Genomic DNA, 115343 nt, shown 5'->3' with positions numbered 1-115343 from the left:
AAAAATGTTATCGTCTTTTGTTAAAAAAAATTCAATTCCTAACGTTCCAACTAATTGCAAAGCATCCGCAATCTGTTGAGCCGCCTCCAAGGCTTTTTCGCTCACTATTGGAGAGATCCTTGCGGGTACAATGCTCTCATGTAAAATATTATTTACGTGGATATTTTCAGAAACTGGAAAAATGGTCGCTTCTCCTCTTTGATTGCGAACGATCATGACCGAAAGTTCTTTCGAAAAAGGTACCCAAGCTTCCAGAATACAACTATTCTCAGCAATCAAAGCGGCTGCCCATTCTTTGTCTGCCTCAGATTTCAAGACAACTTGCCCTTTACCATCATATCCAAACCGCGTTGTTTTCAAGACGCAGGGATAGCCAATTTTTTCCAGTGCAGCAGTCAGTTGATCCGTTGTTTCCACGAGCTCAAAAGCTGCAACAGAAACTCCAATAGACTCTAAAAATCGTTTTTCTTTGATCCGGTCTTGCGTAATGCTGATGACTTCACTCCCTTGTGGGATAGCTGACAAATCTTCCATCTCTCGCAATGCTGCTGCATCAATATTTTCAAATTCAAATGTTAAAACCGTTACTTTTCTCGCGAATTCACGTAAAGCTTCTTTATCTGCGTATTCAGCACAAATAATCCAATCAGACACTTGAGCTGCTGGACAATTTTGATTAGGATCCAAAATACCCACAATAAATCCCATCTTTTTTGCTGATTGAGCCATCATTTTTCCTAATTGTCCGCCACCAATGATTCCAATAGTATCTCCTGGTTTGAGCGCTTTATACAAGTCCTTCACTACTTTCTATTACATTTTTTTTAAGTCTATCGCGTCTGTCTTCCAATTTTTTTGCTAATTTTTCATCTTCAATAGCCAGAATTTGAACAGCAAGCAGCCCCGCATTCGTAGCTCCTGCTTTCCCGATTGCCACAGTAGCAACAGGTATACCCGCCGGCATTTGTACAATGGACAATAATGAATCCATCCCATTAAGAGCGCGAGATTGTATCGGCACGCCTATGACTGGCAACGTTGTTTTCGCTGCAATCATCCCTGGTAAATGAGCGGCACCGCCAGCTCCTGCAATGATTATTTTTGTTCCGGATCCTCTGGCTTGTTCAGCAAAGCTAAACATCAAATCTGGCGTCCGATGAGCTGACACCACTTTTTTTTCATACGCTATTTCAAATTCATCTAAAATCATACAACAGTCTTTCATCGTTTCCCAATCAGAAGTGCTCCCCATAACAACAGAGATAATGGTATTCATGCAGTTTCCTCCGCTCTATTTTCTCACGTTCAATATAGCACAACACGCCAAACTTTTACAAACGTTTTATCATATTTTATTGTTTTCATTCGTTATTAAACCTGATTTGAGTTTTTAAATTAATTTTATTGTGCGATTTCGATTGATAATCCGCAAAAAGACAACCCATTTGATTCTTTGATGTTGAAAAACAAACAACAGTTTTTTTGTAAAAAAAACAAGATGAATATCTTTGACTTTTATATTACACTCTTCTTTTATCCCTCCAATTAGAGTATCATCTATATTAGCAGGAAGTTCATCTATTCACGTTAAAAATGGACGGTATCATCAAGACCTCAAAAGAAATTGTCGTATAGGAAAAAACAATTATTGTAGCCATTGATTAGTCCAATAAGATGGTTAAGATAGTAACGTTTCCTTATACAAATCTAGTCCACACTCTAGGTCTGAATTAAGCCAATAAGTGTGACTATGATAGACAGTTAAAGCGATGAATGATCCCCTGTTTTGGACTTTTCTTCGATAGGTGTCACAAGATAATTCATCAGTGAAAGGAGGTGAAAACAACGTGTTAAACACTATCTTACAAGACCCACTGTACTTACAATTTGCTTTTGCAGGCTGTATAGCTCTGGCCATTTTGACATTACCGCTAAAAGATATTATCAGTGTCGGTTTTTATGATATCAGCGATTTTTTTGTCACGGGTATGATTGCTTTTTTCATTACATACGGCATTCTCGTGACCGATCGCTTAACCGTATCTATCTGGTTGTTTGTAGGTATCTTTTTTGTCATTATGATTTTCATTATGCTTATGAATATTCTTGTTATCCTACCTTTTAAGAATCGTGCAGAAAATTCCAACATTACTTCAATCTATGAATTAGAAGGCAAAGAAGCGAAAGTTTCCATTCCGATCACACTTAACGGAACAGGCGAAGTTGTCGTCTCTACTGGTTTTACCAGAGTTAATAAGATGGCTAGAATCTATGACAATACCGATGACATTACTGATATTCCAAAAAATGAAAACGTATTGATCATGGATGTAAGAGACAATATCCTTTATGTACTTCCCTATACAAACAGCATTAAAACAATCGGCAAACCAACGCCGACATGGAATAAGAAGCAAAAAAACTAACCGCACCATCAAAAATAGATACCAGAAAGTAGGAATTTACATATGAATCCAACATTATTTGCAACCGCTGGCGCCGTCGTCATCGCAATTGTTTTGCTAGTCGCATTGGTCAGTCGTTACCGTACAGCTTCTCCAGCGGAAGCCTTAATTATCAGTGGTACAGCTTTAGGTGATAAAAATGTGTATATCGATCCCAATACAGGCAATAAAATGAAAATTGTTAGCGGAGGCGGTACATTCGTTTGGCCAATTATTCAATCCGTTCATAAGTTGTCATTGTTGTCATCTAAATTAGACGTTCGTACACCCGAAGTGTATACCGAAGAAGGTGTTCCGGTCGCAGTTGACGGAACCGTTATTATTAAAATCGGATCCACATCAGAAGATATCGCAACAGCTGCTGAACAATACCTTGGTAAATCAACCGAACAATTAGAAAGTGAAGCAAAAGAAGTCTTAGAAGGACATTTACGCTCGATTTTAGGCCGCATGACTGTTGAAGATATTTATCAAAACCGTGACAAATTCAACCAAAATGTTCAAGATGAAGCATCTGGCGATTTAGCTAAAATGGGATTGGTTATTTTATCTTTTACAGTAAAAGAAGTAACGGACAAAAACGGTTACCTAGATTCATTAGGTCAAGGCCGTATTGCCGAAGTTAAACGAGATGCAGATATCAAAACAGCAAATGCGGATAAAGAAACACGTATTCAACGTGCGTTAGCTGAACAATTATCTCAAGAAGCTGAATTGCAACGACAAACACAGATTGCCGAAGCTGAAAAAGTAAAAAGTCTTCGCATATCTGAATACGGTAGAGAACAAAATATTGCAAAAGCTGAAGCTGAGAGTGCATATGACTTAAAGAAAGCTGAGTTAAAGAAAAAAGTTATCATCGAAGAAGGTAACGCTCAAATTATTGAACGTGAAAAACAAATCGAATTGCAAGAAAAAGAAACCATTAAACAAGAACGCGAATACGACGCAACTGTCCGTAAAAAAGCTGATGCTGAACGTTACTCTGTTGAGCAACGTGCCGAAGCTGATAAAAACAAAGCCATTGCTGAATCTGAAGCGAGAGCTAAAGAAATCGAATTAAACGGTATGGCTCAAGCCGAAAGTATTCGTTTAATCGGTCAAGCTGAAGCAGATAGCAAGACAGCCTGGGCGGAAGCATTGAAACAATACGGTGATGAAGCCATTGCAACCTTACTAATTGAAGCTTATCCTGCAATTGTTCGTGCTGCCGCTGAACCATTGAGCAACATTGATAAAATCACAGTTGTCGATAGCGGAAACGGAAATGGCGCGTCAGCTATTACCAAAACAGCCTTAAACACATTGGCTGCTTCTCAAGAAGCCTTTAAAGATGCAACGGGCTTAGACATCAACAATTTAATTAGTTCATTTGCTGGCACAAAGAATGTGGGTCGTCAAATCAGTAATTTAAACGAAACGTTCGCTAAAACAACCCTCGTGGCTGAAGAACCAATCGTCACAGATGATTCAAAATAATCATTGAAATACCTATTAGTGCACGGCTAAGGGCCTTGTGGTGGTTCGATTCCACCTCGTGTATTTTAATTAAATCAAAAAAAGTTCCAAAAATACGCGATGAAATACCTTTCGTTGAAAGATTGATTTATAATCAAGAGAGTATGGAAATAGTTGTCATTCGCTAAGGTACTCGCTTCCAACAAATCGTAATCGCCCTAAAGCACCAACGTTTTGTCATTCTCATTGAGTTCAATGCATGCCTACAAGCAACCCTAGACCACCAGAAATTTTGGATAAGTAATCAGATTGAATCTGTCATCACTAAAAATTATAGACCCCTTTTTTAACTTTCCTAAACCTTTTTATCTCATCTGATTTGTCAAATTAAGTTAGACAAAATAAATAGTGACATCGTGCTGGTTGCCTAATGATTTCCAGTTCGAAAATTATTTTCTACAATTAAACGTGATGGAGTGGAATAATTTTCTAAGAAAAACGTGAAACCAGTTATTCATAGCTGGTTCGTTGTCGCTGGCCTAACGTCCACTGGGTTTTCTTTTCACTTCCATCGAAAGTGTGGGTTCATCAAAGATTTTTTCTTTGGATTGGCGTTAAATCATACAAACAGAGCATTGAAAAGACTCTTCTGCCCGACCAATAATAACGTCAGGTTACAAGCTTGAACGACTTTCTCTTTGATGTAGTACTGTTGTTTCTTTAAGAGAACGATTCTGTGACACCCACAATGTCTTTTATTTTTCTTATATTGTTGGTAATACTTAATGTCCGTATAGCCTTCTTTCAAGAAGTTAATGCCAGTGTAAATAGGCGTTCGCGTTCGGTTTAAAAATTTGATTATTTGGGTAACTGAGATATTTCGGTGGGAATAAGATTCTATCATCACTAGCTTATCAGTGGTAAGATGCGTGTAGGTCATTCGTGATAACTCTCCTGTTTTCTTTAGTCGGAAATATAGGGAGTGTATCATGAATGGCTTCTTTATTTGTTTAGCTTAATTTTACAATCGGCGATTAATGTAAAACCCAACATATATATATTCCCACTATTTTGTTTTTAAAGGAGTTGTGATAAATGAACATAAGAGATTTAGAATATTTTTATTATTTATGCCAAAATAAAAGTTTTACAAAAACTGCAGAAATGCTGTTTGTTTCTCAGCCTTCAATAACAATGTCATTAAATAAGATTGAAAAGGAGTTAGGAGAAAAGCTTGTAATTAGAGATCATTCTAAAACACAACTCTCATTAACTGAAGCTGGAAAAATCTTTGAGAAACGAGCACACAACGCACTTCATGAAATAAAAGAAGCAAAACTTGAAATATCAAAAATAAGTGGAGCAAAAATAAAATTAGGGGTTCCTCCAATTTTGGGTGCTTATTTTTTGCCGTCATTTATGAAGAAATTAGATGAAAATGGTCTTGTTGAATATATAGAACTGGTTGAGACGGGTTCCTCAGTAATGAAAGATTTATTAATCTCTGGAGAAGTTGATATTGCATTAATCGGTTCGCTTACACCTATTAATGATGATGTTCTCAATTCTACTATTTTAAAAACAGATCAATTTATGGTTTGTACAAGTAATAATCATCTACTTTCAAATAAGCATAGAGTTAAATTTAAGGAGCTTAAAGATGAACGTTTTATAGTCTTAGGTGATTCATATGTTCACAATAAAATACTAAAAGATCTTTGTTTAAAGAATGAAATTTCCACGAAAAATTTCTATTATACAGATGAAATACAAACTGCAAAATCTCTAATATCTTCTGGAATTGGTATAGGAATAATGGTTAATATGGCAGTAAAAAATATGCTATCAATAAAAGCAATATCTCTAGTTCCTGCTATAAATTTTTATATATCTATTGCTGTAAGAAAAGAACAATATATGACTTCAAGGGAAAAAAAAATAATGGAAATAATGCTTACTCATTAAACAATACTACTACCGTATTTAAGTCGATTAGGGTTGTCTGTGTAGAATAGACACATGATAGGTATAACTAACTTTTATTGATTTTCTTAATATTTTAATTAGATAGCAGTAACCCTTAGATTTCATGCTTTGAACGAATCCATTGATCAAACCAACACTTTATATTTTAAATTAAATAAATTCATGACAGTGGCTACTATTTAAAGCCTCTGTCATGGATTTATTTATCTGTACAGTAATACCGTCTAAACAAAATTTATTAAGTACTTCAACATTAAAGTTCTGTTTAATAGCTTGGGAGCTATTTAGGTTTTATTTGAATATGTAGCTGCCTTATATTTTCTCATAAGTCTGCTAAAAATATTGTTTTCATTAATTCTGAATTTTTATTTATTAGGTTATAATTTTTTCTTATAACCTAATAAATAATCTATATTTGTTATTAAAAAATATGAACATATACTAATGATAAAGATAAAAAAAGTTTAATTATGAATAATGATTTGTTTTCCGTGTATATCTATAAACATACTAGATAAGTCTATTATTATGCTTACTGATTTATATAATCTTTATTTATCAATTATTCTTAAGTAAAACACACAAAATAAAGATATCACAGGAGGAATAATTTATGTTAGCTGCAGAAATTTTAAACAATCCATTCCTTAACAAAGGAACAGCATTTACTAAAGAAGAAAGAAAACAATTCTGTTTGACTGGAACATTACCAACACAGGTACAAACATTAGAACAACAAGAGGCACAAACCTATGGACAATATTTAAGTAAAACAACTGATTTAGAAAAAAGAATTTTCTTAATGAATATTTTTAATACAAATCGTACGCTATTTTATAAATTAATGTGTGACCATGTTGCTGAATTTATGCCAATCGTTTATGATCCAACTGTTGCAGAGTCCATTGAACAATACAATGAACTATTTGTAAAACCACAAGAGGCAGCTTTCTTATCCATTAATGAACCAGAAAATATTAAAGAAAGTATAAAAAATGCTGCAAGTGGTCGTGATATTCGTTTAATCGTAGTGACAGATTCTGAGGGAATATTAGGTATGGGCGATTGTGGAGTTAATGGTGTTGATATAGCTATTGGTAAATTGATGGTGTATACTGCCGCTGCTGGTATAGATCCTAGCCAGGTGTTGCCTGTTTCTATTGATAACGGAACAAATAATAAAAAATTACTCAATAATCCACTTTATTTAGGAAACCGTCATGAAAGAATTTATGGTGAAAAATATTATGATTTTATTGACCAGTTTGTTAACGTTTCTACAGAACTATTCCCTGAATTACTAATTCATTGGGAAGATTTTGGCCGTTCAAATGCTGCTACTATCTTAGAAAAATATCAAGATAAGATTACAACATTCAATGATGATATCCAAGGAACAGGTATTGTTGTTTTAGCAGGTGTATTGGGTGCATTGAATATTTCTAAAGAAAAATTTACTGACCAAGTTGTAATGACCTATGGTGCAGGTACTGCAGGAGTTGGAATTGCAACTCAATTACTAGATGAAATGATTCGTCAAGGTATACCAGAAGAAAAGGCTCGCAAGCATTTCTATATGGTAGACAAACAAGGTGTGTTATTTGATGATACAGAAGATTTAACTCCTGGTCAGAAATTATTTGTTAGAAGTCGTTCAGAATTTGAAAATGCTGATGAATTAACTAACTTGGAAGCAGCAGTTAAAGCAATTCATCCTACAATTCTTGTTGGTACTTCTACTCAACCAGGTACATTTACTGAAACAATTATTAAAGAGATGGCAGTTCATACAGCTCGCCCAATTATTTTTCCATTATCAAATCCTACAAACCTTGCTGAAGCAACAGCAGAAAATTTGATTAAATGGACAGATGGTAAGGCTTTAATTGGAACAGGAATTCCTTCTGCAGATGTTGAATATAAAGGAGTTACGTATAACATTGGTCAAGGAAACAATGCGTTAATGTATCCGGGTCTAGGTCTTGGAATTATTGCTTCAACTACTAGGCGCGTGAATAGTGAGATATTATCACAAGCAAGCCATGCTTTAGGAGGAATTGTTGATTCTAATAAACCAGGTGCAGCAATATTACCACCAGTAGCTAAATTAGCTGAATTTTCACAAATAATAGCTGAAGTTGTTGGTCAAAGTGTATTAGATCAAAAGTTAAATCGCGAACCAATTTCAGATATAAAAAAGGCAGTTTCAGATGCTAAATGGATTCCTAAATATGTTCCATTAAATATTAAATAGAAGTAAAAAAAATATAACAATATTTCATTTTAAGTAAATATGATTGCATGTAATCGAGGTCTCGTTCAATAAAGATCTCGATTATATAATTATCACAAGACTAGAAAATTAAATCAGAAAAATTCTTAGTTGTTTTGTGATGGAATGTAAAAAAAGAAAGGAGCAGCATTTATGATTCAGAAATTAGACAATTCAAAAGTGATTCAAGCTAATAAAGAAAAAAATGGCTTTTGGTCAACAGAGATTAGTGGGGTGAGTCTTCCATTTTACTTAATTATGATTGCTATTTTAATTATCGCAATTAAATTAGATAGACTACCAGGTGGCATTTTGGGAGCTCTTGCTGTATTAGTGTTGTTGGGAAATTTATTCTACTACATTGGAAATCATCTACCTATATTTAAATCTTACTTAGGAGGGGGAGCAGTATTCTGTATTTTTGCCTCTGCAATTATTTCAACGTTTGGTATTTTACCTAGTGGACCAGTTGAAACAGTTGTAACTTTCGTAAATGATATGGGCTTTCTTGATTTCTACATTGCAGCGCTAATTACGGGAAGCATTTTAGGAATGAAACGTGATTTACTAATGAAAGCATCTATCCGTTTCATACCTGTAGCATTCATTTCAATGGCCGCATCACTATTAATGGTGGGACTTGTCGGCATATTAATTGGTCATGGCTTTGGAAAATCTGTATTATATGTTTCACTACCTATGATGGCAGGTGGCATAGGCGCTGGTAGTGTCCCTTTATCTGAAATTTATGCTTCTGCGTTAGGAGAGCCTTCATCAGAAATTATATCACAATTAATCCCAGCATCTGCTTTTGGAAATATACTTGCAATTATTGCTGCTGCTTTAATTGCTAAAATAGGAGTATCTTTCCCAAAATATAATGGGCATGGAGCAATTATGAAAGAAAATACAGAAGAAATAAAAGAGGATGAGAGAGAGCTCAAATTAGATGTTGTTAAGCTTGGTGTTGGTTTGCTTGTTTCAATTTCCTTTTTTATTTTAGGAAGTATTTTTAATTATTTTGTCCCACAAGTTGCCGCATATGCATTTATGGTTATTATTGTACTAATTTGTAAAATCACCAAGGTTGTTCCTCAATATTATGAGGATTGTGCAGTTATGTTTAATAAATTAATTATGAAAAATCTGACTCCTGCTGTATTATGTGCGATCGGAATTGCTTTACTTAATTTAAATGTGTTAGCTCAATCATTTACTTGGCAATTTGTTGTTCTCTGCTTGACAAGTATTATAACAATATCCATTGTTTCAGGATTTGTAGGAAAACTATTCGGACTATATCCTGTTGAATCTATGATTACTGCAGGATTGTGCAATAATAGCATGGGTGGTACTGGAAATGTAGCCGTGCTTTCAGCTGCCGATCGTATGGAATTAATTGCATTTGCTCAAATGGGAAATAGATTAGGTGGTGCCGTTGTATTAATTTTAGGAAGTATTTTAATACGTGTACTAGCTTAACTGTACTTGTACGAGTTTCTAAAGATTCACTTGTTATTATAAATATATAGTAGTAATTAACAAATAATTTTTTAAATTATTACAATAACCTATAATGCAGACACTTTAAATCGTCTACCTTATAGGCTATATTACTTTACAAACTACTATTTACTCTTTTAAATTGATAACAATCATTTGTTTTTCCAATAGGTTATTACATTACTATAGTGACTTTAAAAATTAAATTTTTCGGAGTAATTTAGTTTACTCCGTTTTTTTACGTTTCAGACCTCTAGCTATCTGCTATTACGAAATAAAAGCCTGTAATTGGTTGGTTCTTATGCGTATTGAATTAAGCTTGTTTATCTTCTTTTACCAAATTTTTGTTATATTTATCCATTAAAAAAGGAAAAACGCTATTTTTTGGCAAAATAGCGTTTTTCCTTACCTTCTAACTAGTTAATGATTTAAAGACTATCCGATTTTTGCTGTGTACTTACTATCTACCAGACATCTATACTTTTTCGTTCACCTTTGAAATTGTTATTCTTTTGATGACGTTCAGCCAACACTGCAGCAACATCATCAACGGCAACGCCTTGATCATGCAGCAATACTCCAAGGTGGTAGAGCAAGTCAGCTGTTTCATTGGCAGTCTCTTTTTTGTCTGCATTTTTTGCGGCAATGATGACTTCAACTGCTTCTTCACCAAATTTTTTGGCTATTTTATCGGTTCCTTCTGTTAACAGGTAATTTGTATAGGAATCCCCTACTTTTTCCTTTACCCGATCTTGAATCGTTTGCTCGATATCTTTCAGCGTAAATGCTGGAGCGACATCAAAACAGCTTTCCGTATTTCGGTGACACGTTGGGCCTGCTGGGTTTACCAATATGAGCAACGCATCTTGATCGCAGTCCAAATACATTTCTTTTACATATTGGACATTCTGACTGCTTTCGCCTTTTTTCCATAACCTTTCTTTGCTTCTGGAATAAAACCAAACCACTTCTTCTTTTTTTGTACTTTCAAAAGCCTCTTCATTCATGTACCCAACCATTAGTACGTTTTTATTCGTGAAGTGTTGCAAAATAACCGTCAACAACCCTTTGGAAAAATCAGGCTTCAAATCATCATAATTAGACATAACGCATCGGTACTCCTTTCGTAGAACAGCTATCTTTTACTTCAGCAATCAAGATTTCTTCATCATGGAAAATAGAAGCGGCCAATCCGGCAGATACATTGGTCTCCTTAAATAAGTCTGCAAAGTGTCGGGCGTTCCCGCCACCTCCAGAAGCAATGACCGGAATATGAACCGCTTGTTCAATTAGCTTTAATAACCGATGATCAAACCCTTGTTTCATTCCATCATAATCCATACTGGTGACCAATAATTCTCCAGCACCTAATGCCTCAACTTCTTTTACCCACTCGAGCGTTCGCTTAGCTGTTCGCTTTTTCCCACCATGAGTATAGCAGAACCAGTCCTCTTCTTCGGGTTCCCATTGTGCATCAATCGCGATACAGATGCATTGCGAGCCAAACTTCTCACTAGCCTCTTTAATGAACGCAGGATTTGCCAGTGCAGCAGAATTCAAGCTGACTTTATCCGCTCCTGCATTGAGTAGTTGGGAGATGTCTGCCAGATTTTTAATGCCCCCTCCGATAGTTAAAGGAATAAACAATTCCTTAGCTGTCTTGCGGATGACATCAAGCATGAGTGCATGTCCGGTTTCTGTTGCAGAAATATCTAAAAAAACCAGTTCATCCGCTCCGAGAGCATTGTATTGTTTCGCCATCTTAACCGGATCGCCAATTATTCTTAATTGTTTAAATTGAATGCCCTTGACCACTTGGCCGTCTTTAACATCCAAGCAGGGAATGATCCGTTTTTTAATCATTGTCTAGTCCCTCCCAGAAAGCATGTGTGTTGGCTGCTTTCCCAACAATCGCTGCAGTAACGCCAGCTTTCTCTAATTTTTGAATGTCTTCGAAACTGCGTATGCCGCCTGAAGCCGTGATAGGGTGTTTGGATAACCTGGCTAATGCACCGGTCACTTCCACATTTGGACCCCCCATTTTTCCATCTTTTGTAATATCTGTGTAAATGATCCCGCCTAAAGGCAACTCGTTTACCGCTTCGGCTACCTCGTAAATGGTCTGTTCACTGACTTCTGTCCAGCCATTCAATGCGACTTTCTCGTCTTTCGCATCAAGTCCCAAGTAAATCTTTCCAGGATAGCGTGTGGTCATTTCAGCGAGCCATTCTCGATCCTGAAGACCCTTGGTTCCAACAATGACATAAGAAGCTCCTGCTTCAAGGTAATGCTGGATCGTCTTTTCAGAACGGATTCCCCCACCGATTTCAATCGGAACGGTACTTTTTTTCAAGAGTGTTTCGATATAAGCGCTAGAAGTTGGCTTTTTCTCGATTGCTCCCATCAAATCAACAATATGAATACGTGTGACTTGCGGGTAGCGAGTATAAAAAGCAATCGCTTCTTCAGGTGTGCGCTTCATTTCTTCTTTGGTTGCGTAATCCCCTTCTGTCAGGCGGACACTTTTATTGTCGATCAAATCGATTGCTGGCCATATCTCAATCATTTAAATCCTCCTTGGAGTGCTTGATTTAAAATTGCCAATCCTATTTCTCCGCTTTTTTCAGGATGGAATTGAATACCTAAAATGTTCTTTTTTTGCACAATTGCTACCACATCTTGCCCATAATCAGCTGTAGCGACAATGTTTTCGTTGGTGACTGCTTTATAAGAATGAATGAAATACACATCTCCATTCAAACTTGGAAGAGTTGAGTGCAACGCATTCCATCCTAGATGCGGTACAGGGTGCGAGCTAATGATTTTTTCAACTGTACCAGGCAAATAGCCAAGACCGTCGACATCCCCTTCTTCACTGTGCTCAAACAATAACTGCATGCCCAGGCAAATCCCCACCACTAGTTTGGTTTCTTTCAACTCATTCAATAAAGGAACCAGGTCTTGTGCCTGAATTCGTTCCATGGCATCTTTGAAATGTCCGACACCTGGCAGGATAATAGTATCTGCTTGTCGAAGGGCCTCTTCGTCTTTGGTTACTTCTACCTCATAGCCCAGAAACCGGATGGCATTAGTCAAATTGGCAATGTTTCCCAAACCATAATCCATAATCGCGATCATTCAATCACTCCTTTGGAAGAAGGCAGACGGTTGACACCTGAATCACTCAGCGCTATTCGAACACTTTGAGCAAATGCTTTGAATAAAGCCTCAATCTCATGGTGCGTATTTCCTCCCCTGATTAAATCTAGATGGGTCGTGTAACGGGCATGAATGACGACCGCATAGAAAAACTCTCTAACCAGTTCCACATCAAACGTTCCAACAGTCGCTTTTGAGAACGTTGCATCCAAGTGCAAATAAGGGCGTCCGCTAATATCCGTTACTGAGCGAGCCAATGTTTCGTCCATCGGTACATAGGCTGTACCGTAGCGGGTTATGCTTCCTTTTTCTTTACTTAATTCAGCCAACAATTGGCCCAATACGATGCCAACATCTTCAGTCGTATGATGAGCATCCACATCTGTATCACCCTCAACTATCAGATCTAGGACAAAATGGCCATGAAAAGCAAATAGATTGAGCATATGGTTCAAAAAACCAACCCCTGTTTCAATGCTAGACGGTTCAAAACCTTGTTTCAAGGACATGCGAATTTTCGTTTCTTTGGTAATGCGTTCGATCGATACGGTCATTGTCTTCCTCTCCATTCTTTTACAATTGATTCTAGTTGCGTTAATTGTTCATCTGTCGCTATTGAATAACGGACCGCTTTTTGCAGTAAGGGATGGGACGAATCAGGGTACGTTCTTGGCTGAAAGCCCCTTTGTTGGATGTACTTCCCTAATGCCAAAGCACCTTCACCGTAAGTAAAAACGAAGTTCGCTTGACTTGGCAAGACAGTCATCACATCACTGACTTCTTTCTTAAAAATGTCTTTTAATTTCTCAGCTAACTTTCTTTGCTGATGCATAAAGGTTGCCAGCTTCGTTGGATTTCCGAATAAAGATGCAGCTATATTAATCGATAACGTATTTATTGGATAAGGATGAGCGATTGAATTCAACAAAGCCATCGTTGCTGCACTACTGGTCACTATTCCGATACGTAAGCCTGCCAAACCATATATTTTAGAAAGTGTCTGCAGAATAATAACGTGTTCCCCTGCTGGACGAATAGCTTTTTGCTCCGCGAAGTCCATATACGCTTCATCGATGATCAAATACCCATTCAGTTCTTGCATCAAATCGGCCGCAGCTTGGACAAATCCTTCTGGATGAAGCATCCCAAGCGGATTGTTCGGCTGAGAAAAGATGAAGAATGAGGGTTTAATGGTTTCTATCTGGACAAGTGTACTGGCATAATCAAAGGCTCCATCCTCGTTACACTTCACTTTAAATATAGGACGCTTCAATTGATTGGCGTATTCTTCATACATTGAAAAATCTGGCTCAAAAGTCATTACCGGACCCGTTCCTAAAACCATCATGCATTTTTGGATCCATTCATCTGAACCGTTGGCAAAACTGACCAATTCAGGGTCCAGTCCATTGAATGCTCCGTACACTTTCGCCAGCTGTTTGTACTCATCATCTCCATATTGATTGAAAGGCGTTTTTAATACAATTTCTTGCAATTCTTCATCGGTCAATGAACGATACGGGCTTTCATTTTTGTGGATACGAATCATTTTTCTTCCTCCTTCAACCTAACAGCAAGAGAATCATGGTGTGCTTGTAATGCTTCTTCTTTTGCAATGCGCATGCCGAAAGGGGCCATTTGTTGGAACGTTTCTTTTTTCAACTGGATCACAGAATTGGTTCGCAGAAAGTCGTTTACCGTCAATCCATTGGCAAATCGCGCATTCCCATTGGTTGGCAGAACATGACTTGGACCTGCCACGTAGTCCCCGATTGCTTCTGGAGAATAGGGGCCAATGAAAAGAGCTCCTGCTGTTTTTATTTCAGGAATGTACTCTTCAGCATTCTCTGTCTGGATGGATACATGCTCTCCAGCAATCAAATTCACGATTTCAATGGTTTCTCCTTGGCTACTAGTCAAAATTGGATAATGATGGTCTTTCAAGCTTCCGTTGATCACACTTAACCGGCTTTGCTTCATTTTTTGCTTGTCGATTTCTGCTTCAACAGCAGCCAACATTTCTTTATTGGAGCTGATTAAAAAGGTACGAGCCATCTCATCGTGTTCAGCTTGAGCCAACACATCTAAGGCTACCCATTCTGCGTTGGCCGTCTCATCCACCACCAAAACTATTTCGGAAGGTCCGGCAATAGAATCAATTCCAACATCCCCATAGACCAGTTTCTTTGCCAATGCCACGTACTGGTTTCCAGGTCCTACTATCTTATCAACCTTTGGAATCGTTTCTGTTCCATAAGCCATTGCGGCTATGCCTTGTGCTCCGCCTGATTGATAGACGTGATCGACTTGAGCAATAAAGCAGGCGGCTAATGTGGTCTGATTGATTCCGCCCGGTTGAGGAGGAGTGACAATGATGGTTTCTTTTACTCCAGCTACATTGGCTAAAGTGGCTGTCATCAAGACCGTTGACGGATAACTTGCTTTTCCACCAGGCACATAAATCCCTATTCGATTTAAAGGCTGAATATTTTGATAAAGTTCTGACTTCGGCATGGTGGACCATTTAATGGACGTTTGATACTTATAAATGTTTTTATACGCTTCTTCCAATGCATCGCGCAGTTCGCTGTCCAATTCATCGTAGGCTTTCTTCATTTCCGCTATTGGAACTTCCAACTGATCCGCATCCAATTCCACTCCATCAAATTGTCTCGCATAATTAATCAGGGCATCATCTCCTCTTTCTTGAACTGTTTGGATGATATCCATTACTGATTTGGCCTTGGAAAGATCGGTCTGATTTGCAGACTTATACTGTTTTTTAAATTCTTCTGCTGTATACATCAATTCACCTTCAATACATTGATAATTTTTTGAATTTCTTCATACTTTGAAAAATAAGCATGTTTATTGGAAATGAGGCGCGCGTTGATCTCGTCTAGTCTTACTTGTTCGCTCAACCCGTTTTCACGTAAAGTGGTCCCGGATTGAACAATATCCATGATGGCATCCGCCATGTCGATTGTTGCAGCCAATTCAACCGAACCTTTCAAGGCAATAATTTTGACCGGTTGCATGATGGTATTAAAATAACGCTGGGTGTAGTGTACATATTTAGTTGCCACAATTGGGTACTCTTTTTGAGGTTGCTTACTGGCCAAAGCAAAATGACAATAACCAAAGGGTAAGTTCATTAGGTTATTCAGCGTTCGATTTTGTTCAAACAAGACATCGCTCCCAGTTATTCCTAAATCGGCTATCCCCTCTTCCACATAGACCGGAACGTCTTCTCCTTTAACAAGTAAAAATCGAATATCTTCTATAAGGACGACTAGCTCCCTTGATACTGATTTCAATGCCGTTGACCATTCAGTCAATTGAATGGAATCAAGGTAATCGATGAAATCTTTCAGTTGTCTTCCTTTTGATAAAGCAATTGTTATCATACTGACACTCCCTTATATTGTTATTGCCATTCCGAAAGCTTTTGAAGAACTTGTATATTGTCCGCCAGATACAATGGGATTCACTGTATTTTTTTCATAAACGTGAATGAAAATTCCTTTGTAATACGATTGCATAGGGACGGCTAATAAATCAGCATAAACATACTCAACTCCCAATGCATCTAGTCGATCTTGCCACTGCTCAATTTCCTTTAATTGATCTGCTAATTCAGGAAAGTGTTTTTTCAAATAGTCCGCTTGATCAGCAGGGGCTTCTTTCATCACTCTAACTAACAGATGCTCTTTTCCTAAACGGGAACCCAATGCATCATAGTTTCTGTCCTTAATGTATTGCTGAACCAAGTCATCCTCCTGTTCCTCTTTGGTTAACAGTTTCTTTAACAACATATTATGACTGATGACGCCTACTGAAAGTGTCGTATGCAGCTCCTGTTGTAAGAAAGAAATCATATCTTCCAAGACCTTAAACTGCTGCTTCACATCCGCTGAGAAAATTTCGACTCCCATTTGCTTGCTTTCACTATCAACGGTATAAACCGATCCAACATAAGCAATTTTATCAGCATGCAGCTGGTACTTCTTACGGTAGCGCACAATGGCATTCGTCCAATCGCTACGTAAAGCAAACAAGGTCCCGTTTCTTTCCCATTTATGCCGACGTTCCATCAAATGTAAATCGTCCTGAGACAAGTCTTTCCATTGAAAAGATTCTACCATTCCTAAATCAATCAACTCATAGCTACGTTGCTGAAAATGATTCAGAAATTCCATCTCTTTCTGCTTTATTTTCATTAAATCTTGGTTCATTCGAATTTGATTCATTGTTGTCTCACTCCTAGTTTGTTTAATTGGTTTTACCTATTCTCTTCTCTAAATAAGAAACTATTTCATCCAATTTTAAAGGCATGTTACTATAAAGATAGGAATAGCCTAAATTTTTTAATTTACTTTTTAAAAAAGGAGAAAAAAATGAAAAGAGACACTCATATCCATACAAATTATTGTCCACATGCTTCGTCTGATTCGATAGAAATGTATATCGAAGAAGCGCTAGTAAAAGGATTAAAAGAATTGACCTTTACCGAACACGCTCCTTTGCCAATCAAAGACCCTGTTCCTAAAAAGGACAGCGCTATGAGAATGGAAGATGTGGAACGCTATATCAGTACTTTGAAAGACTTGCAACACAAGTATGCGGAAAGGATCCGTATCCATATTGGATTCGAAGTAGACTATATTGAAGGTCATGAAAAAGAGACAATCGAGTTTTTGAAGAAGTATCCAGAATGCATTGACCATTCCATACTGAGTGTTCACTTTCTTCAATTGAGACCCAATGACTATTTCTGCATCGACTATGACAGTGATTCTTTTGTCCAAATGGGAACATCTATCGATTTTGAAACAATGTACCGTCGTTATGAAGAAACGCTCACCAAGGCACTGTCTCTTCCTTTTGGCGAATGGACACCTAAAAAGATTGGCCATCTAAACTTGATTCATAAATTCCAGAAAGCGTATAGCGTTGAAGATCCTATCCAATGGGAAGCCTTAATGGATTTAGCTAACATGAACCATTACCGATTAGACTATAACTTTGCCGGGATGGACAAGCCCCTTTATCAGAAGACTTATCCAGACGCCGACATGATGACATATGCCAAAAAAATTGGACTGCATTATGAAACAGGTTCTGATGCTCATCAAGCAAAAGACATCGGACGTTACTTTTCATCCCTTGAAGAATTTTAAAGGTTCGAGAGAAGTGAGTTTCTGTTGCAACTATCCAGAAACTCATTGATTTTTTCTTCATTTTGTATGCCTCCTTTATTTTTCAAAATTCCAAATCCACAATTTATTGGCTCTAGGTCAAAAGATTTGGATGCTTCAAAATAAAATCTATCAACGCTAAAGATCATAGCCTCATATCGATTGCTTAAAAATGGTAGTGGTGTTTTAAAAGAAATTTCTTCTGGAATGGACGGGTTTGCTCGTGAAGCCATGGGAACACTTGAAGCCTAAAAAGAAGTCTTCAAGCTTTCAAGCTTCAAACAAATCGTAATCGCTGAAGCGTTAACGTTTTATAATTCTCATTGAATCCAATACACGGCTACAAGCAACCCTATTCCTCCAGTAATTTCAGGTAAGTGATCCAACTGATTTATCAATATTAAAAAGTAATAGAACTAATTTATCTTACAAAACTTCAATAGAAAACAAAAAAACTCCCGTCCTCTAGCAATAATGCTAGAGGACGGGAGTTTTCTCACGTGGTTCCACCTCAATTTATTGATACTTCACAGCATCAATCTCAGAAAGTACTATCATACTTTTGCACTGTAACGGGTGCGATTCCCGAATCCAGCTATTCCCAAGAATGGTTTCACCGATTAGCTCAAAGATGTGTTCAATACATTTTGTTTATGTGCTCTCACCAACCGCACACTCTCTAATAACATCCTGTACTTACTCTTTCTTTTCAAAGCTTATGTATTTCTATTCATTTTCTAATTGTTATTTAATTTATCATATAAAAAATGATTTGTAAACAAAAAGGAATTAATTTTTTATAAAAATACAATTTCATTCAATCAAATTGCTTTTTTTGTGTTTATACTTCTATTTTTAGAAAGACTATTTTTAATAATCCAACTAGAGGTAGTTTAAAAAACATTTCCTTAAAGTAAAAATAGCTATTATATAAACAAAAGCTAAGTGCGACGTTGCAAGTTTATCTTAACGAGTGGCAAATATGACGAAAGATTTTTTATTTATTGAAAAACACTCCACCAAATGTTGTTCCTTGTACAATCTCCAGTCGATATTCCAAGGTTCTTTCATATTCTTATTTGGTGAAATGGTGTAGGTCGCATCGTATTCCCTCACATTTGTACGAATAGCCAAAGAACCGTAAGTACGGTCTTCAATGATATTTCCGTACTATATGCGAAAGAGGTATTTTTCAATTAGAAGACGGTGTAAAACAAATATAATGCCCTATAATCAATAGAAAATATCTTGTGATATAAGCTTTTCTCAGTGCTTTAAAGACTGCTTGTCTTGTTCGTTCATTAATGGTCAAAGTTACAACAATCGAACGCTCTGACTCATCACAGCCTTCAATAGCAATGCTGAGTGCTTACGATTAAAAAATAACGAAAATACATTACCTTTAAATATATTGGTACTTTTATTAACTTTCACTTAGCGCCTAGGAATAAATCCGAAATAATGCGATTTTTATTGATTCCTTTTTTACTGTATTGTTTTTTTACTGACCTCATTACAGCAGTGGCCCCTGAATTATAGTAATAAGCTGCATTACCATAATGATCAGCTAGTTCATCCAATTTTGCAGCTGTTTCTTTTCGTGAAGTCATTTTATATAACTGGATCACTGGATTTTTACTGGCTATATTCTCGATTTCAACTCCAAATAAATAGTATCCTGATGATGAGTAAACAACTTCTATTGGTCGATTAGTAGTGAACTCTACTTGCTTTAACAATGCTCGGATTGGTGTTATACCGACGCCACTTGCGAACATGACGATTGGAGAGGTTTCGTCTTGAATCTTAAGCCAGCCGAATGGACCACGTAATGCCACTTTTTCATTAGGTTTCATCGTCAACCAGGCTTTTTTAAAACTACTACTTTCTTTTCCAGTCCGTGTACCAACTAATATAAAGCCTTCTTCTGGCACAGACGCTACTGAAAACAACCGGTACTTTCTTCCTTCAATCTTTTTACCTGGCAAAGTAAAAACACCGTGCTCTCCTGGTATCCAGGTTATGCCAGCATCATTTTTGAGTTTGACCGTATAATAATCCCCATATAAATTTTCAATACTCTCAACTGAAAATTCTCCTTTTTTAATCACACCTTTAACATCCTTAAATTTCATTTTCTCCCTCCGTTCAGCTCATATTGTCTTATAAGTAACACTTCAGTGAGTTAACCTGCTTTTTGAAATTTACTAAGTTGATTTCTTTACGTGTCTTCCTTTTTAACGTATCATTTTTACTGTGATCACTCTTACCCAAATTTTAATAGCTACTTATTTAGGTGTCAATTTATAAACCTAGTTAATATCGTGAATTATTAGCAAGAATCAACTAAATACGATGTGATTGAAAAATAAAATAGAATTCTGTGAACAAACTAACCACAAAAATATAATAAAAGTACTGAAATTTGGTGGATTTAATATCTGATCTGTTAATTGATTTTTCAGTTGTCTAGTTTAAATTTGACCAATCAAAAACTCGATGTTATAACATAGCTATGAACCTGAAAGATTCATACTATTGTTTGAATCTTGTAAAAATTGCTTCACGGCAGGATTTATAAATTACGCCGTTTTCACATCTATTACGTGATAAAAAAGAGCCCCTTTCTGCTATGGTTAAGGTGTCTAAACCAACCAAAAGAAAGGAGTTCTCTTAATAATTAGCTTGCACAAAACCCAAATTAATATCAATTTACCCATCACTATTTCTCACACCGGGGTCAAATATCGAGTGACTCAGGTCTCGTTTTAGTCAAAGAACTGATGAATACCTTCGGTTTTTCTGATACAGCGGATCGACTGCTCCATATCAAGGATAATCAAACCTATCATACGCCTGATAATAGAATTTTTTTGAATAAGCCGATTTTGGATCAAATTTGATAGGTAAGGTGAAAAATAAAAAGGAGAAAAAATCATGAAACCAATTATTGAAGTGAAGAATTACACTAAAAAATATGGGGATTTTACAGCAGTAGATGATGTCTCGTTTGAAGTAGAAGAAGGCAGTATATTTGCCTTTCTGGGACCAAATGGAGCGGGGAAAAGTACAACGATCAATACATTATGTACGATGATGGAAAAAACAGCGGGAACATTGTTGATTGACGGAAAAGATGTCTCAACCGAAAAAGATGCCGTACGTGAAGCAATCGGAGTAGTGTTCCAATCGCAAACATTAGACGAAAAAATGACGGTGAATGAGAACTTGAAAATGCACTGTGCTTTTTACGGGGTACCTAAACAGGAGGTAAAGGATCGAATCAATTTTGTATTAACCCTTATTGATCTACTCGATTGGCAGAATAAAAGTGTGTCTAGTCTTTCAGGCGGAATGAAACGACGAGTAGAAATAGCTCGCGCGTTGTTGCATTATCCAAAAGTTTTATTTTTAGATGAACCAACAAGCGGCCTGGATCCGCAAACGCGAAATAGGATGTGGGAATACATTACCAGGCTACAAAAGGAAAAAAATATCACTATTTTTCTGACTACACATTATATGGATGAAGCAGAAATTTGTGATCATGTAGCCATTATGGATAATGGAAAAATAATGGTAAACGATACACCTGAAAACTTGAAACGGCTTTACACGAAAGATAAAGCCATCGTAAAAGTGAGTAATCTGGATGTTTTTGAAGCAGCGTTGAAAAGGGATGGCTACACGTATAAAAAAGAAAAAGAAACTTTTTATATCGATATAGATGTAGATACAGTTCAACATTTTCTGCAGTTTGTCGGACAGTTCAAAAATGAATTAAAAGATCTGGAAATCAAAAAAGGGACACTGAATGACGTCTTCTTAGAAATCACAGGTAAAGAAATTAGAGAGGAGGCCACAGAATGAGAACAATCACTGCACTATGGCTCAGAAACATCAGAGGATTCGTTCGTGATCGAGTCAAACTCATCACATCATTAGTCATTCCCTTTTTTTTCCTTTATGTTTTCAAGTCTATTTTTCAAACAGATCAAGTAGAAGATCCAACCGCTTTCTTACTTGCAGGGATTATTGTAGCAACGGTATTCCAAACCTCTTTGAATATTGCGACTTCGACAATCGATGATACTGTTTCAGGTTATATGAAAGAAATCTTAGTGAGTCCGACCAGTCGTTTTCAAGTAGCCCTGGGACAAATTTTATCAGCGGCTACAATAGCGACCACACAAGGGATTTTGATACTGATACTCGGTTTCTTTACTGGCTTGAGCTTTGACTATTGGTATACCATCATTTATGTCTTATTGTCCTTGATGCTAGTCGGATTAGTTTTTTCAGGATTAGGCTTATTCTTAGCTTCAATGGTCAAAAGCTCTTCCACTTTTCAAGTCGTACAACAAGCTGTCGTCCTTCCATTTACTTTCTTATCCGGAGCATATATCCCACTTGCCTTTTTACCTGACGTTCTTCGATTTATTGCGTATTTCAATCCCATGACCTATACGACAGCTTTCTTTAGAACCATCATGCTAGAAAAAGGCGGATTGACACAAACAGAATGGGTGGAACTGGGTTTGGCCTTTGATTTCAATGGCTTCATAGTAACACCTTGGATGAGTGGAATCATCATTACAGCTTTTGGCACGTTATTCTTATTTTTGGCGACGAACTCCTTTGTTCGAGCAGACTTCAATAAGATATCGCGTAGTCCATTAGGTGGAAGATAAAGAGAAATTTTTTCTCTTACCGTGAGCGGGCTTCTTCAGGAATTCAGTGGTTTATAAAGAAAAGAACAGATAAGAAAAAGACTAGTCAGGGATGCAGGTTAAAACTTGGATTCGATAGAAAGTTAGCATCCGTTAGTACCAGCAAACAATTTTTATCTAGCTTAATTTGACAAATCAGACCTTTTTTCAATTATAAAATTAAATCAAGCCACCGAAAACGCAGTTTGTATTCTGTATTTTCGGTGGCCATATTTGACATGCTCTATTAGTTATTTGAATTGCTAACCGAACTTTTTACGTTTGAGAAAAAATCGATGTTTTTCAACTGACATCTTCTAGGCAACGAATGTATTAATTGTTAACAAGATTATCTGCAGGCAATTTCCAGTTGGTTTTATCACCAAGCTCACTTTCGTCGATACTATTGAAATATCTGGTTAAGAACTCATTTGGAAGATGTTTCTCCCATGATGCTATAATCTGCTCATCGTATACTTCTTCAGTAAGTGTCCCATTAAAGTAATGTGTATTGAAATCAATGGCGAATGCAATCATCCGTTTCTTTTCTGTGGTGTCTATATCAAGAGATTCTATGCTTTCAAGAAATTTCAACTCAGTTGTCTCTTCAAAAAATGTTTTGGAGTAGGATGAGAAATTCAATAAATTCTCATCTGTACTGCCTTTATTTTCTGCCCATAACGAGACATCGACCGGTTGTGTCGAATAGGCCATTGATAAATCTTTATTAATTTGAAGCGTGGCAAATCGATTGGGTGTGATCGCCATACTGGACGTAGCTATTTCAGTTACGCCTTCATTTTCAATAATATTTTGCAAGTGCAAGTGACCGCTTAGATGCAGCTGAACATTATATTTCTGATATAATGCAGCTAGTTCATCTGCTCTTCCCATTTTATAACCAGACTGAAAAAGACGATTATGAATGTTTAAGTTCTGGTGACTAACACCCAAAACGGTAGCAGAAGATTCCTCCGCGAGAACTAATTGTTCCTCAACCCACTCGAGCGTCTTTTCGGGAATTTCTCCGTTTAAATTATATCCATTCACGTCAAGCATCAGCACCCATACTTTATCAGTCATTTGCGCAACATAACTCAAAGAAGATGTGTCTTTCGATAACGCCTGCTTATAGCCAAATTCGTCATACAGTTCTAAAAATTCTTCACTGTCTACTGCTGCAGACTCGTAAATACCTTCATTATCGAAGCTATAAGCCTTTCCACCGATATCATGATTACCAGGGATAACGAATACTGGGATATTAGCCTCAACGATAGGTTCAAGTAATTCAATCAACCCTTCATGACTCTTTTTATGTCCATTCAATGTCAGATCTCCACTCAATATCACGGAATTCGGGTTCATTGCCACTACATCCGCAACAAAAGCTTCTGTGATTGCTGGAGTATAATGGGTCAGCTTCCCGTCAGAATTCTGGATTAGATTCATAAAGTAGTCGCCATAGTCTGTCAGTTCCGGTGATAAATAGTGTAAATCACTGGTAATCACTATAGAAATATCATCATGAGGGACGACCTGCTCGTTCATTTCAGTTTCAATATCAGATTGACAGGCTGTCAAAAAGAAGGATAATCCTAAAGCCAATACAATTAACCGTCTTTTCATTTCGTCTATTCTCCATTCATTACAACAACTTTTCCTAAACTATTGTTACTTTCTAAATAACGATATGCTTTTGAATTATACGTTTGTTCTTTATTAATATACAGTTGATACTTTTTAACTAAATTTGTAATCTCTTCTCCATCGATAACGACTATTTCATATTAAAAAAATATGCGTTGTTTATTCTGATATTTACTAACCATCCTATGCTAGTTTTTCCTATAATATTAGTGTGCTAATAGCTAACTTTATACTTTTGTTCTTTTTTGACAATTATTGCTTTATATGCAAAAAGCACACTTATCATATGGAGCACCTTGTTTTGTTATACCATGTTGTGCCTTCAATGATCATTAACAGTATTCTTAGATATAAATTAAATTCAGTAAATTCTCTTAAACATTCTACAGTTTTAATCAGTAACTGCATTATTTTATTATAAAAACTGTTATTGTCGAACGAACCGCTGTAAGAATATCTACTAAGTATTTTTATTTTAGATTTTTTTCCATACCAATACTATTTTAATGAATCTCTATTTCTTTCAGTATCTAAAATGAGTTTTATAAAAAGTTCATATGCTTTTTCTTCCGTGTCTAATATATAAATAATTTCAGTACGCGCTGTAACTAATTTAATTTCAAAAAAATTTTTTTCTATAATGACTTGTCCATTTGTATACATTTCTCGACCCCTTCCTTGTCTATTATTAATATAGATGAAAAAAGAGTAAACTCGTTTATTTAATTACAATATTTTGTCATAATTATTATTACTAAAAACAAGTGTTTTTGGGAACTGAGTTTATACAAAAACAAAAACAATAAAAACTCTTTTAAAATCAGCTTTTTTAACATTACCAAAATACGTTCCCATAATGATTACCAAATACCATTACAAATAAGACGTTTAATGATATACTTAAAAGGATACAGTGTTATCTTTTTTTGTTAAATATATTTACATATATTAATAGAAGAAACTTTTTAAAGAGGTGGAATTATGCGGATTGCTTATGCTCGAGTATCAACAGATAAACAAGAACTCTACCGTCAATTAGACGCATTAGAAAGAGTTGGATATGATAAACTCATTCAAGAGAAATTTACAGGTACACAAAAAAAACGCGCAGGTTTAGATAGCTTATTTAATACAGTTCGATTAGGGGATATCGTTATTATTGAATCGATTAGTCGTTTAGGTAGAAAAACGCTAGATATTCTGTCTACGGTTGAAGAACTTAAAGAACAAGGAGTAGAAGTTATTTCGTTAAAAGAGAATTTAGATACCTCTACTCCAACAGGTCAAGCTATGTTTCAGATGATGGCCGTAATTGCTCAATTGGAACGTGATTTGACGGTACAGCGAGTGAATGAAGGCTTAGCATCCGCTAAAGCACGTGGAGTGAAGCTTGGTAGACCACTAATGGACAAACAAAAGGTAAAAGATGCTTTACGCTTATATGATTCGGGACATTATTCGGTTAAAGACATTATACGGATCACTGGTATCTCTCAAGGATCATTATATAGAAAGATAAAAGAGAGAGAATTGAAAAATTTCAATTAAACTAATTAAATTAACTGAATAAAAAAATTTTAATACCAACAAAACTGCAGTTAGAATATTTCCATTTATTTAAAATAAATTATTTTTTAAGGCACACATTAAAAATGTTATACTATGCTTATAGAGATAAAAGAGAGTAGAGAAAAATAAATATGAATAGAGAAGTTATAAACCCTAGGTACAGATCAAACGATGTTTCATTATTATATAAATATTATGCTGGTTTTTCTACAGAATTTGTAACAAATATTTTATTAAATTACCCTGTTAAGAATATGAACATACTTGATCCATGGAATGGTAGTGGAACAACTTCCAGAGTTGCAGCATCTTTGGGAGAGAATTATATTTATGGGTTTGATATTAATCCTGCTATGGCAGTTATCTCTGCTGCTGAAATGTTGGAGTTCAATGAATACAAAGAAATTAGTTTCAATGCTACCCGTCATTTTAGCAATAAAGATATTATAGGAGACCCATTAGAAAGTTGGTTTACTAGAACTTCTGTTAGAAATATTCGAAATCTTGAAATGGAGTTTCGTAATAGCTTATCCCATAAAAATAAATCCTCATCAAATTATTTTATTTTAAAAAAAAATTTTTGTTTTGATAATTCAGTAAATAATAGATTGCTAGCATTCTATTATCTTATTCTTTTTGAGACAGTAAAAAAAATCTCTGGAAAATTTAGGTCTTCAAATCCTACATGGATTAAAGTTGCAAAAAAACAAGACGAGAAAATAAAAATATCCCAAAAAGAATTTGAAAATTATTTTGTAAAAGAACTCAGAGAAAAAACAAAAATTTTAAAGAATAGACCAAAAATTATATCAAAAAATATTAATCTAAAAGTTGCAGATTCAAGAAACATACCTCTAGAGGATAGCAGTATTGATTTGATAATCACTTCTCCTCCATATTGTACAAGAATTGATTATACGATTAGCACAAGACTAGAATTAGCTATTTTAGGTATTAGTAACGATAGCCAGTTTGAAGAACTAAGAAAAAAAATGATTGGTACAACAAAAATATTAAGTGAATCTAATCAAGATATGTTAAATTTTAGTATAACAGCACAAAAATTTATTTATTCTGTTAATCTTCATCAATCTAAAGCTTCTAAAACGTATTACAGGCGTCAATACATGCAGTATTTTGAAGGCATCAATCATTCTATTTCTGAAATTAATAGAGTGAGCAAAACTAATGCAAAAGTTTACATTGTCGTACAAGACTCTTTCTATAAAGATATTTATTTAGATTTAGCTTTAGTTTTCAAAGAAATTTTTGAAAACTACAACTGGAGTCTTTTGTTAAAGAAAGACTTTGAAAAGAAAAATACCATGGTTAGCATAAATAAAAATACTAAAAATTATAGGAATATTACTAAACCAAAAGAAACTGTGCTTGTTTTTGAGAGGAGTATATAATGACAATTGAAGGAATAGATTTAATTAAGAAGGTTGAGGAAAATATTAATTCTATACGAACAAGATCTCTAGATCTTTCTTTTAACGAATTACTAGATATGCATTCTAATGGAGAATTAATTATTCAACCAGAATTTCAAAGACTTTTTAGATGGTCAGTGGGGAAACAATCTCGCTTTATTGAGTCTCTTTTGTTAGAGCTACCTATCCCACCAATATTTGTTATTGAATTGGAGGAAGGAATCTATGAGTTAATAGACGGATTACAGCGTATATCATCATACCTTAACTTTCGTGGTAAATTAGAAGAGGGTACACAGTTAACTTTGGTTGATTGTGATATTGTTGAAGACTTAAATGGATTAACATATGATACACTGCCTAAGCCTTTAGAAATAAAATTAAAAAGAAATTTTATTCGGGTAGAAATTTTGAGAAAAGAAAGTGATTCTCGTTTAAGATATTATATGTTTAAAAGACTCAATACTGGTGGAGAAGTTTTAAGTGATCAAGAGTTAAGAAATAGTACAATTAGATTATTAGATTCTGAATTTAATGAATTTTTAATTACCTTAAGTAATAACGAATCTTTTAAAGAGACCATCAAAAATATAAGCCTTACAAAATTAAACAGTAAATACAATGAGGAATTAGCTTTAAGATTTTTATCATTAAAAAATAACATTGGTAACTATCTTCATGACGTAAGTGATTTTTTAACTGAATACATGGAATACGCAACTACAGAATTACTAGAAAAGAATTACGATATCAGTAAAGAAAGAGAAATATTCAATAAAACATTTAGAATTCTTAATAAAACTATGGGTAATCAAGTTTTTGGAAGACTCTCTGCAAATGGTAATGCTACTAGTGGATTTTCAGTGTATAATTTTGAGTCATTCTCACTTGGAATACAATCGTCACTTGACTTAATTAATGATGAAAATGACGATGAAATAAATAATCTAAAAATACTATTTATGGAAATTAAAGCTGACGAAGAGTTTCGACGATTAACAACAGGTGGAGGTAAAAATGCTATTAATCCTTTAAATGATAGGATTGGTTTCGTAGAATCAAAGGTAAAAAAATTATATGGACAAAATTGATATTATTAGTCAAATAGAGGAGGAACTCACCTGGAGATTTGAGGAGCTAGTTTTTTTCAAAAATCAGCTTTCACTAATAGAAAAAGAAGAAGAACAAAATAGATATAGAAAATCATTAGTAGTAATGCTCTACTCTTATTATGAAGGATTCTGTAAATCTGCTTTCCAGATATATATCCAGACTATTAATTTAGAACAAGTAACTAGAGCTGATGTCAATTTATCTATTAGAACATCTTCACTTCATGAAGTTTTTTTAGCTGTTGGAAATGATTCAAAAAGAGACTCTAGATTCAAAAAGGAATTACCTGAAGACAGTAAATTACACAAATATTCACGTCAAGCAACTTTTGTTAATGAGTTTACTAATTTTTTAACTGAAACTGTAAATATACCCGAAAGTATTGTAGATACTGAATCAAACTTAAAGGCTGTTGTATTGAAAAAAATTTTATATCGCTTAGGATTTCCTTTTGAAGAACTAGATATTTCAGAAAACACTATTAATAAGCTTCTTGGCTATAGAAATGCAATTTCTCATGGATCAAGAAAGCGGGGAATAACTGAACCTGATTACGAAGGGTTAGAATCTAATGTTAAAGAACTAATGAATAATATTCGTAAAATAATAAATGAGGCAATTCGTTGCGACTCTTACTTAGAGACCACAAGATAATATTTATGCGGTTCTTTAAACTGGAGATTAAAAAAATCAGAATACTATGGATTACATTAATATTTTGATTTTTCAATTAGAGCCTAAATTTTTAGATGAAGTATTTATTAAAAAAAAATGAAAACAAAAATGCTATCAATAATTGTATGGAGTTCGAAACGCATATATTTATAATCCATTTAATTCACACAATAAAGATATTTATGAATACTGTCTTTATTGATAAAAGACTATTATTTAGTCAAAGTGGTACATTTAAATATATATTTGGAAATTTTCATTACAATACAAAACAACTATTTCATTTTTGATTGATTATATCATTATTGATTAACTGAGCTAAATTTCTTTGACGAAGAATATATTGGATGTTTTCTTTATCATATTCTGTTTTTATATTAATTTCAGATCTTACTTTTCGAGAAAATAACTCTATTTCTTCTGAAGTTGGTTCTATTAATTTTGATAATTCTGGATAGTCTTTTATTATTTTATTTTGTACTATTGTTTCTTCTTTCTCACTTTGATAAATCACTATGTTTTTTTTAGCATGTTCACTTGAGTAATTGTCATAACTAGTAAAAGAATTCGGAGCAGTGTTAATCATATAGTCAACTAAGTATTCAAATGTATCTTCTAACATTCCGTAATATGATAAAGGACGTTGGTTACCACTGCTATTTTTAATAAACCTATAATTGGGAACAACAGTATGGTGTCTAGCTTCATCAAGAGATACTATCAATATAGAAATAATCGTTAGATTTCTATATTTTAATTTTAAGTAATTCCATCCCATTCTTACTTTAATTTGATCAATACTTAATGCTTCTACCTCATTTCGATTTTGATCATCATCCTCCATCGAAATAAAAAAATCTGGATTTAAATTATATACAAAACCCATATTTTCTTCTTGTTCTATATAAGACCAATTAGTTATATCCTTTAGCACATATTTATATTGCTCCTGGATAGGAACATTCAAATGAAATTGTTTTCGCCATAAATATTGAACTTGATAAAAGTTTGTAGTTTCATTAACTGGGGTATTTACATCTCCTATCCGAGAAAAAATCTGTCCTGGAGTAAGAGGCTTACCTTGCCCTTTTCGAGGATATTTTGAAGACAAATAAACAGGAACGTCATTTGTGTTCGGAATCACTATAATGTCAATCTCATGTCCTTCTAATTCTATACTTTGAACATAAATTTTAGGAATAGCATCATTCGCAATAGGCAAGTGGCTGATAAAATCAATCATATTTTGTTGATTCATTCGATTAAAATCTTCTTCTACTCCAATAATTGTTTGCTGATCAGTTACTCCTAATATTAGATAACATGATTCATTATGTACTGTATTTACAAAACTGAAAATATCTCTCACCATTTCAGATTTTTGTCCCTCTTTATACCATTCTTGTTTAAAATCATGCCGGTCATCTTCAGGTGAATTAATTAATTTAATAACCACCTCTCGATTAATTAATTCATACATAATAAAAATCTCCTTTCCTTCAAATACTCTTTACATCATATGTATTAAATTGTGAATGGTTTGTTTATTAAATATTTCAATATTATTACCGATATTATTATTATATAATGCATGTTTTTTATATTATCATATATATGAGGTCGGTATTATTAACTATCTTGAATTAAAAAGGATGTTTTAAGTATCAATAATTATTACTATTTAGTTGAAAGAATTGCTAAACAAAGTTTTCAAAGTAACAAATTAACATTAAATAAGTTTACTTATTTTATAAAAAACAACAAATTAGTTTCTAGTATTTTTATCCTTATGGAGCTGTCATTAATAATAATGCTTGTATTAATAATGTTTGACAAGCAATTAGATAATTTTATCTGGGGTCTTCCTCTTATAGCAATAATTTGTTTATTATTTCTATATTACAAAACGAATAAGTTAGAAAGAAATTTGATTACTCCTCATAATGAACTTATCCTTTTCAAACAGTTATTAGAAAAACAAGGATTTAATCAAAAAGAAGATATAGAAATGCTACAAAATCAAATTGAAAAATATTTAACTGAAGAAAAAAATGCTATTCTTACTTCTTTTAATTTTATATCAAAAGTTTTTTTCTTTTTATTTTGGGTTCCTGCAGGCTTCCTTTTAAACCTATTTTTCTCTCAGCAAAACGAAATTTTATATGAGAACGATTTGTTCCTCATTATAGTATCATTATTGACTGTTACGATTACTGTAATAGCCCTACTTATCATAGTTATGCCTATAATCAGAACATCAACTTATTCAAATAAAAAGCAAATTTTTCTTTATTTAGAAGATGTTAAATACTACTATGCCGGTTGTACGTTAGAGACTAATGAATACAGTCGATTTTAATAATTTTATAATTATAATAGTATCAAACCAACTTACATTAATATACAATAATCTATACTTCGACTAAAAAAATTTTATTACATAAGTTGATTACTTTATAATTTTGACTATCAATATTCTTTAACTGTTAAGATTCCTTTATTAAATTATTAAACAAGTGAATCATCGATTTCTAAATATATCTCTAAGTATCTTTAAATTATTATCCAGTTTAACATGACATAGTAGTAAGTAAAAAAGAGCTATACAACAATCAATCATGGTTGTTGTATAGCTTTTTATGTTGAAACTGTACTTGTATTGATAGCTAGCATCCTTTACATTCTAGTAGTCAGTTTCCCACCTTGCATAGCTGATTTACTATATTCTGTTCTATACCACATACTCCATAATACACTGGATCCTCATCTTTACACTGTTTTAATTTTTCATAAAATTATAGTCAATAACCTTGAGTTATAACTACGTAGAGTCAAACTTTAAAATAGAACTATCTTAATAACGCTTACTTTTATCTTCACATATATTATCTTTATTTATTATATGAGTACTTTAAGTGTATATGTTATATATTGAGGGTACATAATAATTATAGACAGCAATGCTTAAATCGAAGACCTAGTATATGTAAGCCGGACATAGCGATTAAAAATACAGATAACCCGACACAATTAAAAAGGTATATATTTTAGGAGTCAACACTAATATCACATAAAAAACAGGGGGGAACATATATGAGTAAATATAAAAAAGAATGGTCACCAGAAATTAAAAATTACGTCGATAACATGTCTACAGAAGAATTTTCAGATATGATAGATGACATATATCAAAAAGGAGATCAAGCTCAAAAAGATCGCATTAACAAATTCATTGAAGATGAAACAGACGAGAATATTTCCCATGGTAAAATTTAAATAATTTAAACTAAAAAGTATGGACACTAGGGATAGAACTAACTTGCCCATACTTTTTTTAACCGTCTAAAAATTTGTCAGACACTTATAATCTATAAGAAAAAAATATTTATTAAGGTCCTAAATATATGAAATTTATACTAGAGGTTAAATTTTCTTCCTTAATCAATCATGAACATATCAATTTCATTTGTTCCTTCAAATATTTTTTCTTTCTCAGTAAGTTCAATTATTTTATCGGTCTCAAACACCTTGCTTTTATAGATTGAAGCAATGATTATTTGGTTTTTTGGAAACTCTTCATGAATTAATGAGAATATTTTCTCAATATTCTTATTTGTCATTTCTCTACCACTTGGTGAATCCAAGACGATGGGAAGTTGAAAACCTAAATATTCTTGCAAGACTTTAATATAAGCTAATTTATAACTTACAACTAATTTATGAAGAACCGTACCTGAAAATCCTTTCAATTTATTAGTGAAAAGGAAATTCTTTCTGTCTTTAATATATTTTTCCACTCCTAAACGTTCTGAATAAACAAGAACAAGCTCGTTCATCTTATCGATAACTTCTGAGTTGTTTGATAAGATACTATCGATTTGTACTTGCAGTGATTTAATTTCATTTTTAAGTAACTCGATATGATAATTAACATCTTCTTCATTTATCTCAATTTGTTCAATTAAAGTATCAGCTTTTTTAGAATTATATTCTGTATTTAAAATTTCTCCTTGTCCACTTAAGTTCATTAGTTGAACTTGGTCTTTTTCTATATCTTTATCAATATTTGCCAGTTTTTCCTTTAGTAGCCATTTCCTTGCATCTAAAAAATTATAAGAAGAATTATAGTTTATAATAGTATTTTTATTAACAGAAATATTTTCACCACTCACTTCGGCACTGACTTCTAGCTCCATTTTTTCAATAATTTTCATTAAATCTTTATTTTGCTTAATAGACTTATTCACTTCTTTAAGTTGATTTTCGATAATTTTTTTTTCACTTCCAAGAATTGATAGCTCATCAGTCAATATTTTAACTTCACTTCTTGGTACTTGTAATTCTGATTCTAAATATACTGATTTATATGAACTAATTATTTTCAAACCTTTGTACTTTTCTTTTTGCTGTTTCTTATACTTAAGTTGTTGCTTCAGAATTTCAACATCAGAATTTGTTAGACCTTCAATTAGTGTCTCAATATTAAACTGAATATTGCCAATGACTTTTCCTCGATTTAATAATGTCCAACCTTTATCTTGATCTAAATATATTGATCCGATAATATTATTTAAGACTCTTAAGTCATCGGTTCCAAAAATATAGGCTAATGCATGTTCATGTTCTAGTGGTAGGAAATAACTTAAAGTTTTGTCACCAGTTAGCATGCTCATCTTACTATTATGTCTCTGAATAATAATTGGACCTTTTAAGGAATTTATTTCTAATTCTAAGTGTAAATTTTTGAATTGGATTGATTCAGTTCCTGGAATTGGATACCCTATGCTGTAGAAAAGCATACGAAGTAGAGTTGACTTACCTACACTATTATCTTTTGAATAAATAAGTGTTGTACTCTCATGGAAATCAAATCGTCTTACTTTCTCCTTATATTCAATTTTTAAACTGATAAATTTCATAAGCCACTCTCCTCCTTAACTTTAGTAATTAATCTTTTACTTATTAATATTCTCCACATTACAAGTTTTACAACTAACTCTTGAATTTCTAAATTACCAATAAATATTTTTGGCTGAAATACTTCCCAGTATGAGTCAATATACGTAAAGATTCTTTTGTTTGCTTTATAATTCGAAAGATCTCCCCTTCTTACTAGTTTATTATAGTCATTAATAATCAAGTTTGAGATTTCAAAAGTATTAGCTAAACTGTCTATTAATGAGTGGTAAGCCTCACTGACCTCTAAGACTAGCTCATCTTCAAGTTCAAAATAATCAACAAATTCCGATTGATCTTTAGTTTTTTCTGTAAGTTCTACAATCAAGGGCCATAAAAACATTTCTTTTGTTAAAGATTGTCTGTTTATTTGAGTTTGATGAAACCTAGAATGCCAAATTCTATATACATCTCCACGAAAAGGCGTATAACTTATATTAATTTTCCCAAGAAATTTATTTATCTCATTATATACAAGAGAGTAACGGGTTTCTTCATCTTGAGTATTAAGAAATTTATGGAAATGAATTTCAAGTTTATTTAAATCAAAGTCTGGATTATTTTTTGCGTGACTTAGGACAAAACTGTCTATCAAGGTTGAATCCTTAAGTTCTTCATAAGAATATATGGAGGACGTTGCACCTAAAGGCCAATAAGCCTTGCTATTACTCTCACGTTTTCCAAATGGATAATAAGTATTAGATACATAAATTATTTTCTCTACATCCTTTTGACTAGAGTCTTCATCTAATGTAACTAACCCTTCTTTAAATTTATCAGAATTTCCTTTTTCTTCCAAAGGCTCCACAACAGACTTAGCTTGAGCATATATGTATTTCCCATTATTCAATTCCAACTCTATGTCTTCAAGTGGTCCTTCAATAGCAATTTTTTTTACATTTTTTAAGTTTCTCAATGTTATTATCAGTCCAGCAATAACTTGAAACTCAAATCCAAATACTGTCGGTAATGCATTTCTTTTCGATACCATTTTTTGCAACATTTCTATCTTCTCCTTAACAAACAATTTTCAATTTTAAGATTCAATACCATATTGTATAGATGATTATACCAATACAAAAAATTTGAAATAGCTTTTGAGTTAGATGAATAATTCTTTTAATTTTCATTTATATGATTTACGAGATAGAAAAGAGTTTAATGGAAAAAACACTTCTAATCTTATTAAGCATAAAACCCTGAAAATAAATAGTTAAAGCATCTTTTAAAAATAAAACAGTAGAAGTTATCGCTTAATTGCTAATCTGAATGATGATAAAACCACTTTCTAATTTTAAAAATCTAATATAGAAAGTATAGTATAAGTGTGTACATGAATTACATAGAAAATAGTATAATTTATAATAATTATTCTATTTCTTCTATTGCCTCGTCATTTAGCAAATAATTTGATACTTCCATCATTTGATTAGCCCCATCCATTTTTTTTTGGAGTTCTAATATTGTTTCTGTATCTTTATCTCGCATAGCATAAAATAGGTTTAATCTAACATTACTGTATATATTTAAAGTAGATCTTAATATTTTTTCGCTCTCTGTATATTTTTCAGTTGGAGTGTTTTCTAATAAATAATCTCCTATTACTAAACCTAAATCAGTAATATTTTGAGATAAATCATCGGTATATTCAGTACTGTTTTCAAGGTTTTGTCCTATCAATAATAATGCTGAATTTAATTCTTGATTAAATGTAACTCTTTTTTCTAAATAGACTTTCTCATTTAGTTCTTCTGATTCCTTTTCTTCAGTTTTAGGGACATAATACCCTGGGGCATAAACACCGGATGTTTCTCCATTTTGTCTGAGGTAAAGAAAAACTTTCTCATCTTTGTTAAGTTCCTTAACTAATAGATTATATTTATTTCCATCCGAGTTTTCTTCTTCATTTTTCTTTAATACGCCATTTAGTTTATCTGCTAATTCTGCCCACATATCTCCATTTGTTCCATATTTAGATACCATATCAGCAGAGATATAATAATGTATAATTCCTGATTCTGTATCATAGGATATATATTCATAATTAATGATATTATTAATTAATGGAATCAATGTTTTTTCTAAAAAAAGATCTTCTTTATCTTCAATATTAATTTTCTCATTTTCTATGTTTGTTGTAAGTACTGGTTTACTCTCAGTTTTTTCTTTTTCAGCTTTTAATTCTTCCGTTCTAGTCATTTCTCTAGGAGTATTTATCAAGTATAGACTTAATCCCCCTAAAGCAAGAACAATTATTCCAATAAATATTACTAATTTCTTACTCAACTTTTTCATTTTTTTCCTCCAAATAAAAAATAATAGTACCATTTTAGTTATTAATGTAATTCTAGATTCAAATTTAACATAACAAATAGTATTTAACACCATAATATTTATCTTGAATCAACTCAAAATAGAGTTCAAAGGATATATAAGTTAGAGTTCAAAAAATAATAGTTAGAAAAAGATATTTATAAATAAAACCATAATGTTAAGTAACAAGTAATAAGTTACTTGTTACTTAATTTATAAACCCTGAAAAAGTTATTAAAAAGACGAATAGGTTAAGGTGTTTTGTGAAGAGTAAATACATTGTTTTGCTCAAAAGTATTTATCAAAACCGTAGAAAAAAATGCTAATATAGTAGATGAAATGAAAAAAATTCATATGTGTTTTCTGTTGTTTTGTTTCTTCATTTAAAAAAATAGTTCATGGCCTAAAATACAAAAGATACCAATTATTTAACTAATATATGCTACTCTAATATTCTTCAAAATACTGATATTCGAAAAGGAGTTATTTTTAAAATGCAAACTAAACTAGAATATTATAGTGATTTATTGACTTTGTCATATGATGAAGCTATAATATTATTGTTAAATAAATATGGAACAAGCAAAGATGATTATTTTAGAGAAAGCTCATACGAAAGATTCTTGAAAAAAGAAATAAGAACGATTACAAGAGGGAAATATACAAGAACTTCTGAAGGTTTATATTGTCATCATATCGCTGAAAATAAATATCTAAATATATCTGATGAGGTTTATATTTCCAGAAATAAATATTCATTTGAATTACAAAAGAAAGAACAACTAGTTTATTGCGATCTATTTGAACACTTAATTTTACATACTTTAATAGCAAAAGAAACAGCTGGAAATTTTGGTATTCCAGGTTATGATACATACTTATATCCAATGATTTTAGAATGGTACATAGGTGGAGTAAAACCTCAAAAAAGAGAATGGCTGAAGAAATGTTATGAGCGTGCTTTTTTAACATCTGATGAAACTAGAAATCTACTTATCAAGATCAATTTATTTCTACCTGAAAACCTTCAAAATAGTGGAGAAATAGTATATATTTCTCCTGAAGAAAGGCATGAAAAATATCTTGAAAATAAGATGGTACGGGAAGAAGAAAATAAAAAAGAAGAGGAAAAATGGAGAGAGAAACGGTTACTAAGAGAAGAACAAGAAAAAAAACAACGAATTAAAGAATTTTACCATGCTTATCCGAATTTCGAGAAAATGAATATAATGTTCGATAGTCCAAGAAAAAAAGTAATATCTATGTTGTATGATCTTAAATATAAAAATATTTTTAAAAATAAAAAAGAACTTGATCTAGCAAAGAAGACTTTTATTAAAGACGAGCTATTAGAGGAGTTATACTTAGCCATTTCTGATAACGAAACTAACTAATGTCGTATAAACAGTAAATTTTAAATACATTAAATTATGTAATTTAATGTATTTTTATATAAAAAATATTATATAGATTAATATGATTTTTTAAGAGATAATGCATTAAAGGAGTGAAATAAATGGTAGATATAGATAAAACTGCAAAGTTTTTAAAAATGGGAGCAGGTGCAGTGCTAGGAATGAGTTCTATCGGAACCATAATTTTAGCAGGTACAGAACTAATGTCAGATAAAGCTAAAGATATAAAAGAACATGGTACTATTGATCAGCTAAGCGATGAAGTAAGGAGACAAGATTTATATTATCAAACATTAGAATACAAAGCTAAATTAGCACAAGAACTAGCTATTTCTCAAAGAATAGCTACTGCTGAAGAAGTAGAAATTGAGGAATATTATGAAGGAGAAGGCAATGGATCTTTAGGTCTAAATGCTAAGGAAGGCAATATTTCGTTAGGTGCTGCTGGATCTGGTAGAAAAGTAACGAAAAGAATCTATAGATTTACTGGGTTTAATGAACTATCCGCCGAAATTTTAGCTGAAAAAAATCCCACTGAATATGAGTTAGAATAAAAAATATTTAATAAAAGCAATTGATACATAAAACAGAGTAAATAGAAACTTGATTTAACAAAGTTCTTTCTATTAATTTCTTTATTACTGAATTCATTATTTAGAAAGTAAGATACATGAAATTAGATAAAAACGTGTATCGGGAATCCTATTCCAATAGGGTTCTTTTTTTAGTTCACCCTCCAATACATGATTATGTGGTATAATAAACAAAATCATGTATCGCTTTTGTGAGAGGAGAGGGCTTTTAAATGAGTTACAACGTCCAACCATTAAGGACTCAGCAAGAAATAAACGACTTTTTATTTTGTTTAAGAAGAAATAAAAACGCGGATCGGGATGTTTTTCTGTTTTTGATTGGCATTAATAGCGGTTTACGTATGTCAGATATTGTAAAATTAAAGAAACAAGACCTGATTTCCTCCAAAAACCCCCGAATCGTCGAGAAAAAAACAGGCAAAACCCGTATTTTATATTTGAGTAGTCTGCAGGACTTGATCCAAGACTATACAAAAGACCTAGAACCCCAGGATTATTTGTTTCCCAGCACCAAAGGTGGTCATGTAGAAGTGAATACGGTCTATCAAATGTTTCAAAAGGTCGCGAAGCTGTTAGGAAGAGACGATATCGGCACGCACACGCTGCGTAAGACATTCGGCTACCACTATTACAAGAAAACCAAAGACGTGGCCACACTGATGGAAATATTCGGTCACAGCAGCGAAAAAATTACGAAGCGTTATATTGGTATCAATGAAGATGAAATCAGCGAGACACTGTTGAATTTCAGGTTAGGTTTCTAATATTTTAACAATAAAAAATTATTTAGGACTAAAAATAGAGAGCAAAGAAACTATAAACGTATAAAAATATTGAAATAGATGTTATTATATACATTGCTTTTTCGAATGATGTTAGTGGTTGGATCTTTCGCTTTCTTCGTAAACTACTATAATAAATTAGTGTGCTTAAAAGTAACAAGATTGTTAGTCAAGTCCATAATATTATGTAAAATACAGCACACTGTTTTAGAGCTTTAACCTATAGGTTGAAGCTCTAAAATATATTTTCTGGTAAATCTTTGTTAGCCCGTTTCCTCTCTTTTCTGCGAAGACTAGCTTTTTTACCAGTTCTAACTCCTAACGCAATAGTTTATTCTCTCTTTGTACTATTTTCAAACGAAAACTCCTTGAATTTCAATATTATACCCCAAAATAAAAATCGGTATACAAGTAAAAATATAACAAATGTAATAATAAATTCTAGAGTAGAAAATGGTTCGTAATCAATCAAATATGTATTAATATAGATTAATACTAAAGAGATTAGCTCCATCAGTGTATCTTTAAACCCAATTTTTTTATACATGTAACTCATTTTTCTTAAATTAAAAATATCAATAACTTCTTTACTGAGAACTCCTTTTCCAACACTTAAGCCTACCAAATAAATTCCAAAAGCAAGTGCGTAATTCAAATTAAAGATTTGTGTTATCGCACTGTATATAATCGTCATTATAACTAAATACATATTCATGACTCCTTTTTATTTTCTTTAATATTTCGAGAAATATAATCTCCTCCTTATTTAATAACGAAAATTATAAAAAAAGATTGTTGCTACTTCATTGATATTTTCTAATAAAGTAATCACTAGTAATTCAGTTCTCCTTATCTTACTTTTATTGTTATCCGTTAAAAAGGTTAGTTATGATTAGATAATGACAAGTATAAAGAAATGATCTGTAAACTTAAAAGTGAAAAAGTAGCGTATTATTTTTTACGATTGTAGATAAATTGTTTGATCAAGATTTCAAGTATTTTATATGTAAATAAAATTAGTCCAAGGGCTAAAGCTAAGTAACTTATTTGCATTAAAAAGCTACCTATAGTCGTATGAAGTACATTATTCAAAATAAAAGTTACAGCTGCATATGAAATTGCTAAGATCCAAAATTGTTTTTTGTTTATTTTCATTATGTCACTCCTTTTGTACAAGAAAAAGTCTATTTTTATTGTCATGCTGCTTGAAAAAATAAGTATAATTTTTTTTGGTAAAAACCTTCTAAAATATTCGATCATATAATATATTCTGAATCAAAAAACAAAATTAAACAACCGTCATCTTAAACTTTGCAGCAGACTAAAAAATAAAAGAGCTCACTTATAATTCAATAGTTTACATAAAACCGAATTATGCTAAATTGGATTACCTGTACTTGCTGTAACAGGATTACTGACTTCAGCCCAATGGACTAAATTAGGAAATGCTCCAGGAACTGCAGTTGCAAAAAAATGGGATACAAACGGGAATGGCTGGGTAGAATTTTATATGAGCAAAGGGTATAATGCAGCAGGAAAACATGTTGCGACTAAATACAAAACGAAGTAGCTATAAAGTAGCTATATAGGTTAGAGGTGATTTTATGTTTAAAAAATATAAACTTGAAAATGAAACGAACAAATTAGTAAAGTTTTTTTCAAGAGGGATGAAACAAAAAGTAAATTTGAGTATTATTGAAATTGTAAATTCTGATTTTATTATCTTAGACGAACCAACACTTGGATTAGATATATTTTCAATAATTTTTTTTAAAGAAACATTGTTAAATTTAAAAAAAGAAGGTAAGACTATTCTTATAACTAGTCATAATACAAAATTTTGTGAGGATTTAGCAGATAATATATATTTAATATTTAATAAGAATATTAAACGATTAGATTATATTAATGGTTGTAGTTTAGAACAATTATTCATTACAGAGATTGGGAGGATAGAATATGAATATTGAAAATTACATCCGTATAGGTACACTTTTATTTTTACTGTTTCTCTTTTTATGTATGATAATGATCAGTTATATAGGACAAAAAAAAGAAATCATAAGTAAAAAAAAGGGGGCCCTTTTAATAATAAGTACCTCAATCTTCTTTTCTTTACTATACTTCCTATTTATTTACATCGTTGATAAATTCAAATAAGAAGTAATAACAAATAGTAATTGATAACACGTTATAAACTTTATTCTATAAATTCATAATAAAAGGAAGTAGCTTATTATGACATTCTGGCAATGGCTTACTGGCGGAGGGCTATCAGGTGGTTGTGTTTTTACTTGTAGATGGTAATAACTAGGTAGACATAATTCCCATTAACTAAAGTATCTGTCTTAAAATTTATTAGAAAAAAATTATCTTCACACATACGCTACGGAAGATAGTTGGCTACCACTACTACAAGAAAAACGAAGACATGACTACACTGGTAGAGATATTCGGTCCAAAGATAAATATATCGGGATTAAGAAAGATGAAGTCAGTGAGACCTCACTTATTTCCAGACTAGGTTTCTAAAAAAAACAACTAATTATAAATCATTCAACTTAGTCTGCGTATAGTAGAAGTATCACATTTAAAGGAGACTACATATGAATATTTTATTCCTATACTATAATGAAGGGTTTGTTCTAAAGGCATATGAACTAGAAGAACACTATTTTGTCGAATTTAGCTTTCTTGAATTATGTAAAACATATCCTTGTCCTGATAAGTTTTTTACTATTGAATTATCAAAAGCACTAGCTGATTTCTACACTAAAAATCTACAAAATTTAAAAAAAATGCTCAAATTCGATGAAGATTTAAATTTTCCTCTTCTATGAAAAATCTGCTTGTTATTTTACTATACTCTTTTATAAAAATAACGTATACTTTTAAATGAAAACGTATTAATTAGTATACATTATTTTACTTGGAGGAGTAGCTATGAAAAAAATAAGAGTCATTACTCTTATTCTATTATTTGCTTTATTTTTTACTGGAATTAAAGATGTTGAGGCTGCAAGTTCGGTTCAGGTTCATTTTTTAAATATTGGTCAAGGTGATGCTACCCTGATTCAAACACCTAATGAAAATATATTGATCGACGGTGGAGGCAAAGGTAAAGGTCCCGAAGTTGTTAAATACTTAAAGAAATATAAAGTTTCTACTTTAACTGCGGTTGTATCCACTCATCCGGATGCTGATCACGTCGGTGGATTAGCTTATGTCATTAAAAATATGAAAGTGAATAAAGTTTATGCACCTAATGTAAGTCATACTACTCAAGCATATAAAGATTTTCTTTTATCAGTAAAGAATAAGAAATTAAAAATTACGGTTGCTAAACAAGGAGTTGAAATCCCTACAATAGCCAAAGATATTACGTTGAAATTTCTTGCTCCAGTAAAAACATATGCTAAAAGTGATTTGAATAACTGGAGTGCTGTTTTACATCTTAAACATAATAAAAAAGCATTCTTATTTATGGGTGATTCCGAAGCAAAATCAGAAACCGATATGCTAGCAAAAAAATTAATTTCTAAAGTTGACGTTTTAAAAGTTGGTCATCATGGATCTAAAGATTCAACAACTGCAAACTTATTAAATAAAGCAAAACCTACATATTCTGTCATTTCTGTAGGTAAAAATAGTTATGGACATCCTACTTCAACTGCTTTAAATCGATTAAAGGCTGTAAAATCAACTGTCTATCGAACAGATAAATTTGGTAATATTATATTTACATCTAATGGCTCAAAAATTACGGTAAAGACGGTGAAATAAAATGAAAAAAGGTATTATTGATCGTTTCGAAGGTAACCTAGCAGTAATAGAGTTTGATTCTGATATGCGTGATATCCCCAAAAAAAAGTTACCTGAAGGTAGTGAAGTTGGTGACTTACTTATTTTCGATGGTGATTCAATTACTATTGATAAGGCTGGTACAGATAAATTAAGAACAGAAATTGAAGATCTTATGAAAGAATTATTCGAAGAAGAATAGATTTTTCCCGTAAAGAAATAGCTCTGCCCTCTCCGGGGTAGAGCTATTTCTTTGTTATCAGCTCTTAAAGAACTACTTATATCTACAAATGATCAGTACTACATCATTAGGATAAAAAAGAAGGTGATTATGCTTCTACAATTTATCAAACGAAGAAAATAATCATATTCACGAAAAATTTGTATTAAATCTACTCTTGAAAAAACTAGATTAATCAAATAATTTGAAATAATTATTTACTTAAAATATTTCCTCAAGGTTTCTGTCATACACATGTTTATTATTAAAGGATGGCGCATGTGTATGACAGTATAAAGGATTAGACCCTGCAAGTATTCAAATCAATTTAAATATCTATACCCACGTTACCAAAAAATCAAGAAATAATACAGCAGAGAAATTTACTAAATACTCTAACCTTTAGGTGGAAAAGGTCAACGCAAAAAAGACACCTTCCAATAAATTGGAAAGTGTCTTTAAACATTGATATATAAATATTAACGTTTTGAGAATTGTGAAGCTTTACGCGCTTTTTTAAGACCTGGTTAGATATGAACAAATTCGTTAAAGCTTCAAAAACTTGAAGTACCAACATCTCTTGGATATTCTTATACCTCTTCTTTCACTGTATTTCAATTCATTTCTAACATCTCGTCCCACAATATCGACCCTAATTTTCTACACATTTCCTTTATTTTTTAATCGTTCTTCATTTAACCGACCTTCAAATTTTTCATAGGTTGACAAATTTACGATATTTGGAGTATTTACATATGCCTCTGTAATTTTGGTATCAGAATGAGTCAATGACTCTGATATTTCTGCCATCGTTGCACCACCTTCACGAGCTAATGTAGAGTACGTATGCCTCAACTTATGAGGATTTGTTTTAACTAGCTCTGGGTGCCTTCTACGTATTGAATTTAGCCTATAATTCAAATAATCAATATGAACTGGTAAATTCATTTCTCCTTTAGCGTTAGTATACGTAAATAAAAATTGTTCTCCTGTTTGCCTTACCTCAATTTTCTTAAGTTCTTCTTTTTGGTACTCTTTCCACTCTTTAAGTAATTCAATTAAAAATTGAGGTATAGCAATCTTAGTATTTTTTTTCCCTTTAGTTGACTTTAATTCTTTTGTTTTTGATAAATTTTGCACTAGTAATACATATCCAGTATCTAAGATAATATTTTTCCATTGCAAAGCATAACTTTCACTTTTTCTATCTCCTAAATTCAGAGTTAACATAAACAAAACATAATCTTGCATAATCATCGTTCCATTTTTGTATTCTTCATTCGCTGTATCAATCCACTGTATCAACTCTGGGGCAGTTAGTGACTCCCCTTCTAATTCTCTTTTTTCTTTTAGTTTCTGTTTTTTAGGCGCTGAAACATATTGAATAACTTTTTGAACTCTATTGTATTCAATATAGTCCAATAGCTCGGCTATCTCAAACATTTGATTAACGTAACTTTTTACTACTTTGATATTAGCATACGATTGAGATAATTTAGTTAATTCACGCAATACAATTTCCTTATTATCATTTAAATGCTTTATTGAATAATCTCCGAATATTGGAATGATATGCAGTCTAAAAATATCTTTAGTATTCTTTATAGTAGCATTACTTGGAGCTTGTCTTATTCTACCAGAAGAACCAGAAATATACATTTCCCACCAAATATCTTTGTAAAAAACCTCAAACTTTATATTTCCTTTTATTTCTAACGCTCTAGAATTTTTTTCATACAGTACTTGCTCTATTTGTTTTTTTATTTTTTTTTCTTCTCTAGTGGCTTCATCAAATGTCGAGAATGTTTTCTTATATCGTTCCTTTACTCCGGTTATCTGCTGTACTTCCTTTGGATAATATATTTCTAATCGAAAAGTGCCGTTTTTAGTTTTTGTAATTGCCACATCATACACATCCTTATAAAAAAACCGAAACATAGATAGCTACATTCCGGCTTACTTTTTTAAGCAGTCTCAACTGAACTCTGCATCCAATCATCTATTGCAAATTTATCGTAACGAACTGATCCACCAATGCTTATTCTAGGAAGTCCCATTTCAATCCACTTATCTAAAGTGTTGTTTGCTACATGAAGATAGTCGCAAATATCTTTTTTATTTAAGTAACGTCTTTCCAAGCCTGCATCTTGTCGAGCTCTTTGAATTTCCTTAATTAATGAATCATACACAGCACTACGCAAATTATTTAATTGGTTATCTGCTAAAACGATTTTCAATTCATTCATAACCTCATAACCCTCCATTCTCTCATTTCATTCATAAATATCCTCATTCCATATCTTGAAGGTCATGAATCGTCATTACAATTGTGGTTTGTCTTATTGTAATCGGTAGGCTGCCTAAGCCTTTCAGAATGAAGACAGCTGGCTGTCCAACACTGATATCGAAATCTGCAACCACTTCAATGTATTCGTAATCGCCGCGAAGGGGAGAAGTGACAATATAGTCTATATCGGATCTAGGCACGCGCTTTAAGAAAATTTTTTCGTGGATTTGGAGTTCATAGCCATTTCCACTAAGAGTCGAAAACCAATACTCTCCATGCTTTGCTCCAGATTTTAAATTGTAAATTTCTATTGTCACAAATACACGTCCTATCCTAATTATTTTAAGTCATTGCACAAAAGTAATCTTGCTATTTTTCCAACACCTTTTTAAATATACTGCATTTGGTAACGTCAAACTGCTCGCTACCCAAATATTATTTTTTATTTCCGCATGAAAGAATGCAATAAAATCTCCTTGTGTGCTTAATGGTAAATCCTCTACCATACATCTATAAACAGGTCTTTTCTTTGCAGTGTCCTCTATCATTAAGATGCCATTCATAAAAGCATAATCAAATCCAGTCTCTTTCATTTCCTCTATCCTTGAGTACACCAAACTTTTCTTAGTGAATTTTTCTCGTACAAATTCTGGTTTTAAATTATTTAAATACAGAATGCCAATTGACGGCTCATGTAGAAATCCTATACTATCAATATTCATTATACAAAATCTATCATTTCTGCACGATAATACATTGGATTTCCTTGCATAGAGCACTCTAAATTAACAAATTGGACTTTTACAGAGTCTTTTTTCATAATGTCCTGATTTGTCATTAAAGGCTTTGGGTTTAAAATTTTTATTTGGGTACTTTTTTTTCTGAAATTTCCGTCTAAAATTGTTACAGAATAGTTATAGCCTATAATTACATCTGTCGAAAAGTTACGTGGTTTTCCTTCTCTATCCTGAATAATTTCGCCATTTTTATCCGCACGATTTTCTTGCTCAAAAACTGGGATGACCTCGTCCAATTCAAAGATGCTCCCAATACTATTAAAATTCCAATCTCTTAAAGTTAGTAATTTTGCCATTTTAATTTCCTTCTCTCGTCTCTTTTTTTGTTCTTGCCTGAACATCAGGTATTAAGTCTTCACGTCCAATGCCTACTAAGTGCGCTATCATTCGTTCTGCCAATCCTCTTGAATATTCTAGGTATTTACCAGTGATATCATTTAAATCGCCTAGAGCTCCATTTTTAGTTAAAAATTCCATTGCTTGATAGGCTGCAAGAGGTCCTTGCTCTTCTAACCACTTTGCAGTACTCTCCATAGTTGTTACTTTATATTTCCTATTTAATTTTATCGGAGGTACTTTTAACAAAAATCTATCCCAAAATTTAGGAACATTGATTTTAGTTTCATCAGTGTAGAATCGAAGTTCCTCTCTCAGAACACCTCTAATAATATTTTCAAGAGATTCATCTTCATGCGCTATTAGCCTAGCCATATCATTAGCCGGCTCTTTCTTTAATTCAAGTTCCACTCGATTCCAGCTACCGTAATCGGATATATCTGTCCCGCTACTTTTAGCTTGTTCTATCGCTTTATCATAAATTCTTATCATCATATTACTTGTTCTTGCACCCACATTTAAGGTTTTTCCTGTAGTTAATTTGTACTTAGATTCATGTATTGTATACTCTCTACCATTTGACCAATAAAGAGAGTTTTTTGCCTTATAAATTAATTGCTTGATTAAGAAATAAGGTTTCTTATTTTTATCATCTAAAGCTACGTCTAATCGCAATATTTCGGTATGCTCATACTTGGTAAAAATTAGTTTGAAAAACTCGCTCCATGAAGAAGATCGATTTTCTAACATTATCAAAAATTGGGTGCATGCTTCACCACTCATTTGGAGAACACAATCAGCAATATAAGTAGCTTCCTTGTATGTGTAGACATGTATCAAGCCATATGCATAATAGCTATTATAGTTATAGTAGATGAGATTTCCATCTGCAAAACTACAATCGTTTATATCTAAGCCTAATAACTCTTCAATAATCATTTCGGGTTCAACCTGCAGACGAATTTTAATCCAGTCTATTTTGCCTGTGACAAATTCAGAACTCGTCATGTTATTTACCACAACCTATCTTTCAAATAACAGTAAAAATCACGATTTTCTTCCGTTCAAAACGGGGCACGCTGCGACAGCCCTCAAACCCTTGGTACATAAGGTTTTTCCAGTGAAACAGTGCAATTGTTGGCCTGGTATTACAAGCAGGCGCCTCGGATTTCTAAAGATATGCCGAGCAAAAACCACTCTCGGCTAGGCATAATTTTTCGTGAGATTAATTTTCCTCTCTTGCTTTGGGCTGCGCCCCGCATCGAGAAAAATTAATCACCCAAAAAATGACGCTTGTTAAAGAACACTCCCATGTTTGTCTAGCTCTAATCAAATACTCGAGCACTACTTATTTTCCGGTATAATATAACTTCTGGCTTGCTTAAGAACACCTCTGAGGGATCTATTCTAAACGTACCATAATCTCTTTCGAGTTCGTTCATAAGCGTCACCATAGATAAGCATTGGACAGAACTGCTCTCTAAGCCTTCAAACTCTTTTCTGATTTCATCTAGTGTTCTTCTCATTGTTTGTATAATCGCTCCTTAACAATATCTTTGTAGTTCTTCAATAAAATCAAAGTTCTGCATGTCAATGAATGGCGATTCATAGTACTGTGCAGACTCTTTGCCACTTCCCTGTTGGAAGAGTAAGCCCGAACCTTTCACTTCTATAGGTGGGGGAGATTCTGGTGTATTCCCCCCAAATATCATGCGATAACCTTCACTACTATTTGATCCAAGAGCTATCCTAAGCCCTAAATTATCCCTTAGGTCTGAGCTTAGAGTATTGGCTGACATTTGCTGAGCTGCGATTAGAATAAAGACCCCTGCGGCTCTGCCAAGTAAAATAATTTGTTTTATTCCGTCCATAACTTTGTTCGTAAGCGCTTTAGAAACCTTGTCTGTTCCACTAGCTTGAAAAGCTCCCATTTCATCAAACACGACCCAAATAGGCTTATAGTTATGGTCTGCAAAGTTGCTACCATACTTAAAATTTTCATTCATATAATTATAGCGTTCCATCATCTCGTTAACCGCAAGAAGAACAATTCTATCAATATTATTCGGTGTAGTTGCAACTTTTTCCTCTCCCATATAATGACTTAACGCACTCAAGTCACTATTCTTGGGATCTATAATATATACGGTCGAATTTTGTTTTAGGAATTCAAGGATTAAAAAGCTAATGAAAACGCTTTTCCCACTTCCTGTTCCTCCTGCTAAAAGTATGTGGGGCGTGTCTTTTGGATTATAAATTACGCCATATCCAAGATCTATTTCTATTTTATCTGTATGTTTTTCTATACTAGGCTCCATGATTAAACGTTCAGGTTTTTGAAGCGCAAAATGATATTCGACTACTGTAGGACGGTTAATTTTTTCTTCAATTGGTAATCCTACAAAAGCTTCAAGTTCTACATCAAGCTTGTCTAATTTCTTATCCAACACATTGGCTTTTTTATGAGCTGCAATGATTAACGTTTCTTCTTTTTCCTCACACGAGAAAACTACAGAAGAAACAAATTTTCCGTTTTCCTCAGCGTATAAGTGATTATCTAAAAGGAAGTCGTATATAGCAAACCTGTATTTGTTCTTTTCAGCAATAATTTTTTTAAAGTTCTTTGTCAATCTAAAGGATTTAATAAACAAATATATTAAGGTTCCCCAGAATAACAACATTAAAATAGCGTTATTTACTGCAAATGAAAAAATTAGTAAAATCACAAATGCAAAATTAATAGAAACTCTTAGTGCTTTAAATCTAGCGTTGTAATCGGGAATATTATCCATCAATGAAATGTATTCATTTTGTGGCAACCATAACTTGGATAACCGTACCAGAACTTTTCTTATCATTTTATCTATGACCTTTGTCAATCAAGTAACGGATAAAAGTTATCAATCCTTTGAGCTTTTTCTTGCTCAAATAGTAGACTACAGCCAATAAGGCGACAGAGCCAAATGACATAAAGAGCATGTAAAATATTCCCGTAGTGGCAAATGAATAGGCACAAAAGTATAGAATAAACGTGCTGAAGGTGGCAATCCAAAACCGTATATTGTCTTTCATTCTTTTTTACTCCCTTTCAAATCAAATGATTTTATCTTATATTCAGAATTCATTTCTTTTTTGCTATATAAACTTTAATTAGTTGTGGTAGCTGTACTATTAATGTAATCGCAGCAAGTGATAGCCCCGCTGTGATAGCTCTTAAGGGTTGAAATCGTATTAAGTCAAAATTACCACTTGTTCCAGCAAATAAGCTTATCGTTAATAACAACACAGCTGTCGAAATCGCCCATGGGTTATAGTCGTTTTTCATGCTATTTCACCTCCTTATTTACTAAATTCAATCCCGCAATAACCTTTAAAATAAAATTGTAACTAGCGTTAGTACCTGCTAGCTTATCGAACTCATTCTTCACTTTAAAGAATAAATATGAATTTTTAGGCATGAGTCTTTTAATGTCCTCGACACTAGATTCATCAGCGAGATATGCAGAATATCCATAATTAAGTGGTGTACTACTTTGAAATGCTTCTAAGGCTTTTTTTATTGGTTCTAAAGTAATATCTTTATCCAGTTCGTTATCAGTGTAGTAAAAATAATTGTTAGGATAGATGTTGTAATTTCCGTCATTAGAAATTATCAAATCTATGAGTCTTTTTCCATCATTTTTAAATAAACGACATGCAGTTAAGACATTATCCATGACGTTTTCTGCAGTTGGAAGGGTATAATGTATTCTCATTTCTAGTAAATCATCTTGTGTAAAACTAAAACTCTCTGAGCTACCTAGTCTTAAAGTTTGCAGTTTCCGAAGTACTCCCTCAGATAAGTTGGATAAGATAATCCCCTCTAGTAACAACATTTCTCCAATAGTCTTTTTCATAATTAATTCATCCTCTCATTTTTTAATTCAGTAACATATCAACATTTGTATATTAGGTGAACCTCTACAAAACATAATCCCACTATCCTTCTAATTCAAGAACCCTCGAATTTCTTACTATGTCATATTCCAGAAAATTTAATACAGATAATAGCTCATACGGGAAATCTTTTGAGTAGTCGTTAAATATCTCTGTTAATCGACTTACCTCTATCGAAATCACTTTTATTTCTTGACCTTCTCGCGTTTCATAAGCCATATTTTTTACTCCTCTATTTTCAGTTCTTCTTCAATCACTAACTGGATGAATTTTTCTAGTTCGTCTGGTGTCACTATTGCTCCTCCTCTATTCATATACTCGAATATTACCTAACTCGTCTTCACATACATTTCCTTCACCCATTGCTACTGCTAGGAACCATTCTTCAGCGTATTCAGCAATATCTTTTTCAAACTCTCTCTCTTCTTCTGTCATTTTTAAACCCCACTATCTCTTAATTTTTTATTTAAGAAGAGAAAAACTTAATGCCTTCCCCTTCTACACTGACATCAATTTAACTTACTGGGTATTTTTTCGGTATTTCATAATAGCATCCACTAACTCACACACAAACTCTCCAAATGCCGCATTACTTGAAACACCATAGTCAATTGAAATAGCGCAAATTTCCCCAACATGTTTCATTACTTTCTGATCAATATGCTCGTGTACAATTTTGATTGTGTCTAAATCCTGGCAGTACAGTTCGGGGTAATCAGTAGCGGGACGTCCTCCTCCGTTTTCTAGCAAAGCTCGTTCAAATGCTGTATATTCGAATTTATTCAAGTCTTTAAATTGTTTTTTCTTCATTTTGTTCCATCCTCCATAACCTCTTTTGAACTGTTAATGTCTTTGTCCATTCAAATTCTCCTCTTTCTCAATTTAGTTTTTAATATATGGTGAGTTTTTTAATATTGTTGGTGATCTTGTATTAATCAATACTGTGCCTCCCAAATACTCCGTTTAAGTTTGAATGTTATCCCGTAATACTATATAAAAAAAGAGGGACTTCGTTATCCCGTAACTGTTTATTTTTTTACGGGATTTAGATATCCCGTAAAATGAGTATATAATGATTTTATTCCTTAGTCAAGTTATTCTTTAAAAAAAATGATTTTATACATAAACGAACACAAAAAGCTCTATGAATCCTTTTAGCATCAAAAACATCTTTAAAATACAGTTGCATATCAGTAAGAGCTTTTAAAACATCCTCTTCTAACATAAATGATGTCTGATATTCCCAATCATTACTCATATCAGAATCACTAAATTCTAATTTTTTTATTTTGATATCCTTCCAATCTATTTCATGCATCATTGAATATTGAGTCCTCACCGCTTGACTTACAAGACTTGAATAACTAACATCCACCCCAAAGTTTGACTTAAAATCATTTTTCAAATTATCTAATAATACTTTTGACTCTGTAGATAACCGCATTCTTATATTTTCTTTTTTCATATAAACACCTCTCATCGTTTGAATTTTATCCCGTAACTTAAGATACCATTTTCTTCTAAAATTTTCAAGTATAAACGTAATCTAAATTTCCATATCTTTTCAGTCACTAATTTTAGGTAACCTTTAACTATACCGTCACACGGAGCGAAAAACACTCCTCAATATAAATTGAGAAGTGCCTAAAGTTGTTGATATATTAACGTTTCGAGAATAAATAAGTGTATTTTAGACGTACCTTTAATCTTCTGTATACTTTCATATCAACGTTTGAAAGTACGTAAAAGGGATGTAGAATGCTCAAAGTTCACAAAAAACTTTCCATTTCCATCAATTGGACAGACTGCAGAAAGTCTCTTGTAATAATAACTTAAAATATAATTTTTAAACAAACAATAGTATAAGACCGTTTTTCTCTACCTTAAAAAAATTTCTATATTTCAAAAACATCTGCTTCAGGAATGTGCTTATATAGAGTATTAGATTCCTCAACATATATGTCATACGAATGATAGTTGTTTTCAAGCGATCCACCAAAATCTAATATTTCTATAACTCCCTGTAAGATTTCACCATTAAAGTTGAACTTGACCTCTTGTTCCTTAAGATATTTCATTGGGGGTAAATTTCGGTTATCTTTAAAAAACATTTCTATTCTCCTTTTTATTTTTATTAGTTATTTATTAGCCTTAATTATACTCTTATTTACATATATTACTATCGAAATGGAATCGTGAACGCGTAATAAATTAATCTCCTATTAATAATTTATTATACCAACTTAACTAAGTAAAATTTTTTTGTACTATTCATTTTTTCTACTTTAACATAGCGTAAAATATAAAACCGTCCCAACCCTCGTCCCAATCAATAAAAAAAAGACACCCACCAATAAATTGGAAGATGCCTTAAACGTTGATATGATAACGATATTAACGTTTTGAGAATTGTGAAGCTTTACGAGCTTTTTTAAGACCTGGTTTTTTACGTTCAACCATACGTGGGTCACGAGTTAACAGACCTGCTGCTTTTAAAGCAGTACGGAAGTCTGGATCAACTTGTAGTAACGCACGAGCGATCCCATGACGGGCTGCTCCTGATTGTCCAGTGAATCCACCACCATTTACGTTTACATGAACGTCGTAGCTACCTAAAGTTTCTGTAAGAGCTAAAGGTTGTTTAACAACTTCGTGTAAATATGGGAATGGGATGTAATCAGTGATATCTTTTTTGTTCATGATAATTTTTCCAGTACCTGGTAACAAACGTACACGGGCAGTTGAATTTTTACGTCTTCCTGTTGCGATATATTGTGCTTGTGCCATAGATATTCCCTCCTTAAATTAAGTTTGTGATGTCTAATACTTCAGGTAATTGCGCTTGGTGTTCGTGTTCTGCTCCACCGTAAACATGTAATTTCATGCCTTGAGCGCGACCTAAAGTGTTTTTAGGAAGCATACCTTTGACAGACAATTCGATTAATTTACGAGAATCTTTAGTACGTAATGCACCAGCAGAGATTTGTTTCAATCCACCTGGATTACCATCGATGTTACGGTAATAGATTTTGTTAGTTGCTTTTTTACCAGTTAATTTCGTTTTGTCAGCGTTGATTACAATTACGAAATCCCCTGTATCAACATTTGGTGTGTAAGTTGGTTTATTTTTACCACGTAAAATAGCTGCGACAACACTTGACATACGTCCCATTGGGATATCAGTTGCGTCTACCACATACCATTTACGTTCTACTTCATTTGGTTTTGCCATATAAGTTGTACGCACGTTTTATTCCTCCATATTCTTATCTGTTTGTTTGAATGCACAATAAGTTTCCGGGGCTCATCGTGGCGGCAAACAATACCATTTAATATTTTAACCTTTATATTGACTTTTGTCAATTATTTTATATAGAAATAAATTGATTTTTTCCGGATAGGTCTATTAGTTTGATAACTTTAGTAATAGAAAACTGGTGACAAGGTTAGTCGGAATTTCAGGAGAAATAGGATTCTTGAGAGGAAGCACTGTAGGCAAGGAATGCCTAATTTAAAAAGTAAGCCATTAATAGATCATCAATAAACTGGCCTTCGATCCAAAATTCATCTTTCAAGCGGCCTTCTAATTGAAAACCGTTTTTTTGGTACAGCTGGATCGCTGCCGGGTTCGTGGATAATACACGCAAGCTTAATTTATGGATGCCTTCATTAGCCGCTAAAGTCTTGATAGCCGTTAGTAAAGCTGTTCCTACACCTTTGCCTTGAAACGATGGATGAACCCCCACATCTATTAACCAGCCCTTTTGGTGAGCTGTCAAACTAGTGGGTGAATGAAATCCTAAAAATCCTGCGATTTCTTGGCTATCCTCTGCTAAAGCGACTAGTTGGGAACCGACTGAATAATGTTTTTGATAATCCGCTACCGTTTCATAAGTTGTCACATGTGGCGTATTCCCTAAATGCCAGATGTGATTCTCAATGTCCATCAATTGAGGGTAATCGTTTCGTTCACTTGACCGAATGATCCAATTCATTCTGCACCTGCTTTTCTACGATACTGTTTTCTTGCTGATTGGATTTTTTTGCAGTTTCTGATGCTTTATAATAGACTTCCATCAGATACAATCCTTGAGGTTTAGCTGTTGGACCAGCTTCATCACGGTCTTGGACTGCTAGCAGCCGTTTGATCTCATCTGCTGGGCGCAGTCCGTTGGCGATTTGCAGTAATGTGCCGACAAAGATGCGGACCATGTTGTACAAAAAGCCGTTCCCACTAAAAGTAAAGATCAATTCATTGTTGAAGACATCTTTTACAACACTAGCTTCATAGACCGTGCGTACTTTGTTCTCTCTACCGCTATTACTGGCACAAAAACTGGAAAAATCGTGTTTTCCTTCGATATCTTTTAGGGCATTTTCTAACTTTTCCATATCGATTCGATAAGGATGATGCAAGGTATACAAGCGTTTAAAAGGATCTGGGACCTCGTTTAAATCGACGCGGTATTGGTATTTTTTCCCTGATGTATTGTAGCGTGCATGAAAATCAGTCTCGACGATCGAAACGTCTTTCACAAAAATCTCATCTGTCGTTAAACTGTTCAATGCACGCTGCATATTTTTAGCCGGTATCATAAACGGGTAATCAAAATGAATGACTTGTCCTTTGGCATGTACCCCAGAATCGGTCCGTCCTGACCCATAAATGGTCACTTTTATGCCTTTAGTCATAATTTTCAAGGATTTTTGAATCTCGCCTTGCACTGTGCGATCGTGTGGTTGGATCTGAAACCCTGCAAAATGCGTTCCATCGTACTCCACGATCAATTTATACCGTATCCATTCCATTTGTCTAACTCCTTTAACTATCTTGTTCTTAGAGCATTATAAGTTAGGGTCTATCATTCTTAGTATTGCTAAATGAATTAATTGACTCACCTGAAATTTCTGAAGGAATAGGGTTTCTTGTAGCCATGTATTGGATTCAATGAGAATTACAACCCGTTAGCGTTTCAGCGATTACGAGTTGTTTTGAAGCTTGAAAGCCGGAAGACTTTTTTTGGCTTCAGGCGGTACCATGGCTCCACAAGCAAACCCGCCTATTCCAGAAGAAATTTCGTTTTGAAGCATCCATTCTTTTGACGTAGAATTAAAAGTCAAAGAACCTTTCACGACCTAGCGGAAAGGTTCTTTTTCTTCTTACATCAATTTCTCAATACGACTAATCCGACTGTTAGTAAAGCATACGCCATCATAGCGACCGTGTCACGTGACAACCACTCGAGTTGACGGTATTTCGTCCGTCCTTCGCCGCCTTTATACCCTCTGGCTTCCATGGCCGTAGCCAATTCTTCCGCCCGATTAAAGGAGCTGACGAATAATGGGATCAAAATGGGAACGATGGCTTTCATTTGTTGGAAAATATTGCCTTCTCCAAAATCGACTCCCCGAGCACGTTGCGCGTTCATGATTTTTTCTGTTTCATCCATCAATGTTGGCACAAAGCGTAAGGCAATCGACAACATCAAGGCAATTTCATAGACCGGTACTTTAACCACTTTCAAAGGGCGCATCAAGTATTCGATCGCATCCGTTAACGATAATGGCATAGTGGTCAATGTCAGCAAGGTTGACATGAAGATGATCAAAACAAACCGACAAAAAATGAAGACCCCGTTCAGCAAGCCTTCTTGGGAGACGATGATTGGACCCCAATCAAAGTAAACCGTACTTCCTCCCGTAAAGAGCACTTGCAAGACAACCGTAAAGAGAATCAGCCAGATCAGTGGCTTGACGCCATTGATAAAGAAACTCAACTTGATCGTCGATGAGCGGATTGCTATTAACGCGAATAGCAATAATAGCAGATACGTTTGCCAATTGTTGGCTAAGAAAATAATTCCGATAAAAATAACGGTGCCTAAGAGTTTGGCCCGAGGATCCAATTTATGGATCCATGAATTTCCCGGGATGTATCGGCCAAAAATCAATTTATCCATCATTTGGCCTCACCTGCTTTTGAATCATCTAGTTGCTGTTTCAAGGCTTTAGCAATTTCATCCGCTAAATCAGCTGTTCTTAATGGCATTTTATTAAAGACAAGACCTGTTCTTTGGCTCAAGAGGCTGCTAAATGAAACAGTGGCAGGAACACCTAATTGCTTCGATTCAAGCCAATCTGCGTCTTTAAACACGTCTTGTGGTGCACCTTCTTTAATGACCGTTCCTTTTTCAAGTACTACCATGTGATCGGCGTAATTCGCCACATCATCCATTTGGTGTGTGACCAAGATGATGGTCAATCCTTGGGTGCGGTATAACCGGTAAAACATATCCATCATTTCTTTTCGTCCTTGCGGATCTAACCCAGCAGTCGGTTCATCTAAGACCAACACTTCAGGTTCCATCGCTAAAACGCCAGCAATAGCCACACGTCTCATTTGGCCGCCAGACAGGTCAAACGGTGAGCGTTCCATGTAAGACGCGTCTAAGCCAACAATTGGCAGCATACGCTTAGCTAACTCAATACCCTCTTCTTCAGTAGCACCAAAGTTTTTTGGCCCAAATGCAATATCCTTCGCTACCGTTTCTTCGAACAATTGCGATTCAGGAAACTGAAAGACGATCCCTACTTTTTTACGGATGCCTTTCAAATTCTTATTGTTTGATTGTGACGTGATGACTCGGTCGCCAATGGTCACTGTTCCTTCACTTGGTTTCATCAGTGCATTCAAATGTTGCAACACAGTTGATTTCCCACTACCCGTATGACCTACTAAGGCCGTGAAGCTGCCTTCTTTGATATGCAAATCAATATCGTAAAGAGCTTTATTTTGGAAAGGTGTGCCTTTTTGGTAAGTATAGCCTACTTTTTCGAAAGTAATGTCCATAGCCAGTCCACCATCCCTTCCTCAGTCAAATAGTCTACTGGGACGTCAATCCCGCGGTCCCGCAAATCACTTTTCAGCTTTTCGGCAAAAGGCAGATCAAGGCCCATTTCGACAAGTTGTTCGCCATAAGAAAAAATTTCTTCAGGCGTTCCTTCTTTTACTAGTTCACCATTTTTCATCACTAATACACGATTGGCATTTGCGGCTTCATCGATATCATGTGTGATCGATATAACGGTTAAGTTCGCTTTTTCTTTGATTTCCTTGACCGTAGCCAACACTTCTTCTCTACCTTGTGGGTCAAGCATACTAGTCGCTTCATCTAAAATAATGATTCGTGGGCGTAAAGCCACCACACCAGCAATAGCTACCCGTTGTTTTTGTCCGCCAGACAAACGAGCCGGTTCTTTTTCCATAAAGTCTTGCATCTTGACTCGTGTAATCGCGCTTTTAACGCGTTCAATCATTTCATCTCTAGGAACACCTTGGTTTTCTAGTCCAAAAGCAACGTCATCTTGCACAGTTGAACCCACAAATTGGTTGTCTGGATTTTGAAAAACCATTCCAACCATCTCACGGATATCCCAAATGTTTTCTTCACTTAAAATAAGCCCACCAACCGTTACTTCACCTTGGCTAGGAGCAACCAACCCATTAATGGTTTTTGCAAGCGTTGATTTACCTGAACCGTTATGACCAATGATTGCGATCCATTCGCCTTCTTCGATTGACAAAGAGACATTACTTAGCGCTGGTCTATCATCAGTTTCATGATACTGATAAGAGATATCTTTTAACGTTATGATTTTATCCATTGAACATTCCTCACGTTCTTTACACTGAAAAAAGAATGCTTTCTCATCCAGTTTTTTTAGCTACAAATTCAATTAAGCCTAACAAAAAATAAGACGCGTTGCAATGAGCTTAAAGATTATCCCTTTTGCTAGCACTTAAATCACTTATTGCATGTATAGTATAACATTACACAGTCTTTTTAGGGGGTGTCATGACATTATTTAATAGAACATTTAAATCTTTACTTTGTTACCATAAAATAGCTTGTAGAAAAGGAAATAGCTCTTCATATTTTTGAAACAGCCAGTAATAAGTATTAGCTAGCTTAACATTTCTGGAGGAATAAGGTTGTTTGTAGCCCTATGTACTATTCAATGAGAATTACAAAACGCTGGCGCTTTAGCGATTACATTTTGTTTGAAGCTCGGAAGCTCGAAGACTTCTTTTTTAGTCTTCGGGCGTTTCAACGGCTCTCAACAAGCAAAACCGTCTATTCCAGAAGAAATACTATTTATCACATAACCTAATTATCTCTCAAATATATCTTTTTATATTAAAAAAGGAAACAAATATATGGACACCCCCACCTATTTGCTTCCTTTCTTAAGACAAAAAAAAATCACTTTCTATTGATGAATTTACCCCTCTTGAATGAGCAATCTCAGTTCAAGAGAAGTTTCGAGCTAGACTTAGGATCAATAAAATCATTGATCCCATCATCATAACACTCTTTACATACATCCAAAAAGTGAAACAAATTGAACTTAACTATTTTTCGTAAGCACTAAATACACGCGGCAACTCGTCATTTTAGCAGCATCTTCAAAATTAAACTAATTCAATAATAACCATTGGTGCAGCATCGCCGCGACGTGGTTGAGTTTTCATGATACGTGTATATCCACCTTGACGCTCAGCGTAACGTGGAGCAACATCGCTAAATAATTTCTGTAAGACTGATTGAACAACGATATCTTCGCCTTCTTCTTTAACAGAAGCGACTTCATTGCGTACGTATTCTGCAGCTTGACGGCGTGCATGTAAATCGCCTTTTTTGCCTAAAGTAATCATCTTTTCAGTTGATTTACGGACTTCTTTAGCGCGAGCTTCAGTTGTTACGATGCGTTCGTTGATGATCAAATCAGAAGTTAAGTCGCGTAGCATTGCTTTACGTTGTGAACTTGTACGTCCTAATTTACGATAACCCATTGTACATTTCCTCCCTTGTTACAGTACTAGTCGTCTTGGCGTAAGTTTAAGTCTAATTCAGCTAACTTAAATTTCACTTCTTCAAGTGATTTACGTCCTAGATTACGTACTTTAATCATTTCAGCTTCAGTTTTATCAGTTAACTCTTGAACAGAATTGATTCCAGCACGTTTCAAACAGTTGTATGAACGTACAGATAAATCAAGCTCTTCAATCGTCATTTCAAGCATTTTTTCTTTATGAGTTTCTTCTTTTTCTACCATGATTTCAGCCTTGCGAGCTTCATCAGTTAGATTTACAAAGACATTCAAATGTTCTGTAAGAATTTTAGCTGCTAGACTTACAGCTTCTTCTGGACTAATCGAACCATCCGCCCAAACATCAAGTGTTAATTTATCAGAAATATTTTTTTGACCCACTCGAGTATTTTCAACTTGATAATTCACGCGACTGACAGGGGTGTAAATTGAATCGATTGGCAATACACCAATAGGCATATCATCTTGTTTATTATGTTCTGCTCTTGCATATCCTCGTCCTGATCTTGCTGTCATGCGTATGTGGAAACGTGCGCCTTCTGCAACTGTACAGATGTACAAATCAGGATTTAAAATTTCAACATCGCTATCATAAATGATATCGGCTGCTGTTACAACAGCTGGACCTTTAACATCGATTTCAATCGTCTTGTCTTCACCAGAATATAGCTTGAGAGCAAGTTTTTTAATATTTAAAATGATTGATGTTACATCTTCAACAACACCATCGACAGTTGAAAATTCATGTAATACACCATCAATTTGAATGGTAGTTACTGCTGCTCCTGGAAGAGAAGACAACAAAATACGACGTAGTGAATTACCTAGCGTTGTACCATAACCGCGTTCAAGTGGTTCTACAACGAATTTACCAAACTTGGCATCATCGCTTATCTCAATCGTTTCAATTCTTGGTTTCTCAATTTCGATCATTCTATCTATACCCCTTTCAAAACGTTAAGTTCATGTTTTTGAGTGCAACCCTACATAAGTGAAGCAGCTCTCAATTAAACACGACGGCGTTTTGGAGGGCGGCATCCATTATGAGGAATTGGAGTTACGTCACGAATTGCTGTAACTTCTAAACCAGTAGCTTGTAAAGAACGGATTGCTGCTTCACGACCAGAACCTGGTCCTTTAACTGCAACTTCAACAGTTTTCATTCCGTTTTCCATACTTACTTTAGCAGCTGCTTCTGCAGCCATTTGTGCTGCAAATGGAGTAGATTTTTTTGATCCGCGGAATCCTAAAGCTCCGGCTGAAGACCATGCAATCGCATTTCCATGTACATCTGTAATCATTACGATAGTATTATTAAAAGTAGAACGAATATGTGCAACTCCGCTTTCTACATTCTTTTTAACACGACGTTTACGTGTAACTTTTTTTGCCATGAGGTTACCTCCTTACTAATGTTTTATTTTTTCTTGCCTGTAATTGATTTAGCTGGGCCTTTACGAGTACGCGCGTTGTTTTTCGTGTTTTGTCCACGAACTGGTAAACCACGGCGATGACGTATACCTCGGTATGATCCGATTTCAATCAATCGTTTGATGTCTTGGCTTACTTCACGACGAAGGTCACCTTCGACTTTTAATTTATCAATTGTCGCACGAATAGCGTCTAATTGATCATTTGATAATTCACGTACACGAATTTCTTCTGATACGTCAGCTTCTTTTAATACTTTTTGAGCTGTGGTTTTACCGATTCCATATATATAAGTTAGAGAAATCACTACACGTTTATCACGCGGAATATCTACACCTGCAATACGAGCCATTAACAATTACACCTCCTGTTTTTTTAAATGATTATCCTTGGCGTTGTTTGTGTTTAGGGTTTTCGCAAATCACCATAACACGTCCTTTACGACGGATAACTTTGCATTTGTCACAAATTTTCTTTACTGATGGTCTTACTTTCATGAACTATACCTCCTATTTTATTGACGGAGTACAATTATTTAAAGCGATAAGTTATGCGACCACGTGATAAATCGTACGGGGACAACTCAACTGTTACTTTGTCTCCTGGTAGGATTCTAATGTAGTGCATTCGGATTTTACCTGAAACGTGAGCCAATACAACATGGCCATTTTCAAGTTCGACTTTAAACATTGCATTCGGCAAAGTTTCAACGACTATTCCTTCAATTTCAATGACATCGTCTTTCGCCACGCCTAGTACCTCCTTAAAATTGTTTCGCATTTACACGCGATAAACAGTGAGCGCACTTAGCCCTCACCTTCTATTTGTTTAATCTTCTTATAATAACACAACATATCAGCATTGAAAAGTCAACACCTCGAATATTGTACCACAAATTAAATATAGTGACAAGTAACCTCGCTCGATTGCTAATCAAACAACTTTAACCTTGAGCAGCTAGTTGGCAGTGACCTATATCAAGAAAATAATGAAGCCATTGTTCCCCTGATCAATTACTTAGTGTCTTCAATTATGTTTTGGACATTTTTGAAAACATCTTTAACATCTTCTTCACCATTTACAGTGTACAACACATTACGTTCTTTATAAAAGTCTAGTAGAGGTTCGGTTAACTCTAAGTTAACACTAATACGATTTTCAACTGTTTCGGGTTTATCATCTTCTCTTTGATAAAATTCATGTCCACCACAACGATCGCATGTACCTTCCACGACTGGTGGTTTATTGATTTTATGATAAGTTGCGCCGCATGAACGACAGATAATCCGTCCAGTTAAACGTTGCATTAAGCTATCTTTGTTGACACTGATGTAAACAACAGCATCTAATTTTTTATTTAGATCTTGTAAAATATCTTCCAAAGCATGCGCTTGGTTAAGCGTTCTTGGAAAGCCATCTAATAAAAATCCTTTTTCAGTATCTGCTTCAGCCAAACGTTCTTTTACAATCCCGTTTGTAACTTCATCAGGCACTAAATCACCTTTGTCCATAAAAGACTTAGCTTCTAATCCTAAGGCAGTTTCATTTTTGATTGCAGCTCGGAACATATCCCCTGTCGAAATGTGTGGCACATGGTATGTGTCAACAATTTGTTCAGCTTGCGTTCCTTTTCCTGCACCAGGAAGACCCATTAAAATGAGATTCATGATTTTCCTCCTTAAATGTAAGAATGAGTGCCGAGGATAATCCCCAACACTTTCTTCTTATTGTATAAAGCCTTGGTAACTTTTTTTAGACATTTGGCCTTCAAGTTGTCTCATAAGTTCTAATGCGACACCAACTACGATAAGTAGGCTGGTACCACCCATAGAAACAGATTGAGGTAAGTTCCAAATGCTCGACGCAAGTATCGGTAGTATAGCAATAACACCTAGATAAACCGCTCCGACTGTACTCAACTGTGATAACGTTGTTGAAATAAAATCTTGAGTGGGTCTTCCAGGGCGCACACTAGGGATATATCCGCCTTGTTTTTGTAAATTCTCAGCAACTTTTTCTGGATTCACTTGAATGAATGCATAGAAATAAGTAAAGACTACAATTAAAACAGTGTAAAGAACTGCTCCGATTGGTTCTTGCAAATTAAATATCTTATTTAGAATGATAAACCATTGTGCATCTGCATTCGAAGCACCAAAGAATCCTAAGATTGTTTGTGGTGTCATAATAAATGAACTTGCAAAAATTACTGGAATAACACCAGCTGAATTTACTTTTAACGGCAAGTGAGTGTCCTGACCTGAGCCAACTGAGCGTTTTGAGTATTGAACAGGAATCTTTCTTCTTGCATTTTCAACATAAACAACTGTTACAACGATTGCCACAAAAGCAATTGCAATCAAGATAGCGAAGAAAATAGCTTGCGCCATTTCGTCTCCGGCATTTCTTATTTGCGAATTGTAAAAGTCACTTAAGTCGGTAGGTACTCGAGCAATGATACCTGAGAAGATAATCATTGAAATTCCGTTTCCAAATCCCTTAACTGTAATTTGTTCACCAAGAAACATAACCAACATTGTTCCGGCAGTTAGCATAATAGCAATCATAAGATACGTAGTTGTACTAGGATTGAGAACCAAACCTTGATCGACTAGAGCATTAAAACCATACGAGATACCGATAGCTTGGACAAAAGCCAAAGCAACCGTTAAGTATCTTGTAACTTGATTTAATTTTCTGCGTCCTACTTCTCCTTGTTTTGCCCATTCAGCTAGCTTAGGAATAATGTCCATTTGCAACAGTTGAACAACAATTGAGGCCGTGATATACGGTGAAACACCTAGTGCAAAAATAGAATAACTGTCTAATGCTCCTCCACCAAATGTATTTAACAAACTGAACAATGAACTATTTGAGGATAGATCTTGTAAAGCAGCCGCATTAACACCTGGAACCGTTATATGAGTTCCAAGTCTAAATACGATTAAAATACCTAACGTGAAGAGAATTCTACTTCGAATGTCCTTTGCTTTAAAGGAATCAATAAGTAGTTTGATCATGATTAGATCACCTCAATTGAACCGCCAGCAGCTTCAATTGCTTCTTTAGCTGCTTGGGAGAATTTGCTTGCTTGAACAGTAAGTTTACGTTCAACTTTACCATTACCCAAAACTTTAATCCCTGATTTTTCAGATTTGACAACTTTTGTTTCAATTAATAATGCTGGAGTTACGATTGTTCCATCTTCGAAACGGTTTAACGCGTCAAGATTCACAACAGCAAATTCTTTACGATTGATATTTGTAAATCCACGTTTTGGTACACGACGGAATAAAGGTGTTTGTCCACCTTCAAATCCTAGACGTACGCCACCACCTGAACGAGAGTTTTGTCCTTTTTGGCCACGACCTGATGTTTTACCGTTACCTGATGAAGTCCCACGTCCAAGGCGATTACGCACTTTACGAGATCCTTCTGCGGGTTGTAATTCATGAAGTTTCATATAGATTAGGCACCTCCTTAAATTAAAGTTTACTTACTTGTTCTCATTCTCATACTTCTTTAACGTCAACTAAATGTGAGATTGTTTTTACCATACCAGTAATAGCTTCATTGGCAGGTTTAACTACAGTGCTGTTGATTTTTCTTAAGCCAAGAGCTTTAACTGTATCTCTTTGGTTTTGAGGACGTCCGATAACGCTACGTCTTAAAGTAATTTCTAAATTAGCCATTTCTTATTGTCCTCCTTATCCTATAATTTCTTCTACAGTTTTTCCGCGAAGTTTTGCAACATCTTCAACGCGTTTTAATTGTAGTAGGCCTTCAACAGTTGCACGAATCATGTTGATTGGTGTACTTGAACCTAAAGATTTGCTTGTTACGTCTGCAACTCCAGCTAATTCCAATACGGCACGTACGGGACCACCAGCAGAAACTCCAGAACCGGCAACAGCAGGTTTAATTAAAATGTTACCGCCACTATAACGACCGATAACTGCGTGAGGAATCGTAGTATCTACCATAGGTACTTCAATAAGATTCTTTCTAGCATCTTCAATTGCTTTGCGGATAGCTTCTGGTACTTCTTGAGCTTTACCAGTACCGAAACCTACGTGTCCATTTCTATCTCCAACAACAACAATAGCAGCAAAACGTAAACGACGTCCACCTTTTACAACTTTAGTTACGCGGTTGATTGAAACGACACGATCTTCTAATTCCAAATGTGTTGGATCGATGTAAACCATGTGTGGTATTCCTCCTTTTTTTAAAATTCTAGTCCATTTTCACGAGCAGCTTCAGCTAAAGCTTGAACACGGCCATGGTAAAGGTATCCACCACGGTCAAAGACTACTTCTTTAATACCTTTTTCTACAGCAACTTTAGCAATAGCTGAACCAACAGCTGATGCTTGAGTTGATTTTGTTTCACCTGAAACTTCTTTGTCTAATGAAGATGCACTTGCTAGCGTTACACCCGCTACGTCATCAATAAGTTGAGCGTAGATGTTTTTATTAGAACGGAACACGTTTAAGCGTGGGCACTCTGCAGTACCAGAAATTTTAGAACGTACACGACCATGTCTTTTCAGACGTAGTTTGTTTTTGTCTGGTTTTGTAATCACAATTGTCACCTCTTTAATTTTATGGTTGATCTTTTAGGCAGCCAGGCGATTATTTACCTGTTTTACCTTCTTTACGACGTACAACTTCGTCAGAATAACGAATTCCTTTACCTTTATAAGGTTCAGGTGGACGTGTAGCACGAATGTTAGCAGCTAAAGCGCCAACTTTCTCTTTGTTCATTCCTTTAACTACTACTTTAGTATTTGCAGGAACTTCAACATTTATTCCTTCTTCTGGAACAAATTCTACAGGATGAGAGTAACCAACGTTTAATACAAGTTTGTTACCTTGTATTTGTGCGCGGTAACCAACACCAACTAATTCTAATGTTTTTTCAAAACCAACAGTTACACCAACAACCATGTTGTTTAAATTAGCACGCATTGTGCCATGTAGTGCACGATTTACTTTCAAGTCGTTTGGACGAGAGAAGTTAATTTCGTTGCCTTCTACATTCATTGTGATAACTGGGCTGAAAGAACGACTCAATTCACCTTTTGGTCCCTTAACGGTAACGATGTCCTCATTACGAGTAACCGTTACGCCTTCAGGGATAGTGATTGTTTTATTACCTATACGGCTCACAGCAATGCACCTCCTTGATTATTCTTACTAATTACCAAACGTAAGCGATTATTTCGCCACCGATATTTTTTGTTCTTGCTTCTTTATCTGTGATAACACCTTCAGAAGTTGATACGATCGCAATACCAAGTCCGTTAAGAACTTTAGGTACTTCGCCAGCTTTAGCGTAAACGCGCAAACCTGGTTTAGAGATACGTTTCAAGCCTGTGATAACGCGTTCGTTATCTTTTCCGTATTTTAAGAAAACGCGGATGATGCCTTGTTTGTCATCTTCCATGTATTCAACGTTTTTAATAAAACCTTCACGTTTCAAAATGTTAGCAATGTCTTTTTTAATTTTTGATGCAGGTGCTTCTAATGATTCGTGACGTGCTTGGTTAGCATTACGTACACGAGTCAAAAAATCTGCAATCGGATCTGTCATGACCATTGAATTTAGCCTCCTTTATGCGAGTATCGTATTACCAGCTTGCTTTTTTCATGCCTGGAATTTGTCCTTTATAGGCAAGTTCACGGACGCAAATACGGCAAAGTTTAAATTTGCGGTAAACTGAGTGTGGGCGTCCACAGCGTTCACAACGAGTATATGCTTGAGTTGAGAATTTAGCAGGACGTTTGTTTTTAGCAATTAGTGATTTTTTAGCCACGTAGTTCGCCTCCTATTATTATTTTTGGAATGGCATTCCAAGTTGTGTTAAAAGTTCACGAGATTCTTCATCTGTATTAGCAGTAGTTACAATAACAATGTCCATTCCACGAGTTTTGTCTACTTTATCGTAGTCAACTTCCGGGAAGATTAATTGTTCTTTAACTCCTAATGTGTAGTTACCTCGTCCATCAAAAGATTTGTTGCTTATTCCGTGGAAATCACGAACACGAGGAAGTGATACAGAAACCAATTTGTCTAAGAAATCGTACATTCTGTCTCCACGTAATGTTACTTTAGTACCAATAGGCATACCTTCACGTAAACGGAAGCCAGCAATTGATTTTTTAGCTTTAGTGATCAAAGGTTTTTGACCAGAAATTACTGTTAATTCTTCAACAGCTTTATCTAAGTTTTTAGCATTTGATACAGCATCACCCACACCCATGTTGATAACGATTTTATTTACTGCAGGTGTTTGCATAACTGATTTGTAACCAAATTTTTCTACTAATGATGGTGTTACTTCTTGAATATACTTTTCTTTAAGGCGGTTCATGAAGTTCATACCTCCTTCCTTATCTATTATTTATCTAAAATTTCACCGGTTTTTTTAGAAATACGGACTTTTTTACCTTCTTCTACTTTAAAGCCAACGCGAGTTGGTTCGCCAGTTGAAGCGTCTATAAGCATGACATTTGAAACGTGTATAGGGGCTTCCATTTCAATGATTCCACCTTGTGGATTCGCTGAGTTAGGTTTTTGATGTTTTTTCATAACATTAACGCCTTCTACGATTACACGATCTTTTTTAGGAAAAGCTTTTAATACAACAGCTTCAGTTCCTTTGTCTTTGCCAGTAATAACTTTTACTTTATCACCTGTTTTAATGTACATGTGTTTCACGCACCTCCTTTGTGGATGGTTAATTATTAAAGAACTTCTGGAGCAAGTGAAACGATCTTCATGAAGTTGTTGTCGCGCAATTCGCGAGCAACTGGTCCAAAGATACGAGTTCCACGTGGGCTCTTATCGTCACGAATGATCACACATGCATTTTCATCAAATTTAATGTATGAACCATCTGCGCGTCGAGCTCCTGATTTAGTACGAACGATAACTGCACGAACGACTTCACCTTTTTTGACAACGCCACCTGGTGTTGCATGTTTTACAGTACAAACAATAACATCACCAATGTTAGCAGTTTTACGGCCTGATCCGCCTAAAACTTTAATAGTTAAGACTTCACGAGCTCCTGAGTTATCTGCAACTCTCAAACGACTTTCTGTTTGGATCACGGTTGTATCCTCCTTCCAGATTGGGAAACTAGGTTATTTGTTGTAAACCTTAAATAGTAACGGCTTCTTCAACAACTTCTATTAAACGGAAATGTTTAGTAGCTGATAACGGACGAGTTTCCATAATTTTTACGATATCGCCAATTTTGGCAGTACTGTTTTCATCATGTGCTTTATATTTTTTAGAATATTTAATACGTTTACCGTAACGGCTGTGTTTCTTTTGAGTTTCAATTACGACAACAATTGTTTTATCCATTTTGTCTGAAACGACACGACCTTGATATACTTTACGTTGGTTACGTTCTTCGCTCATTGTACGGTGACCTCCTTTGCTAATCAACTATTTTTGTAATTCCGCTTGACGTAACGCAGTTTTAATGCGTGCAATCGATTTGCGAACTTCACTTAAGCGAGCAGTGTTTTCTAGTTGGCCAGTAGCTAACTGGAATCTTAGATTGAATAACTCTTCTTTAAATGCTTTTTCTTTTTCAACCATTTCAGCAGTGGTTAACTCTTTAAGTTCATTAGCTTTCATTCGATTCACCACCAATTTCTTTACGTTTAACAATCTTAGTTTTAATAGGTAGTTTATGAGAAGCTAAACGAAGTGCTTCACGAGCTACTTCTTCTGAAACTCCATCAACTTCAAACATGATTTTACCACGTTTTACTGGTGAGACCCAACCTTCAGGTGCTCCTTTACCAGAACCCATACGAACTCCGATTGCTTTAGACGTAAATGATTTATGAGGGAAGATTTTAATCCAAACTTTCCCACCACGTTTCATGTAACGTGTCATTGCAATACGAGATGCTTCAATTTGACGGTTTGTGATCCACTTAGACTCTAAGGCCTGTAAACCCCATTCACCAAAAGTTACTTCTTTCCCACCTTTAGCTTCACCGCGCATTTTACCTCTAAATTCACGACGGAATTTTACACGTTTAGGTACTAACATGACTATTTCCCTCCTTTCTCAATGTTCTTTTTTGCAGGAAGAACTTCTCCACGGTAGATCCAAACTTTAATGCCTAGTTTACCGTAAGTTGTAGCTGCTTCTTCCCATGCGTAGTCGATATCGGCACGCAATGTGTGAAGAGGAACAGTTCCTTCTGAATGGGTTTCGCTACGAGCGATATCTGCACCATTTAAACGGCCAGAAACCATTGTTTTGATTCCTTTAGCTCCAGAACGCATTGTGCGTTGGATAGCTTGTTTTTGAGCACGACGGAAAGCAACACGGCTTTCTAGTTGAGTAGCAATTCCTTCTGCAACTAATTTAGCGTCTAAGTCAGGGCGTTTGATTTCCACGATGTTGATGTGAACTCGTTTGCCTGTTAAATCGTTTAATTTTTTACGTAATGCATCAACTTCAGAACCACCTTTACCAATTACCATTCCTGGTTTAGCAGTGTGTACTGAAACGTTAACACGGTTAGCGGCACGTTCAATTTCAACTTTAGAAACAGAAGCTTCGCTTAGTTTTTTTGCAATGTATTCGCGGATAGCAATATCTTCATGTAAAAAGTTTGCAAAATCTTTTTCTGCATACCATTTAGAATCCCAATCGCGTATAATACCTACACGTAAGCCTGTTGGATTAATTTTTTGACCCACAGATTACCCCTCCTTTTTTTCAGATACCACTACTGTAATGTGGCTTGTGCGTTTCAAGATTGGAGCAGCTGAACCTTTTGCACGTGGACGGAAACGTTTCATCGTTGGTCCTTCGTTAACATAAGCTTCGCTTACTACCAAGTTTTCTACGTCTAAATCGTAGTTATGTTCTGCGTTAGCAATTGCTGACATCAAAACTTTTTCGATTGCTGGTGAAGCACCACGTGGAGTGAATTTCAAAATTGAAATTGCTTCTACGATGCTTTTCCCTCTAATAAGATCGACAACTAAACGAACTTTACGAGCTGCAATGCGAACAGTTTTTGCAGTAGCTTTAGCTTCTGTAATTTGTTCTGCCATATCGAGTTATCCTCCTCTCAAAATTAACGTTTAGTTTTTTTATCATCCGCAGTGTGACCGCGGTATGTTCTTGTTGGTGCAAATTCACCTAATTTGTGTCCGACCATGTCTTCTTGAATATAAACTGGTACATGTTTACGACCATCATAGACTGCGATTGTGTAACCAATGAAACTCGGGAAAATTGTTGAACGACGTGACCAAGTTTTAACGACAGATTTCTTTCCGCTTTCAACTAGTGCATCCATTTTTTTCATTAAGTGTTCATCGACAAAAGGTCCTTTTTTAAGACTACGACCCATGGGTGAACCTCCTTTCATTCCTTAGGAAAGTTGGAAAACCAACTAACCTGATTTTATTTTGTTTTACGACGACGTGTGATAAATTTATTTGATTGAGAATTTTTATTACGTGTTTTATATCCAAGAGCAGGTTTACCCCAAGGAGTCATTGGACCAGCGTGTCCGATTGGAGCTTTACCTTCACCACCACCGTGTGGGTGATCGTTAGGGTTCATTACAGAACCACGAACAGTTGGGCGTTTGCCTAACCAACGAGAACGTCCGGCTTTACCAATATTGATCAATTCATGTTGTTCATTACCAACTGAACCGATTGTTGCACGACAAGTTCCTAAAATCAAACGAACTTCACTTGAATTTAAGCGGATCATTACGTATTTGCCTTCTTTACCTAACACTTGCGCGCTAGTTCCAGCAGAACGAATTAATTGTCCACCTTTTCCAGGTTTCATTTCGATATTATGGATTACAGTACCAGCAGGAATGTTGTCTAACATAAGAGTGTTTCCAACTTTGATATCTGTAGTATCTCCTGAAATGATTTGTTGTCCTACTTGAATTCCTTTAGGTGCAATGATGTAAGTTTTAACACCATCGACATATTGTACTAATGCAATATTAGCTGTACGATTTGGATCGTATTCAATCGTTTTGATGATACCAACGATACCGTCTTTATTACGTTTAAAGTCGATAACACGGTAATTACGTTTATGTCCGCCACCACGGTGACGTACCATGATTTTACCAGCATTATTACGACCGGCTTTTCTTCTGTTTGGTTCTAACAATGTCTTTTCAGGCGTTGTTGAAGTGATTTCTGCGAAATCAGAACCAGTCATATTACGACGGCCGTTTGTGGTTGGTTTATACTTTTTGATTCCCACGTGTTTTCCCTCCCGATGTTTATTTTATAGCTTTAATTAAGCTTCAAATAATTCAATATCTTTTGAATCAGCTGTTAAAGTTACGATTGCTTTACGACGTTTTTTAGTGTATCCAGTATGTTTACCCATACGTTTTAATTTTCCACGTACGTTCATGATGTTTACATTTGAAACTTTTACGTCAAAAATTTCTTCAATCGCTTGTTTTACTTGAGTTTTGTTTGCGCGAACATCCACTTCGAAAGTGAATTTTTTGCTATCTTGAGCAGCCATTGCTGCTTCAGTGATAATTGGGCGCAAGATTACGTCACGTACATCCATTATTGAAGAACCTCCTCTAGCTTAGTTAGAGCAGTTTGTGTAAAAATCAATTTTTCATGCGCTACAACATCTAATACAGTAACGTTATCAAAAGCTACAATTTTAACTCCTGGAAGGTTACGACCAGATAATGTTGCGAAGTCATTGTCGTTTTCTACTACAATAAATGCTTTAGAATCGACATTTAGATTTTTTAACACTTGTGCAAACTCTTTAGTTTTTGGTGCGTCAAAGTTCAATGCGTCAACAACGATTAAATCTCCACTTATTACTTTAGTAGAAAGAACAGATTTGATTGCTAGGCGACGAACTTTTTTTGGAAGTTTGTAGCTGTATGAACGTGGAGTTGGTCCGAAGACAATTCCACCACCGCGCCATTGTGGAGATCTGATTGACCCTTGACGAGCACGACCAGTTCCTTTTTGAGCCCATGGTTTACGTCCACCACCGCGTACTGCACTGCGGTTTTTTACTGAATGATTTCCTTGGCGTAATGAAGCACGTTGCATGATGATTGCATCAAAAACAACGTTTTCGTTTGGTTCGATACCGAAGATAGCGTCGCTTAAAGTTACTTCGCCATTTTGAGTACCATCTTGTTTAAATAAGGCTACGTTTGGCATTCCTTGTTCCTCCTCTCTTAATTTTTATTTAGCTTTTTGAAAAGCTGATTTAATTTGGATTAAGGATTTTTTAGACCCAGGTACATTCCCTTTGATAAGAAGTACATTATTTTCAACGTCAACACGAACAACTTCAAGGTTCTTGATAGTTACGCGGTTTCCGCCCATACGACCTGGTAGTAATGTGCGTTTGAACACACGGTTAGGATCTACAGGACCCATTGACCCTGGACGACGGTGGTGACGGGATCCGTGGGACATTGGTCCACGACTATGTCCGTGGCGTTTGATAACACCTTGGAATCCTTTACCTTTGGTAGTCCCCGTTACATTAACGATGTCTCCAGCTTTGAAAGTATCAACTTTCACTTCTTGTCCTACTTCATATTCACTAAGCTCAACATCGTTAAATTCACGAATGAAGCGCTTAGGAGTAGCATTTGCTTTTGCTACATGACCCATTGCAGGTTTATTTGACAATACTTCACGTTTCTCTTGGTAACCCAATTGAACTGCTTCGTAACCGTCCGTTTCGACTGTTTTAACTTGTAAAACAACGTTTGGAGTTGCTTCGATCACAGTAACTGGGATTAATTCACCTGATTCAGTAAAGACTTGCGTCATTCCTACTTTTTTTCCTAAGATTCCTTTGGTCATGAGTACACCTCCATTATATTATTTTTTTTGGTTAAAATTAAAGCTTGATTTCGATATCTACGCCAGACGGTAAGTCTAGTTTTGTTAAAGCATCAACAGTTTTTGATGTTGGATTAACAATATCAATCACACGTTTGTGTGTAAGCATTTCAAATTGTTCACGAGAATCTTTATATTTGTGAGTCGCACGGATCACTGTATAAAGAGTTCTTTCTGTTGGCAATGGAATTGGACCAGATACACTAGCACCAGTTCTTTTTGCTGTTTCTACAATCTTTTCCGCTGCTTGATCTAAGATACGATGTTCATATGCTTTCAAGCGGATACGAATCTTTTGTTTTGCCATTATTTTTCCCTCCTTCGCCTATTTTTATAAATTAGACATTGCTCCACGAAAATATCCGTCACACTCGCCGTGGCAAAGCGGCCGGGTGTGTCGCAACCTCTCGTTTCATAGCCATTGGGTTTTCTCTTTCGAGTACCCAGTACGATTCCCTGTGAAATCAGCACCTTTTATATTATACAAAAAATAACTCTTTTAATCAAGCCTTTTTTGATTATTCAATAAAATTAAATTATTCTTAGTTGCAAAATAAATTTTTCAGTTTGGTTTTGCTTTTTATTCTTAGCTTTAAAAAAAAGAAAAGCTAAGCTAGGAATATATCAACATTTCCCATCTTAGCGCATTTTATTTTATTTGTCTATTTATTTCTTCTATATGATAAGAAACCTGGTTTTATTGTCTACTCTTATACTTTTATGATCCAACCTTCTGGTGCTTCTATGTCCCCATACTGAATCCCTGTTAATTCATCATATAGTTTTTTCGTAACTGGTCCTGTTTCAGTTTCACTATAAAAAACGTGAAACTCTTCTTTATATTGGATTCCGCCAATTGGTGAAATCACAGCCGCTGTTCCACAAGCTCCAGCTTCTTTAAATTCATCTAATCGATCAATAAAAACTTCTCTTTCAACAACATCCAACCCTAAACGTTCACTCGCAAGATACAGCAATGAGTATTTTGTAATGCTAGGCAATATAGATGGAGATAACGGAGTAACAAATTTATTATCTTCTGTGATTCCAAAGAAATTCGCTGCCCCTACTTCTTCTATTTTCGTATGGGTCGTTGGGTCTAAATAAATGGCGTCACTAAAATTACGTTTATGCGCTTCTGCCCCTGGAAGTAAACTACCCCCATAATTTCCGCCAACTTTTGCTGCACCCGTTCCGTTACCTGCTGCTCTATCATAATCAGAAACGACAAAGTTTGATGGAGTCAATCCACCCTTAAAGTAAGCTCCTACTGGCATACAAAAAATAGAAAATAAATATTCTTCTGCCGGCTTCACTCCTATATTATCGCCGATCCCAATCATATAGGGGCGAAGATATAATGAACCTCCTGTGCCATATGGTGGAATGTATTTTTCGTTTGCTTTTACAACTTTTCTTACTGCTTCGATAAATACGTCAGTAGGTATGGTTGGCATCATTAAACGCCTACAGCTACGTTGCATGCGTTCAGCATTTTGATCTGCTCTAAATAAATTGATTGAACCATCTTTTGTTCGATAAGCTTTCATGCCTTCAAAAACTGTTTGCCCATAGTGTAATGCTGTTGATCCTTCACTGATATGCACTTGATTATCCTCAGATAACGTTCCTTCATCCCAACTTCCAGCTTTCCAATAAGAAATGTAGCGTTGATCTGTTTTAATATAGTTGAAACCTAAATTTTTCCAATCGATATCTACTGTATTCATCATTTTTTTCACTCCTTATAACTATTGCTTTTCAGTGTAACATATTAATGATAAAATTATGAGCTTTTTCTCACTAAAATACAATCCTTTTTCGTTTTGTTTTTTTATTTCTAAAAAAATAAAAAAGCCTTGTCGTATTGACAAGGCTTTTTTCTCGAATGGACACGCTCTATTCCAGATAGAGTCATTTTTTAAATTTTATTTTTTAAGAGTTGATTAAGCTTCGATTGTAGCTACAACGCCGGCTCCAACAGTACGTCCACCTTCACGAATAGTGAATTTAGTACCTGGGTCGATAGCGATTGGTGCAATCAATTCAACGCTGATTGAAACGTTGTCTCCTGGCATAACCATTTCAGTACCTTCTGGTAACTCAACAACACCAGTTACGTCAGTTGTACGGAAGTAAAATTGTGGGCGGTAGTTAGCGAAGAATGGAGTATGACGTCCACCTTCTTCTTTAGATAAGATATAAACTTCACCAGTAAATTTTGTATGTGGAGTAATTGAACCTGGTTTAGCTAATACTTGTCCACGTTGGATGTCTTCACGAGCAACCCCACGTAATAATGCACCAATGTTGTCCCCTGCTTGAGCAAAGTCTAACATTTTACGGAACATTTCAACACCAGTAACTGTTGATTTAGTAGTTGCTTCATGAATTCCGATGATTTCAACTTCTTCACCGACTTTGATTTGTCCAGTTTCTACACGTCCGGTAGCAACAGTTCCACGTCCAGTAATTGAGAATACATCCTCAACTGGCATCATGAATGGTTTATCAGTATCGCGTTCTGGAGTTGGAATGTAAGAATCTACAGCATCCATTAATTCCATGATTTTATCTTCGTATTCTTCAACGCCTTCAAGAGCTTTAAGAGCTGAACCAGCAATAACTGGAGTGTCGTCGCCTGGGAAATCGTATTCTGACAATAAGTCACGAACTTCCATTTCAACTAATTCAAGTAATTCTTCATCATCAACCATGTCAACTTTGTTTAAGAAAACAACGATGTATGGAACACCAACTTGGCGAGACAATAGAATGTGTTCACGAGTTTGTGGCATTGGACCATCAGCAGCAGATACTACTAAGATAGCTCCATCCATTTGTGCAGCACCGGTGATCATGTTTTTAACATAGTCAGCATGTCCTGGGCAATCTACGTGAGCATAGTGACGTTCTGCAGTTTCGTATTCAACGTGAGATGTGTTGATTGTGATTCCACGTTCGCGTTCTTCCGGAGCTCCATCAATTGAAGCGTAGTCAGTTGCAGTACTTACGAAACCTCTTTTAGCTAATACAGTTGTAATTGCAGCAGTTAAAGTTGTTTTACCATGGTCAACGTGTCCAATAGTACCAACGTTAACATGGGGTTTGTTACGATTATATTTTTCTTTTGCCATTTTAGTATTTCCTCCTCATAGTGAGTTCTTTTTTTATTGATAGGAATAGAAATTTTCATTTCATTCCCATCATTTGTAAAAATTATAACGATTATTCATTAGAAAATCAATACTTACGGTCGAAAAGCTATTTAGAATTAACTAGCTGATCCGCCATTTTTCTTGATGATTTCTTCAGAGATAGATTTTGGTACATCTTCATAATGATCAAATGTCATTGAGAAAGTACCGCGACCTTGTGTTGCTGAACGTAATGCAGTTGCATAACCGAACATTTCTGCTAATGGAATCATACCTTTTACAATAGTAGTATTTCCACGAGCTTCAGAACCTTCGATACGTCCACGACGAGCAGAGATGTGTCCCATTACGTCTCCCAAATAATCTTCAGGAATTGTAATTTCAACGCCCATCATAGGCTCTAAGATAACCGGATTTGCTTTTTTAGAAGCATTTTTCAATGCCATTGAAGCAGCAACTTTAAAGGCCGTTTCATTTGAATCGACATCATGGTATGAACCATCATAAAGTTTTGCTTTAATATCAACTAATGGATATCCAGCAAGAACTCCGTTGTCTAATGAAGCTTCCAATCCAGCTTTTACTGCTGGGATATATTCACGAGGAACAGTACCACCAACGATTGCATCTTCAAACTCAAAGCCTTTTCCTTCTTCATTAGGAGAGAATTCGATCCATACGTGACCGTATTGACCTTTACCACCTGATTGACGAACGAATTTACCTTCAGCTTTAGTAGAACCACGGAATGTTTCACGATAAGAAACTTGTGGAGCACCAACACTAGCTTCAACATTGAATTCACGTCTCATACGGTCAACAATGATGTCTAAGTGTAACTCACCCATACCGGCAATAATTGTTTCGCCAGTTTCGTGGTCAGTTTCAGCACGGAAAGTTGGATCTTCTTCAGCAAGTTTTTGTAACGCAACACCCATTTTATCTTGGTCAGCTTTTGATTTTGGTTCAATAGCTACTTGGATAACTGGTTCTGGGAAGTCCATTGATTCTAAAATCACTTGGTCTTTTTCATCACACAAAGTGTCACCAGTTGTTGTATTTTTCAAACCAACAGCCGCTGCAATATCTCCAGCAAACACTTCAGGAATTTCGCTACGAGAGTTCGCATGCATTTGTAAGATACGTCCTACACGTTCACGTTTTCCTTTAGTTGAGTTTTGTACATAAGATCCTGCTTGTAACGTACCAGAATAAACACGGAAGAAAGTTAAACGCCCTACATACGGGTCAGTCATAACTTTAAATGCCAATGCTGAGAATGGTTCGCTGTCATCAGCATGACGTTCTGCAGTTTCTTCAGAATCTGGTAAGACTCCTTGGATTGCTGCTACATCAAGTGGTGACGGTAGGTAGTCAATGACTGCATCAAGCATCATTTGAACACCTTTGTTTTTAAATGCTGAACCACATAGAACTGGGTAAAATTCAACTTTAAGTGTTGCTTTTCGGATAGCATTTTTCAATTCTTCTTCAGAAATTTCTTCACCTTCAAGATATTTCTCCATCAAAGCTTCATCTGTATCTGCAGCACCTTCGATTAATTTTGTACGCCATTCATTTGCTAATTCTACGTATTCTTCAGGGATTTCTTCCTCGCGGATATCTGTTCCTAAATCATTTGTATAAATTTCAGCTTTCATCGTAATCAAGTCAATAATACCAGTGAAGTTATCTTCGGCACCGATTGGCAATTGAATTGGATGAGCGTTTGCTTGTAAACGGTCAAGGATCGTTCCAACAGAATATATGAAGTCTGCACCGGTTTTATCCATTTTGTTTACAAATACAATACGAGGTACACCATAAGTTGTTGCTTGACGCCAAACTGTTTCAGTTTGAGGCTCAACACCTGATTGTGCATCAAGTAAAGCAACAGCACCATCTAAAACACGTAGAGAACGTTCAACTTCAACCGTGAAGTCAACGTGACCTGGAGTATCGATGATGTTTACGCGATAGCCTTTCCAAGCAGCTGTTGTTGCAGCAGATGTAATCGTAATACCACGTTCTTGTTCTTGTTCCATCCAGTCCATTTGTGAAGCACCCTCATGGGTTTCACCAATTTTATGGATTTTACCAGTGTAATAAAGAACACGTTCAGTTGTTGTTGTTTTACCAGCATCAATATGAGCCATGATTCCAATATTACGGGTATTGTGTAGAGAAAATTCTCTTTTTGCCATCTTGTAATAACACCTCTCTTAATTTAATTTGAACTAAGAAACTTCAATTTTTTCTTTAAAGACTACGCTGCACAAATGGCACCGCAGTCTTTTTTAGAAAAAATCTTACCAGCGATAATGAGCGAAAGCTTTATTAGCTTCAGCCATTTTGTGAGTGTCTTCACGTTTTTTAACAGCTGCTCCAGTATTGTTAGCAGCATCCATAATTTCTTTAGCAAGACGTTGTTCCATAGTATCTTCTCCGCGTAAACGAGAGTAGCTTACTAACCAACGAAGTGCAAGAGCCGTACGACGTTCTGGACGAACTTCGATCGGAACTTGGTAGTTAGAACCCCCAACACGGCGAGCTTTAACTTCAAGAACAGGCATAATGTTTTTCATTGCTTGTTCAAATACTTCAGTAGGATCAGTTTCTGTTTGTTCTTTAATCATGTCAAATGCATTATAAAGAATTGTAGCAGCTTTCCCACGTTTTCCATCAACCATAATACGGTTGATTAAACGAGTAACAAGTTTAGAATTATAAAGTGGATCAGGTAAAACATCACGTTTAGTAATAGGACCTTTACGAGGCATCCAAATTCCTCCTTTCAATAATAGTTATCTTTTAAAACGATTTTTTATTTCATATAAGCTATAAGCTTATTTTTTAGGTCTTTTAGTACCGTATTTAGAACGGCTTTGTTTACGATCTGCAACACCGGCAGTATCTAGTGCGCCACGAACGATATGGTAACGAACTCCGGGTAGATCCTTCACTCGTCCTCCACGTAAAAGAACCACACTATGTTCTTGCAAGTTGTGACCTTCACCTGGGATATAAGCAGTTACTTCAATTAAGTTAGATAGACGAACACGTGCATATTTACGTAACGCTGAGTTAGGTTTTTTAGGAGTCATAGTTCCTACACGAGTACAAACACCACGTTTTTGAGGTGAGTTTACTATTGTTTGTTTCTTTCTTTTACTGTTGTAACCTCTGTTTAAAGCTGGAGATTCAGATTTTTCTGTTTTTGATTTACGAGGTTTACGTACTAATTGATTAATAGTAGGCATCGATTGTTTCCTCCTTCCCTATGTTATTATTCTAGTCCACACATCCAGGCGGTTCTTTTTCCAGCAAAAAAATAAGTGCTGCAAAATTGCAACCAGCCGTTCAATATAGTTTAAGGCCAATGTACCAGTCAGCACGACTGATAGACAGGAATCTGCGTACAAAAGCACCTTAGGAATCATAACATGGTCTAATATTATTGTCAACAAGTTGAGTTGAAAATGCTAAAAGTTTTTTTATCTTTTTTGCACTTTAATTAGTATACTCCTCCTCTCTAATTTTTTAAAGCTTTCTTTGCTAAATGACATATATTTAATATAAGAAGTTCAACTGAGGTGAAAAAATGCAGGTATTAATTTTATATTTACTCATTTGGTTTACGGGGGGTTGTTTTGGTTCTTTTCTAATGGTGGTTGGTTTAAGGGTGCCTATTCATCAATCCATTGTTTTTCCACGTTCTCATTGTTCCACTTGTCATCGGACATTGCGTTTTTATGAATTGATTCCTATTTTATCCTATCTCATTCAGAAAGGACGTTGCCGAAATTGCCAACAGCGTATTTCCATTTTACATCCTTTAGCCGAAGCTTTGACCGGCTTTATCTTTTTATACACTTTCCACACTTACTTATTTTTTCCAAAAGAAGGTCTATTTATTATCGGTTTTATTTCTTTTGGGATTATCTTTATCATTTCTGATATCTACTACCAGCTCTTACCTGATCGTTTAATACTTTTCTTTTTTCTATGGGTATTTTTAGGTCGGTTAGTGATTCATCCTTTTCCTTTCAGTATTTATCTTTTTAGCGGATTTGGTTTTTTCAGTTTCTTCTATTTACTATATCAGTTTTCTTCTACTCCTATAGGTGGTGGTGACATAAAGTTATTCGGCATTATTGGACTCTTGCTTGGTTACGACTTGACCTTGGTTGCTATTATGATTGCCTGTTTATCAGCACTTTTATTTAGTTTCCCCTTACTGGTCAGCAAAAGAATCACTTCTAAACACCCTATTCCATTTGCTCCCTTTATTTTTTTTGGGACGATTTTGACTTATTTCTCACAAGATATCGTTACTACTTGGTTTATGCTGGGCAACTAGATATTTTGTAAAACAAAAAAAGATAAGGGAGGCAGGTGACTGCCAGTTTCCCTTATCTTTTTTGTTAGTTCTATGCTAATCCAAGTATTTTGTGTGAACAAATTTTACTTCTAAAAATTCTTGTATTCCATAACTGCCATTTTCACGTCCAACACCCGAATGTTTCACACCGCCAAATGGTGCTTCTGAAGTAGAAATTGCCGTATTATTGATTCCAACTAGTCCGTATTCTAAAGCTTCGCTAACTTTTTCAGCTCGCTTCAAGTCTGTTGTAAAGAAATAAGACGCCAAACCAAAAATAGTATCATTCGCCATTGCGATAACTTCATCTTCTTCATCAAAATCAATCAACGGGATGATTGGACCAAAGGTTTCTTCATAAAAAATATCCATTTCAGTCGTAACGTTGTCTAAAATAGTCGGCGCATAAAAATACCCATTGGCATAGTCTCCTTCTGTTAAGCTTTCGCCTCCTGCAAGCACTTTTGCTCCTTTAGCTTTTGCATCGTCTACTTGAGCTTGAACCGTCTTGACAGCTTCCCCATTGATCAGCGGTCCTGTCATAACGTCTTCTAAGCCATTACCAACTGTTACTTTGCTGACAGCTGTGGTCAATTTGTCAACGAATTCCTTTTTAATTGCTTTATTTACAAAGATACGGTTAGGAGAAGTACACGCTTGTCCATTATTCCTAAACTTCATTGCAACAAGTCCCTCAACCGCTTCGTCAATATTCGCATCCGCAAATACAATAAAAGGGGCATGGCCACCTAGTTCAAAGGAAATTTTCTTCATTGTTTGAGCACATTGTTCGAACAACATTTTCCCTACTTCAGTTGAGCCTGTAAAGGTTAATTTCCGGACATCATTGCTGTTGGTTAAAGTCTTCCCAATATCACTTGATGGTCCAATAACAAGATTAGCTACTCCTGCTGGTAATCCGACTTCATGAAAAATCTCGAAAATCGCGATGGCTGACAACGGTGTGCTACTTGCTGGTTTCAACACTACGGTACATCCCGCTGCAATAGCTGGAGAGATTTTACGAATGATCATGTTCGACGGAAAGTTCCATGGAGTAATGGCTCCTACAACACCAATAGGCTGCTTTTTCACTTCGTATTTGTGATCGTTAGGAGCGGGTATAGTTTCGCCATAAATACGTCTAGCTTCTTCTGCACTCCAATGTAAATTTTGACTATCAATCAAAATTTCCCCTTTAGCTTCTTTTAAAGGTTTACCTTGTTCTAAGGTCATAATTAACGCTAATTGATCGGCTTTTTCTTCGATTTTATCTGCAATAGCATGAATCAATTTTACGCGATCGGCTAATTCCATACCTACCCATTTTGGAAAAGCTTCTTTAGCTGCTTGAATTGCATTGAGTGTTTCTTGCTCTCCGCCTTGAGATACTTTAATCAACTCTTCTTTTGTTGCAGGGTTATTGACCGCTTTTTTTTCTAAGGACCCCTCTACCCATTGGCCATTAATATAAAGTCCCGTTTGAATTTCCGGTAATTTCCTTTGTGTCTTTATCACTAAAATTCCTCCTTCAATTTTCGGTATCTTTTTGCTGAATTTACTCTACCATATCCTTTGAAAATCCTAAACTATTAGCACTTATACGTTTTTTAAGCTGACAAAAAAGAGTTTGATATACTGATTTTGTTTAATCCCTTACTTAAAATTGCTTGCGAAAAGCAGGAGTTGCTTGTTGTAGCTTACGGGCAATATTCACAGGCTTTACACAAGCGAACCTGATATTCTAGAAGAATTTTTTTAGTTGTATAATTTTTGGTGTGGATATAATAAATTAACTAAATGACACATCCAAAAATTCTGAAGGAAATGGGTTGCTGGTAGCCGTGTATTGGATCCAATGAGAATTACAAAACGCTGGCGCTTTAGCGCTATTGAGGTTTGTTTGAAGCTTGAAAGTCTGTAAGACCTTAGGCTTACAGCGGTACCCTGGCTCCATAAGCAAACCCGTCCATTCCAGAAGAATTTTCATCTTGAAGCATCCACACTATTTGACCTAGAATCTATAGAACAAAAAAAGAGTCTGTTCATCAGTTTCCTGATAAGCAGACTCTTTATTCTTATTATTTAGGTTCGATTTGGTCATTGATGCTGTAAACATTTTCGCTCACAACGCCAACACCCTTAGGTTTCATTTTACGGTATTTAGCCATTCCGGTACCAGCTGGAATCACTTTACCAATGATAACATTTTCTTTCAATCCTAATAATGGATCACGTTTTCCGCGAATAGCAGCGTCGGTTAAGACACGTGTTGTTTCTTGGAAAGATGCAGCAGATAAGAAACTATTTGTTTCAAGAGAAGCTTTTGTAATTCCGAGCAATACAGGACGTGCTGTTGCAGGAATTCCGCCAGCTATCAATGTGTCGATGTTTTTATCTGTGTAATCATGAATATCAATTAATGTACCTGGTAAAATATCTGTTTCACCTGGATCCATTACGCGTACTTTACGTAGCATTTGACGTACCATAACTTCGATATGTTTGTCGCCGATTTCTACTCCTTGCATACGGTATACTTTTTGTACTTCACGTAACAAGTAGTTTTCAACAGCAAGCACATCACGAACACGTAACAATTCTTTAGGATCAATTGAACCTTGGTCTAATGCTTCACCACGGTGGATAATATCTCCTTCTTCAACATTCATACGTGCAGAAAAGGGTACTTGGTAAGAACGAGTATCTGTTTCTCCCTTGATCGTAACTTCTTTCGTGCGAGCTGCTGGATTTTCATCGATTGATACGATTGTCCCAGTAACTTCACTTATGACAGCTTGACCTTTAGGATGACGAGCTTCAAATATTTCTTGGATACGAGGAAGCCCTTGAGTAATATCGGCTCCAGCAACTCCACCTGTATGGAATGTACGCATTGTTAATTGAGTACCGGGTTCTCCAATTGATTGAGCAGCAATTGTTCCAACTGCTTCTCCAACTTCAACTTCAGAACCGGTTGCTAAGTTACGGCCATAACAATGTTTACATACACCATGTTTAGTATTACACGTAAATACGGAACGAATCGTAATTTCTTCGATTCCAACAGCTATGATCTCTCTTGCAATGTCTTCAGTAATAATTTGGTTTTCACCAATAATAACTGAACCATTTTCAGGGTTGAAAACTGTTTTACGAGTGTAACGTCCTAATAGGCGTTCTTCAAACGGTTCAATGATTTCATTTCCTTCTTTAATAGCACGAATCACTAATCCACGGTCAGAACCACAGTCTGTTTCACGAATGATAACATCTTGTGCTACATCAACTAAACGACGAGTCAAGTAACCTGAGTCAGCCGTTTTCAAAGCTGTATCCGTCATTCCTTTACGAGCTCCATGGGTAGAGATAAACATTTCTAAAACAGACAATCCTTCACGGAAGTTAGACGTAACCGGTAATTCCATGATTTGACCATTCGGTGCAGCCATCAATCCACGCATACCAGCAAGCTGAGTAAAGTTGGAAATATTACCACGGGCACCAGAGTCACTCATCATAAAGATTGGGTTAAGGTCATTCAAACTTTCCATTAAGCGAATTTGAATGTGATCTTTTGTTTTGTTCCAGATATCAATAACACGTTCATAACGTTCTTCATCCGTGATTAAACCACGACGGAATTGTTTCATTACTTTTTCAACTTGTGTATGAGCGTTATCTAGAATTTCTTGTTTTTCTTCTAGTACTACGATATCGGCAATACCAACTGTAATACCAGCTCTTGTAGAATATTTGTATCCTAGATCTTTCATTCTGTCTAGCATTTTAGACGTTTCAGTAATTTTGAATCGCTTGAATACTTCAGCAATGATGTTTCCAAGATTTTTCTTCTTGAAAGGTTTGACTAATTCTTGAGCTTGAATGTGTTCAAGAACGTTTATACCACTTTCAACAAAATAGCTGTCTGGAGTTTGCACTTCCAAGTTGCTTTGTGTTGGTTCATTCATGTAAGGAAATTCGTTTGGCATAATGTCATTAAAAATCAATTTACCAACAGTCGTGATCATTAATTTATCTTTTTGCCATTCAGTGAATGGTTTGTTTGGAATATCAGTTGGTTTGATCGCGATTCTAGAATGTAAGTGGACATAGCCACTTTGGTAAGCAAGCATAGCTTCATTTAATCCACTAAATTGCATTCCTTCGCCTTCGCGTCCTTCTTCTTCCATTGTAAGGTAATAGTTACCTAACACCATATCTTGAGAAGGTGTTACAACTGGTTTACCATCTTTTGGATTTAAAATGTTTTGGGCAGCTAGCATCAACATACGAGCTTCAGCTTGTGCTTCATCACTTAATGGTACATGGACAGCCATTTGGTCACCATCGAAATCGGCATTATACGCTTCACATACTAATGGGTGAAGACGGATAGCTTTACCTTCGACAAGAACGGGTTCAAATGCTTGAATTCCCAGTCTGTGTAATGTAGGTGCGCGGTTCAATAGAACTGGATGTTCACGGATAACTTCTTCTAAAATAGGCCAGATAGCATCATCTTGACGATCAATTTTACGTTTAGCATTTTTAATATTGCTGGCGATATCACGTGAAACTAATTCTTTCATTACGAAAGGTTTGAACAATTCGATAGCCATTTCTTTTGGTAAGCCACATTGGTACATTTTCAAGAAAGGTCCAACAACGATAACAGAACGTCCAGAATAATCGACACGTTTACCTAACAAGTTTTGACGGAAACGTCCTTGTTTCCCTTTAAGCATATGTGACAATGATTTCAATGGACGATTACCTGGTCCAGTTACTGGACGGCCACGACGACCATTATCAATCAAGGCATCTACTGCTTCTTGCAACATGCGTTTTTCATTTTGCACGATAATGTTAGGTGCATTTAGATCTAATAAACGTTTCAAACGATTGTTACGGTTGATTACACGACGATACAAGTCATTTAAATCACTTGTAGCAAAACGTCCACCTTCTAATTGAACCATTGGACGAATTTCTGGTGGGATGATAGGAATAACATCCATAACCATCCATGATGGGTGGTTTCCAGAATTACGGAATGCTTCTAAAATATCTAAACGACGAATAGCACGTGTCCGTTTTTGACCAGTAGTTGTTTTTAAGATTTCTTTTAATTCTTCCACTTCCTGATCCAATTTAACATCATTCAAGAGTTGTTTAACTGCTTCTGCGCCCATTTCGGCTTGGAAATCATTGCCGTATTGTTGACGTTTTTCGCGGTATTCTCTTTCAGTTAATAATTGTTTCTTTTCTAATGAAGTGCTTCCTGGTTCGATAACTACGTAAGAAGCAAAGTAAATGATTTCTTCAAGAGCACGTGGACTCATATCTAATACAAGACCCATACGACTTGGAATACCTTTAAAGTACCAAATATGAGAAACGGGTGCTGCTAATTCAATATGACCCATACGTTCGCGACGAACTTTTGAGCGTGTAACTTCTACTCCACAACGGTCACAAACAATTCCTTTATAACGGATACGTTTGTATTTCCCACAAGCACATTCCCAGTCTTTTGAAGGACCAAAAATACGTTCACAGAATAAACCGTCGCGTTCAGGTTTTAAGGTACGGTAGTTAATGGTTTCTGGTTTTTTAACTTCACCATATGACCAACTACGGATTTTATCTGGAGAAGCCAGACCAATTTGCATGCTTTCAAAATTATTAACGTCTATCAAGGGGCTAACCTCCCTTTATTTTGTTGAGCTGCCCTACCTGCTCTATTTTTTTTATTTATAGATAGTGGTATCTATCTTTGGTTCAAATTCGTTTATTAGATGGAAATTTTTCCAAAGCTGTACTAGTTTAAAAGGAATACTCGAAAAGTCGCTTAAGATTTTTTTCAGCTTAAGGACTAATCAAGTTCTACCTATATTAGTCTTCTTTTAGTCTTTCTTGTTCAGCTGCTTCAGCGCGAATTTTTTCTTGCTCTTCAGCATATTTATTTAATGCATCTGGGTTAACAATGTCATCATCGTCATCCATATCGCGTAGTTCAATCGCTTCATCATCTTCATTTAACACTTTCATGTCTAATCCTAATGATTGTAGTTCTTTTACTAATACGCGGAATGATTCTGGAACACCTGGTTTTGGAATTTTTTCGCCTTTGACGATTGCTTCATATGTTTTCACACGACCAACAACATCATCTGATTTGTAAGTTAAGATTTCTTGTAGCGTATAAGCTGCCCCATAAGCTTCAAGAGCCCAAACTTCCATTTCTCCGAAACGTTGTCCCCCAAATTGTGCTTTACCACCTAATGGTTGTTGTGTAACTAATGAATAAGGTCCAGTTGAACGCGCATGTAATTTATCATCAACCATGTGGGCCAATTTAATCATGTACATGACACCAACAGAAATACGGCTATCAAAAGGTTCTCCTGTGCGTCCATCATATAAGACAGTTTTCGCATCAGCAGCCATTCCAGCTTCTTTAACAGTTTCCCAAACATCTTCATCTGAAGCTCCATCAAATACTGGTGTTGCAATATGGATGCCTAATTGACGAGCAGCCATACCGATGTGTAATTCTAATACTTGTCCAATATTCATACGTGATGGTACCCCTAATGGGTTCAACATGATGTCAACTGGAGTTCCGTCAGGCATAAATGGCATATCTTCTTCCGGCATGATTAAAGAGACTACCCCTTTATTACCATGACGTCCGGCCATTTTATCCCCTTCGTTGATTTTACGTTTTTGAACGATATAAACGCGAGCTAACATATTTACACCTGGTGATAATTCATCTCCAGCTTCACGTGTAAAGATTTTAACATCATGAACTGTTCCGCCACCACCATGTGGTACACGAAGAGAAGTATCTCTAACTTCACGAGCTTTTTCCCCAAAGATTGCATGTAAAAGACGTTCTTCAGCAGATAATTCGGTTACCCCTTTAGGAGTTACTTTACCAACTAATAAATCGCCATCTTTTACTTCAGCACCGATACGGATAATTCCCATTTCGTCTAAATCTTTCAAAGCGTCGTCTCCAACGTTTGGAAGTTCACGAGTAATTTCTTCAGGCCCAAGTTTTGTATCGCGAGCTTCTGATTCAAATTCTTCAATATGAATAGAAGTGTATACATCATCTTTGACTAAACGTTCGCTCATAATAATAGCATCTTCATAGTTGTAACCTTCCCATGTCATGAAGGCTACGACTGGGTTTTGACCTAAAGCCATTTCGCCATTTTCCATAGAAGAACCATCTGCTAAGATTTCACCTTTATCAACACGATCGCCTTTTTCTACGATTGGGCGTTGGTTGTAACAAGTACCTGAGTTTGAACGACGGAATTTTGTTAAAGTATATTTATCTAAAGCGCCATTTTCTTGACGTACACGGATTTGATCTGCATCTACGTATTCAACAAGACCATCATTTTTACAAATCATTGCAGCTCCAGAATCTCGAGCAGCTACGTGTTCCATACCGGTTCCTACAAGCGGACCTTCAGGATGGATCAATGGAACAGCTTGACGTTGCATATTCGCACCCATAAGCGCACGGTTACTATCATCATTTTCCAAGAAAGGAATACAAGCTGTTGCAACTGCGACTACTTGCTTAGGAGAAACGTCCATGTAATCAACACGACTAATAGGAACTTCTAAGTTTTCTTCCACAAAACGAGCAAGGACAATATCATTTGCAAATGTGCCATCTTCATTTAAACGGGCATTTGCTTGGGCAACAACATAGTTATCTTCTTCATCAGCTGTTAAGTAATCAATTTGATCCGTAACAAGACCTGTTTCGCGGTTGACCCGACGATAAGGGGTTTCGATAAAACCAAATTTATTTACTTTAGCATAACTTGATAGACTGTTGATCAGTCCAATGTTTGGACCTTCTGGCGTTTCAATCGGACACATGCGGCCATAATGGGAATAATGCACATCACGAACTTCATATCCAGCACGATCCCTAGTTAAACCACCAGGTCCTAATGCAGATAGACGACGTTTATGAGTCAATTCACCTAATGGATTTGTTTGATCCATAAATTGAGACAACTGAGAAGAACCAAAGAATTCTTTGATTGACGCTACAACTGGACGAATATTAATCAATTGTTGCGGTGTAACTGTAGCCATATCTTGGATAGACATACGTTCACGAACCACACGTTCCATACGAGACAAACCAATACGGAATTGATTTTGCAACAATTCACCTACTGAACGAATACGACGGTTACCTAGATGGTCAATATCGTCTACATTACCGATACCTTCTTGTAAGTTAAAGAAGTAACTCATAGAAGCTATAATATCAGCTGGTGTTGCATTTTTAGTTTCATCTGCGATTATTTTATTCCCAATCATATTTACAACACGTTCTGGGTCTCTTTGAGAAAAGACTTTTACAACTTGTAATTCTACTGGTTCTGGAACGACACTGTCGTCTGATGGGTAATAAGTCACGCTATTTAAACCAGCATTAAGATAAGGTGTTAATTTATCAATTTGATCACGGTCTAAGAACGTACCTGATTCAGTAATGATTTCTCCTGTTTCAGGATCAACTAACGTTTCAGCTAGAGTTTGATTGAACAAACGAGTTGTTAAGTTTAATTTTTTATTTACTTTGTAACGACCAACATTTGCTAGATCGTAACGTTTTGGATCGAAAAAGCGAGCTGTTAGTAAGCTTCTTGAGCTATCAGCTGTTTTAGGTTCACCTGGACGAAGACGTTCATAAACATCTTTCAACGCTTCTTCTGTACGAGAATCACCAGCATTTTTGTGTAAATCTTTTTCCATTGTTAAACGAAGACTTTCGTTATCTCCAAAAATTTCTAAAATTTGATCATCAGATCCAAATCCTAATGCGCGAACCAATACAGTCAATGGTATTTTACGTGTACGGTCGATACGAACATAAGAAAGATCTTTTGCATCAGTTTCGAATTCAAGCCAAGCTCCGCGGTTTGGGATAAGGGTTGAGCCAAATCCTTCTTTACCGTTTTTATCCAATTTACCATGGAAATAAACACCCGGAGAACGGACTAATTGAGAAACGATTACTCGTTCTGCTCCATTGATAACAAATGTACCCATTTCTGTCATTAATGGGAAATCTCCAAAGAAGACTTCTTGTTCTTTAACTTCTCCACTCTCTTTGTTAATTAAACGTAATTTAACATAGATAGGAGCTGAATAGTTTGCATCATGTGAGCGAGCTTCTTCAACGGTGTACTTAGGATCTTGTAACTGATAATCAGTGAATTCTAATGATAGATTTCCAGCAAAGTCATCAATTGGAGAAATATCTTTAAACATTTCACGCAATCCTTCATCTAAGAACCATTGGTAAGAATTAGTTTGAATTTCAATTAAATTTGGAAGTTCTAAAACCTCGTGGATACGTGAAAAACTTCTGCGTGTACGGTGCTTACCGTAATTTACTAAATGGCCTGCCAACCTATTCACCCCTCAAACTGTTTTTAGTGCGGTCGTTCTAAGCAAAATTATATATTTCATTCTTGTTACGTTTATTAAAAATAAGTAACAAGCTACGCATTTGCCTATTTTTTGACAAAAAAAAACCAAAAGAGTTGTGAACTTTTAAAAAAAATCCATTTTTCTTTTGTTTTCTTCATTAAATCTGCTCTGGACAATATTTCAGAACAAATTTTTCTTCTTTAAGACACACTATATGCATTAGATTATTTTACATTATATCTGCATACAAGTCAAGTCCTATTCCTAATTCTTTTCCTCTTTAAAACTTTGAATGATCCAGTACCCTTTGTCTTTAACGATCACTTGAGCATTACCGAACGTTTCTTCCATTTTTGCTTTCGCACTTGGGGCACCTTGTTTTTTTTGAATAACAATTGTCAATGTTCCGCCACTTTTAAGCAAATCAAAAGCACCAGTCAAAACACCGTGGACTACTTTTTTACCAGCACGAATAGGAGGATTGCTAACGATTGCCGCAAATTCTTTACCTTCCACTGATTCATAAATATCTGACGTGTGTATTAATACATTTGGCAACCGATTATTTGATGCATTCTGCTTCGCTAATCCCAACGCTCGTTCATTGACGTCAACCATTTCTACTTTGCGCTCCGGATCTTCTTTCGCTAAAGCTAACCCCATCGGACCATAGCCGCACCCAACATCTAAGATATCACCAGAAATCATTTCCGAGAAATCAATTGCCTCAATCAGCAAACGAGAACCAAAATCGACTGTTTTTTTAGAAAATACTCCCGCATCAGTAACGAACTTAAATTCTCGCCCACGTAGTGTATATGTCCAAGCAGCTGTTTCACTTACAGTATTTGGATTATTAGAAAAATAATGATCTGACATACTAGTTCCTCCTTAATGCATGTTTTAATAACTTATTTCCACTTAAATTAATGTAATAAAGATAAAAAAGACACGCAGCGGACTGCGTGTCTTTTTTAAAAGCTTAGTAGAGTTAAATTATTTAACTTCTACAGATGCTCCAACTGCTTCTAAAGCTTCTTTCAATGCTTCTGCATCTTCTTTAGAAATGTTTTCTTTGATTGCTGTTGGTGCTCCGTCAACTAATCCTTTAGCTTCTTTCAAGCCAAGGCCTGTTGCTTCACGTACTGCTTTGATAACTTTAATTTTTGCATCTCCAGCAGAAGTTAATTCTACTGTAAATTCTGTTTGTTCAGCTGCTGCTGATTCTCCAGCACCTGCTGCTGCTACAGGAGCTGCTGCTGTTACGCCAAATTCTGTTTCGATTGCTTTTACTAAGTCGTTTAATTCTAAAATCGTTGATTCATTTAAGTCAGCAACGATTTGTTCAATGTTTAATGCCATTGTTGGTTTCCTCCATTATTGGTTAGTTTTTTTTGTTCTAACTTACTTTTTTTCCAAAAGAAGAATGCTTGATTAAGCTACTTCTTCTTTTGATTCTGCAACTGCTTTGATAGCAAGCGCAGTATTGCGAACTGGTGCTTGAAGTACAGATAACAACATTGATAACAAACCTTCGCGGTCTGGTAGTAATGCAAGAGAATTCATTTCTTCAGCTGAAGAAACGCGTCCTTCGATTACGCCACCTTTGATTTCTAATGCTGCTGCTGTTTTAGCAAATTCAGCGATAATTTTTGCAGGTGCTACAACGTCATCGTTACTAAACGCAACTGCTGTAGGTCCTTTGAAAACATCGTTCATTCCTTCTAAACCTGCTGCTTCTGCTGCACGGCTTAAAACTGAATTTTTGATAACTTTCATTTGGATTCCTGCATCACGTAATTGCTTACGTAAATTAGTCACTTCTTCAACAGTTAATCCACGGTAGTCTACTACAACTACTGAAGCTGCTTCTTTGAACTTAGTTGATGCTAAATCAACTAGTTCTTGTTTTTTTGCGATTGCTGCTTGACTCATTAATTTTTCACCTCCTGATCGATTGGCTAGAATTTTTTGTCTCAAGAACGGTAAAGCTCAATAAAAACAAAAAACTCTATGTCACCTTAGACATAGAGGGATAATTATATGTTTTCACATATTCATCCTCGGCAGGAAATTAAGGCATTAAGCCACCTACTGTCTTCGGTAATATTACTCAACCTAAACGATTTTAACAATTCCCATCGTCTAGGTCAAGACTTTTAATAGTTATTTATTAAAACGATCCTGCATCAACTTTAACACCAGGTCCAAAAGTAGTAGTTACTGTAATGTTTTTGATGTAATCACCTTTTGCAGTTGAAGGTTTAACTCTTATCATTGTGTCATGGATTGTTTTGAAGTTTTCAACTAATTTAGCATTGTCAAAAGATACTTTACCGATTGGAGCATGAACATTCCCTGCTTTGTCAACACGGTAAGTTACTTTACCAGCTTTAATTTCATTGATTGCTTTAGTAACATCCATTGTAACAGTACCTGTTTTAGGATTCGGCATTAGGCCTTTAGGTCCTAAAACACGTCCAAGACGACCAACTTCAGCCATCATATCTGGAGTTGCTACAACAACGTCGAAATCAAACCATCCGCCATTGATTTTTTGAACTAATTCAGCTTCTCCTACATAATCTGCTCCAGCAGCTTCAGCTTCTTTAGCTTTTTCACCTTTAGCAAATACTAATACTTTTTGAGTTTTACCTGTTCCATTTGGAAGAACAACTGCTCCACGAATTTGTTGGTCAGCTTTCTTAGGGTCAACACCAAGTCTATAAGCAACTTCTACAGTTGCATCAAATTTAGCATAGTCAACTTCTTTAACTAATGCTACAGCTTCTTCTAAAGAATAAGCTTTTAAAATATCAACTTTTTCAGCTGCTGCTGAATATTGTTTACTTTTTTTAGCCATAATTTTTTCCTCCTTGATTGTGGTTATAACGGTTTTACCTCCCACTTAGTCCTTATACAGTTATGTATAAGGTATACTGAGAAGCAGAATATAGAATTAACCTTCTACAGTGAATCCCATGCTTCTTGCAGTACCTTCGATCATTAACATAGCAGAGTCAACATCTGATGCGTTTAAATCAGCCATTTTTGTTTCTGCAATTTCTCTAACTTGGTCGCGTGTTACTTTTGCAACTTTTTTAGTGTTTGGTTCACCAGAACCAGATTCAACACCAGCAGCTTTTTTAAGTAAAACAGCAGCAGGTGGAGTTTTTGTGATAAATGTAAATGAACGATCTTCATATACAGAAATAACAACGGGAGTGATTAATCCATTTTGATCAGCAGTACGAGCATTGAATTCTTTACAGAATCCCATAATATTGATTTGTGCTTGTCCTAATGCTGGACCTACCGGTGGAGCTGGAGTTGCTTTCCCTGCAGGAATTTGTAATTTAACTAACTTAACTACTTTTTTAGCCACGAAACATACCTCCTTGATTGAGTCCGTGATGTGGTTAATGGGGTTAATATTTCCCCTCCCACATTTGACACATACGTAAAACGTACCATGATACTGTACCATTCAAAAATCAGTTTTGCAACTATTTTTTGAACTTATTCGTTTTTTTTCTTTGCGAACGGTAAACGTCTAATTTCTTTTCTGTTTCATCCAGTATTCCTTTTGGTTTATCTTCTATCTCTACTGCATTTAGAGCAACTGGTTTTTTCCTCTTCTTGACACGAGAATAAATACCATAAAAAGAACCAACAATAATCACGTAGACAAAAAACATGACAATAAAGCCCCATAAACCCATTATAGCATCTGCAAACTCCATGTTACCTCGATTTGTAATCGCCTGTTGAATCTCAATAGCAAAAACCAACACGGTCATCATCGTAAAAGTAAACATAAACGAAAGAATCGTTGCACTAAATTTCCATTTCTCAATTATCTTAAATACAATGTAAACCATTAGAAATAGAATAATGCCAATAATACCCATGACCCAAAAATGTAAAGCTTTATCTGACATGCTCAAACCAAATGCCTGATTCAAAAGGTCATGGACCTCATTTACACTAGTTGCTAATGCCATGATAAGTTCTTTCATTGTTATTCACCTGCTCATTTCGTTTTATTTTAGTATACCATAGCCATAACCCTTTTCTTTTCTAACTCTTTAGCATATGTAATTGCAAATAAATCCGGTGTAAATCGAGAAGTACATTAGCTGTTTACTTTATATAGAATAAGATAGCAACAAAAGCACCTATAATCAGTTTTAAATTCAATAAAAAAGCCAGACTGCTTTATGAAGCAGATCTGACCTTACTGTTTTCTTATTCTTTTGGTTCTAAATCTTCAATAGAATCAATATCTATATAGGTTGGAACAACAAGCCATTTTGCGCACCTGTTAAGTTTTCACTTAGATCAATCATGTTATCTTGAGGTTTTTTATAAAAAGAAGCATGTGTTGTTGGTAACCACAGTGCAAGAGATGCATCTGCTTCTCCATTTGCAATCGCCTCAAATAAAATTGTTTCTCCATCTACTTGTTCAGCACCCTCTAGCCATTCATCTACTTTGTCTTGATTCGCTTCTATCCACTGCATCGATGACTCTTCAAAAGAACTTTCTTGCGATTCAAACATTATAGCTTCCACGGTTCCTTTGTGATCTTCCATGCATCAATTTGAGATTCAAATTCGCAAATTCGCAAAAAAAAAAGAGATTAAGACTTTTGTCTCAACCTCTTTTCCGAGCTTTATAGCGTCTTATAATTTATCTACCTGTTCAAAATCTAATTCAGTACTTGTTTCGCGACCAAACATTTCAACGTTAACTTTAAGTTTTGCTTTTTCCATTTCAATCTCGGTAATTTTACCTGTAAGACCATTAAATGCCCCTTCGATAATCGTAATCGTTTCGCCAACTTCAAAGTTGATTTCTTGGTGACGAGCACTCATACCAATACGACGTAAAATAACTTCTATTTCTGAATCTAAAAGTGGCGCTGGTTTACTTCCCGCTCCATGTGATCCAACGAACCCTGTCACACCCGGCGTATTACGAACAACGTACCAAGAATCATCAGCCATGATCATTTCAACTAGAACATATCCAGGAAATGTTTTTTTCATATTAACTTTTTCTTTACCGTTCTTTACTTCTTTTTCTTCTTCTTCAGGGATCACTACTCGGAAAATGTAATCTCCCATACCCATACTATTGGCTCTAGACTCAATATTTTGCTTAACTTTATTTTCATAACCAGAATATGTGTGTAAGACATACCATTGTTTCGCACTTTCTATTTCTTCCATGTATATCACTCCTATTCGTTATTTTTTTAACCATTTTTTTGATATCAGCTAGTTGAATTATTTTTCATAACATACAAAAAAACCTTCATTTACTTTTAAGGAAGGTTTCGTGCATTCATTAATAAATTCATTGTACCATTAGACAAAGCTTCACGCTAGTGGTTTTTCTATTCCATGCTTCTTATAAAATAAAATCTAAGATTGTATCGATTCCAAAGTCAACAACCATAAAGAAAAGAACAAATAATAGGCAAACCACAAAAACAGTCAATGTATATTTTCTAAGTTCTTTACCGGTAGGCCATGTGACTGCTTTTATTTGTTGAAGTACGCCACTAAAAAAGTTTTTTATTTTCTTCATTTTTTATTCCCTCCAAATTGGCATTGAGACTTTTTTATTTCGTTTCACGATGCAATGTATGTTGATTGCAATACTTACAGAATTTTTTTATTTCTAAGCGTTCTGTGCGGCTTCCTTCATTTACTTTTTTAGAGTAATTTCTAGACCCACATACCGAACAAGCTAAAGATGTTTTTTTACCACTCATTTTTTTCACCTATTCTCTCTATTCTACGGACGAATGACATCTTAATTAATCTACCACCACTTGTGAAACATGTCAATCGCTCTTTCAAAATTTACTTAAATAATAAACTTACAGCTAATAAGATCACTTCGCTACTGCTAAATAAAACAATGTTTTTTATGGCAACAACAAAAGTTTCTGATTTAACTTGCTTATCATTATAAGCAGCTAAATTTTTCCTCATAGGTATGATGGTCCCTAACAAAACTAATAATATCGGATGCAACAACCCTAATAAAACAGCTAACACAATCACCAGATAACTCAAGTAAACCAATGCATTAAATAACTGAACTGCCTGTTTCTTACCAATATAAAACGGCAGCGTATAGCGATGATTAACAATATCTTCTTCTAAATCACAGGTATTATTCGCCAACATAATATTGGCAATTAAAAAGACCGTCGGTAATGAAACAAAAAACAGCGTTACAATTGAAACGATATTGCCTTTTAAAATAAAATTTTGCCCTGCAAATAATAAACTCAATAAGCTGGGGTCGTTGATAGTTACAAAAGCTGCAATAAAAAAGATGCCAAATCCCATTACCAGACCCGAAATAGGCTCGCCTAAAGGCATTCTTGAAATTGGAACTGGCCCAAATGTATAAAAAATACCGATAAAGAAACAGATAGCTCCTATGATCAATAAGATAATATTTGTCCTAACTACGAGTATAAGACCTAAAAGTGTCGCAGCGACTAGCATACTTATAATCAGACGAATAACAAGTTTTTCCGGTATTTTCTCTTGTCCAATAATATTCACTTCACTTTTATACCCTTGATCTTTAGCTTTTTGATAATCCATCAAATTATTGATAGCTGTTGTTGTCATATCAAAAATAATCATTGCTGCAAAGAAAAGAAACGTATTTATTAAATCAAACGCGTTAAAATAATACGCCGCAAACAAAGTCCCTAGCAGAAAAGGGAAAAGGCTCGCTAACTTTGTTTGGATCTCTACTAATTTTAAGAATGTTTTTACCGCCATTTTTATCCCTCTTTATTTTCATTTTAACGTAAAATCATCATTTGTTAATCTAAATGATCCTTTCAAACCGTCAGATATATAGACATTTTTGTCTTTCGTTACAAATATTGCATCAACATCTTCTAATGTATTAACGTATTCCAGTCCTTCTTCTAATCCTTTAGAAAACAATGAGGTTGATAATCCATCACCATCAATAGATTTTTTAGTGATCACACTCACTCCTGCCAATTCATTATCAAAGGGATATCCTGTCTCAGGGTTCATCAAGTGATGGTAGTTTGTCCCATCCACTTCAAGAAAACGCTCGTAGATTCCAGATGTTACGATTGACCGACTACTTAAAGCTAGAGAACCTAAGATTGTTCCACGAGTTTCGAATGGATCTTGAATGCCCACATTCCAGCCTACACCTTCGCCTCTAGTACTGTCGCCTAATACATAGATATTCCCGCCTAAATCAACAATAGCCGTATCCACTTCATGTTCTTTCAGCACTTCTACTACTTCATCCGTAATAAATCCTTTAGCAATAGCTCCTAGATCTAATCGCATCTTCTCTTTTGGAAGGTAGACGGTTTGAGCATCATCATCGAACTGCACTTTTGAGTAATCAACCAATGCCAATGTTTCATCAATTTCAGATTGCTCTGGCTTTCTAGCATCATCAAAACCAATATGCCACAATTCAGTAATCGGCCCAATCGTCATATCAAAACTGCCTACCGTACTTTCGCTATAATCAAAAGCCGCCTGCAACAAATAATATAAATCATCAGATACTTGGACAGGTTTTGTACCAGCTTGTTCATTAATTTTTTCGACTTCTGAATTCTCTTCTTCTTCATCAACAGTAATCAAGCCCGCCAGCTCCTCAAGTCGATTAAAAGCCGCGTCTAAAGCTGCTTGTTGGTCTTGATTATAAATCGTAACTTTTACCACCGTTCCCATTAAAAACTCAGTTCTTTCAAAAGGTTCTTCAGCTAACATCCGCTCCTTCACGCTAGTTGTTTCCCTACAACCAACAAGTAAGAACACTATAGCCAGTAAAGAAAGTATCACTTTTATCAGCCTATGTTTTTCCATTAAAAAAACTCCTTATAATCCAACTATTTGTATATCTTTTCACTAATTTTATTTAAAAATAAATGAGCCCTAGAAATTTATCTAAGACCCTCTATATTATGTCATTTTATATTGACCTTTACAATCTTTATCAAGGTTATCTTCCCTCAGTTAAATAACTCTTTAAAAGGGTTTAGTTATCAATTTCAATTTTTTCTGTATTGCCTTCCGCTGCTGCATCTACCAATTGTTGAGCATATTCAACAAATAAATCGTATGAATGAGTTGCTCCAGAAATAACTTCTACTGACGAAGGATCTTGCGCATCAACTAAAGCTTGGTTATACGCTGGAATGTAATCTGCAGGACCAGTTCCTACTTTTTCTTCCATCGCTTTTTGATATTCTGCATCTTCTGTTTTCAATGCTCCAGCATCATTTACATAATCATAGCTAGATTCAGTAATCTTATTGTCCTCTACTGTCATACCAAAAACAACGCTCCAACCGTTATCATCAAGATTTTTTTCTTCTAACATATAGCTACCATCTTGCAATTTTTCTGATTCAACAACTGCTGAACTTCCTGCATTAGCCGCATCATCAGAACCGCATGCTGCTAAAACTAATGTTGATGCAAAAACGACTGATACCAACTTCAACCCTTTTTTAAATTCCATAACATAATCCCCCATACTCTTCTTATAGTCTGCCCTACTTAATGAAAATAAACGAGCTACTTCATCCAGCCGACTACCTACCATAAGTATAGCTGTTTTCTTTTTTATTGTCTATAACTTCACATGGATTGCTTTTTTTTAAACATTTTTTTCAAATAGCTTGATAAAAAAATGCATAGTCCTTATTTATCAGTATTTAAACTTCCATTAAATAGCTAACTTAAGATAATAGTTAGCTCAATTAAATGTTTCATAAATCACAAATCGTTAGTTTTTTTAAAATTTTTTAGTTGTTTCTTGCCAAATAGTGAGTTTGTCTATAATGTGACAAGCCTTTGTGGTCGTTTACTTTATTTTTTCTTTGGTTTAACACCGTTTTCAAGAAAAGTTTGATAATTATTTCATAAAAAAAAGATTTTTAATTAGAAATTTGAATTAAAAGATTCTTTTTTAAAGAGAATGTTCTTTTAAACCTAGACATATCTACTTATTTTTTGTATAATATGATTATCATATAGTTGTGAAACATTTAACTAACTTGATTATTTTTAGTAATCTATTTTATTTTTTCAATTTATTCCTCTTTATATTATATATTTTATAAAAAAAATGGTAAAAAAGGAGCTAGAAAAATGACTCAAACAAATGTAGTTGTTGTTGGTGCTGGATTTGCAGGTGTTGCTGCTACTAAACAATTGGCTAAAAAACTGAAGAAAAACAAAGACGTAACGATTACTTTAATCGATCGCCACTCTTACCTTACTTATATGACAGAATTACATGAAGTAGCTGGAGGACGGGTTGAACCTGAAGCCATTCAATACGATTTACAACGGTTATTTGCCCGTAAACAAAATGTTAACTTAGTAACGGATAATGTTACCGCTGTTGATCACGATAAAAAAATTGTAACGACTGAAAATGGCTCTTATACGTATGATTATTTAATTCTAGGTATGGGTGGAGAACCAAATGATTTTGGTACGCCGGGTGTTAAAGAACATGGTTTCACCCTTTGGTCAATGGAAGACGCTGTTCGTCTACGCCATCACATTGAAACAACTGTTGCAGCTGCAGCCATTGAACATGACTCAGCAAAACGTGCAGCAATGATGCGTTTTGTTATTTGTGGTTCTGGATTCACGGGTATCGAAATGGTTGGGGAATTACTAGATTGGAAAGATGTACTAGCTAAAGAATACAAATTTGATGCTTCGGAAATTGAGCTAATCGTTGTAGAAGCTGCTCCAACGATCTTAAATGCACTTCCTCGTCAAGATGCTGATAAAGCAGAAAAATTCATGACGAAAAAAGGCATCAAAATTATGAAAGATGCTGCTATTATAAGCGTTGGTGCAGATTCAATTATATTGAAATCCGGCGAAGAAATCCCAACAAATACTTTAGTCTGGACTGCTGGTGTTAAGGCAAATACAGATACAGCAGAATTTGGAATGGAACAAGCTCGTGCTGGTCGTTTAGTTGCGAATGAATTTATGGAAGCTAAAAATTTAGAAGATGTGTATGTGATTGGCGACCTTGTGTATTATGAAGAAGAAGAAGGAAAACCTACTCCTCAAATCGTACAAGCTGCTGAACAAACCGGACATACTGCAGCTATTAATGTTATTGCAGCAATTGAAGGTAATGAAAAACATAAACTTGAATCAAACTATCAAGGAACAATGGTTTCTATTGGTTCAAAATACGGTGTTGCTTATTTAATGGATAAATTCCATCTTAGTGGATTCTTAGCTATGTTAATGAAACATATTGTTAATTTAAAATACTTTTTCGATATTCGTTCTGGTTACTATATGGTACAGTATATATTCCATGAATTTTTCCATATCAAAAATCAACGAAATATTTTCCGTGGTCATCTTTCTCGTTACGGCAATGTTTTATGGAGTGTTCCACTTAGAGTCTTCTATGGTAGCATGTGGCTTATTGAAGGGTTGAAAAAGGCCTTTGGTTTATTCGATTCTCAAAGTTGGTTTGGAGATACCGTCGCTTTACCGTTCGCTTGGTTACAAGAAGCTACTTCCGGAGCATCCGAAGCAGTGGAAGAAGCTAGCGAAGCAGTTCAACCTATTTTTGGATTGAATTATGTTTATGGTGAAGAACCCATGATGATTCTTTCAAAAGCTCCTGAATGGTTTAATAGCATTATGGAATTTATGATTCCAACTCCTGAAGTAGCTTTAATTTTCCAAAAGTTCATGACAGTTGTCGAGCTTGCAATTGGTTTAGCATTGATTGCAGGATTGTTCACTTGGTTAGCTAGTGCGGCTACTGTGGCTTTAGTTGTCAGCTTTGCTCTATCTGGCATGTTCTACTGGGTCAATCTTTGGTTCGTATTTGTTGCTATTGCATTGATGAACGGTTCTGGTCGTGCTGTTGGTTTAGACTATTATGTCATTCCATGGATCCAAAAAATAGCAGGCAAATGGTGGTATGGCACACCAAGATCTTTATATAAATAAAAAGTCGAGCTTACCATATTATGTATATTTTTTGAGTGAAGGTAGGTTTCTCTACCTCCACTCATTTTATTATAAAGCTATTGTAGCGAAACTCCATGTACGAAATAGAAAAAAATGGTAAGATAGAAAGAAGAATATACGAGTTATTCTTCTTTCTATCTTATTATTTTTGACGGATTCCTAAAATGAAAAATCATTTAATCAACTAATCTCACCTAAATAAGGACTGGTGTTTATGACTCGAAATCAAAAACTTGTATATATTGCATTGCTAGCAGCTCAAGCTGTTATTTTAAGCTTAGTTGAAAGAAGTATTCCTTTTCCTTTTGCCTTTGCTCCAGGTGCAAAAATCGGGATTGCTAACCTCATTACTATTGTTGCTATTTTTACTTTACCCCTAAAAGATAGTTTTACAGTTGTGTGGATGAGACTTATTATGGCCACTCTTCTCGGTGGGACATTGTCTACATTTATGTACAGTTGTGCTGGAGCTTTGCTAAGTTATATAGGCATGTTGACAGTGAAGCAGCTTGGTCCAAAACGGGTCAGTATTATTGGAATCAGTGCTACAGGAGGCATATTACACAACGTTGGCCAATTAGCTGTTGCAAGTTGGATCTCTCAAACTTGGACCGTCATGCTTTACTTGCCTATTCTATCCTTTATGGGGATTTTATCTGGTATTGCTATTGGTATTGCCGCTAATTATTTGATGACTCACGTGCGAACACTAAAAAATTTCCAAAATCATGCTCACCAGATTAATGAAAAAAATGACGCAACAACACTTATGTAAATTCTTAAAAAGTCACAGCCTATTGTGCTTAACTTTATAAAACGAAAGGGGAATACACATGCAGATCCATCCTATGTGGGAAGCCTACCCTGAATTACAATCTGAATTGATCCAAACCATTGAATTAATGGATTCAAAAATTCGTCTTCGCAATAAACCAATTGAACATGCTTTAATTGACATGATGCATACTGGTGGAAAACTCGTTCGCCCAGCTTACACTTTGCTTTTTTCAACTTTCGGAGAAGATCATGACCCTAGTCGAGCACGCGCTTTTGCGGCTGCTATCGAAGTATTGCATATGGCTACTTTAATTCATGATGACATCATCGACGATTCGCCTAAACGACGTGGTCAAAATACAATACAATCAAAATACGGTAAAGATGTAGCTGTATATGCTGGTGATTACCTGTTTACCATTTCATTTAAGCTACTAACAGATTATTCTAACTCTATGAAGCAAATGCAGATTAACACTAGCGGGATGGAACGAATCTTAATGGGCGAAATTGATCAAATGAATTTAAGGTATCACCAAAAAATAACTATTCGAAATTATTTGACTCAAATATCTGGCAAAACAGCTCAATTATTTGCCCTTGCTTGTTATTCCGGAGCATTAGAAGGTGGCCAAACTGAAAAATTCGCTAGACATTGTTATTATATTGGAAGCCATATTGGAATGGCCTTTCAAATTATGGATGATGTTCTAGATTATTCGCAGACAGCGGAATCTTTTGGAAAACCTGTTTTAGAAGATATGCGACAGGGCATCTATTCTGCTCCTCTTATTTACGCTATTCGAAAAAATCCTTCTATCTTTAAAGAATTACTTAAAAAAAGAGAGCAGATAACTAACGAGGATACACACAAGGTCCAGAAATTAGTGATTGACTTAGGTGGCTTAGATGAAGCTCAACGTTTAGCCCGTAAATATACTTTTAAAGCCTTGAAACGCATCGACCAATTACCAGATACTGCAGAAAAAGAGATTATTCGTAAAGTAACTACGTCATTGTTGCAACGAATAATCTAATATTTCAGACTGTAGGAACAAAAAAACAAGACTTAGGCTTACGACCCTAATCTTGTTTTTTTGTTTTGAAACCTTACGAGAATGGTAGAGCTTTTGTTCAAAAAATCAAAACCTATCAAGAAAGCGTTGTCATTTCAATTAATAGAAAGTTTTTCTATAGCTAGTCATCTAATATCTGTTTCATTTTGCGCTTGCACCGATCTAATGCATTTTTTATTTGTAGACTATCACAATTCAATTGTTCAGCAATCTCATCTATTTCTTTATTTTTTAAGTAGAGCGAAAACACTTGCTGTTCTAACTTTGACAACGTATAGTGGTAACCTGCTAATTTTTCTTTGACTTGTAAAATATCTAACGCAGATAATCCCTCTTTTCCATTCATTATGTATTGAGGACTCATTCCTTTTTCTAACATACCATCTAATGACTCAGCAATTTTTTCAATGCGCCTTTTCTTAGCCATATCTTTTCGAATCAAACTAAAAATATGATGCTTAAAATTCAATTTATAGAAATTTCCAAATGTATGTCCTTTATCTTTGTCGTAAGTCTGGATTGTTTTGTGAAAGACCATTCGTGCTTCTTGCCATAAATCTTCTTTCTCATAACTTTTAAGGTAATACTCTTTCGTTAAATTGGTCACAAGGGGATGATACCGGCTAAATAAAAACTGGAACGGATACCCGTCTCCATCTTTAATCATACGAATCAATGTTTCATCGCTCATAAGTGAGAATGTCTCTTCTTCATCTGCCAATCCTGCTACCTCCTTTAATGGCTAAATTGCTAAGCTCAAATTAATAACGTTAGTTATTTAGATTGTCTACCATTCTCGAAAACTCTCAAAACAGTACTAACTCTAGTTAACGCTTAGTTAAATCATCTCTCAATTTTTCTAAGTTGTTCAATTGATCGTGCGACCAAGGTGAATTTCTGCGATAACTTTGTAAGCGATACTCTTGAGTATCTGCTTCAATCGCTTTTTTAATACGTTTAACATCATTAAAAAGTTCGTTAGCTGATTTTCGCAAAGCCCCTTTTTGAAAAACGACCCATTGTTCTGCAAGGTCACTTGTTGCGACGGTTACTTGTGTAACTATCGTATTTTCAATTCCAACAATGCGTTCTATATAACTATCCGCAGTTTCTCCTTCTTTCGTGAAAATAACCGATAATTGATATTTTTGATAAGACTGTTGGAGTCCAGGAACAAATTGGGCATCAAATACCACCCGAATTTTTATGCCTGTATATTTTTGGTAATTGGATAATTCATGCAATAATGAGTCTCGAGCGTCTTCCATCTTATCTTGATTCTTTAATTTCACTAAATGCGGCCACGCTCCAATAATATTATATCCATCAACAATCAGCAACTCTTTTCTCATGCTATTTGACCCCCTCTCCGTCTAACTATTTTTAGTTAAATTTTATTTCTACCACGATATACTTCATACATCAATAAGCTGGCTGCCACACTAGCATTCAAACTTTGAACGTGTCCGGTCATTGGTATAGTGACCATGCCGTCCATCTGTTCTTTTACTAAACGAGAAATCCCTTTGCCTTCATTGCCCATCACTAAACCAATAGGTAAAGTCGTTTCCCACTGACGGTAGTCTTGACCTTCCATATCGGTTCCATATAACCATAATCCGCGTTCTTTTAGTTCTTTGATTGCTTGAACTAAGTTCGTTACTCGCGCAACTGCTACATGCTCTATCGCTCCTGTTGATGCTTTAGCAACTGTAGCTGTTAAACCTACAGCTCGTCTTTTGGGAATAATGATTCCATGGGCGCCAATTGCATCCGCTGTTCTCATGATTGAACCTAAGTTATGAGGATCTTCAACTCCATCTAAAAGAATGAAAAATGGATCTTCATTTTTTTGCGCCGCTACTGCGAATAAATCATCAATTGTTGCATACTGAAAAGCAGAAGCTGCAACAACTACTCCTTGGTGATTCATACCATCGACTAATTGGTCCAATTTAGCTTTAGGTACCAGCGAGATTTGAATGCTGCGTTTTTTAGCTAAATTTTGAATGTCTTCCATTTTAGATCCGCTTAAACCTTCTTGCAAAAAGATTTTGTTGATGTCCCGTTCTGATTTTAATACTTCAATAGCTGGTATGCGCCCTGCTACTAAGTCATGATCTATTTCTTTTTCTTCCACTGAATCTTCAACTGGCTTACTAAATTTTCTATCTGGCTTTTTTGAAAAATTCCCTTTTTTTGGTTGGCTATTGCGTTTCCCGAAATTCTTATTATCTCTTGTCATCTTTTGTATCCTCCACTTTTTGTGTACACCAATGGATCAATTCTTCCATTCGTTCCGTTTTTTTGGCTAAATGTAAGTAGCCCATCAATGATTCAAATCCAGTAGCTACACGATAAGTTGTAACATCTGCATTTTTCGCTGATGTGTAGCTCTTCGAATTTCTCCCTCTTTTGTACATAACAAATTCTTCTTCTGTTAAAAATCCTTCTATTGCTATCATTTCATGCATCAAAAAGCTTTGCGCTTTAGCAGAAACAAAATGTGTAGCTGTTTTGTGTAGTTGACTTGGTTTTGTATAACCCAATCCTACTAAATAATCGCGAATATAAACTTCATATATAGCATCTCCGACATAAGCTAATGCTAACCCATTCAATAATGCCCAATTTTTCTCTGTCATGTAGTTATTGCCCTCTTCTCCATCTAGTTCCTTGTGGGGTATCATCTAAAATAATACCTTCTTCTTTTAACTGATCTCTAATTTCATCACTGCGTTGGAAATTCTTTGCCGCACGCACGGCATTTCTTTCTTCAATCAATTGCTCAATGGTTTCATCTAACAAGCCTGACCCTTCAAAAACAATGCCAAAAACTCGAATTAATTCTTGGAATTGATCCAACATTGCTTCAAGAACAATTTTAGAAACACTAGAACGTTCACTGTAAATATTCATGGCTTTTGCCATTTCATAAACGACTGTGATACCATTAGCAGAGTTAAAATCATCATCCATTTCTTTCATGAAGTTTTCTTTAAATACCTTGAACTGCTTGATTTGTTCTTGATCATTTTCCCCTACTGCTACTGCATCTTTTAACCGATAACTCACATTATCAAAAGCCATTTTTAATTTTGTTAAGTTAGCTCTAGCATCCTCAATAGTCGTTTCACTGTAACTGATTGGTCGGCGATATTGGGTTGTCGCCATAAAAAAGCGTAAAATTTGCGGGTCCACTTCTTTAATAATATCATGAACCAAAACAAAGTTCCCTAAAGATTTACTCATCTTTTCATTATCCATTGTGACAAAACCATTGTGCATCCAGTAGTGTGCAAAGGGATGACCCGTTTTTGCTTCACTTTGGGCAATTTCATTTTCATGATGTGGAAAGGTTAGATCTTGTCCCCCAGCATGAATATCGATCGTATCTCCTAAATATTTTGTCGCCATTACCGAACATTCAATATGCCAACCTGGACGTCCTGCTCCCCATGGAGATTCCCAATTGATTTCTTCAGCTTTAGCTGATTTCCATAAAGCAAAATCTAAAGGATCTTCTTTTTTATTATTTTCTTGAGCAGTCATTCGATTACTTGCTCCAACTTCCAATTCATCAATTGAGATGTCACTTAATTTACCATAATCCTTGAATTTTCTTGTCCGGTAATAGACATCGCCATCTGCTTCATAAGCATACTCTTTTTTTATCAATACTGCTATGAAATCAATGATTTCAGGTATATTTTCCATTACCCGTGGATGATGACTTGCTTCTTCTACTCCTAAAGCATGTGTATCCGCATGATAAGCTGCAATAAATTTATCCGCTACTTCTGGTGCAGTTAAATTCAACTCTTTTGCTGCACGAATAATTTTGTCATCTACATCTGTAAAATTCGAGACATAGGTTACATCGTATCCTCGGTACTCCAGATACCGTCTAACCGTATCAAAAGCTACTGTACTACGAGCGTTTCCAATGTGAATGTAGTTATAGACTGTAGGTCCACAAACATACATCTTGACCTTACCTTCTTCAATTGGAATAAAGGCTTCTTTTTTTCTAGTTAACGTATTATATATTTTCAACATAGCTACTCTCCTTTTCTATTTAAAGACAGATTTGGCGAGAAATTTTTCACCATTTTTTTTAACAACTTTAGCAGGAATCCCAACTGCTGTTGCATTAGACGGTATCGATTTTAAAACTACCGCAGATGCTCCTATTTTAGAATGATCCCCAATTGTTATAGGTCCAAGAACTTGTACATATGCAGATAGTAAAACATCGTTTCCAATTGTTGGGTGTCGTTTACCTTTATCTTTGCCTGTTCCGCCTAAAGTCACTCCCTGAAAGATAACAACATCATCTCCGACACTGGCTGTTTCACCAATCACAACTCCCATGCCATGATCGATAAAAAGTCTCCTGCCAATCGTTGCCCCAGGATGAATCTCAATTCCAGTTAAAAACCGAGAGATGTTAGCAATTATGCGGCTTATTAAAAATTGATTGCGCTGGTACAACATATGCGCTACTCGATGGAACATAATAGCATAATAGCCCGGATAAGTTAACAAAATTTCAAGTGTACTTTTAACAGAGGGATCGTGCTCTTTAATTGTCTGGATGTCCTCACTAAATCGACTCATAAATTATTATTCCACCTTATTAAATACTTTCTACTACATAATTTTTTTTACAAAAAAAGCAACGTCTCTTATATTATAAAAGACGCTGCAGCGTGGTTCCACTTTTCTTTATCGCCTATTTTATTGATTGGAATAGGTGACCTTTAACACAATAACGGGTGTTGACCGATAGGAGTCTACTTTTTTTTCAACTCCTTAACTCAGAGACGCACTTCTCCCAATCGCTATCATCTGCTTTCACCAATACAGACTCTCTTTAGATATTGAAGGGGATACTCTTTCTCTTCATCGTTTTTAGTTTTATTTAATTGCGTTTTCCATAGAATTTCTTTCAAATTCAATCGGTAGTTTTATAATTTTGCTAATGCTGCTTGTAAATGAGCTTGAGCTTTTTCACGGCCAAGCAATTCAATCGTTGGTCCGATTTCTGGTCCATGTGATTGTCCAGTCACAGCTACACGAATTGGCATAAATAGATTTTTCCCTTTAATACCTGTTTCTTTTTGAACCGTTTTAATAGCTTTTTTAATTTCAGCAGCATCAAAAGGTTCAATTACTTCTAATTGTTTAGAGAACGCCTTTAAAACTTCTGATACTGTTTCGCCTTCTAAAATTTCTTTTGCAATGCTATCCATTGCGGGTTCTTCACTAAAAAATAAACTAGATAATTCAACAATTTGTGCACCATAACTCATTTGTTCATGGTATAAGCTAACAACTTTTTGAACCCATTCTAATTTTTCTGAAGATGCGTCCTCTTCAACATAACCTGCTTTGATCAAATGTGGTAGTGCTAAAGCTGTTATCGTTTCTAAATCAGCTTGCTTCATGTATTGATTATTGATCCATTCCAATTTCTTAGCATCAAATGCAGCAGGCGATTTGCTTAAACGGTCTGCGTCAAACATTTCGATAAATGTATCATGGTCAAAAATCTCTTCTTCTCCAACTGGTGACCAGCCTAACAAAGAAATGAAGTTAAACATAGCTTCTGGTAAATAACCCAATTCACGGTATTGTTCGATGAACTGAAGAATATTGCCATCACGTTTGCTTAATTTCTTACCCGTTTCACTGTTGATGATTAACGTCATATGACCAAATTGAGGAGCTTTCCATTCAAATGCTTCATAAATCATTAATTGTTTGGGTGTATTCGCAATATGATCATCCCCGCGCAAAACATGTGTAATTTCCATAAAGTGGTCATCTATAACAACTGCAAAGTTGTATGTTGGCATGCCATTACGCTTAACAATGACAAAATCTCCGCCAACACTTTCTGCTTCAAATGAAATATGGCCTTTTACGAGATCTTCAAAAGTATACGTATTTTCTTTGATAACACGGTAACGAATAACGGGTACAATTCCTGTTGCTTCTTTTTCTTTTATTTCTTTAGCCGTTAAGTGAGAACATTTCCCACTGTAATGAGGCATTTCTCCTCTAGCTCTTTGTGCTTCGCGTTCTTCTTCTACCTCTTCTTCTGAACAGTAGCATTTGTAAGCACGGTTGCTTAATAATAATTGTTCTACTAATGGATCATAAATAGCTCTACGTTCAGATTGACGGTAAGGTCCAAATTCTCCTGGATTATCCGGACTTTCATCCCAATTCATACCTAGCCATTTTAAATTTTCTAATTGGCTTTCTTCTCCGCCTTCAATGCTTCGTTTTTGATCAGTATCTTCAATACGAATGATGAAATCTCCACCATTGTGTCGTGCATATAAATAATTAAACAACGCTGTACGCGCATTCCCAATATGTAAATATCCTGTTGGGCTTGGCGCATAACGCACACGAATTTTTTTTGTCATAATAATTTCCTCTTTTCTTTATATTTTTTTAAATCTGTTCAAATCTAAATTAATCAAATGGGTGAAGGGTTTCTTTCTATTTTTTCTAATAAACAAATAGCCATTGCTGCAATACCTTCTTTTCGTCCAATAAAGCCCATTGTTTCAGAGGTTGTTGCTTTTAAGTTAACACGTTGGATACTCGTTTGACAATCTCTAGCTATGTTCTCTTGCATCTTTTTTAAATAAGGGGCCATTTTCGGTTCCTCAACTACAATAGTAACATCGATATTGCCAATCGTAAAACCTTCTGTTCTTAGCATATCCCACACCTTGCGCAACAACTCTCTTGAATCGGCATTTTTAAATTGGTCATCTTTATCTGAAAAATGATGTCCTATATCACCTTTACCAGAGGCCCCTAAAAGAGCATCCATAATAGCGTGGAGCAACACATCTGCATCCGAATGACCCAATAGTCCATACTCAAAAGGTATTTCAACTCCACCAATAACCAAACGTCTCTCAGTAGCGAATTGATGGACATCATATCCTTGTCCTATCCGAAACATACTCTTTTGACCTCCTACTACTTTTTTTGCTGTTCTCTGTGGAGCAGAATGGCTTTTCCAGTTACCATATCTTCAGGAGTTGTGATTTTTATATTATCATAAGAACCTTCTACTACAAGTATTGGTTTGTCTATTCGTTCAACGAGTGAAGCATCATCGGTTCCTAAAAAGTGATCTTTTCTAGCTTTTTCATGCGCTTCAAGAACCACCGCGCTCCCAAAAGCTTGAGGAGTTTGGATTTGCCATAATTCACTTCTTGGTAATGTAATCTTAACAGTATGATCCGGATACACTGCTTTGATTGTATCTTTTGCTGGAACGCCTAAAATAGCTGCTCCATTTTTTTGAACTTCTTCAAATAATTGATGAATGTCAGTTTGTTCAATAAACGGCCTTGCACCATCATGAATCATAACAATACCTGAAGTTTTATTTTTTAATTTTTGTAGTCCTTTATAAACACTATACTGCCGTTCTGTTCCACCTATTGCAATAGTGATCGTCTTTTCGCTTGAAATCTGTTCTTGTTGCAACAACTCATTGATTAATTCAACTTCGTCTTCTTTTACAACCAAAATAATATGGCTGCAATACTCATCTTTTAAAAATACATCTAATGTATATTCAATCAAAGGCTTGTTTAGTAGTGGCAATAAAATTTTATTTCTAGAAGCTCTCATGCGTCTTCCATGACCTGCTGCTAATAATACCAGCTCATAGTTCTTGTTCATCGCATTCGCTCCTACTCTTTTTCTTTAATACCTTTTTGTGAGTGGACTGGTTTTGCAAAAATCATTCGTCCTGCAGCTGTTTGAAGTGCACTTGTTACCACAACTTCAATTGTTTTATTCATGAAGTACTGTCCTTCTTCAACGACGATCATTGTCCCATCATCTAGGTAAGCTACACCTTGGCTGCGCTCAGTTCCAGCTTTCACGATCATAACAGTCATATTTTCCCCAGGAATCACAACTGGTTTCACAGCATTAGCTAATTCGTTGATATTTAATACCGGTACATTTTGGAATTCGCTAACTTTATTTAAATTGTAATCATTTGTGACGACAACACCATCTAATAATTTGGCTAATTTAATTAATTTGCTATCGACTTCTGTAATGTCCTCAAAATCACCATCATACATTTCAACCTTCATATCATCTTCTTTTTGCAAAGCATTCAGTATATCTAACCCTCTACGACCACGAACACGTTTCAAACTATCAGAAGAATCAGCAATATACTGTAATTCTTGTAAAACAAAATTAGGAATCAAGATCGTTCCTTCAAGAAAACCTGTTTTAGCAATATCATAAATTCTTCCGTCAATAATGACGCTCGTATCTAGTATCTTATATTCGCGAAACGTATCATCTGCTCTACGCTCCAAAATTTTTCCATCTTCATCTTCAACGTTCTTTTTTACTTTTTGCTGGAACAACTTGCGCCATTCATCTCGTCGAGTCGTTCCAACCCGAAAGCCTAAGTACGCAAACCCAATAACAAGGATGAATGGTATCACATCACTAATAACTAGAATGTCCATACCCATCAATACAATGCTAATCAACCAAGCCAGAACTAATCCTATAATCGTTCCTAAACTTCCAAATAATAAATACGTTACACTTTGTTGGTTTAAAAAAGCTTCGATTTTTTTGAATATTTGTTCAATGTAAGTCACAGATAAAAAAGAAATAAATAAAAATATAATTGCACCAATAAGAATATTTGTGACCACATTATTAACATAAAGATTGTCGATTCCGGCCATATCCCAGGCAAACGGCATTACACTAGCTCCAATGCTTCCGCCGATAAGTATAAATATACCGGTTATGATTTTTTTAACCAAAAGTATTCCTCCTTTATAAATAGTATTCTTTTCTTATTAACGAAACAAGAATACCATTTTATTTTTTACTTGTACTTAAGAAAAAGCTTTCTTGATAGCTTCAGCTAATGTAACAACACTAATGATTTCTACATTTTTTGGGAATTCCCAGCCGCCAATATTATTTTTGGGGATCATGATTCGTTTAAAACCAAGTTTAGCTGCTTCATTTACCCGTTGGTCGATTCGGCTAACTCTCCTGATCTCTCCGGTCAATCCGATTTCACCAATAAAACAATCTGTCTCTTTTGTTTCTTTGTCTTGATAACTAGATGTAATACTAATTGCAATGGCTAAATCAATCGCTGGCTCATCTAATTTGACGCCGCCTGCTGATTTTAAATAGGCATCTTGGTTCTGCAACAATAACCCAGCTCTTTTTTCTAAAACGGCCATGATCAAAGCAACACGGTTATGATCTAAGCCGCTTGCTGTTCGTCTAGCATTCCCAAAAGCAGTTGGTGTGATCAAAGACTGGATCTCAGCTAAGATAGGACGAGAGCCTTCCATTGAAGCAACTACAGCAGAACCTGTTGCACCAGATAACCGTTCTTCTAGAAACATTTCAGAAGGATTCAGCACTTCTACTAATCCACCTTCGCGCATTTCAAAGATCCCAATTTCATTAGTTGAACCAAATCGGTTTTTAACGGCTCTTAAAATACGAAAAGTATGGTGTCTCTCTCCTTCAAAGTACAATACCGTATCAACCATATGCTCCAGCATCCTTGGACCAGCGATAGATCCCTCTTTCGTAACATGTCCTACAATAAAGATAGCAATATTATTGGTTTTAGCAATTTTCAATAAATCGGCAGTACTTTCTCTAACTTGCGAAACACTTCCTATTGCTCCGGCGATATCAGGTTGGTTCATGGTTTGAATCGAATCGATAATAACATAATCAGGATTTAAATCCTCAATAGTCTGTCTTATCGCGCCCATATCTGTTTCAGGATAAATATAAAAATCTGCACCTTTTACGCCTAAACGATTCGCGCGCATTTTAATTTGACTTGAACTTTCTTCACCACTTACATACAAGACTTTTCCGCCCGTTAAATTCAGTTGGGCTGAAACTTGTAACAAAAGAGTTGATTTTCCAATACCAGGATCTCCACCTATTAAGATAAGTGAACCCGGGACCACTCCACCGCCTAAAACACGGTTCAATTCTTTCAGCTCTGTCTGGACTCTAGGTACTTTTGATACGGTAATATCTTGAATAGCCTCAGCCTTAGCTGTTTTACCGGCCATACTCACACGACTTCTACGATCATTTTTATCCGCTACAATTTCTTCTTCCATTTGATTCCAACTGCTGCAATTTGGACAACGTCCCATCCATTTCGGTGATTCATAACCGCATGCTTGGCAGACAAATTTAACTGCTTTCTTTTTTGCCACCTATTCAGCCTCACCTTCTAAGTTTTTGCTACTAATTTAATCCATTTTACCATAAAAGCGATTAGAATAGGCCTTGAAACCATTAAAAGACAAGTTAATTCAAGCTTTTTTCAATAGAAATTCATATTCTTATTTTTTCAGAACCCAAATTATATATGGAAATAAAAAGCGAGTAATACTTATCTAGAAAGTTCATCTCCCAGAAGATCCAAAACCACCTGAACGGATTTTACCTGTTACTGTATCGGTATCTGCTTTCAAGAAAGGCATAAAGATACCTTGACCAATTCGATCCCCTTTTTTCACTACATGATCAGTTAAGCCATAATGAATAAATTGAAAGTAGATATGTCCTTCATTATTTTCGTTATTATAATAGTCTGCATCAATGATACCTACACCATTTGGCAAAATCAATTGATGTTTAATTGGATTACTTGAGCGATTTGCTAATTGCAAGTACTCTTCTTCGCCCATATAAGCTTTAACACCGGTTGGTACAAGTGTTGATTTTAAATACTTTTTATTTTCTTCTAAAAAAATCAAATCGGTTGCTTTCGGTTTCATTTCCCGGGTAATGTTATTAAGCAAGACTTTCCAAATAGATGGTACAATTATGTCTTCCGCTGCTTCAAAATCATAACCTGCTGCATGATTCGTTGCTCTTACTGGCAAATTTATACCTTTTGATTGATAAGTTGAAATCACTTCAAATCCACGTTTTTTTTCCATACTTTTTTAATCCTCATTTCATATCCTATTCATTAACTTTTCAAGTATAACAAAAATTCTACCAACTAGCGATTCACTAGAAAAATTTCTAATTTATTTCTGGTGTCTTTCCTTTAATGTGCAACTTGCACAACTATTTGTTACATGTTTTGTGCAGATTCCCCTTTTGAAAAAATAACGTTTACATTATGATTGATTTATACGAAACAGCACTACTAAAAGGAAGGGATAGTGAAAATAATGGTAGAGATTGCATTAAAAAACATTCAAAAAAAATATGAAAATAACGAAGCGTATTCTGTAACAAATTTTGATTTGAGCATAAAAGATCGAGAATTCATCGTGTTTGTTGGTCCTTCTGGATGCGGAAAATCAACTACATTGCGTATGGTTGCTGGACTTGAAGATATTACAGAAGGAGAATTATACATTGGAGATAAATTAGTCAACGATGTTGCTCCTAAAGATCGTGATATTGCCATGGTCTTCCAAAACTATGCCTTATACCCTCATATGACTGTATACGATAACATGGCTTTTGGCTTGAAGTTACGTAAATATAAAAAAGATGAAATTAAAAAACGTGTTGAAGAAGCTGCTGAGATTTTGGGTTTAACTGAGTTCCTGAAACGTAAACCAGCGGCATTATCTGGTGGTCAACGTCAGCGTGTTGCGTTAGGTCGTGCTATTGTTCGTGATGCTAAAGTATTCTTAATGGATGAGCCTTTATCAAACCTGGATGCTAAATTACGTGTAGCTATGCGGGCTGAGATTGCTAAATTACATCGCCGTTTGAAAACAACAACTATTTATGTGACCCATGACCAAACTGAAGCAATGACGATGGCAGATCGTATCGTTATTATGAAAGATGGCTTTATTCAACAAATTGGCACTCCAAAAGAAGTTTACAATACGCCTGTTAATGTCTTTGTTGCAGGCTTTATTGGATCTCCAGCAATGAATTTCTTCGATATTACTTTAACCGACAAAATCATCTCAAATGGTAAAGGATTATCTATTACGCTTGATGAAAAAAATGCAAAAGAACTTTCTGCTAAAGGATACAACGGAAAGAAACTTATTTTTGGCATTCGCCCTGAAGATATCCATAGTGAGCAAATCATTTTGGATGCTACTCCTAACAGCATTGTGCATGCTGAGGTAGTCGTCTCAGAATTGCTTGGAGCTGAGACTATGTTATATACAAAGGTAGATGGTACAGAATTTATTTCAAAAGTTGATGCAAGAGATTTCCATAGCCCAGGAGAATTTATTGATTTGTCTTTTAATTTAAATAAAGCTCATTTTTTTGATTTTGATACCCAAGAAGTGATCAATTAAGTTACACAAGTAGAAAGTACAGCCTAAAAGTTAGTTTTTATAACTTTTAGGCTGTACTTTTAATTTCGATTATATGACAAATAGTTTGGACATTTCAAAAAGAAGGTTCTTATGGAATAGACAAGTTTACTTTTAGAGAGCATAAGACCGTCTA

General features: G+C 35.2%; 130 protein-coding genes, 4 pseudogenes and 3 other annotated features (1 of these 137 running past the window's edge). Of the genes and pseudogenes, 28 read left to right on the top strand and 106 right to left on the bottom strand.

Going from position 1 to position 115343, the window contains the following annotated elements:
• On the bottom strand, positions 1 to 795 hold the 5' portion of the coding sequence (gene purK, locus BP17_RS00710; protein ID WP_035050964.1) for a 5-(carboxyamino)imidazole ribonucleotide synthase. The gene continues 333 nt to the left of window position 1, outside the view; 795 of the gene's 1128 nt are visible here — the first part of the coding sequence; it begins with the start codon at positions 793 to 795; its stop codon lies off the left edge, out of view.
• Positions 788 to 1276, bottom strand: a complete 489-nt coding sequence (gene purE / locus BP17_RS00705) for a 5-(carboxyamino)imidazole ribonucleotide mutase (protein ID WP_035050963.1) — start codon at positions 1274 to 1276, stop codon at positions 788 to 790. Before purE ends, purK begins: the two co-directional genes overlap by 8 nt.
• A gap of 571 nt (positions 1277 to 1847) precedes the next feature.
• Here purE and BP17_RS00700 point away from each other — a divergent pair.
• Both BP17_RS00700 and BP17_RS00695 read left to right on the top strand, forming a co-directional pair.
• Positions 1848 to 2426: an NfeD family protein gene (locus BP17_RS00700; RefSeq protein ID WP_035050961.1), complete on the top strand. Its 579-nt coding sequence runs from the start codon at positions 1848 to 1850 to the stop codon at positions 2424 to 2426.
• A 42-nt stretch (positions 2427 to 2468) separates the two neighbouring features.
• Positions 2469 to 3944, top strand: a complete 1476-nt coding sequence (locus BP17_RS00695; RefSeq protein ID WP_035050960.1) for a flotillin family protein — start codon at positions 2469 to 2471, stop codon at positions 3942 to 3944.
• A 431-nt stretch (positions 3945 to 4375) separates the two neighbouring features.
• Here BP17_RS00695 and BP17_RS13600 read toward each other — a convergent pair.
• Positions 4376 to 4863, bottom strand: a pseudogene (locus tag BP17_RS13600) (IS30 family transposase); the annotation flags it as partial.
• A gap of 155 nt (positions 4864 to 5018) precedes the next feature.
• On the opposite strand from BP17_RS13600, the gene BP17_RS00685 reads away from it, so the two are divergent.
• From BP17_RS00685 to BP17_RS00675, 3 genes are all read left to right on the top strand, one after another.
• Positions 5019 to 5888 (top strand): LysR family transcriptional regulator, encoded by an 870-nt coding sequence (locus tag BP17_RS00685; protein WP_035050959.1) that lies wholly within the window; start codon positions 5019 to 5021, stop codon positions 5886 to 5888.
• A gap of 634 nt (positions 5889 to 6522) precedes the next feature.
• Positions 6523 to 8163: a malolactic enzyme gene (locus BP17_RS00680; RefSeq protein ID WP_035050958.1), complete on the top strand. Its 1641-nt coding sequence runs from the start codon at positions 6523 to 6525 to the stop codon at positions 8161 to 8163.
• Between the two features lie 171 nt (positions 8164 to 8334).
• Entirely contained in the window at positions 8335 to 9663 is a 1329-nt protein-coding gene (locus BP17_RS00675; RefSeq protein WP_035050957.1) for a 2-hydroxycarboxylate transporter family protein, read from the top strand.
• 485 nt (positions 9664 to 10148) lie between these two features.
• On the opposite strand, the gene hisIE is transcribed toward BP17_RS00675, so the two are convergent.
• Genes hisIE through BP17_RS00630 form a run of 9 tightly spaced genes read right to left on the bottom strand, consistent with a single transcriptional unit; the run spans position 10149 to position 17093 of the window.
• Positions 10149 to 10790: a bifunctional phosphoribosyl-AMP cyclohydrolase/phosphoribosyl-ATP diphosphatase HisIE gene (gene hisIE, locus BP17_RS00670; RefSeq protein ID WP_035050955.1), complete on the bottom strand. Its 642-nt coding sequence runs from the start codon at positions 10788 to 10790 to the stop codon at positions 10149 to 10151.
• Positions 10783 to 11547 carry an imidazole glycerol phosphate synthase subunit HisF gene (gene hisF, locus BP17_RS00665; RefSeq protein ID WP_035050953.1) on the bottom strand — a complete coding sequence of 255 codons (765 nt, stop codon included), beginning with the start codon at positions 11545 to 11547 and terminating at the stop codon, positions 10783 to 10785. The genes hisIE and hisF overlap by 8 nt, the downstream gene beginning before the upstream one ends.
• Positions 11540 to 12250: a 1-(5-phosphoribosyl)-5-((5-phosphoribosylamino)methylideneamino)imidazole-4-carboxamide isomerase gene (gene hisA / locus BP17_RS00660; protein ID WP_035050952.1), complete on the bottom strand. Its 711-nt coding sequence runs from the start codon at positions 12248 to 12250 to the stop codon at positions 11540 to 11542. The genes hisF and hisA overlap by 8 nt, the downstream gene beginning before the upstream one ends.
• Positions 12247 to 12822, bottom strand: a complete 576-nt coding sequence (gene hisH, locus BP17_RS00655; protein ID WP_035050951.1) for an imidazole glycerol phosphate synthase subunit HisH — start codon at positions 12820 to 12822, stop codon at positions 12247 to 12249. Before hisH ends, hisA begins: the two co-directional genes overlap by 4 nt.
• Positions 12819 to 13397 carry an imidazoleglycerol-phosphate dehydratase HisB gene (gene hisB, locus BP17_RS00650; RefSeq protein WP_035050950.1) on the bottom strand — a complete coding sequence of 193 codons (579 nt, stop codon included), beginning with the start codon at positions 13395 to 13397 and terminating at the stop codon, positions 12819 to 12821. The genes hisH and hisB overlap by 4 nt, the downstream gene beginning before the upstream one ends.
• The gene (locus tag BP17_RS00645; protein WP_035050949.1) at positions 13394 to 14392 is read right to left on the bottom strand and encodes an aminotransferase class I/II-fold pyridoxal phosphate-dependent enzyme; all 999 of its coding nucleotides are present in this window, start codon (positions 14390 to 14392) and stop codon (positions 13394 to 13396) included. Before BP17_RS00645 ends, hisB begins: the two co-directional genes overlap by 4 nt.
• On the bottom strand, positions 14389 to 15648 hold the full coding sequence (gene hisD, locus BP17_RS00640; protein ID WP_035050948.1) for a histidinol dehydrogenase: 1260 nt from the start codon (positions 15646 to 15648) through the stop codon (positions 14389 to 14391). Before hisD ends, BP17_RS00645 begins: the two co-directional genes overlap by 4 nt.
• Positions 15648 to 16250 carry an ATP phosphoribosyltransferase gene (hisG, locus tag BP17_RS00635; protein WP_035050946.1) on the bottom strand — a complete coding sequence of 201 codons (603 nt, stop codon included), beginning with the start codon at positions 16248 to 16250 and terminating at the stop codon, positions 15648 to 15650. Before hisG ends, hisD begins: the two co-directional genes overlap by 1 nt.
• A gap of 12 nt (positions 16251 to 16262) precedes the next feature.
• Positions 16263 to 17093, bottom strand: a complete 831-nt coding sequence (locus BP17_RS00630) for an ATP phosphoribosyltransferase regulatory subunit (protein WP_035050944.1) — start codon at positions 17091 to 17093, stop codon at positions 16263 to 16265.
• A 147-nt stretch (positions 17094 to 17240) separates the two neighbouring features.
• On the opposite strand from BP17_RS00630, the gene hisJ reads away from it, so the two are divergent.
• Complete coding sequence (hisJ, locus tag BP17_RS00625) at positions 17241 to 18023, top strand: histidinol-phosphatase HisJ (RefSeq protein ID WP_035050943.1); 783 nt, start codon at positions 17241 to 17243, stop codon at positions 18021 to 18023.
• On the opposite strand, the gene BP17_RS00620 is transcribed toward hisJ, so the two are convergent.
• Positions 18020 to 18274, bottom strand: a complete 255-nt coding sequence (locus tag BP17_RS00620) for a hypothetical protein (RefSeq protein ID WP_035050942.1) — start codon at positions 18272 to 18274, stop codon at positions 18020 to 18022. The genes hisJ and BP17_RS00620 overlap by 4 nt on opposite strands.
• A 244-nt stretch (positions 18275 to 18518) precedes the next feature.
• Positions 18519 to 18763: a binding site (T-box leader), on the bottom strand.
• Positions 18764 to 19471: 708 nt separating this feature from the next.
• Positions 19472 to 20176, bottom strand: coding sequence for an FAD-dependent oxidoreductase (locus BP17_RS00615; protein WP_035050941.1), 705 nt, complete (start codon positions 20174 to 20176; stop codon positions 19472 to 19474).
• 541 nt (positions 20177 to 20717) lie between these two features.
• On the opposite strand from BP17_RS00615, the pseudogene BP17_RS13595 reads away from it, so the two are divergent.
• The 3 genes and pseudogenes from BP17_RS13595 to BP17_RS00605 all read left to right on the top strand — a co-directional run.
• Positions 20718 to 20941 (top strand): annotated as a pseudogene (locus tag BP17_RS13595) (IS1380 family transposase); the annotation flags it as partial.
• Positions 20942 to 20978: 37 nt separating this feature from the next.
• Positions 20979 to 21911: an ABC transporter ATP-binding protein gene (locus BP17_RS00610; RefSeq protein WP_035050939.1), complete on the top strand. Its 933-nt coding sequence runs from the start codon at positions 20979 to 20981 to the stop codon at positions 21909 to 21911.
• The gene (locus tag BP17_RS00605; RefSeq protein ID WP_035050938.1) at positions 21908 to 22732 is read left to right on the top strand and encodes an ABC transporter permease; all 825 of its coding nucleotides are present in this window, start codon (positions 21908 to 21910) and stop codon (positions 22730 to 22732) included. Before BP17_RS00610 ends, BP17_RS00605 begins: the two co-directional genes overlap by 4 nt.
• Before the next feature lie 351 nt (positions 22733 to 23083).
• Here the strand turns inward: BP17_RS00605 and BP17_RS00600 are convergent, their stop codons facing one another.
• Entirely contained in the window at positions 23084 to 24379 is a 1296-nt protein-coding gene (locus BP17_RS00600) for a metallophosphoesterase (RefSeq protein ID WP_051910393.1), read from the bottom strand.
• 519 nt (positions 24380 to 24898) lie between these two features.
• Positions 24899 to 25063: a hypothetical protein gene (locus BP17_RS13335; RefSeq protein WP_156955983.1), complete on the bottom strand. Its 165-nt coding sequence runs from the start codon at positions 25061 to 25063 to the stop codon at positions 24899 to 24901.
• Positions 25064 to 25381: 318 nt separating this feature from the next.
• On the opposite strand from BP17_RS13335, the gene BP17_RS00595 reads away from it, so the two are divergent.
• The 4 genes from BP17_RS00595 to BP17_RS00580 all read left to right on the top strand — a co-directional run bounded on the left by BP17_RS00595 (position 25382) and on the right by BP17_RS00580 (position 29169).
• A complete protein-coding gene (locus BP17_RS00595) occupies positions 25382 to 25948 on the top strand; it encodes a recombinase family protein (RefSeq protein WP_035050937.1) in 567 nt (188 codons plus the stop codon).
• Positions 25949 to 26100: 152 nt separating this feature from the next.
• Positions 26101 to 27381: a DNA methyltransferase gene (locus tag BP17_RS00590; protein WP_035050936.1), complete on the top strand. Its 1281-nt coding sequence runs from the start codon at positions 26101 to 26103 to the stop codon at positions 27379 to 27381.
• Complete coding sequence (locus BP17_RS00585) at positions 27381 to 28493, top strand: DUF262 domain-containing protein (RefSeq protein ID WP_035050935.1); 1113 nt, start codon at positions 27381 to 27383, stop codon at positions 28491 to 28493. Before BP17_RS00590 ends, BP17_RS00585 begins: the two co-directional genes overlap by 1 nt.
• Positions 28480 to 29169, top strand: coding sequence for an MAE_28990/MAE_18760 family HEPN-like nuclease (locus BP17_RS00580; RefSeq protein WP_035050934.1), 690 nt, complete (start codon positions 28480 to 28482; stop codon positions 29167 to 29169). Before BP17_RS00585 ends, BP17_RS00580 begins: the two co-directional genes overlap by 14 nt.
• 301 nt (positions 29170 to 29470) lie before the next feature.
• Here BP17_RS00580 and BP17_RS00570 read toward each other — a convergent pair whose 3' ends face one another.
• Positions 29471 to 30670 (bottom strand): AlbA family DNA-binding domain-containing protein, encoded by a 1200-nt coding sequence (locus BP17_RS00570; RefSeq protein ID WP_051910392.1) that lies wholly within the window; start codon positions 30668 to 30670, stop codon positions 29471 to 29473.
• Positions 30671 to 31000: 330 nt separating this feature from the next.
• On the opposite strand from BP17_RS00570, the gene BP17_RS00565 reads away from it, so the two are divergent.
• The gene (locus BP17_RS00565; protein ID WP_035050932.1) at positions 31001 to 31549 is read left to right on the top strand and encodes a hypothetical protein; all 549 of its coding nucleotides are present in this window, start codon (positions 31001 to 31003) and stop codon (positions 31547 to 31549) included.
• Between the two features lie 734 nt (positions 31550 to 32283).
• Complete coding sequence (locus BP17_RS00560) at positions 32284 to 32466, top strand: hypothetical protein (RefSeq protein ID WP_035050931.1); 183 nt, start codon at positions 32284 to 32286, stop codon at positions 32464 to 32466.
• Positions 32467 to 32627: 161 nt separating this feature from the next.
• On the opposite strand, the gene BP17_RS00555 is transcribed toward BP17_RS00560, so the two are convergent.
• From BP17_RS00555 to BP17_RS00545, 3 genes are all read right to left on the bottom strand, one after another.
• Positions 32628 to 34109 carry a hypothetical protein gene (locus BP17_RS00555; RefSeq protein ID WP_035050930.1) on the bottom strand — a complete coding sequence of 494 codons (1482 nt, stop codon included), beginning with the start codon at positions 34107 to 34109 and terminating at the stop codon, positions 32628 to 32630.
• The gene (locus BP17_RS00550; protein WP_035050929.1) at positions 34106 to 35149 is read right to left on the bottom strand and encodes a hypothetical protein; all 1044 of its coding nucleotides are present in this window, start codon (positions 35147 to 35149) and stop codon (positions 34106 to 34108) included. Before BP17_RS00550 ends, BP17_RS00555 begins: the two co-directional genes overlap by 4 nt.
• 365 nt (positions 35150 to 35514) lie before the next feature.
• Positions 35515 to 36441, bottom strand: a complete 927-nt coding sequence (locus BP17_RS00545) for a hypothetical protein (protein WP_035050928.1) — start codon at positions 36439 to 36441, stop codon at positions 35515 to 35517.
• Between the two features lie 512 nt (positions 36442 to 36953).
• Here BP17_RS00545 and BP17_RS13200 point away from each other — a divergent pair.
• The 3 genes from BP17_RS13200 (at position 36954) to BP17_RS00530 (ending at position 39231) form a co-directional block, all read left to right on the top strand.
• A complete protein-coding gene (locus BP17_RS13200) occupies positions 36954 to 37853 on the top strand; it encodes a hypothetical protein (RefSeq protein WP_035050927.1) in 900 nt (299 codons plus the stop codon).
• Positions 37854 to 37975: 122 nt separating this feature from the next.
• Positions 37976 to 38428 carry a hypothetical protein gene (locus tag BP17_RS00535; protein WP_051910391.1) on the top strand — a complete coding sequence of 151 codons (453 nt, stop codon included), beginning with the start codon at positions 37976 to 37978 and terminating at the stop codon, positions 38426 to 38428.
• Between the two features lie 251 nt (positions 38429 to 38679).
• Positions 38680 to 39231, top strand: coding sequence for a tyrosine-type recombinase/integrase (locus BP17_RS00530; RefSeq protein WP_035050925.1), 552 nt, complete (start codon positions 38680 to 38682; stop codon positions 39229 to 39231).
• Between the two features lie 349 nt (positions 39232 to 39580).
• Here the strand turns inward: BP17_RS00530 and BP17_RS00525 are convergent, their stop codons facing one another.
• Together BP17_RS00525 and BP17_RS00520 are read right to left on the bottom strand one after the other, a co-directional pair.
• Positions 39581 to 39958, bottom strand: a complete 378-nt coding sequence (locus tag BP17_RS00525) for a hypothetical protein (protein WP_035050924.1) — start codon at positions 39956 to 39958, stop codon at positions 39581 to 39583.
• A 242-nt stretch (positions 39959 to 40200) separates the two neighbouring features.
• Positions 40201 to 40404, bottom strand: coding sequence for a hypothetical protein (locus BP17_RS00520; protein WP_035050923.1), 204 nt, complete (start codon positions 40402 to 40404; stop codon positions 40201 to 40203).
• 226 nt (positions 40405 to 40630) lie between these two features.
• Between BP17_RS00520 and BP17_RS13590 the strand changes: the two are divergent.
• The 5 genes and pseudogenes from BP17_RS13590 to BP17_RS00495 form a co-directional block, all read left to right on the top strand.
• Positions 40631 to 40819: pseudogene (locus BP17_RS13590) on the top strand (hypothetical protein); the annotation flags it as partial.
• 34 nt (positions 40820 to 40853) lie between these two features.
• Positions 40854 to 41219: a P-loop NTPase family protein gene (locus BP17_RS00515; RefSeq protein WP_051910390.1), complete on the top strand. Its 366-nt coding sequence runs from the start codon at positions 40854 to 40856 to the stop codon at positions 41217 to 41219.
• Between the two features lie 401 nt (positions 41220 to 41620).
• Positions 41621 to 41781 (top strand): annotated as a pseudogene (locus BP17_RS13805) (tyrosine-type recombinase/integrase); the annotation flags it as partial.
• A gap of 411 nt (positions 41782 to 42192) precedes the next feature.
• On the top strand, positions 42193 to 43032 hold the full coding sequence (locus tag BP17_RS00500; protein WP_035050920.1) for a ComEC/Rec2 family competence protein: 840 nt from the start codon (positions 42193 to 42195) through the stop codon (positions 43030 to 43032).
• A gap of 1 nt (position 43033) precedes the next feature.
• Positions 43034 to 43252 carry a DUF3006 domain-containing protein gene (locus BP17_RS00495; RefSeq protein ID WP_035050919.1) on the top strand — a complete coding sequence of 73 codons (219 nt, stop codon included), beginning with the start codon at positions 43034 to 43036 and terminating at the stop codon, positions 43250 to 43252.
• 678 nt (positions 43253 to 43930) lie between these two features.
• Here the strand turns inward: BP17_RS00495 and BP17_RS00490 are convergent.
• The 56 genes from BP17_RS00490 to rpsL form a co-directional block, all read right to left on the bottom strand.
• Positions 43931 to 45175, bottom strand: a complete 1245-nt coding sequence (locus BP17_RS00490; RefSeq protein WP_035050918.1) for a tyrosine-type recombinase/integrase — start codon at positions 45173 to 45175, stop codon at positions 43931 to 43933.
• Positions 45176 to 45234: 59 nt separating this feature from the next.
• The gene (locus tag BP17_RS00485; protein WP_035050917.1) at positions 45235 to 45516 is read right to left on the bottom strand and encodes a helix-turn-helix transcriptional regulator; all 282 of its coding nucleotides are present in this window, start codon (positions 45514 to 45516) and stop codon (positions 45235 to 45237) included.
• 43 nt (positions 45517 to 45559) lie between these two features.
• The gene (locus BP17_RS00480; RefSeq protein WP_035050915.1) at positions 45560 to 45874 is read right to left on the bottom strand and encodes a hypothetical protein; all 315 of its coding nucleotides are present in this window, start codon (positions 45872 to 45874) and stop codon (positions 45560 to 45562) included.
• Between the two features lie 30 nt (positions 45875 to 45904).
• Positions 45905 to 46279 (bottom strand): hypothetical protein, encoded by a 375-nt coding sequence (locus BP17_RS00475; RefSeq protein ID WP_198022492.1) that lies wholly within the window; start codon positions 46277 to 46279, stop codon positions 45905 to 45907.
• Positions 46279 to 46650: a hypothetical protein gene (locus BP17_RS00470; protein WP_035050913.1), complete on the bottom strand. Its 372-nt coding sequence runs from the start codon at positions 46648 to 46650 to the stop codon at positions 46279 to 46281. Before BP17_RS00470 ends, BP17_RS00475 begins: the two co-directional genes overlap by 1 nt.
• A gap of 1 nt (position 46651) precedes the next feature.
• Entirely contained in the window at positions 46652 to 47698 is a 1047-nt protein-coding gene (locus BP17_RS00465; protein WP_035050912.1) for a replication initiation factor domain-containing protein, read from the bottom strand.
• A 317-nt stretch (positions 47699 to 48015) separates the two neighbouring features.
• The gene (locus BP17_RS00460; protein ID WP_035050911.1) at positions 48016 to 48216 is read right to left on the bottom strand and encodes a hypothetical protein; all 201 of its coding nucleotides are present in this window, start codon (positions 48214 to 48216) and stop codon (positions 48016 to 48018) included.
• Between the two features lie 18 nt (positions 48217 to 48234).
• Positions 48235 to 49548 (bottom strand): FtsK/SpoIIIE domain-containing protein, encoded by a 1314-nt coding sequence (locus tag BP17_RS00455; protein ID WP_232219580.1) that lies wholly within the window; start codon positions 49546 to 49548, stop codon positions 48235 to 48237.
• A 263-nt stretch (positions 49549 to 49811) separates the two neighbouring features.
• Positions 49812 to 50015: a hypothetical protein gene (locus BP17_RS00450; protein WP_035050910.1), complete on the bottom strand. Its 204-nt coding sequence runs from the start codon at positions 50013 to 50015 to the stop codon at positions 49812 to 49814.
• A gap of 1 nt (position 50016) precedes the next feature.
• Positions 50017 to 50586, bottom strand: coding sequence for a hypothetical protein (locus BP17_RS00445; protein ID WP_035050909.1), 570 nt, complete (start codon positions 50584 to 50586; stop codon positions 50017 to 50019).
• 82 nt (positions 50587 to 50668) lie between these two features.
• Entirely contained in the window at positions 50669 to 50845 is a 177-nt protein-coding gene (locus BP17_RS13330; RefSeq protein ID WP_156955982.1) for a hypothetical protein, read from the bottom strand.
• An 87-nt stretch (positions 50846 to 50932) separates the two neighbouring features.
• Positions 50933 to 51061 (bottom strand): hypothetical protein, encoded by a 129-nt coding sequence (locus tag BP17_RS13710; RefSeq protein ID WP_269544452.1) that lies wholly within the window; start codon positions 51059 to 51061, stop codon positions 50933 to 50935.
• Positions 51062 to 51145: 84 nt separating this feature from the next.
• Positions 51146 to 51436, bottom strand: a complete 291-nt coding sequence (locus BP17_RS00440) for a hypothetical protein (protein WP_035050908.1) — start codon at positions 51434 to 51436, stop codon at positions 51146 to 51148.
• Positions 51437 to 51704: 268 nt separating this feature from the next.
• The gene (locus BP17_RS00435; RefSeq protein WP_232219579.1) at positions 51705 to 52091 is read right to left on the bottom strand and encodes a hypothetical protein; all 387 of its coding nucleotides are present in this window, start codon (positions 52089 to 52091) and stop codon (positions 51705 to 51707) included.
• A 430-nt stretch (positions 52092 to 52521) separates the two neighbouring features.
• Positions 52522 to 52737, bottom strand: a complete 216-nt coding sequence (locus tag BP17_RS00430) for a hypothetical protein (RefSeq protein ID WP_035050907.1) — start codon at positions 52735 to 52737, stop codon at positions 52522 to 52524.
• A gap of 283 nt (positions 52738 to 53020) precedes the next feature.
• Positions 53021 to 53413 carry a 30S ribosomal protein S9 gene (gene rpsI / locus BP17_RS00425; protein WP_035050906.1) on the bottom strand — a complete coding sequence of 131 codons (393 nt, stop codon included), beginning with the start codon at positions 53411 to 53413 and terminating at the stop codon, positions 53021 to 53023.
• Between the two features lie 13 nt (positions 53414 to 53426).
• Positions 53427 to 53873 (bottom strand): 50S ribosomal protein L13, encoded by a 447-nt coding sequence (rplM, locus tag BP17_RS00420; protein ID WP_084676203.1) that lies wholly within the window; start codon positions 53871 to 53873, stop codon positions 53427 to 53429.
• A gap of 259 nt (positions 53874 to 54132) precedes the next feature.
• Positions 54133 to 54621, bottom strand: a complete 489-nt coding sequence (locus BP17_RS00415) for a GNAT family N-acetyltransferase (RefSeq protein WP_035050905.1) — start codon at positions 54619 to 54621, stop codon at positions 54133 to 54135.
• Positions 54596 to 55435 (bottom strand): tRNA pseudouridine(38-40) synthase TruA, encoded by an 840-nt coding sequence (truA, locus tag BP17_RS00410; protein WP_035050904.1) that lies wholly within the window; start codon positions 55433 to 55435, stop codon positions 54596 to 54598. Before truA ends, BP17_RS00415 begins: the two co-directional genes overlap by 26 nt.
• 356 nt (positions 55436 to 55791) lie before the next feature.
• A complete protein-coding gene (locus BP17_RS00405; RefSeq protein WP_035050903.1) occupies positions 55792 to 56589 on the bottom strand; it encodes an energy-coupling factor transporter transmembrane component T family protein in 798 nt (265 codons plus the stop codon).
• Positions 56586 to 57476, bottom strand: a complete 891-nt coding sequence (locus BP17_RS00400) for an energy-coupling factor ABC transporter ATP-binding protein (protein WP_035050902.1) — start codon at positions 57474 to 57476, stop codon at positions 56586 to 56588. The genes BP17_RS00405 and BP17_RS00400 overlap by 4 nt, the downstream gene beginning before the upstream one ends.
• The gene (locus BP17_RS00395) at positions 57452 to 58291 is read right to left on the bottom strand and encodes an energy-coupling factor ABC transporter ATP-binding protein (protein WP_035050901.1); all 840 of its coding nucleotides are present in this window, start codon (positions 58289 to 58291) and stop codon (positions 57452 to 57454) included. Before BP17_RS00395 ends, BP17_RS00400 begins: the two co-directional genes overlap by 25 nt.
• An 808-nt stretch (positions 58292 to 59099) precedes the next feature.
• Positions 59100 to 59480, bottom strand: a complete 381-nt coding sequence (gene rplQ / locus BP17_RS00390; RefSeq protein ID WP_034546895.1) for a 50S ribosomal protein L17 — start codon at positions 59478 to 59480, stop codon at positions 59100 to 59102.
• Positions 59481 to 59506: 26 nt separating this feature from the next.
• Complete coding sequence (locus BP17_RS00385; protein WP_035050900.1) at positions 59507 to 60451, bottom strand: DNA-directed RNA polymerase subunit alpha; 945 nt, start codon at positions 60449 to 60451, stop codon at positions 59507 to 59509.
• Positions 60452 to 60525: 74 nt separating this feature from the next.
• Entirely contained in the window at positions 60526 to 60912 is a 387-nt protein-coding gene (rpsK, locus tag BP17_RS00380; protein WP_034546899.1) for a 30S ribosomal protein S11, read from the bottom strand.
• Between the two features lie 23 nt (positions 60913 to 60935).
• Positions 60936 to 61301, bottom strand: coding sequence for a 30S ribosomal protein S13 (gene rpsM / locus BP17_RS00375; RefSeq protein WP_035050899.1), 366 nt, complete (start codon positions 61299 to 61301; stop codon positions 60936 to 60938).
• 31 nt (positions 61302 to 61332) lie between these two features.
• On the bottom strand, positions 61333 to 61446 hold the full coding sequence (gene rpmJ, locus BP17_RS00370) for a 50S ribosomal protein L36 (RefSeq protein WP_007722194.1): 114 nt from the start codon (positions 61444 to 61446) through the stop codon (positions 61333 to 61335).
• Positions 61447 to 61480: 34 nt separating this feature from the next.
• Positions 61481 to 61699 carry a translation initiation factor IF-1 gene (gene infA, locus BP17_RS00365; RefSeq protein ID WP_034546903.1) on the bottom strand — a complete coding sequence of 73 codons (219 nt, stop codon included), beginning with the start codon at positions 61697 to 61699 and terminating at the stop codon, positions 61481 to 61483.
• Between the two features lie 263 nt (positions 61700 to 61962).
• A complete protein-coding gene (locus tag BP17_RS00360) occupies positions 61963 to 62616 on the bottom strand; it encodes an adenylate kinase (RefSeq protein WP_035050897.1) in 654 nt (217 codons plus the stop codon).
• Between the two features lie 57 nt (positions 62617 to 62673).
• Positions 62674 to 63969: a preprotein translocase subunit SecY gene (secY, locus tag BP17_RS00355; protein WP_035050896.1), complete on the bottom strand. Its 1296-nt coding sequence runs from the start codon at positions 63967 to 63969 to the stop codon at positions 62674 to 62676.
• Between the two features lie 2 nt (positions 63970 to 63971).
• Entirely contained in the window at positions 63972 to 64412 is a 441-nt protein-coding gene (gene rplO / locus BP17_RS00350; protein WP_035050895.1) for a 50S ribosomal protein L15, read from the bottom strand.
• 49 nt (positions 64413 to 64461) lie between these two features.
• A complete protein-coding gene (gene rpmD / locus BP17_RS00345) occupies positions 64462 to 64641 on the bottom strand; it encodes a 50S ribosomal protein L30 (protein WP_035050894.1) in 180 nt (59 codons plus the stop codon).
• A 15-nt stretch (positions 64642 to 64656) separates the two neighbouring features.
• Positions 64657 to 65157 (bottom strand): 30S ribosomal protein S5, encoded by a 501-nt coding sequence (gene rpsE, locus BP17_RS00340; protein ID WP_035050893.1) that lies wholly within the window; start codon positions 65155 to 65157, stop codon positions 64657 to 64659.
• 20 nt (positions 65158 to 65177) lie between these two features.
• The gene (gene rplR / locus BP17_RS00335; RefSeq protein ID WP_084676202.1) at positions 65178 to 65534 is read right to left on the bottom strand and encodes a 50S ribosomal protein L18; all 357 of its coding nucleotides are present in this window, start codon (positions 65532 to 65534) and stop codon (positions 65178 to 65180) included.
• A 49-nt stretch (positions 65535 to 65583) separates the two neighbouring features.
• The gene (gene rplF, locus BP17_RS00330) at positions 65584 to 66120 is read right to left on the bottom strand and encodes a 50S ribosomal protein L6 (protein WP_035050890.1); all 537 of its coding nucleotides are present in this window, start codon (positions 66118 to 66120) and stop codon (positions 65584 to 65586) included.
• A gap of 31 nt (positions 66121 to 66151) precedes the next feature.
• Positions 66152 to 66550, bottom strand: a complete 399-nt coding sequence (gene rpsH, locus BP17_RS00325; protein ID WP_034546918.1) for a 30S ribosomal protein S8 — start codon at positions 66548 to 66550, stop codon at positions 66152 to 66154.
• A 31-nt stretch (positions 66551 to 66581) separates the two neighbouring features.
• On the bottom strand, positions 66582 to 66767 hold the full coding sequence (locus BP17_RS00320) for a type Z 30S ribosomal protein S14 (protein ID WP_007725695.1): 186 nt from the start codon (positions 66765 to 66767) through the stop codon (positions 66582 to 66584).
• A gap of 18 nt (positions 66768 to 66785) precedes the next feature.
• On the bottom strand, positions 66786 to 67325 hold the full coding sequence (gene rplE / locus BP17_RS00315; protein ID WP_035050888.1) for a 50S ribosomal protein L5: 540 nt from the start codon (positions 67323 to 67325) through the stop codon (positions 66786 to 66788).
• A gap of 26 nt (positions 67326 to 67351) precedes the next feature.
• Positions 67352 to 67663: a 50S ribosomal protein L24 gene (gene rplX, locus BP17_RS00310; RefSeq protein ID WP_035050886.1), complete on the bottom strand. Its 312-nt coding sequence runs from the start codon at positions 67661 to 67663 to the stop codon at positions 67352 to 67354.
• Between the two features lie 35 nt (positions 67664 to 67698).
• Positions 67699 to 68067, bottom strand: coding sequence for a 50S ribosomal protein L14 (rplN, locus tag BP17_RS00305; RefSeq protein ID WP_034546924.1), 369 nt, complete (start codon positions 68065 to 68067; stop codon positions 67699 to 67701).
• A gap of 49 nt (positions 68068 to 68116) precedes the next feature.
• Positions 68117 to 68383 (bottom strand): 30S ribosomal protein S17, encoded by a 267-nt coding sequence (rpsQ, locus tag BP17_RS00300; RefSeq protein ID WP_035050885.1) that lies wholly within the window; start codon positions 68381 to 68383, stop codon positions 68117 to 68119.
• A gap of 27 nt (positions 68384 to 68410) precedes the next feature.
• Complete coding sequence (gene rpmC / locus BP17_RS00295; protein ID WP_013712026.1) at positions 68411 to 68605, bottom strand: 50S ribosomal protein L29; 195 nt, start codon at positions 68603 to 68605, stop codon at positions 68411 to 68413.
• Positions 68595 to 69029 (bottom strand): 50S ribosomal protein L16, encoded by a 435-nt coding sequence (gene rplP, locus BP17_RS00290; protein ID WP_035050884.1) that lies wholly within the window; start codon positions 69027 to 69029, stop codon positions 68595 to 68597. Before rplP ends, rpmC begins: the two co-directional genes overlap by 11 nt.
• A 2-nt stretch (positions 69030 to 69031) precedes the next feature.
• Positions 69032 to 69688 carry a 30S ribosomal protein S3 gene (gene rpsC, locus BP17_RS00285; RefSeq protein ID WP_035050883.1) on the bottom strand — a complete coding sequence of 219 codons (657 nt, stop codon included), beginning with the start codon at positions 69686 to 69688 and terminating at the stop codon, positions 69032 to 69034.
• Positions 69689 to 69691: 3 nt separating this feature from the next.
• Positions 69692 to 70048: a 50S ribosomal protein L22 gene (gene rplV / locus BP17_RS00280; protein ID WP_035050882.1), complete on the bottom strand. Its 357-nt coding sequence runs from the start codon at positions 70046 to 70048 to the stop codon at positions 69692 to 69694.
• 23 nt (positions 70049 to 70071) lie between these two features.
• Positions 70072 to 70350, bottom strand: coding sequence for a 30S ribosomal protein S19 (gene rpsS / locus BP17_RS00275; RefSeq protein ID WP_035050881.1), 279 nt, complete (start codon positions 70348 to 70350; stop codon positions 70072 to 70074).
• Positions 70351 to 70403: 53 nt separating this feature from the next.
• Positions 70404 to 71237 carry a 50S ribosomal protein L2 gene (gene rplB, locus BP17_RS00270; protein ID WP_035050879.1) on the bottom strand — a complete coding sequence of 278 codons (834 nt, stop codon included), beginning with the start codon at positions 71235 to 71237 and terminating at the stop codon, positions 70404 to 70406.
• A 36-nt stretch (positions 71238 to 71273) separates the two neighbouring features.
• Entirely contained in the window at positions 71274 to 71558 is a 285-nt protein-coding gene (gene rplW / locus BP17_RS00265; RefSeq protein WP_035050878.1) for a 50S ribosomal protein L23, read from the bottom strand.
• Positions 71558 to 72181: a 50S ribosomal protein L4 gene (gene rplD / locus BP17_RS00260; protein ID WP_035050877.1), complete on the bottom strand. Its 624-nt coding sequence runs from the start codon at positions 72179 to 72181 to the stop codon at positions 71558 to 71560. Before rplD ends, rplW begins: the two co-directional genes overlap by 1 nt.
• Positions 72182 to 72205: 24 nt before the next feature.
• Positions 72206 to 72838 carry a 50S ribosomal protein L3 gene (rplC, locus tag BP17_RS00255; RefSeq protein WP_034546936.1) on the bottom strand — a complete coding sequence of 211 codons (633 nt, stop codon included), beginning with the start codon at positions 72836 to 72838 and terminating at the stop codon, positions 72206 to 72208.
• 37 nt (positions 72839 to 72875) lie between these two features.
• The gene (gene rpsJ / locus BP17_RS00250; RefSeq protein WP_034546937.1) at positions 72876 to 73184 is read right to left on the bottom strand and encodes a 30S ribosomal protein S10; all 309 of its coding nucleotides are present in this window, start codon (positions 73182 to 73184) and stop codon (positions 72876 to 72878) included.
• 403 nt (positions 73185 to 73587) lie between these two features.
• Complete coding sequence (locus tag BP17_RS00245) at positions 73588 to 74610, bottom strand: branched-chain amino acid aminotransferase (protein WP_198022491.1); 1023 nt, start codon at positions 74608 to 74610, stop codon at positions 73588 to 73590.
• Between the two features lie 213 nt (positions 74611 to 74823).
• On the bottom strand, positions 74824 to 76014 hold the full coding sequence (tuf, locus tag BP17_RS00240) for an elongation factor Tu (protein WP_035050876.1): 1191 nt from the start codon (positions 76012 to 76014) through the stop codon (positions 74824 to 74826).
• Positions 76015 to 76151: 137 nt separating this feature from the next.
• Positions 76152 to 78239 (bottom strand): elongation factor G, encoded by a 2088-nt coding sequence (gene fusA / locus BP17_RS00235; RefSeq protein ID WP_035050875.1) that lies wholly within the window; start codon positions 78237 to 78239, stop codon positions 76152 to 76154.
• Between the two features lie 105 nt (positions 78240 to 78344).
• The gene (gene rpsG / locus BP17_RS00230; protein WP_035050874.1) at positions 78345 to 78815 is read right to left on the bottom strand and encodes a 30S ribosomal protein S7; all 471 of its coding nucleotides are present in this window, start codon (positions 78813 to 78815) and stop codon (positions 78345 to 78347) included.
• 66 nt (positions 78816 to 78881) lie between these two features.
• Complete coding sequence (gene rpsL, locus BP17_RS00225) at positions 78882 to 79295, bottom strand: 30S ribosomal protein S12 (RefSeq protein WP_035050873.1); 414 nt, start codon at positions 79293 to 79295, stop codon at positions 78882 to 78884.
• A 341-nt stretch (positions 79296 to 79636) separates the two neighbouring features.
• Here rpsL and BP17_RS00220 point away from each other — a divergent pair, with 341 nt between their 5' ends.
• Positions 79637 to 80395 carry a prepilin peptidase gene (locus BP17_RS00220; protein ID WP_051910388.1) on the top strand — a complete coding sequence of 253 codons (759 nt, stop codon included), beginning with the start codon at positions 79637 to 79639 and terminating at the stop codon, positions 80393 to 80395.
• Between the two features lie 75 nt (positions 80396 to 80470).
• Here the strand turns inward: BP17_RS00220 and BP17_RS00215 are convergent, their stop codons facing one another.
• From BP17_RS00215 to BP17_RS00140, 16 genes are all read right to left on the bottom strand, one after another.
• Complete coding sequence (locus BP17_RS00215; protein ID WP_408605780.1) at positions 80471 to 81934, bottom strand: NAD-dependent succinate-semialdehyde dehydrogenase; 1464 nt, start codon at positions 81932 to 81934, stop codon at positions 80471 to 80473.
• 563 nt (positions 81935 to 82497) lie between these two features.
• Complete coding sequence (gene rpoC / locus BP17_RS00205; protein WP_035050870.1) at positions 82498 to 86118, bottom strand: DNA-directed RNA polymerase subunit beta'; 3621 nt, start codon at positions 86116 to 86118, stop codon at positions 82498 to 82500.
• Between the two features lie 196 nt (positions 86119 to 86314).
• Complete coding sequence (gene rpoB, locus BP17_RS00200) at positions 86315 to 89881, bottom strand: DNA-directed RNA polymerase subunit beta (protein WP_035050869.1); 3567 nt, start codon at positions 89879 to 89881, stop codon at positions 86315 to 86317.
• Between the two features lie 285 nt (positions 89882 to 90166).
• Positions 90167 to 90781 carry a class I SAM-dependent methyltransferase gene (locus BP17_RS00195; protein WP_035050868.1) on the bottom strand — a complete coding sequence of 205 codons (615 nt, stop codon included), beginning with the start codon at positions 90779 to 90781 and terminating at the stop codon, positions 90167 to 90169.
• A gap of 117 nt (positions 90782 to 90898) precedes the next feature.
• Entirely contained in the window at positions 90899 to 91264 is a 366-nt protein-coding gene (gene rplL / locus BP17_RS00190; RefSeq protein ID WP_035050866.1) for a 50S ribosomal protein L7/L12, read from the bottom strand.
• A 72-nt stretch (positions 91265 to 91336) separates the two neighbouring features.
• Positions 91337 to 91837, bottom strand: a complete 501-nt coding sequence (gene rplJ / locus BP17_RS00185) for a 50S ribosomal protein L10 (RefSeq protein WP_035050865.1) — start codon at positions 91835 to 91837, stop codon at positions 91337 to 91339.
• A gap of 58 nt (positions 91838 to 91895) precedes the next feature.
• Positions 91896 to 92024: a sequence feature (ribosomal protein L10 leader region), on the bottom strand.
• Between the two features lie 51 nt (positions 92025 to 92075).
• Entirely contained in the window at positions 92076 to 92765 is a 690-nt protein-coding gene (gene rplA, locus BP17_RS00180) for a 50S ribosomal protein L1 (protein ID WP_035050864.1), read from the bottom strand.
• Between the two features lie 96 nt (positions 92766 to 92861).
• Entirely contained in the window at positions 92862 to 93287 is a 426-nt protein-coding gene (rplK, locus tag BP17_RS00175) for a 50S ribosomal protein L11 (RefSeq protein ID WP_035050863.1), read from the bottom strand.
• Between the two features lie 121 nt (positions 93288 to 93408).
• Positions 93409 to 93921, bottom strand: coding sequence for a membrane protein (locus BP17_RS00170; protein ID WP_035050862.1), 513 nt, complete (start codon positions 93919 to 93921; stop codon positions 93409 to 93411).
• A gap of 267 nt (positions 93922 to 94188) precedes the next feature.
• The gene (locus tag BP17_RS00165; protein WP_051910387.1) at positions 94189 to 94464 is read right to left on the bottom strand and encodes a glycine betaine ABC transporter substrate-binding protein; all 276 of its coding nucleotides are present in this window, start codon (positions 94462 to 94464) and stop codon (positions 94189 to 94191) included.
• 123 nt (positions 94465 to 94587) lie between these two features.
• Positions 94588 to 95136 carry a transcription termination/antitermination protein NusG gene (gene nusG, locus BP17_RS00160; protein WP_035050860.1) on the bottom strand — a complete coding sequence of 183 codons (549 nt, stop codon included), beginning with the start codon at positions 95134 to 95136 and terminating at the stop codon, positions 94588 to 94590.
• Between the two features lie 181 nt (positions 95137 to 95317).
• Entirely contained in the window at positions 95318 to 95497 is a 180-nt protein-coding gene (gene secE / locus BP17_RS00155; RefSeq protein ID WP_035050859.1) for a preprotein translocase subunit SecE, read from the bottom strand.
• A 34-nt stretch (positions 95498 to 95531) separates the two neighbouring features.
• Positions 95532 to 95684 carry a 50S ribosomal protein L33 gene (gene rpmG / locus BP17_RS13190; RefSeq protein WP_074200257.1) on the bottom strand — a complete coding sequence of 51 codons (153 nt, stop codon included), beginning with the start codon at positions 95682 to 95684 and terminating at the stop codon, positions 95532 to 95534.
• A gap of 91 nt (positions 95685 to 95775) precedes the next feature.
• The gene (menA, locus tag BP17_RS00150; protein ID WP_035050858.1) at positions 95776 to 96717 is read right to left on the bottom strand and encodes a 1,4-dihydroxy-2-naphthoate polyprenyltransferase; all 942 of its coding nucleotides are present in this window, start codon (positions 96715 to 96717) and stop codon (positions 95776 to 95778) included.
• A gap of 18 nt (positions 96718 to 96735) precedes the next feature.
• Positions 96736 to 97803: an FAD:protein FMN transferase gene (locus tag BP17_RS00145; RefSeq protein WP_035050856.1), complete on the bottom strand. Its 1068-nt coding sequence runs from the start codon at positions 97801 to 97803 to the stop codon at positions 96736 to 96738.
• A 172-nt stretch (positions 97804 to 97975) separates the two neighbouring features.
• On the bottom strand, positions 97976 to 98461 hold the full coding sequence (locus BP17_RS00140) for an FMN-binding protein (RefSeq protein ID WP_035050854.1): 486 nt from the start codon (positions 98459 to 98461) through the stop codon (positions 97976 to 97978).
• Between the two features lie 632 nt (positions 98462 to 99093).
• On the opposite strand from BP17_RS00140, the gene BP17_RS00135 reads away from it, so the two are divergent.
• The 3 genes from BP17_RS00135 to BP17_RS00125 all read left to right on the top strand — a co-directional run bounded on the left by BP17_RS00135 (position 99094) and on the right by BP17_RS00125 (position 102782).
• The gene (locus BP17_RS00135; RefSeq protein ID WP_035050853.1) at positions 99094 to 100947 is read left to right on the top strand and encodes an FAD-dependent oxidoreductase; all 1854 of its coding nucleotides are present in this window, start codon (positions 99094 to 99096) and stop codon (positions 100945 to 100947) included.
• A 235-nt stretch (positions 100948 to 101182) separates the two neighbouring features.
• A complete protein-coding gene (locus BP17_RS00130; RefSeq protein WP_035050851.1) occupies positions 101183 to 101743 on the top strand; it encodes a Gx transporter family protein in 561 nt (186 codons plus the stop codon).
• Positions 101744 to 101801: 58 nt separating this feature from the next.
• Positions 101802 to 102782 carry a polyprenyl synthetase family protein gene (locus BP17_RS00125; RefSeq protein WP_035050850.1) on the top strand — a complete coding sequence of 327 codons (981 nt, stop codon included), beginning with the start codon at positions 101802 to 101804 and terminating at the stop codon, positions 102780 to 102782.
• 160 nt (positions 102783 to 102942) lie between these two features.
• Here BP17_RS00125 and BP17_RS00120 read toward each other — a convergent pair whose 3' ends face one another.
• The 12 genes from BP17_RS00120 to BP17_RS00065 form a co-directional block, all read right to left on the bottom strand.
• A complete protein-coding gene (locus BP17_RS00120) occupies positions 102943 to 103542 on the bottom strand; it encodes a sigma-70 family RNA polymerase sigma factor (protein WP_051910386.1) in 600 nt (199 codons plus the stop codon).
• Positions 103543 to 103648: 106 nt separating this feature from the next.
• Positions 103649 to 104173 carry an NYN domain-containing protein gene (locus BP17_RS00115; RefSeq protein WP_035050849.1) on the bottom strand — a complete coding sequence of 175 codons (525 nt, stop codon included), beginning with the start codon at positions 104171 to 104173 and terminating at the stop codon, positions 103649 to 103651.
• Positions 104174 to 104208: 35 nt separating this feature from the next.
• Positions 104209 to 105066, bottom strand: a complete 858-nt coding sequence (gene rlmB / locus BP17_RS00110) for a 23S rRNA (guanosine(2251)-2'-O)-methyltransferase RlmB (protein WP_156955980.1) — start codon at positions 105064 to 105066, stop codon at positions 104209 to 104211.
• Positions 105053 to 105466 (bottom strand): Mini-ribonuclease 3, encoded by a 414-nt coding sequence (locus BP17_RS00105; RefSeq protein ID WP_035050848.1) that lies wholly within the window; start codon positions 105464 to 105466, stop codon positions 105053 to 105055. The genes rlmB and BP17_RS00105 overlap by 14 nt, the downstream gene beginning before the upstream one ends.
• Positions 105467 to 105470: 4 nt before the next feature.
• Positions 105471 to 106880: a cysteine--tRNA ligase gene (cysS, locus tag BP17_RS00100; RefSeq protein WP_035050846.1), complete on the bottom strand. Its 1410-nt coding sequence runs from the start codon at positions 106878 to 106880 to the stop codon at positions 105471 to 105473.
• Positions 106881 to 106895: 15 nt separating this feature from the next.
• A complete protein-coding gene (gene epsC, locus BP17_RS00095; RefSeq protein ID WP_035050845.1) occupies positions 106896 to 107441 on the bottom strand; it encodes a serine O-acetyltransferase EpsC in 546 nt (181 codons plus the stop codon).
• A 75-nt stretch (positions 107442 to 107516) separates the two neighbouring features.
• Positions 107517 to 107739: a binding site (T-box leader), on the bottom strand.
• 52 nt (positions 107740 to 107791) lie between these two features.
• Positions 107792 to 109261, bottom strand: coding sequence for a glutamate--tRNA ligase (gene gltX / locus BP17_RS00090; RefSeq protein ID WP_035050844.1), 1470 nt, complete (start codon positions 109259 to 109261; stop codon positions 107792 to 107794).
• A 53-nt stretch (positions 109262 to 109314) separates the two neighbouring features.
• Positions 109315 to 109812: a 2-C-methyl-D-erythritol 2,4-cyclodiphosphate synthase gene (gene ispF / locus BP17_RS00085; RefSeq protein ID WP_035050843.1), complete on the bottom strand. Its 498-nt coding sequence runs from the start codon at positions 109810 to 109812 to the stop codon at positions 109315 to 109317.
• 17 nt (positions 109813 to 109829) lie between these two features.
• Positions 109830 to 110543 carry a 2-C-methyl-D-erythritol 4-phosphate cytidylyltransferase gene (gene ispD / locus BP17_RS00080; protein WP_035050842.1) on the bottom strand — a complete coding sequence of 238 codons (714 nt, stop codon included), beginning with the start codon at positions 110541 to 110543 and terminating at the stop codon, positions 109830 to 109832.
• An 11-nt stretch (positions 110544 to 110554) separates the two neighbouring features.
• Complete coding sequence (locus BP17_RS00075; RefSeq protein WP_035050841.1) at positions 110555 to 111667, bottom strand: PIN/TRAM domain-containing protein; 1113 nt, start codon at positions 111665 to 111667, stop codon at positions 110555 to 110557.
• A 75-nt stretch (positions 111668 to 111742) separates the two neighbouring features.
• Positions 111743 to 113113: a DNA repair protein RadA gene (radA, locus tag BP17_RS00070; protein WP_035050839.1), complete on the bottom strand. Its 1371-nt coding sequence runs from the start codon at positions 113111 to 113113 to the stop codon at positions 111743 to 111745.
• A 192-nt stretch (positions 113114 to 113305) separates the two neighbouring features.
• Positions 113306 to 113845 (bottom strand): dCTP deaminase/dUTPase family protein, encoded by a 540-nt coding sequence (locus tag BP17_RS00065; RefSeq protein WP_035050838.1) that lies wholly within the window; start codon positions 113843 to 113845, stop codon positions 113306 to 113308.
• Positions 113846 to 114085: 240 nt separating this feature from the next.
• On the opposite strand from BP17_RS00065, the gene BP17_RS00060 reads away from it, so the two are divergent.
• Positions 114086 to 115189 (top strand): ABC transporter ATP-binding protein, encoded by a 1104-nt coding sequence (locus BP17_RS00060; RefSeq protein ID WP_035050837.1) that lies wholly within the window; start codon positions 114086 to 114088, stop codon positions 115187 to 115189.
• The last annotated feature ends 154 nt before the right edge of the window (positions 115190 to 115343 follow it).

The organism is Carnobacterium pleistocenium FTR1 (assembly GCF_000744285.1).
Lineage (GTDB): Bacteria > Bacillota > Bacilli > Lactobacillales > Carnobacteriaceae > Carnobacterium_B > Carnobacterium_B pleistocenium.
Note: the sequence above shows the minus strand (reverse complement) of the source record. Positions and strands in the feature narration are given on the sequence as shown.

Coding starts and splice junctions, on each gene's coding strand:
- purE (WP_035050963.1), bottom strand. CDS start 1,276: ATGAATACCATTATCTCTGTTGTTATGGGGAGCACTTCTGATTGGGAA.
- BP17_RS00695 (WP_035050960.1), top strand. CDS start 2,469: ATGAATCCAACATTATTTGCAACCGCTGGCGCCGTCGTCATCGCAATT.
- BP17_RS00685 (WP_035050959.1), top strand. CDS start 5,019: ATGAACATAAGAGATTTAGAATATTTTTATTATTTATGCCAAAATAAA.
- BP17_RS00680 (WP_035050958.1), top strand. CDS start 6,523: ATGTTAGCTGCAGAAATTTTAAACAATCCATTCCTTAACAAAGGAACA.
- BP17_RS00675 (WP_035050957.1), top strand. CDS start 8,335: ATGATTCAGAAATTAGACAATTCAAAAGTGATTCAAGCTAATAAAGAA.
- hisIE (WP_035050955.1), bottom strand. CDS start 10,790: ATGTCTAATTATGATGATTTGAAGCCTGATTTTTCCAAAGGGTTGTTG.
- hisF (WP_035050953.1), bottom strand. CDS start 11,547: ATGATTAAAAAACGGATCATTCCCTGCTTGGATGTTAAAGACGGCCAA.
- hisA (WP_035050952.1), bottom strand. CDS start 12,250: ATGATTGAGATATGGCCAGCAATCGATTTGATCGACAATAAAAGTGTC.
- hisH (WP_035050951.1), bottom strand. CDS start 12,822: ATGATCGCGATTATGGATTATGGTTTGGGAAACATTGCCAATTTGACT.
- hisB (WP_035050950.1), bottom strand. CDS start 13,397: ATGACCGTATCGATCGAACGCATTACCAAAGAAACGAAAATTCGCATG.
- BP17_RS00645 (WP_035050949.1), bottom strand. CDS start 14,392: ATGATTCGTATCCACAAAAATGAAAGCCCGTATCGTTCATTGACCGAT.
- hisD (WP_035050948.1), bottom strand. CDS start 15,648: ATGTATACAGCAGAAGAATTTAAAAAACAGTATAAGTCTGCAAATCAG.
- hisG (WP_035050946.1), bottom strand. CDS start 16,250: ATGATAACAATTGCTTTATCAAAAGGAAGACAACTGAAAGATTTCATC.
- BP17_RS00630 (WP_035050944.1), bottom strand. CDS start 17,093: ATGAATCAAATTCGAATGAACCAAGATTTAATGAAAATAAAGCAGAAA.
- hisJ (WP_035050943.1), top strand. CDS start 17,241: ATGAAAAGAGACACTCATATCCATACAAATTATTGTCCACATGCTTCG.
- BP17_RS00620 (WP_035050942.1), bottom strand. CDS start 18,274: ATGGCTTCACGAGCAAACCCGTCCATTCCAGAAGAAATTTCTTTTAAA.
- BP17_RS00615 (WP_035050941.1), bottom strand. CDS start 20,176: ATGAAATTTAAGGATGTTAAAGGTGTGATTAAAAAAGGAGAATTTTCA.
- BP17_RS00610 (WP_035050939.1), top strand. CDS start 20,979: ATGAAACCAATTATTGAAGTGAAGAATTACACTAAAAAATATGGGGAT.
- BP17_RS00605 (WP_035050938.1), top strand. CDS start 21,908: ATGAGAACAATCACTGCACTATGGCTCAGAAACATCAGAGGATTCGTT.
- BP17_RS00600 (WP_051910393.1), bottom strand. CDS start 24,379: ATGAAAAGACGGTTAATTGTATTGGCTTTAGGATTATCCTTCTTTTTG.
- BP17_RS13335 (WP_156955983.1), bottom strand. CDS start 25,063: ATGTATACAAATGGACAAGTCATTATAGAAAAAAATTTTTTTGAAATT.
- BP17_RS00595 (WP_035050937.1), top strand. CDS start 25,382: ATGCGGATTGCTTATGCTCGAGTATCAACAGATAAACAAGAACTCTAC.
- BP17_RS00590 (WP_035050936.1), top strand. CDS start 26,101: ATGAATAGAGAAGTTATAAACCCTAGGTACAGATCAAACGATGTTTCA.
- BP17_RS00585 (WP_035050935.1), top strand. CDS start 27,381: ATGACAATTGAAGGAATAGATTTAATTAAGAAGGTTGAGGAAAATATT.
- BP17_RS00580 (WP_035050934.1), top strand. CDS start 28,480: ATGGACAAAATTGATATTATTAGTCAAATAGAGGAGGAACTCACCTGG.
- BP17_RS00570 (WP_051910392.1), bottom strand. CDS start 30,670: ATGTATGAATTAATTAATCGAGAGGTGGTTATTAAATTAATTAATTCA.
- BP17_RS00565 (WP_035050932.1), top strand. CDS start 31,001: ATGCTTGTATTAATAATGTTTGACAAGCAATTAGATAATTTTATCTGG.
- BP17_RS00560 (WP_035050931.1), top strand. CDS start 32,284: ATGAGTAAATATAAAAAAGAATGGTCACCAGAAATTAAAAATTACGTC.
- BP17_RS00555 (WP_035050930.1), bottom strand. CDS start 34,109: ATGAAATTTATCAGTTTAAAAATTGAATATAAGGAGAAAGTAAGACGA.
- BP17_RS00550 (WP_035050929.1), bottom strand. CDS start 35,149: ATGTTGCAAAAAATGGTATCGAAAAGAAATGCATTACCGACAGTATTT.
- BP17_RS00545 (WP_035050928.1), bottom strand. CDS start 36,441: ATGAAAAAGTTGAGTAAGAAATTAGTAATATTTATTGGAATAATTGTT.
- BP17_RS13200 (WP_035050927.1), top strand. CDS start 36,954: ATGCAAACTAAACTAGAATATTATAGTGATTTATTGACTTTGTCATAT.
- BP17_RS00535 (WP_051910391.1), top strand. CDS start 37,976: ATGGTAGATATAGATAAAACTGCAAAGTTTTTAAAAATGGGAGCAGGT.
- BP17_RS00530 (WP_035050925.1), top strand. CDS start 38,680: ATGAGTTACAACGTCCAACCATTAAGGACTCAGCAAGAAATAAACGAC.
- BP17_RS00525 (WP_035050924.1), bottom strand. CDS start 39,958: ATGTATTTAGTTATAATGACGATTATATACAGTGCGATAACACAAATC.
- BP17_RS00520 (WP_035050923.1), bottom strand. CDS start 40,404: ATGAAAATAAACAAAAAACAATTTTGGATCTTAGCAATTTCATATGCA.
- BP17_RS00515 (WP_051910390.1), top strand. CDS start 40,854: ATGTTTAAAAAATATAAACTTGAAAATGAAACGAACAAATTAGTAAAG.
- BP17_RS00500 (WP_035050920.1), top strand. CDS start 42,193: ATGAAAAAAATAAGAGTCATTACTCTTATTCTATTATTTGCTTTATTT.
- BP17_RS00495 (WP_035050919.1), top strand. CDS start 43,034: ATGAAAAAAGGTATTATTGATCGTTTCGAAGGTAACCTAGCAGTAATA.
- BP17_RS00485 (WP_035050917.1), bottom strand. CDS start 45,516: ATGAATGAATTGAAAATCGTTTTAGCAGATAACCAATTAAATAATTTG.
- BP17_RS00475 (WP_198022492.1), bottom strand. CDS start 46,279: ATGAATATTGATAGTATAGGATTTCTACATGAGCCGTCAATTGGCATT.
- BP17_RS00470 (WP_035050913.1), bottom strand. CDS start 46,650: ATGGCAAAATTACTAACTTTAAGAGATTGGAATTTTAATAGTATTGGG.
- BP17_RS00465 (WP_035050912.1), bottom strand. CDS start 47,698: ATGACGAGTTCTGAATTTGTCACAGGCAAAATAGACTGGATTAAAATT.
- BP17_RS00460 (WP_035050911.1), bottom strand. CDS start 48,216: ATGAGAAGAACACTAGATGAAATCAGAAAAGAGTTTGAAGGCTTAGAG.
- BP17_RS00455 (WP_232219580.1), bottom strand. CDS start 49,548: ATGATAAGAAAAGTTCTGGTACGGTTATCCAAGTTATGGTTGCCACAA.
- BP17_RS00450 (WP_035050910.1), bottom strand. CDS start 50,015: ATGAAAAACGACTATAACCCATGGGCGATTTCGACAGCTGTGTTGTTA.
- BP17_RS00445 (WP_035050909.1), bottom strand. CDS start 50,586: ATGAAAAAGACTATTGGAGAAATGTTGTTACTAGAGGGGATTATCTTA.
- BP17_RS13330 (WP_156955982.1), bottom strand. CDS start 50,845: ATGGCTTATGAAACGCGAGAAGGTCAAGAAATAAAAGTGATTTCGATA.
- BP17_RS13710 (WP_269544452.1), bottom strand. CDS start 51,061: ATGACAGAAGAAGAGAGAGAGTTTGAAAAAGATATTGCTGAATACGCT.
- BP17_RS00440 (WP_035050908.1), bottom strand. CDS start 51,436: ATGAAGAAAAAACAATTTAAAGACTTGAATAAATTCGAATATACAGCA.
- BP17_RS00435 (WP_232219579.1), bottom strand. CDS start 52,091: ATGAAAAAAGAAAATATAAGAATGCGGTTATCTACAGAGTCAAAAGTA.
- BP17_RS00430 (WP_035050907.1), bottom strand. CDS start 52,737: ATGTTTTTTAAAGATAACCGAAATTTACCCCCAATGAAATATCTTAAG.
- rpsI (WP_035050906.1), bottom strand. CDS start 53,413: ATGGCACAAGCACAATATATCGCAACAGGAAGACGTAAAAATTCAACT.
- BP17_RS00415 (WP_035050905.1), bottom strand. CDS start 54,621: ATGAATTGGATCATTCGGTCAAGTGAACGAAACGATTACCCTCAATTG.
- truA (WP_035050904.1), bottom strand. CDS start 55,435: ATGGAATGGATACGGTATAAATTGATCGTGGAGTACGATGGAACGCAT.
- BP17_RS00405 (WP_035050903.1), bottom strand. CDS start 56,589: ATGATGGATAAATTGATTTTTGGCCGATACATCCCGGGAAATTCATGG.
- BP17_RS00400 (WP_035050902.1), bottom strand. CDS start 57,476: ATGGACATTACTTTCGAAAAAGTAGGCTATACTTACCAAAAAGGCACA.
- BP17_RS00395 (WP_035050901.1), bottom strand. CDS start 58,291: ATGGATAAAATCATAACGTTAAAAGATATCTCTTATCAGTATCATGAA.
- rplQ (WP_034546895.1), bottom strand. CDS start 59,480: ATGGGTTATCGTAAATTAGGACGTACAAGTTCACAACGTAAAGCAATG.
- BP17_RS00385 (WP_035050900.1), bottom strand. CDS start 60,451: ATGATCGAAATTGAGAAACCAAGAATTGAAACGATTGAGATAAGCGAT.
- rpsK (WP_034546899.1), bottom strand. CDS start 60,912: ATGGCAAAAAAAGTTACACGTAAACGTCGTGTTAAAAAGAATGTAGAA.
- rpsM (WP_035050899.1), bottom strand. CDS start 61,301: ATGGCTCGTATTGCAGGTGTAGATATTCCGCGTGATAAACGTGTAGTG.
- rpmJ (WP_007722194.1), bottom strand. CDS start 61,446: ATGAAAGTAAGACCATCAGTAAAGAAAATTTGTGACAAATGCAAAGTT.
- BP17_RS00360 (WP_035050897.1), bottom strand. CDS start 62,616: ATGAATCTCATTTTAATGGGTCTTCCTGGTGCAGGAAAAGGAACGCAA.
- secY (WP_035050896.1), bottom strand. CDS start 63,969: ATGATCAAACTACTTATTGATTCCTTTAAAGCAAAGGACATTCGAAGT.
- rplO (WP_035050895.1), bottom strand. CDS start 64,412: ATGAAACTTCATGAATTACAACCCGCAGAAGGATCTCGTAAAGTGCGT.
- rpmD (WP_035050894.1), bottom strand. CDS start 64,641: ATGGCTAATTTAGAAATTACTTTAAGACGTAGCGTTATCGGACGTCCT.
- rpsE (WP_035050893.1), bottom strand. CDS start 65,157: ATGGTTTACATCGATCCAACACATTTGGAATTAGAAGATCGTGTCGTT.
- rpsH (WP_034546918.1), bottom strand. CDS start 66,550: ATGGTCATGACAGATCCGATTGCAGATTTTTTGACTCGTGTACGTAAT.
- rplE (WP_035050888.1), bottom strand. CDS start 67,325: ATGAACCGCCTTAAAGAAAAGTATATTCAAGAAGTAACACCATCATTA.
- rplX (WP_035050886.1), bottom strand. CDS start 67,663: ATGTACATTAAAACAGGTGATAAAGTAAAAGTTATTACTGGCAAAGAC.
- rpsQ (WP_035050885.1), bottom strand. CDS start 68,383: ATGAGCGAAGAACGTAACCAACGTAAAGTATATCAAGGTCGTGTCGTT.
- rpmC (WP_013712026.1), bottom strand. CDS start 68,605: ATGAAAGCTAATGAACTTAAAGAGTTAACCACTGCTGAAATGGTTGAA.
- rplP (WP_035050884.1), bottom strand. CDS start 69,029: ATGTTAGTACCTAAACGTGTAAAATTCCGTCGTGAATTTAGAGGTAAA.
- rplV (WP_035050882.1), bottom strand. CDS start 70,048: ATGGCAGAACAAATTACAGAAGCTAAAGCTACTGCAAAAACTGTTCGC.
- rpsS (WP_035050881.1), bottom strand. CDS start 70,350: ATGGGTCGTAGTCTTAAAAAAGGACCTTTTGTCGATGAACACTTAATG.
- rplW (WP_035050878.1), bottom strand. CDS start 71,558: ATGGATGTACGTGACGTAATCTTGCGCCCAATTATCACTGAAGCAGCA.
- rplD (WP_035050877.1), bottom strand. CDS start 72,181: ATGCCAAACGTAGCCTTATTTAAACAAGATGGTACTCAAAATGGCGAA.
- rplC (WP_034546936.1), bottom strand. CDS start 72,838: ATGACCAAAGGAATCTTAGGAAAAAAAGTAGGAATGACGCAAGTCTTT.
- rpsJ (WP_034546937.1), bottom strand. CDS start 73,184: ATGGCAAAACAAAAGATTCGTATCCGCTTGAAAGCATATGAACATCGT.
- BP17_RS00245 (WP_198022491.1), bottom strand. CDS start 74,610: ATGATGAATACAGTAGATATCGATTGGAAAAATTTAGGTTTCAACTAT.
- tuf (WP_035050876.1), bottom strand. CDS start 76,014: ATGGCAAAAGAAAAATATAATCGTAACAAACCCCATGTTAACGTTGGT.
- fusA (WP_035050875.1), bottom strand. CDS start 78,239: ATGGCAAAAAGAGAATTTTCTCTACACAATACCCGTAATATTGGAATC.
- rpsG (WP_035050874.1), bottom strand. CDS start 78,815: ATGCCTCGTAAAGGTCCTATTACTAAACGTGATGTTTTACCTGATCCA.
- rpsL (WP_035050873.1), bottom strand. CDS start 79,295: ATGCCTACTATTAATCAATTAGTACGTAAACCTCGTAAATCAAAAACA.
- BP17_RS00220 (WP_051910388.1), top strand. CDS start 79,637: ATGCAGGTATTAATTTTATATTTACTCATTTGGTTTACGGGGGGTTGT.
- BP17_RS00195 (WP_035050868.1), bottom strand. CDS start 90,781: ATGTCAGATCATTATTTTTCTAATAATCCAAATACTGTAAGTGAAACA.
- rplL (WP_035050866.1), bottom strand. CDS start 91,264: ATGGCATTAAACATTGAACAAATCGTTGCTGACTTAAATGAATCAACG.
- rplJ (WP_035050865.1), bottom strand. CDS start 91,837: ATGAGTCAAGCAGCAATCGCAAAAAAACAAGAACTAGTTGATTTAGCA.
- rplA (WP_035050864.1), bottom strand. CDS start 92,765: ATGGCTAAAAAAAGTAAACAATATTCAGCAGCAGCTGAAAAAGTTGAT.
- BP17_RS00170 (WP_035050862.1), bottom strand. CDS start 93,921: ATGAAAGAACTTATCATGGCATTAGCAACTAGTGTAAATGAGGTCCAT.
- BP17_RS00165 (WP_051910387.1), bottom strand. CDS start 94,464: ATGTTTGAATCGCAAGAAAGTTCTTTTGAAGAGTCATCGATGCAGTGG.
- nusG (WP_035050860.1), bottom strand. CDS start 95,136: ATGGAAGAAATAGAAAGTGCGAAACAATGGTATGTCTTACACACATAT.
- secE (WP_035050859.1), bottom strand. CDS start 95,497: ATGAAGAAAATAAAAAACTTTTTTAGTGGCGTACTTCAACAAATAAAA.
- rpmG (WP_074200257.1), bottom strand. CDS start 95,684: ATGAGTGGTAAAAAAACATCTTTAGCTTGTTCGGTATGTGGGTCTAGA.
- menA (WP_035050858.1), bottom strand. CDS start 96,717: ATGGCGGTAAAAACATTCTTAAAATTAGTAGAGATCCAAACAAAGTTA.
- BP17_RS00145 (WP_035050856.1), bottom strand. CDS start 97,803: ATGGAAAAACATAGGCTGATAAAAGTGATACTTTCTTTACTGGCTATA.
- BP17_RS00140 (WP_035050854.1), bottom strand. CDS start 98,461: ATGGAATTTAAAAAAGGGTTGAAGTTGGTATCAGTCGTTTTTGCATCA.
- BP17_RS00135 (WP_035050853.1), top strand. CDS start 99,094: ATGACTCAAACAAATGTAGTTGTTGTTGGTGCTGGATTTGCAGGTGTT.
- BP17_RS00130 (WP_035050851.1), top strand. CDS start 101,183: ATGACTCGAAATCAAAAACTTGTATATATTGCATTGCTAGCAGCTCAA.
- BP17_RS00125 (WP_035050850.1), top strand. CDS start 101,802: ATGCAGATCCATCCTATGTGGGAAGCCTACCCTGAATTACAATCTGAA.
- BP17_RS00115 (WP_035050849.1), bottom strand. CDS start 104,173: ATGAGAAAAGAGTTGCTGATTGTTGATGGATATAATATTATTGGAGCG.
- rlmB (WP_156955980.1), bottom strand. CDS start 105,066: ATGACAAGAGATAATAAGAATTTCGGGAAACGCAATAGCCAACCAAAA.
- BP17_RS00105 (WP_035050848.1), bottom strand. CDS start 105,466: ATGACAGAGAAAAATTGGGCATTATTGAATGGGTTAGCATTAGCTTAT.
- cysS (WP_035050846.1), bottom strand. CDS start 106,880: ATGTTGAAAATATATAATACGTTAACTAGAAAAAAAGAAGCCTTTATT.
- epsC (WP_035050845.1), bottom strand. CDS start 107,441: ATGAGTCGATTTAGTGAGGACATCCAGACAATTAAAGAGCACGATCCC.
- gltX (WP_035050844.1), bottom strand. CDS start 109,261: ATGACAAAAAAAATTCGTGTGCGTTATGCGCCAAGCCCAACAGGATAT.
- ispF (WP_035050843.1), bottom strand. CDS start 109,812: ATGTTTCGGATAGGACAAGGATATGATGTCCATCAATTCGCTACTGAG.
- ispD (WP_035050842.1), bottom strand. CDS start 110,543: ATGAACAAGAACTATGAGCTGGTATTATTAGCAGCAGGTCATGGAAGA.
- BP17_RS00065 (WP_035050838.1), bottom strand. CDS start 113,845: ATGGAAAAAAAACGTGGATTTGAAGTGATTTCAACTTATCAATCAAAA.
- BP17_RS00060 (WP_035050837.1), top strand. CDS start 114,086: ATGGTAGAGATTGCATTAAAAAACATTCAAAAAAAATATGAAAATAAC.